Below are 115,343 nucleotides of genomic sequence, written 5' to 3'. Positions count from 1 at the left end.
GGTTACCTATTTATGAAATGTCGGTTTATAGAATGAACGATTATCAAGGGCAAATACTCTTTCTGTATACTCCCCTGGTTTCACCCGTTCCAATGCACGATCCAGCATATTCATCTTTGCATCCACGTTATCGATATAATGCAGAATTTCAGCTTCACGAATGAGCGGCGGTTTAGGACTTCCCCATTCCGCTTTTCCGTGATGACTCAATACGAGATGTTGAAGGATCATTACTTCTTCCCCTTCAATTCCAAGCTCATCTGCAGCTTTTCCAATCTCGTTCACCATGATCGAAATATGACCGATCAGATTTCCTTCAATCGTATACGTAGTAGAGGTTGGACCTGAAAGCTCAATGACTTTGCCTAAATCATGAAGAATGACCCCAGCGTACAATAGATCTGAATCCAGGGATGGGTACAGTCCTGCAATTGCTTTCGAGAGGTCCAGCATCGATACAACATGATACGCAAGGCCTGACACAAATTCATGATGGTTCTTAGTAGCCGCCGGATATTCCAGGAAAGGCTTCTGATATTTTTTAATCAAGTGTCTTGTGATACGTTGAATATTTGGATTTCTCATTTCGAAAATATACTGAGTGATCTTACTAGTCATTTCATCAATGCTCACTGGCGCAGTTTCCAGGAAGTCCGAAATGGCATAACCATCTGCCGGGGAGGCCGGGCGAATCTGCTTGATCTTGAGCTGACTCTTTCCACGATAACTATGTATGTCTCCAACAACCTGCACGATTGTTTCAGGTTGATATGCCTTCTCATCCTGCTCAGAAGCATCCCAAAGCTTAGCTTCCATATTTCCACTCTTATCTTGCAGTATCAGCGTTAAAAACGGCTTCCCTGTGTTTGTCGTACCTTTGGTCATTTGTTTAATTAAAAGGGGTAATTCGATTGTTTCTCCGACATTAAATTGTGTAATCCCAGACATCTATTCTCCTCCGTCCAACTATATTAGTAGTTTCAGTATATCATATTTCGATAGAGTACAGGGGTGGAAAGGGTTGGAGCGAGATGTGGGCCAGAATTGTTTCAAACTATAATCAAATTCCAGAGGTCCGTCCCTCTTTCTTCTCACAACAAAAAACCGCCCCTCACCCAGAGACGGTTCTTTAGCCTAATTCACCAAAGCTCTTTTTTGTTTATTGCTAATCCAAACTTTCGTCGCTACCAGGCCTACGAGCATAATGAATGCTCCGAAGAAGTAGGGAATATGTATATTCCACTCAAACAGTGTCCCGGCAAGCAATGGTCCAGCAACGTTACCAAGACTGAGAAACGAGTTGTTCAGCCCCATGACGGTCCCTTGTCGTTCTCCTGCCAGTTTTGAAATAAGGGAATTCAACGATGGACGGAGCATCGAGTTTCCGACAAAGAAAACGGCGGTTGTGATCAAGACCCCTACAAAGCTGGTTGCAAATGTCATGATGACAAATCCCAATGCACTAAGGAGCAATGAGCCGGTTACCACTTTTTCCTCACCGAAGATCTTCGTCGCCCTTCCCACACCCACTCCTTGAACAACGGTACCGATGATACCAATAATTAAAATGATGATTCCGACTTCCTGTGGACCATATCCATATCGTTCGAGCGCATAGTAGCTGAAGATTGATTGGAAATTCGCCAATCCAAAGCTCATGATGAATACGAGCACCAACAGAAACCCGACCGGACTCATCACCGCATTCTTCATGACCACAAAGCGGTTTTCACGCTTCTCGTCCGGGTTAAAGGTTCTTTTTTCCTTTGGATAGGATTCCGGTAATATTATGACCGAGACGATAGCTGCAATGGAGGCGGCGATCCCGGCAAAGATAAATGGGTAGGAGAGATCGATTTCTGCCAGCCATCCTCCGATTCCGGGCCCGATGACGATTCCAAGACCCATGGCGGCACCAAGTATCCCCATCCCTTGACCCCGATTGTCCTCATCCGTCACATCTGATACATAGGCCATTGCAGTCGGCATTAATGCTGAGCCGAAAACGCCTGCTAAGATCCTGGACAGAAATAGCATCCATAACCCTACAGCGAAGGCAAAAATGAATTCTGCTATGGCAAAGCCAACCAAGCCGATGGTAATTAATGGCTTTCTCCCGATTCGATCGGATAACCGTCCCCAAATAGGAGCAAATAAAAACTGCATAAATGCAAATACTGCCACCAACGCTCCAAGCGTTTGGGCATTGGCGTTGAATTTTTCAACATAGAAAGGAAGTATGGGGATGACCAGCCCGATTCCAACCATGACGATAAATAAGTTAAAGCTTAGTAATGCCAGTGGTCCCCGATTTCGTTTGGACCCTTTTGTTTTTGTCATACTATGTGTTCCTTCTTTCTGACTCTCATTTCATTCCATGCTACTATTTTTTCGTGCAAACAAACTCCTTGTAGTATTGTAACGAATCTGAGAAATTATTGCCAATTCAAATTTTCAAAAGAATCATGCATTCCGGATCTTTTCCTTTTCCATTCGCTTTAACACGATCGTTTCATCATCGGTAAACTCATTTCTTATATGAGGATGACAGGTAAAGAACAGAGTCTGATGGTTCGTTGCTATTTTCCTCAACAGCTTTAGAAATGCCTTCGTTCTTTCTCTATCAAAGTTGACTACTCCATCGTCGATCAGTAACGGCAATGGGTACTTGTCCCGCAAAGATTGAATGAGGGCAAAGCGAATTGAGATGTATAACTGTTCTTTCGTTCCTTGACTGAGTTCCACTGCATGGAAAACTGCACCGTCCTTCCTCTCTACCCTGATCATCTCATCATCCCGTAAGAAAATCCGTAGATAGTGACCTTCCGTCAGCTCTCTAAAGTTCTCTTCTGCAAGCTCCATCACTTTAGGCATCTTCGATTTCTGGTAAAGATCCATTGTTTTCCTTAAGGCCACTTGTGCTAACGTATATTTGGACCAGTCATAGGCAAGTTCTTGAAGCTCAGCTTTTTTGCTTTGAAACTCCTGAAGGATTGAGGAATAGCTCTTTCCTTCCTCAAGCACTTTTATTTCATACGAAATGGAAGCGAGCTCTTTTTGATGAGCAGAGAGCTCAGTTGAAAGCTCTTCGATTTTTTTCGATGCCCATTCTAATTCTTTTCTGCAATCTTCCTGAGAATCAAACCGAAGAAACGTGTTGAGTGTTCGTTCGGTCAGCCTCGTTTTCATTCCATTATATTGAGACGATAGGTCAATTCTCTCTTCGGAGTGAAGTGCCTTTTCACGAAATTCTGTTTCTTCCATGCACCCTGCAGATTGAAGAAGCGTTCCAATCTCTTCACGGATCTTTCCACCTTCAATTCTTAGCTTCTCTATCTCAAAAGAAAGAGGCTCCAGCTCTGTTTGGATGCTGTTGATTATGGTGCTTTTCTTTTCAATATCCTGCATGATCCCCTTCAGTTTAATCACAGCCTCATCCACTGTGGTAAACGTTAGAGAGTGGCTATCGAACCATTTCTGACAATGGTCCCTATACTCATTCAATTTTCGGACCACATAGTCTTGTTCTTCTTTAAGATGGATATAAGCCTCATAATTCGAGACGGTCTCTTTCATTTTAACAAACGCATCACGCAGCCACTTCCAGTGAAAATCAGAATGTAAACAGAGCTCTGATTTTAGACTGGATAATCTTTGTTCTCCTGAAACAACTTCTTTCTCTACTTCTTTCTGTTTTTCATGGAGCTTCTGAAGTTTTGCCTGTTGCTCTTCTAATGAAAGAATTCGCTGTTTCCACTCGTTCCTCAACTCCATCTGCTGCTTTAGGCTTTGCTCAGCCCTATCCAAAGAGTGAAGTTCCATTTGACCTTCCGGATGAAACTCTTTTGCTCTTGCTTTAGTTTGCTGAAGGGTGCTGGATTCTTCTCGCAGATTACCAATCGCCTGCACTCCGGATGCACCCACTACAATGAGAAGAACCAAGCTGATCCCGACAAAGAGCCCATTACCGGTCAGGATTGCCCATGACCCCATTCCCAATAAAAGAAGGAGTGCTGGACCTATTAAGAGGAGCTGCCGGGAGAAGGAGGACTTTTTTCTGCTGAAACGTTCTTCTGCCTCTTTCACTTGCAGGTTCATCCAATGTGCCTGGTCCCGTGAAGCTTGCCGGGAAGATTCAATTTTCACCGTTCTTTGCAATTCTTGATACTCATCTTCTTCCATCAGCCGCTCCTCTAAGCTATCACACTTCCTTTCGATGTTGTGAAGTTCTTCTTCCTCCTCTTCGTAATGCTTCTGGAAGCTTTCCCGTTCATGAAGAAGCTTTGATTGCTGGTCCAGTGCATTTTGAATACGGTCAGACATCATTAAGCTAGTATCCAGTGCTGGGATGTCCTCCATCTCTATTGCTAATCCCAATTCACGGATCGTATCATTGATCTTACTACGCACCGTTTTTAGTTCCCTGCTCCGCTCACTGCTTTCTTCTTTCCATTTCAGATAAAAGGATTGTTGAGACAATATCTTTTCTATAAAAGGAATGTCTTCAATTAAAGAAGGATCAATCTCTTCTGATTCTAATTTGTTGTGCAGATTTTCTTGTTTCGTCACCAAGGTTTCAAGATATGCCGTTACTTGTCTTTCTTCCGTTTTAAGTTCGTTTAAACGCTCTAATCCTTTTGCAGGAAACTCAATTGTTTCCAATTGGGAAAGCCGCTCCTCCACTCTTTTGAAGCTAGTGAGTGTATCCCAGTTTTCATTAACTGAAATCAGATTCTCTTTCTTTTCAGCAAGAAATGCCTTTTCTGTCTCCAAGGATGAAATCCGGATTTCTAACGATTTTTGCTTTGATATGAGAGGACGGTATTGATCATTTTTTTCTTTTCCTTCCTTTATTTGTTTTTCAAGGAGTTTTAATTCTGTCAACACTGCGTTGACCATTGGCTTTCTTCCCGATTTCTTAAACAGCCGCTCCCTTTCTTTCTGCCAATTATCTTCCATCTGCAACAGAAGGTCCGTCCCTGTAGAGCCTGCAGAGAATAGGTAGCGGTTCAGTTCTTCCTTTTTGAGGCGCTGAATGTTTTGCAGCCCTTCGAGGTTGAAGGAGAATATGTTTTGGTAAGTTGTTCTGTCCATATTTCCTAGCAGATGTTGAAGGGTTTCTTCTCCTCCTGTTCTTCCGTCCTCAAATTGAACGGTCACGTCCCCTGTAGCCTTCCCTTTAACCCGCTCGATACTGAGGAGTCCTTGTCCTTCCATATTGCAAAGGATTCTCCCGCCATACTTTGTAGAAGATTTCGGTTCATACCTGAGCAGGGATTGCTGCTTCGTTGGAAACCCGAACAAAATGCTATGTATGAACGACATAATCGTTGATTTACCAGCTTCATTTTCTCCATAAAACATTTGAAGGTCTCTAATCATATAGTGCTTGTTTTCTATTTTTCCGTATCCATAAATATGAAGTTCGAGGAGTTTCACCCCATTCACCTCCACGTTCATCCTTTATTTTGTAACAAGTGCTCTGTTTCTTCTATTAAAGATTTCTTCTCTTCTTCCTTTAAGGGATTCAGAAAGCGGTAAATAGATGGGTGCTCATAAAGTTCTGCCAAGGCATCCTTCCACTCTTCTTGACCCATGCCTTCCAGTGTCTCCATTACTTCCTGTTTGAACGGATCCTGTTCCATTCCCCGACTCGATTCGGTATGATTCCACCGTATTGAATGAATCCACTTCAAACCCTGGTGACTCTCGTATTCTGATTGCAATGCTTCCAGTAGATCACCATTTTCTATTTTGCCCGCCATGTCTTGAGGGAGTGATTCATCATCCGTCAAGATAACCTCAATTAACATATCCCCTTCTTCAAGAGATTCCAGAGCTTGCTGGATACGCTGAAAAATTTCCCCAAAGCGCTGAACACCTTGAAGGGATACGCTGCATGTCTTCCACATCAAGTCGTGAGTCTGGATAAATGTTAATTCAGTATGGTGATGATCAAGCACCACTTCATAGCATCCTTTTGCACCGGTTTCTTTCCGGTGTCTTCCCTGGATATTGCCTGGATACACGATGTAAGGCTCTTCGTGCAGAATCTGCCGCTCATGGATATGTCCCAAAGCCCAGTAGTGATAATTCTTCTCCAATAATTCCCTTATCGAAAAAGGAGCATACGTTTCATGTGAAGAATGCACACTTCCTTCGCTTCCATGGAGGATGCCTATCGTATAGCGGTCACCGGAACGTTTGGGATAATCAGCAACCCTTCTTTCCTGGATATGTCTTGTACCATAGCTGAACCCGACTATATCTACAATTGTCCCACTCTTTACAGTAAGCTGTTTCACTTCTGTTTTTGCGTTGAAGATATGTATGTTATCCGGCATATCGAGCTCTAATCGATAGCTGCCAAGATGATCATGATTCCCGTGAACAACGTAAACAGGAATGTTGTTTGAATGTAACAGATTGAATTGCTTCAATAATTTCGCCTGCGCTCGAATACTGCGATCTTCTTCATCAAACAGATCACCGCTGATGATCATAAAGTCAATATCTCTATGAATCGCTTCCCTTACCACTTTTTCAAAAGAGGCAAAGGTACTATCATGTATTCGTTCGAACACTTCTTTCGGTAAATGTTTTAGTCCGATAAAAGGACTATCCAGATGTAGATCTGCTACATGAAAAAACCGAATCTTCTCCATGAAGTTCCCTCCCCGCACTACGAATATACGTTCTTATATTCATTCATTATATCCTAAAACCGTTGATAATTTCAGTATATATTCAACATTTTACGCGATTCATAGAGAAAGGCTGCCCCGGACGACGGAGACAGCCTGCTCTTACGAATCATTTTTTCGAAGTTATATCGATTGCTTTTTTAATATCTTTATAAGAATTAGATTTTCCATACAGGAGCACTCCTCCGCGATACACTCTTGCTCCAAATACTCCAAGAATAATAATCGTCGCAAGGAGGACCACGATTCCTATGACTGGTTCATACACGGGAAGATTCAACATCCCTACACGAAGGAACATAACCATCGGTGTGAAAAACGGGATGTAAGAAGTAATAGTGACAAAACTAGATTCCGGATTCCCAAGACCGAACATGGAGATGAAGAATCCAATCATGATCAAGAAGGTCATCGGCATGATCATCTGCTGTACATCTTCGATTCTACTGACAAGAGATCCGAGTAATGCAGCCATGGTTGCATACAGGAAATACCCTAATAAAAAGAAGGTGACCGCATAGATGATGACACCTACAGATAGAGATTCAAATCCGAACCCTTCAAAGAAATCCCCGACCAGTTCATCTTTCTTTTGAATCATTGTAAAATAGCCCACTGCAAGGATTACGGCTAACTGTGTTAACCCTGCGAGACCGATTCCAATAATTTTGGCAAACATTTGTTTCACCGGGGATACACTCGATATAAGGATTTCCATGACCCGGGAGCTTTTTTCTGTCGCGACTTCCATGGCCGTCATGTTGGCGTAAGCAATGACAGAGAAATAAATAAAGAATAATAGAACATATACAATGCCCCTCGCCTGACTCAGTTCTTCTTCAGACTTGGCTCCTTCAATAAGAGCTTCCTTTTCAAAAGCAACAGGACCGCTTAACAGTGCCAGTTCATCACCTGACAGCTCTAAAATACTTGCAGCCAGTGAAGACTTCACATTTTGCAGGGCGACTTGTAATTCCCCGGTCACATTGGACTCTGATAATGAATTGGATTTATACAAGGCTTGTGGAAGACCTTCAGGGCTTTCACTCAAAATGAGTAATCCATTTAATTCTTCAGATTCTATTTTCTTTTCGATTTCTTTCATCGATTGAGTGGTCGATTCCAGCTCAATCTCGCTATTCATGGTCTTCAGCTGCTGCACAAGCGGATCATACAGCTTGCCGGTTTCGTCCTGAACCGCTATCTTACTCGTGTCATCATCACTGAAGTTCGAAATGATACTGTCAAAATTGGCCAGTAATACAAGGGCAGCGGCAATGATGACGGTAGATATGATAAAAGATTTTGCCTTAAGCTTTGATAAATAGGAGTGACTAAGGATCAAGAAAAAATTATTCATAAGAAGTTCCCACCTTTTCTATGAAGATATCGTTCAGGGAAGGTTCTTCTAATTCGAACTTACGAAGGAATCCCTTTTGAACAACATCATGAAATACCCCCTGGGCAGCAGCCTCAGACTCGACCTGAAGAAGAACTCCTTCCGTTGTTTCTTTCAGCTTAGTCACGCCTTTCATATCCTTTAGATATAGAAGATCAAAATCGGAGTGAATCACCACATTCTTCTTCCCAAAGGAACGCTTGATCTGCTTCAAGCCACCATGCACCACGGGACGCCCTTTATGCATGATGCACAGGCTTTCACAGAGTTCCTCCACATGCTCCATGCGGTGACTGGAGAACACGATTGTGGTTCCATTTTTCTTAATTTCCCGGACCGCATCCTTTAACAGTTCAACATTAACCGGATCGAGACCGCTGAACGGTTCGTCGAGAATCAGTAAACTGGGCTTATGGATAACCGATGCGATAAACTGAATTTTTTGCTGATTTCCTTTTGAAAGTTCTTCTACTTTCTTGTTCACGTTTTGAGGAACATTGAATCGTTCCAGCCAGTAATCCAGTTCTTTCAGGATGGTCTTTTTCTCCATCCCACGAAGACGTGCCAGATAGACAATCTGATCGCTCACCTTCATTTTCGGATAAAGTCCTCTTTCTTCAGGCAGATATCCAATCTCCGGACTTGTAGAATAATCGATCCGTTTCCCTTTCCACGTAATCTGCCCTTCAGTTGCATCTAACAACCCTAACACCATTCGAAATGTCGTCGTCTTCCCAGCCCCATTCGCTCCCAGGAACCCAAACATTTCACCCGGTGGGATGTCCAGTGACAGCTGATCAACTGCTGTAAATTGTCCAAACCGTTTGGTTACTTGTTGTATACTCAAACCCATTTCAGCATTTCCCTCCTATATCCCATAAACGAGCATCCTTTTTCTCTATAGTACTCTACGATTTTATCCAAAAAAGGTTTCATTTTCTATCTATTTTCTTTTATCAAACTATTTAGACTTTCCAAAAAAAAGATAATATGAAAAAATATAAGAGAACATGAATTCTATACAAAGGGGTATATCACAATGAAAGTATACAAATTAACTGTTTTTGAAGAAGACGGAAAAAAGATTCTGGATGAATCATTCGAAGCTTCATCCGACAGCGACGCAAAGAAAATGGGTGAATCCATGTTAGAAGAAAAGGGGTATTCCGATCATACTCATCGCTGTACTTCTCCTCTGGGGAAACTATTGTTGTTTCATGTATAGGCTTTCAACCTGCATTACAGGTCACGTCCAGTGGCCTGTAATGCATTTTTTAATTAACAGGATGAATGCCAAACGAAAAAGAGGCTGGGACAAAACTAAAAAACCACGATAAAAAGACGAACAATAGAAGTGTAGGTTCTTCATACCGCTAATGATTTCTTTGCAAGACTACGCTTTCCGCGGGTAGCCCGTGAGCCTCCTCGGCAAGCCTGCGGGGTCTCACATAAGCTACTTTCCCGCAGGAGTCTTCGTCTTGCACTCCAATCAACCGCTGGAAACAGCTAAAATCAAATGATTCGAAAATAAATAATAAACCCGAACAAATCTGCACACTAAGAAGCAGGTTTGTTCGGGTTTGACTTAGGATAAAAAACTTTTGTCCCAGCCTCTTCAACTATTATTCTCCCTTAAATTCAGGTCGTCTTTTCTCGACAAATGCACGAATGCCTTCCTGGTGATCCGAGGTTTGACGCATGAGCCATTGCCCTTCTTTTTCAAGATCAAGTGCACGTTGAAGCCTGTCTTTGTTTAATGTGACATATACTTCTTTCGTTTTCAGCATCGCTTTCGTCGGTGCACCTAGTACTTGTTTTGTATAGCGTTCGATGCCTTCTTCCAATTTTCCGGAAGGAATCGCTTCGTCAACCAGCCCCTTCATAAGGGCCTCTTGCCCTTCCAAGACTTTACCGTTCCAAATCAATCTTTTGGCTTTATGTGTTCCCAGGCGCTCCTGAAGAAGAAAATGACTTCCCCCATCCGGAATCAGTGCGATCCCGATAAAGTTCATGGCGAGCTTGCTGTCTTCTTCACACAAAATATAGTCAGAGCAAAGCGCCAGACTGAACCCAAGACCTGCAGCAGCTCCATGTATACCCGTCAGAACAATTTTCGGCATGGTGTACAACGTCATAACCAGTTCACTGATGGTATCCATAATACTTGAGAACTGTTCTTCTCCGCTTAAGGTAAGCATGGATTTTATATCTCCCCCAGAAGAAAATCCCTTTCCTTCCCCTGTCAGGACCAATAAAGAAATCGATGGGTCATTTTTCACTTCTTTTAACGCAGCCAGGAGCTCACCCATAAGTCCTGCATCCAACGCATTTAGTGATTGAGGCCGGTTCAGCTGAAGTCTTGCCACCTTACCTTCTTTATGTAATTTTACTGTTTCGTATTGATTTGATACTGTCAAAAAAATCCCTCCCCTTTCTTCTAGCATACCGTAATATCCCATTTTCAGGAATCATTATTTTGAATAGTATAATAATTAAAGAGAGAGGTCGACTTCGGACCAACCTCTCATACGTTTTATATTTGTTTCATTTTATCCTGCACTTGATCCCGCAAGGATCTCTTCAAAAACTTCCCGACTGACGTTTTTGGAATCTCATTAAGGAACAGGATTTCATCCGGCAACCACCATTTGGCAAACTGTGGCTTCAGAAAGTCCATGATTTCTTCTTTGGAAACATTTCCTTTTCCCGAGTCTTTTAACACTACACAAGCAATCGGGCGTTCCTGCCATTCTTCATGGGGGACTGCAACTACCGCTGCTTCGAAGATATGTTCATGTGCCATGAGAGCATTTTCGATGTCTACGGAAGAAATCCATTCTCCACCTGATTTGATCAAGTCCTTTGTGCGGTCAACGATTTTAATGTATCCTTCTTCGTCGATGGTGACCACATCACCTGTATACAGCCAGCCATCACGGAATGCTTCTTCTGTTCTTTCATCTTCATAGTATTCAGAAGCAATCCATGGACCTTTCAGGGCAAGTTCTCCCATTTCCTTTCCATCCCAAGCCACTTCTCCGTCTTTCCCGACGATTTTCATGTCTAATCCAGGGACGAGGATCCCTTGCTTTGCTTTTAATTCAAGCTTTTCTTCAGCTGAAAGATCATCATGATAGCTTTTCGATGCAGCAATCACTGCAAGCGGACTTGTTTCTGTCATTCCATATGCATGCATGAACGGAATACCGAATTTCTCTTCAAAGGTTCTAATCATTCCTTTAGGAGCAGCCGAACCCCCACATAGAACTGAACGAAGGCTGGAGAGATCATACTCCTTTTTCTCTAATTCATTGAGCAAACCAAGCCAAATAGTCGGGACCCCTGCAGAAATGGTTACCTTTTCATCCTGCATTAACTGTGCCAGTAATCCTGGAGTGAAATATGGTCCAGGCAGAACCTGCTTCGTCCCGAACCACACCGAGGCGAAAGGAAGTCCCCACGCGTTTACATGGAACATCGGTACGACCGGCAGTGCCACGTCTTTTTCACAGACACCAGTCGTATCAGCAAGCCCGAGCGCCATGGCATGCAGGACGATTCCACGATGAGAATAAATGACCCCTTTAGGATTTCCGGTTGTGGCTGAGGTGTAACACATCCCGGCAGGAGCATTTTCATCTATGTCTGTCCGGAATTGGAAAGAAGGATCGCCTTCCTCCAGCAATCTCTCATAATGATAAACCGGTTCCAAAGTGGTTTCCGGCAAGTCACCATCGGTCATTACAATGAAAGCTTTGACCGTTGGTATCTGGTCTTTGATTTTTTCGATGAGTGGTACGATGTCTGAATCGATGAGCAATACCTGGTCCTTGGCATGATTGATGATATATACGATGTGCTGAGGGGATAGGCGAATATTGATCGTATGTAGGACGGCCCCACTGCAAGGAATCGCAAAATAGGATTCAAGATGCCGATGATGGTTCCAGGCAAGTGTCCCGACCTTATCCCCTTCTTCAACCCCAAGTTTTGATAGGCTGCTTGCAAGCCTTCGTGTTCTTTCTCCCCATTGTTTATACGTGAAGCGGCTTATTCCGGACTCAGTGCGTGAAACAATTTCTTTGTTAGGGAAATACTTTTCGGCTCGGTCAATCATTTGTGTCAGAAGCAGTGGTGTTTGCATCATATTCGATCTCTCCCCTCAAATTTGGTAAGCGTTTACAAAAACAATGTCTGGATTTCTATGTCTACCTTATTTATTCGACTTTTTTCAGAAGTAATCCTTTAACTATTGTTGAAAAATTCCGTTAATTACACATATACTAACCCGTCCTTAGATACTAATAAAAAGCCGTCCAGAAGTTCTCTGAACAGCTTGTTTTTATTAAAATAAGTCATTAAGGATCTTAATCTTCTTATCGGTATATTCTTTGAATCCCAGGTTGTAGGCGTTTGGCTCTTTCGGATTGGCAAAATGCGTGATCTTTCCGGTCTCCGGATCGATGAATTTGCTCGCAGCGCCGCAGCCGATGCCAATGATGGTTTGGACCTCTTCCATGATCATGATGTTATAGAGGCTATCCTGTCCGGGAAGAGCATAGCCGACATTTTCGAGGTTACCCAGTATGTTCTTCTGACGATATAAGTAATAGGGCTCATAGCCATGAGCCTTAGTCCATTCCTCAGCAAGGTCCATCATCTTCTCGATTTCCACCCGGTCTGCCACTTTATACTTATCTTTATTCTTGGTCATTTCAGACGCCCGCTTGAAGGAAAGCGTATGGACGGTCAATGATTCCGGCATGAGTTTTTCGGTTTCATCCAAAGAATGCTGAAGTTCTGGAAGCTCTTCACCTGGAAGTCCGATAATGAGATCCATGTTGATGTTGTTCATTCCCATATTGCGGGATAAATGAAATTTATCGATGGTTTCTCCCACGGTGTGATGACGGCCGATCGCTTTTAATGTTTCTTGTGTATACGACTGAGGGTTGATGGAAATGCGGTCGATATTCCATTTCTTTAGTACCTCTAGTTTTTCTTTGGAAATCGTATCCGGTCTTCCTGCTTCTACCGTCACTTCCCTTACAGCGTCCACATCTGGGAATGATCGATACATTTCTTCATACAGGGCATCCATTTCTTCTGCGGTGATAGAGGTAGGTGTCCCTCCACCATAGTAAATCGTCGTAATCTTGACGTTATTCTCTTTGAGCCAGCGTCCCATTTCCTGGATTTCATAGTGAAGCCCGGCCAGGAAGGAATCGACCCGCCCTTGTTTACCGAGAATCGCGTATGCAGGAAAAGTACAATATGCACATTTGGTAGGACAAAACGGTATTCCGATATAGATGCTCACTTCATGCTGGAGATCATAGAGATCCGGTACAACCGATAGCTGCCGGTCCACGATGTTTTGCATCAACTGAATCTTTTCATCGGTAATAAGATATTCCTCTTTCAATTTCGCATGAATCTCCTTCTGGGGGAGCCCAAGCTGATTCTGCTTATGTAAAAGCTTGGTAGGGCGGATCCCCGTTAAGATCCCCCATTTTTGCCGGATTCCCGTCAGGTCTTGAAGAACATTCAGATACACATGAGATACAGCTGTTTTCAGTTGTTTGAAGCGTTCTTTTTCATTTTCATATGATGTCCAGCCACGTTCATAGGCTGCAGTGTATGATTTATCAGAAGACGGCTTTGTCAACACGGCTTTCGCTTCTATCTTTTCTTCTATTGATAGTTCTATTTTGACTTGAAGATCCATGTCATCACCTGAGCCAAAGTGAATCACGGATTCTTCAAAAAATAAATTCGCAATCAATCGCAGGGGGCGCTCAAAACGCTCATCCTCGATTCCTTTTATCAAAACATTCACGTTCTAATCACCTTTCACCAAATCTAATAAGCTTTTATAAGTGTACAGAATGGGGTGGGAATGGTCAATGGCAGTGAGGCCCACTGAAATAAATAGAACACCCCGCTTCTCTAATAGAAATGCGGGGTGTATCGATTTATGATTTAATGATGTTCATTTTTTTCAGGAACGGTATGGGGTGCTGCTTGCGGAATAGCTCTGTTACAAAGTATGGGATGCCTTTTTCGCTTTGGCTCCGTGTAATCCAGTTCGCTGCATCTCTCACCTGTCTAGGTGCATCCCCCATAGCAACCCCAAGGCCACAGCATTCCAAGGAGTCGATGTCATCCAGCCCCGATCCGACCATCACGATTTGATCCTTTTTCACTCCGAGGCGTTCAGATAGATACATCAACCCTCGAAGCTTCGATACACCCCTTGGCACGATATCCAGTTTATAGTCGGATGTCGGAATGGCGTCCACTTCTTCATACATGCCTTTTAGAGAAGCAACAATGTCCCACACATCTTCACGATGCTCCATAACAACCGATATCTTCGGAACCGACATTGGATTCTCCAAGAGATGATCACTCACACGATCCACAAACTGCTTACTATAAAGTAATTTTGACTCTCTCTGCCAGGAGACTTTTGCCAAATCCTTTGCATGGGAATTTGCTTTGCCAATGATTGACCTCTTCTCATGGGATAGAGCTACTTGGCTTGAGAAACCTTCAAGGAATTGAGCAATTTCATACGTAATGTCCTCGGCAATTTTTTTTACATACATCGGTTTTTCAAGTTCTCCAGCGATGTAGGACCCACTATGTGAGACGAGCGGGGTTTTGAGCTTAAGGGCCTTGGCTACTTTCTTAGCTGAAGCAAAGCTCCTGCTTGTTACCAATGTGACCGGTACACCTTTATCTTGAACGTACTCAATTGCATCCTTTGTTTCCCTCGCAATTTTTCCGTTTTCATTTACAATCGTTCCATCAATATTTAGCGCTAGCATTCTATAGATCATCATCGGTGTCCCCCCTATATGTTGTCTACTCCCTTTCTTTACTTTTATGAAGAAGGGGAAACAAATATGACAAGGGGTGGGAGCAATTCGAAAATTATATGGAGTAGCTGGTAGAAACTATCAACTAGACGAGAAGTTCTTGCTGCAGTGGATCTTTCTGTTCCACTGCTATATCCACAAAAAAGGACTAACCCCCGATCCGGTAGTCAGTCCTTTTCGTACCAATATTATTTCTCCATTGAACCGTAAAGTTCTTCAAGTGGCTTCATGATGACTTTGTTCAAGTCATTGATGACCATGCTCATGCGTTGCTCAGCTTCCATAAGCTTTGAGATTTTTTCGTGTTGTTGAACAAGTTGAGCTGTTTTTTGAGCTTGCTCTACTTCTTCTTGAGAGATTTCTTCACCGCTCATTTGTTTTTGTTGAAGTGTCATTTGAATGTTTCTGAAGTTTTCAAACATCTTGTTAGCAGATTCGTCATTGTTTACTTCGTCGTACATCTTCTTCAGTTGTAGAAATTCATCGCTTTGACGTAAAGCACTTTCCAATTCGTTCGCTTGATCGTATAAGTTAATAGCCAAAATACGTACCTCCTATAATTTCACTCTATGTTTCCTACACCACTATAACAAACTATAGAGTGAAATTCTAGGAAGGACCCTTAGGCCCTGTTGAATTAAGAGATAAAGAGGGCTATGACCCCTTGAACGATTCCGATCACTCCTCCAAGTAATGCCCCTAAGTAAGTAATCATCTTGAATTCACGACGGGAAATGCCGAGAACCAATTCTTCCAATCTTCCAACTGAAAAAGATTCAACCTGCTCCTGCACGATATGCTGCAGGTGCATCTTCTCCATTAGGTTCGGAATCTTCTTCGATAAGAGGTCCGTCCCTCTATCCACCCATTTTGGAAGCTGGTTATTGAAGAAGGGTTCTTTGTGAGGCTCAAGAAAGTTTCTTAGTGGCTTGGATAGGTGCCCTTCGATGTTGACGAGTTTGACCAGGGATGCCTGGACGGTTTGAATCAAGTCTTCTTCCGGTAATCGATCGATGAATTCATCAAGCTTCATTTGTTTCAGTTTGGACCATTCTTTTGTCAGCAGATTGTAAATAATTTCCTGGGTTCCTTCATGCTTGATGAACTTTACGATTTCAGGCTGTACTTTGTCCGCAACCGATGTGTTGCCGAGGAACATTCCAAGCATGTTTCCGAGCATGCCCCGTTCTTTCAGAAAATCGTCGATCATGATCTTCACTTTCGCTTTTCCTTCAGGGCTTGTGAAATAGGTTTCCGCACGGTCTGCGATGAAGTCTACAAGCTTCGGAATACTTTCTTCGACTCTTTCCTTCCACTTTTCTGGAAGAGCTTCTTCCAGCTTTTTAGAGGTGTATGCTGCTTTGGTATCTTTCATCTTTACAGCTACCCAATCTTCAAGCCACTCATTAAGACAATCGGAGGTTACAGGGATTTGCAGGATATCCAGCCACTCATTCACGGTTTTATCCGATGTGAAGACAGGTTGTAATTCCTCCGCTAGCCAGTGGGTTACATCCCTTTGAAAATCATTATTCATCACTTTTTTCTGAAGACTTTCAGGCGTGATTAAATGATCGACCACCATTTTCCCGAGTTGTTCCGCCAATTCTCCCCGGCGTTTTGGGATCAACCCTGGTGTGAATGGTACTTTAAATTTCCCGATATAGTAAGCCCTATAAGGTCTGAATAACATTTTTATGGCTAATGAATTGGTGACTCCTCCAATGAGGGCTCCAATCAAAACCATGAACAATATTAGGATGAAAGCATCCAGCATGATTGCACCTTCCTTTTCTACCTCTCTTGTTTGAACATTTTGCCTGGGTTTACATAGAATGCTATATCAACATTAGCCCAATAAATCATTATAAAATCAAAATTGCGGGTTATGCAAACGGGGAATGCATGATGAAGATAAAATGTTCATTTAGTTCGCATAAGCATCATGATCATCATCACTTGTATATACCGAAGAAGATGATGAATCGATATCCTTTTGAACGTAACATGACGCTGAAATGTGGAAACTCTTCCCTCTACGTCACATGTAAGGAAGATTCAACTGATTCTTTACAGATTATGTTAGAAACAAGCGATTCATTATTCTCCTCCATACCGAATCTGGAGAATATATGGATATCCATCGATTCAAGGCATAGCATCATTCACATGGGACCGGTTGTGGCCCTATTAATTAACCAATTTTCTATGAATACATTACATTCACACTCTTTAAAAGAATATTTTACAGAGTGTCAAAGCTGGTTTCAACGAAAAGGTGGATTCTTTTATCTTTTACCGCTCTCTTCTTTTGTCGGAGACTTCCCTAAAGGGGTTGTATTTCTTGATCCAGACTGGGAGCTTAAGACACTTCCTGATCCTCACATCATTTACAATCGATGTCATTCAAGAAAGGTAGAAAAAACCTCTTCCTTTATAAAAGCGCTCACTCAATCTGAAGAACGGGACATTCATATTTTCAATTCTGGGTTTCTATCGAAAGACGAGATTTATAATGCGCTGAAAGACAGCCCGTCCTTAGTACATCATTTGCCCAAAACCGTGCAGGGATTCGATTCATTGGAGGAAATGCTTTCCTTATATAAGGATGTTTTCGTTAAGGGGGTAAACGGGAGTAGGGGACGTTATATCATGCGTATCCAAAAAAGAGGAGAGGAGTTTATTATGTACCAAAATTCTTTCACAACACAGAGTCCACTTTCTTTCTCAACCTTCTCTGCGCTCTATAAGCAAATTCGATCCTGGTGTACCCCTTCTTCTTATTTGGTTCAGGAAACCATTTCTTTTCTTACAGTGGAGGAGCAGCCATTAGATTTTCGATTTCTATGTCACTTGAATGGAAAGGGTAACTGGGAAATCGTTTCTTCTGTTGCCCGGATTGCTTCTCAAGGTCAATTCGTGGCAAATGTCGATCAGGGAGGACGAATCGCAAAACCTCATCCAATCCTTCAAGCTCTTTTTTCTCCTAAGAAAAGCGTCGAAATTCTAAATGACATGAAGGAGTTATGTACGTCTTCTGCCCGACTCCTTTCTGAGATGGTAGAAGGGCATTTCGCCGAGCTAGGCATTGATGTTGGCATCGATGAAAGCGGGAAGCCATGGCTGATTGAAGTCAACTCCAAACCTTCTAAACGAACATACCTGGAAAACGACCGAATTCGTCCTTCGGTTAAAGCACTCTATGAATATAGTTTCACAAAATGGATGAACAAGGAGGATTAAAACGATGAACCAATCATTGGGCATTATGACCCTTACTCCGCAAGTAACGAATAGCTACTTTCTTAGAATAGCGAAACAATCCCTCTCTTATCCTATTGATCTTTATCTGTTCTCCCCCAAAGGAATCTCTCCTTTAAACGAAACGGTGGATGGATTTTATTTCAATAGAGAGTCACAATCATGGGAAAATGAAGCCTTTGAAATTCCAGAATATATCTACGACCGTACGTATTACCAAAAGGATATACAGTCCCAGCAGGCAAAAGCCGTCGTTCAGTGGTTAAAGAACCAGAGACACATTCGATTTCTCGGCTATGGATTACCAAACAAATGGCATCTTTACGAAAAACTTAAAAAGACGCCAATCTCCCCTTATATTCCCGAAACATATCTTGTGACCGATGGAAATCATTTATTTAATCTACTTACTGAACATAAAGATATAATCATCAAACCAGTCGATGGAGCCCATGGATTTGCCATTTATCATCTTGTGGAAAGCCAGGGGGGGATAGTCGTTCGAACAACTAAAAAGGAAGGGATCAAGGAACAATCCTTCCAAAAGAAAGAGATCTTTATCAAGTGGGTTAATCGAATCCTTCTGCAGCATACTTTCATTTGTCAAAAGCGGATTCTCAATCTGACGAAAGAGGATGCTCCTTTTGATCTGCGCATTCTTTTGAATAAAAACGCTTATGGAGAATGGAGAGAATTTCAGCGGGCGATCCGCGTAGGGGAACAGCAGGCAATTCTGACCAATATCAGTCGAGGGGCTTCATACAAATCATACAGTGATTGGAAGACCCTTCATAATGCTTCATGGGACTATATTGAAGAAGAACTCACTGACCTTATGGAAGAAATGCCTTTAATACTTGAAGAACATTTTTCATCCCTGTTTGAAATTGGAGTTGACATTATTATTGCAGAGGATCAATCACTGTGGATTCTGGATATGAACTCCAAGCCAGGACATAAGGTAGTAGATGCATTAGGACAAGAAAAACTGCCATCCTTATACAAAGCTCCATTAGATTATTGTGAGTTCTTGGCATCACAATCACTAACTTCCTTAAGACGAGGTGATTACTAATGCTTAAAACGTACAAAATAGAACAATTCCAAGATGAAGAAAGCCTTCTCTACCTCCCCTCTGGCTTCAAGCTGGAGGAAGAAACGTTCCCTCATACAGTGATCCTTGGAACTGCACGGCAATACGCGGAATGTAAGCGTCATCCGAATGGACGTAACGTGATTGGCATTAGCTCTGGTTTAGCCGGGAAGCTACATCTTCCTTCTAAAGTAAAGTCCCTTTCTCTCTTTTGTAAAGAGGATTGTTTATATGCAGGGGTGCTCATTGGCATATTCACCTCAGGTTTCACAAGCTTTAGCTTAAGCCCGATTGGTGAGCGCTCCTATTTCTTCAAAAAGCTCTTATCTGTTCAATCATCCCTCGGAGTCATTCCCTTTGTGTTTGGAGAGCGTCATATTAATTGGGAGAACGGACTGGTAAAGGGATATTTTCACTTTGGAGAAGGTTGGGAAATCGAGGAAGTTCCTTTTCCCAATGTTATCTATGACAGGCTACCGAACCGCCGCAGTGAAAAGCGGAAAACGTACCAGAACATCAAAGAAAGACTACAGAGGGAATACGGTATTCCCTGGTACAATCCAGGTTTTTTTAATAAGCTTGATTTGTTTGAACGACTGGAAAACGATTCTTCAGTCCAGCATCTGCTGCCGGAAACACATTCATTTCAATCATTTGATGAGATGGAAAGAATGCTTTCCTCCTATCATCATATTTATCTTAAACCGAAAAATGGCAGTCTCGGCAACGGCATCCACAAGATTACGTATAATCGCTCTTCTGAAGAATATTATTGCAGGTTCAGGGATGCAGATCTTAAAAATCGCTTACTGAAATTTAAGTCCTTGGAGCAACTTGTCAATACGGTCTTTAAGAATCGAAATCTTGACACTTTTATTGTCCAGCGGGGAATTTCCCTGTTGCAGGAAAATAACCGGCCGATCGACTTCCGGGTTCATACGAATAAAGGTGAGGATGGAGCCTGGCAAGTAAGTGCAATAGCTGGAAAAGTGGCAGGGTCAGGAAGTGTGACCACCCATGCGAATAACGGTGGGGAAGTAAAAATTTTATCGGAGTTGTTTCCAGACGAAGCAGCCCGAGAAGTTATTGCAGGTGCACTAAAGGACGCAGCGTTAACACTATCACATGCCATCGAACGAAATCTGGAAGGATATATTGGAGAAATCGGCTTTGACTTCGGAGTGGACAAAAATCATCGAATTTGGATGTTTGAAGCAAACTCTAAGCCGGGAAGGTCTATTTTTTCCCACCCACATTTGAAGAGCTTTGATTTATTAACAAGAAAACTTGCCTTATCATTTGGAATCTTTCTCACTCAGCAAAGCTTGAATCATCCTGAGGAAATGCTCCCATGAACATCCTTTATGATCGGGGTAAGAAAACCTTTTTTCATGTGGAAGAATCTATAACAACATATGGGTTTGCGAAGAATTCATTTCTGCTTTCTTCTAAGGATTCAAAAGATTGCTATCAATTCACCATTTCACCCCATCAGAAAAATATTCCGGCGATCCCCCTGATCGGAATCGTAGCAAGTAAGGAGGAAAGGAATAAATACAAAGGGAATTTTGAATTGTTTCGATCGATTCAACTGGACGTTGAACAGGCAGGGGGAATCTGTTTTGTCTTCTCTCCTCAAGATATTTTCGGTGATTCCATTTCCGGGATCATGTACAATCAGCTATTAAACAAATGGGTGAAATGCCTATTTCCTGTTCCAAACGTCATATACAATCGCGTTCCCTCGAGGCATGCTGAGCAAAATCAGGCCTATGAGAAGCTTCTCCATTTTATCAAGGAACATAAAATTCCTTTTTTCAACCCCCATTTCTTTAACAAATGGAAAATATACGAGCTTCTTTCCAAAAGTCGTGAACTCGATCCCTACCTGCCTCAAACTGAACTTGTCACAAATGAAGAGTCCTTTACCAACTTTCTTACGACACATAAAAAAGTATACGTGAAACACTCTCTCGCTTCGCAAGGAAAGGGAATTAGACTCATCGAGATTGATGACAATGGACGTATTCTCTGCAAAAGCATTAAAAAAATGGAGAGGTTCTTAAACGTATCCCGCTTGTTTCAATCATACAGCGAATGGTTTAATAGTCACCAGTGGATTATGCAGGAAGCCGTTGCCTGTAAAACATTGCATGATCATCGTTATGACTTCCGAATATTAGTCCTCCACACGGGAGAAGATTTTCGTTTAATAGGTATTGGTGTCCGCATGTCACAGCGACAGGAAGTCACCACTCATGTACCTACCGGTGGGAAGATTATTTCACTTAAAGAAGTCGCAGACGCTCATACCAAAAAGGAAATCTCACGGATCGTTCAAAAATGTGGGGAAGTGCTTGCTAAATCCTTTGGGTATGTTGGAGAGTTCTCCATAGACCTAGCTCCCCGGGAACATGGGGGATTTGTATTATTTGAAATCAATTCAAAGCCCATGAGCTTTGATGAAGAGGAAATTGAAAACAAACGCCGAAAACAGCTTGTCCGCACATTCTTCACACTCAGTGCTAAAAATAGCGAAGGTTGAATCCAGGTGGTTCAACCTTTTTCAATCTTACCGTAATGAATTATAGATAGTAGAAAATCTCGTAGCATGTTCCATTTCATCAGTCATGGCAATAAAAAGGGGCTTATAGGCTTGTTGATTCGGGATCTCCAGCAACATGTCCCTGTAGAATTCTGCAGCTTCAAGCTCATCCTTCAGTGCTCTCAGGACTCCTTCTTTAAAAGTAGTAAACCCTACCTTCTCTTTCTTATGCACGTAATACTCTCCCGTTAATAAATAGTGGAGGTATTGGAACATTTCATAATGTACTTTTTCATCCTTCCGGGCATGTTCGATATACTCTACATATAGTGGATTATTCGTCCGCCCTTTTAATTCTTTATAGAAATAATAGGCTGTCCATTCATCACTGATCGCCTTTTGCAAATCACGAATAAACGAATTCATTCTTCGTCCCCCCTATCTCTTCAGTAAATTCTATTAGAGGAGAATTCCATTTATGATACATTTAATACATACCTACACAGCATGTATTAAAACGTTTACAATAATATTGGAGGTGATGTAAAATGATTCAACATTTTCAATATAAAAGCATGTTCGAAAATAAACAGCTTCCCGGCTGGACGTTTTCCTTTTACTTCAGCGGGACAAAATATCAAGGGAATTACCATAAAGACGGTAATATTGAATGGACCGGAGCTACTCCACCGGCTGATAAGGAAGACACCCTTAAGAAGCAGCTTCATGAACTGATGCTATTCCACGTTTATGATTGATAGAACGTACATAATTCACCTAAAAAAGAGAAATTAATGAGCCTTCATGCATAACTTCAGCTTCCTTTCCAAAACTAATGTTAGGAGGCTGATGAGCATGAAAAAAGATGATCAATTCCTTCCGGATACCAATTACGAAGGAAAAGAAAAAGCATTTCTCGATGTGGACCGTTTTATTAACGAAGGCATGTCCGGAGGTTCAGTCCACATGAGGGAAAACACAACCAACATCGAAGAAGCAATCGAAATCACAGAACATGAAGCCCCGCCGAAATAGAAAAGCGGAGGGGGCTTGTTCAGAGGCGACAAGCATAAGACGAGAATGCCGGAAAGGCGCTCCTTGCCTTTTTGGCATTCTTGGCTTATGACCTCGAGCCTCTAGCCACCGGAGCTGGACAAATAGAAAAGCGGAAGCGCCTTGTTCAGCCCCGACAAGCATAAGGCGGGCTTGCTGGAAAGGCGCTTTTGGCCTTTTTAGCAAGACTGACTTATGACCTCGAGGGGCTAGGCGCTGGAGCTGGACAATAGAAAAGCGGAGGGGGCTTGCCCAGAGGCGACAAGCATAAGACGAGAATGCCGGAAAGGCGCACCTTGCCTTTTTGGCATTCTTGGCTTATGACCTCGAGCCTCTAGCCACCGGAGCTGGACAAATAGAAAAGCGGAAGCGCCTTGTTCAGCCCCGACAAGCATATGGTGGGCTTGCTGGAAAGGCGCTTTTTGCCTTTTTAGCAAGACTGACTTATGACCTCGAGGGGCTAGGCGCTGGAGCTGGACAATAGAAAAGCGGAGGGGGCTTGCCCAGAGGCGACAAGCATAAGACGAGAATGCCGGAAAGGCGCTCCTTGCCTTTTTGGCATTCTTGGCTTATGACCTCGAGCCTCTAGCCACCGGAGCTGGACAAATAGAAAAGCGGAAGCGCCTTGTTCAGCCCCGACAAGCATATGGTGGGCTTGCTGGAAAGGCGCTTTTTGCCTTTTTAGCAAGACTGACTTATGACCTCGAGGGGCTAGGCGCTGGAGCTGGACACCAAACAAAAAAGCTGCCAATCAAGGAGTCTTTCCCTAAGGCAGCTTTTAGTATTTATCGACTTCTGACAAGCAAATTGACGGCTTCTTGAATAGCATCTTCTGCATTGATTCCCTCTTCTTCCGATTCACGTATGCAGGCTTCCAGGTTTTTCGCAACGATGAGACCCAATGTACGATCAACTGCAGTACGAACGGCAGATAATTGAGTCACAACATCCTTACAGTGTTTTTCCTCTTCCATCATCTTCAACACGCCGCGCACTTGACCTTCAAGACGTTTCATTCGATTCGTAACTTCTTTAGTATATTCCATTTAGGACACCTCATAATGATTTATTCATTCTTCAATAGTATTAAAATTAGCGATTCTTTGCAATAATGCACACTTTGATTAATCCAACTATTTCAGTACAATAGACATTATAACCTTTTTTACTATAATAATGAACAAAGAGGGATGACATGTTTACATCTTTACGTAAAAAATTTCCTGCTTCCTTAATCCAAAACCATTATCCAACCAATCTTGAAGCTACAAAGATTTGGTTTACAAATGAAGCAGAAGATGAATACATAGGCATTGATAGAAGTGAAATCACTCATGAGGAAATGGAGTTATTGAACTGCTTGTTCAAAGAGATAATAAATCCATCCGGATCGATCAATGATTCTCCCAACTCAATGGAATGGTTCAACTATTTATATAAGAATGGACCAATGCCTTCAAATATAGCCGGCGAATTCCGAATCATTCAATTCTCGATGAAGGAGAGTTTAGACCAGCTCCTATTAAAAGAGGCGTTTCAACATCTTTTACCCCTCAACACGCTTCTTGTATTTCAAGATGATAATATGGGGTTGCTCATTGAAGAGAAAAATGAATGGAATTTGGATGAAGAGCAATTACTGACGATTTCCCATGTGATTGAGTCGGACTTTTTCGTCAGTCTTTCTTATTTCATAGGACAATTTCATGAGGTTCCACAATTCCCTCACACCTTTAAATATGAGCGGGAATTGTTTTCATTCTCCAGAACGGTGCAGAAGCAGGCATTTATTCAATCCGTGGTGACGGTTCTGCCTGAATTTGCCCTGCATCATTTACCTCAGGAATGGAAAAAACAAATTTTCACAAAGGTGGCTGACACCTTTCAGGAAGATCCTGAATTGATTCACACTGTTAAGGCTTTTCTCGAGCATCAATCAAATATCAGTCAGACTGCCAAGAAACTGTTTATGCACCGGAATAGCGTACAGTATCGAATTGATAAGTTCATTGAAAAAACCAATATTGATATTAAAACATTTCAAGGTGGAATTTTAGCCTATTTCGCATGCTTGAACTTTCAATCTGACAACCTGCATAAAAAGGAATAAGGAACTTTGTGCAAGTTGACCATATCGTTTTGAATCCGCTTTCTCTACAATAGGTCTATAGATGAAAACGATTGCAATTCAAGGAGGAGAAGGTAAAATGGCTGAATTAAAATTAGAAAATATCCACAAAATTTATGATGGTAAGGTTACAGCAGTAAATGACTTTAATCTTCATATTCAAGATAAAGAGTTTATCGTATTTGTAGGACCTTCAGGTTGCGGGAAGTCAACGACTCTTCGTATGATTGCCGGACTTGAAGAAATTTCTAAAGGAGATTTCTCTATAGATGGAAAGCGCGTAAACGATGTGGCACCAAAAGACCGTGATATCGCCATGGTTTTCCAGAACTATGCCCTATACCCACACATGAGCGTTTACGATAATATGGCCTTTGGTCTTAAATTACGTAAGTTCGATAAACAAGAAATTGACCGTCGTGTTCAAGAAGCGGCTAAGATCCTTGGTCTTGAAGCACTGCTTGATCGTAAACCGAAAGCATTATCAGGTGGGCAGCGTCAGCGTGTAGCACTTGGCCGTGCCATCGTTCGTGATGCGAAAGTGTTCTTAATGGATGAGCCTTTATCCAACCTTGATGCTAAGCTTCGTGTGCAAATGCGTGCAGAGATCGCCAAGCTTCACCAACGTTTACAAACTACAACGATTTACGTAACTCATGACCAAACAGAAGCAATGACAATGGCAACACGTATTGTTGTCATGAAGGATGGAGTCATCCAACAAGTTGGTTCTCCTAAAGAAGTTTACGATAAGCCTGAAAATGTTTTCGTAGGCGGATTCATTGGATCACCTGCTATGAACTTCTTCCATGGCTCCCTTGAAGATGGTACATTCGTAATTGGAAATACCAAAGTTTCCGTACCGGAAGGGAAAATGAAAGTGCTTCGCGAACAAGGTCATGTAGGCAAGAGCATCGTTCTGGGAGTGCGTCCTGAGGATATTCATGATGAGCCACTATTCTTAGATACTGCACAAGGAGCGAAAATCACTGCGAAAATTGAAGTATCTGAATTAACAGGTGCTGAAACAATGCTTTACTCCCAATTAGAAGGACAAGAGTTTGTAGCCCGCGTTGACTCTCGTACCGATATCGCTGCCGGTCAAACAATTGAACTTGCTTTTGATATGAACAAAGCTCATTTCTTTGATTCAGAATCTGAGTCCAGAATTCGATAAAATAAACGCTTTTACTTCTTAATCTTAAAAAGCCGCACTCAATTACGAGTGCGGCTTTTTTGACATCTTTTAAAACTCTGTCAAATCTATGCTTTTCCCCTCTTCTTCCCCACATCGAATGCACGTGAAAAGATGTAGGCAAGTATCAGAGCAGCTGCTATTCGGAATGCCATCGGCTAATTGCACATGCTGTATATCCATATACGCACTGTACTCATCATAAAAATCATAATATCTTCCCTGATCTGTTGTAGAGTCCCCGCACTTTGGGCATAATCCCCTGTATTCAACGATCCCATTACATAATGCGCAAGCTTTCATTGTTGTGTCACCATACTTTCAATCTAATTCATTGTATAGTGGTATCTTTTTTACAATCACGGTGATTTATGTAGAAAACTTATAGGTATTTAACAGGAATAAATTCCCTGTCAACACGTTGAATATATTGCCCCAAAAAAACCATAATACCTAGTAACAAGGCAGCAACAAGCATTCTCTCACCCACTCGATGGGTTACACCATATTAAGATGGTCGCTCATGGAATAGCGGGCTGGTGCAACTCCAGCTGACCCAACCAATAAAAATCTTATACATTTTAAGGAGATGACAGATTATGCAACAGCAACAATCTCGCAGCAATTCATCTAACCAACTAGTAGCTCCAGGAGCTCAACAAGCAATCGACCAAATGAAGTACGAAATCGCTTCTGAATTTGGCGTACAATTAGGACCAGATGCTACAGCTCGTGCTAACGGTTCTGTAGGTGGAGAAATTACTAAACGCCTGGTTCAAATGGCTGAACAACAAATCGGTGGCGGGTACCAAAAATAATCAGCAATTTCATATGAATGGATAAAGCCCCCGGTCCTATTGCCGGGGGTTTTCATTTTGGCTGTCTCTCTAATATAAAAAGAACTGACACTAGCAGGAGCCATCTCTTCGTATTATTTATTATGAACCATGCTTGCCGGATCGATCCACTGATCATACTCCTCTTCTGACAGGTATCCTGATTCGATGGCTGCTTCTTTTAATGTAGAGCCATTTTTGTGAGCTTTCTTGGCTATTTCAGCAGCTTTTTCATACCCGATATGGGGATTTAATGCCGTTACGAGCATAAGGGACCTTTGAACAAAGTCTTCTATTACCTCTATGTTCGCTTCTAGTCCTTTTACACACTTATCGTTAAAGGACTTTATTCCATCTGTAAGCAGTCGTACGGATTGCAGCATGTTATAGATGATGACTGGTTTAAATACATTAAGTTCGAAGTTTCCTTGGCTGGCGGCAAATCCGATGGCCGCGTCGTTCCCAAATACTTGTGTCACTACCATCGTCACTGCTTCACTCTGGGTCGGATTCACTTTACCCGGCATGATCGAACTTCCTGGTTCATTGGCTGGTATCGTTATCTCGCCAATCCCACTACGGGGACCGCTCGCTAACCACCTTACATCGTTGGCTATTTTCATCAGATCTGCGGCCAGTGCTTTTACAGCTCCGTGTACGTACACGATTTCATCGTGGGACGTTAGGGCATGAAACTTATTATCAGATGAGGCAAACTTGATGCCTGTCTGAACTTCTAATTGACTTGCCACTTTGTCACCGAAATCTGGGTCGGCGTTAATCCCCGTTCCAACAGCCGTCCCTCCGATAGCCAGATTGACTAATTGATTAACGCTTTCTCTCAGCATACTATAGGATCTCTCCATCATGGCACGCCATCCGCTGATTTCCTGACCGAGCGTCAAGGGTGTTGCATCTTGAAGATGGGTACGGCCAATTTTGATTATGTCACTGAATTGTTCTTCTTTTTCTCTTAGTGTCGCAATGAATTCCTGAATAACAGGAAACAGCTTTGATTCGATTTCTTGATACGCTGCGATGTGCATGGCTGTAGGGAATGTATCATTGGAGCTTTGGGACATGTTCACATCATCATTCGGATGGACTTTTTCATGAGATCCTTTATCTTTGAGAATTTCATTGGCACGAAAGGAAACGACTTCATTTATGTTCATATTGGATTGTGTACCGCTTCCTGTTTGCCATACTACAAGGGGAAAATGGGCATCCCACTTTCCTTCCAGGATTTCATCACATGCCTGTCCAATCGCCCTCTTCTTGTCATCTGAAAGCTTACCAAGTGAGTGGTTGACAACTGCGGCGGCTTTCTTTAACTGTGCGAAGGCATATGTAACCTCAATGGGCATTTTCTCTGTACCGATTTGGAAGTTTTCTTTACTTCGCTGCGTCTGTGCTCCCCAATATTTTTCCTTGGGTACCTTCATTTCTCCGATTGTGTCACGTTCTATACGATATTCCATTCTAGTTCCTCCCTTAAATGACTCTTCTATTACCATATTTCCACTAATCCAGTTAATCTAACCTTTTTCTGAAAAGTTTATTAGACTCACATAATAATATGACCATAAACCTAAAAAAAGATGAATGAGCATGAGTCTCATTCATCTTTTACAGTTTATTGTATTAAATTCAGGAATTGTTTCGTACGTTCGTTCTTAGGGTGTTCAAACACTTCTTGAGGTGAGCCTTCTTCAACGATATATCCACCATCCATGAAGATTACCTTATCAGCTGCTTCTTTTGCAAATCTCATTTCATGAGTCACGACAACCATGGTCATTCCTTCTTCAGCAAGGTCCTTCATTACCTTTAGAACCTCCCCTACCAATTCAGGATCGAGTGCTGAGGTTGGTTCATCGAAGAGCATCACTTCCGGTTCGATCGCTAATGCTCTTGCGATTCCGACCCGTTGCTGTTGTCCTCCTGAGAGCTGGAATGGATAATAGTCCACTTTTTCACCGAGTCCCACTTTTTCAAGCAGTCTGATCGCTTTCTCTTTTGTTTCGGACTTGTTGCGTTTTTGGACAACAGTTGGTCCTTCCATTACGTTTTCCAGTGCGGTCATGTGGGGAAACAGATTATAGTTTTGGAATACCATGCCTGTTTTCCGTCTAAGTTTAATAAGCTCTTGCTTGGAAACCTTCTTATTGAAATCAACAGAAGTCCCTCCAATTGAAACGGTTCCGTCATTCGGTAATTCCAGTGCATTTAAACAACGCAGGAAGGTTGTCTTTCCTGAACCCGATGGGCCGATCAGGACGATCACCTCTCCTTTATTGACATCTACATTCATTCCTTTTAATACTTCTAATTGATCAAATCGTTTGGTTAATCCTTTGATGGAAATCATATTCAATCTCCTTTAATATTACTTGGCAATATATCGGTCCAGTCTAGTCTCGATTCGTCCTTGAATAATGGATAGAATAAAGCAAATGATCCAGTACAGCAAGGCAGCTTCCATGTACATGAGCAGGAACTCATAGTTTGTGGCAGCGATCTCCTGTGCTTTTCTGAACATTTCCGTTACGAGAATTAATGAAGCAAGCGAGGTATCCTTCACCAAACTAATGAAAGAGTTCGATAGCGGTGGGATGGATACCCTCGTTGCCTGCGGCAGGATGATTCTCTTTAAGGCCTGTGAATACGTCATACCAATTGAATAGCCCGCTTCCCATTGGCCTTTTGGAATCGATTGAATCGCTGCACGGACGATTTCAGAGGAGTAGGCACCTTTATTTAATGAGAAAGCAATGATAGCAGACGGGAACGGATCAAACTTTATTCCAAGTGTCGGTAAGCCGTAGAAAATAATGAACAATTGAACAAGTAAGGGTGTTCCCCTAATGGCAGATACATAAAATCGTGCAATTCCTCTTAGAATCGATACATTGGACAATCGGGCAAGAGCAGTAAGGACGGCCAGGATCATTCCTAAAGCAAAAGAAATCAGCGTCAGAGGGATAGAATAGTACAAAGCTCCCTCTAGCATTGGAAGCAGGGAGCTTTGTAAGATATCAATCATTGCTTCAGGATCCTGGTAGATACTACTTAGGAGATACATCTTCTCCGAACCATTTCTCAGAAATCTCTTTGTACGTACCGTCTTCCATCATTTCCTCTAACGCTTTGTTTACTTCTTCCACTAACTTGTCGTTACCTTTACGGAACATGAAACCACTTTGACCGGCATCTTCAGCTTCAGCCGCAATTTTCACATTGGCATTTGGCTGTTTCTTTAAATAATCCAGGATAGAGATTTTATCGTTCACTGTCACGTCCACTCTGCCTTGTTCAAGGAGTTGGATGGATTGTGACAGTCCCTCTACACCTTGGATTTCTGCACCACTTTTTTCAGCGATGTCGCGGTAGTTACTTGTTAGAGATTGAGCAGAAGTCAATCCCTTAATATCTTCAAATGATGTAACATCCTTATTGTCTTTCGATACAACCACAACTGCACTTGATTCAATATATGGTGTTGAGAAATCATATTTCTCCTGGCGATCTTCACGAATTCCCACTTGGTTTGCAATTACGTCAAAACGCTTAGAATTCAAACCTTCAAACATGGCATCCCATTGAGTCTCTTGGAATTTAGCTTCAACGCCGATGCGCTTTGCTACTTCACGGGCAATCTCTACGTCAAACCCAGTCAGTTCTCCTGATTCGTCGTGGAATGTGAAAGGAGGATATGTACCTTCCGTTCCAACCAGTAATTCTCCTTCTTCCATCACTTGATCGTAAAGTGATGTTTCAGAACCTTCTTTAGAATCACCACTGGATTCTTCTTTATCATTAGATTGACCACACGCAGCTAGTACCATGGACAAAGCAATTAGCATAATGATGGATAATTTCCATTTTTTCATTGTAAAACCCCCACTATTCTTATCGGATTTAAAACTATTACGAATGTCATCATAAAACGATACAAGGAATAAGTCAATAAAAAAGATTTCAATTCGAGACTTTTTCATTCTTCACACTTATTAGTATGTATTCTGATATGCTCAATCATGTAAAGAATAACGATTTTGCGATAAACTATTTCTGATGGGAAACGGGAGGTTAAAATGATGAAAATCGCTTTATTTGGAAGTACGGGGCGAGTCGGTTCTGTTGTCTTTCAACAAGCAAACCCAACACATGAAGTGAATTGCTTGGTTAGAAAATATTTGGCCAGACAAACATCCGGCATTGATATTGCTGGTGATGTATTGAATGAAGTAGATGTAATGAAAACCATCGAGGGTTGCGATGCGGTGATCAGCTGCTTAAATACGGATAAGAATGACGTACTCTCAAGGAGCATGCCCCTCCTCTTAAAAGCAATGAGGCATCATGGTGTAAAACGAATCATTACCTGTGGTACAGCAGGGATCCTTCAAGCTCGAAAGGAATCCAGTCTGTATCGATTCCAGTCAATTGAATCTAAACGTAGAAGCACAGCTGCTGCCGAGGACCATTTAAGAGCCTATTTAATCTTAAAAGCCTCAGAAATGGATTGGACGATTGTTTGTCCTACTTATTTACCTGATGGAGAGCGCCTTGGGGAATACCGGATAGAGGGTGATGTCCTTCCTGAAGAAGGAAAAAGCATTTCCATGTTTGACACGGGGGATTTTATCTACCAACAGCTGGAGGATGATCGCTATATCAGAACTCGCGTGGGGATTTGTTACTGAAATTAGTGTGGATCCTACTTGGCGCCTCATAGGCAAAAGCTTTCCTTTAAGAATATTTCATCCATAAATCCGTTTATTATTAGAGGATAGCATGCCCGCTATCCTCTTACTATTTTCTACTGAAAAACGTTACCTTTAGCACCATTTCCCCTGGGTTGACCTACTCATGTCATTTCATCTATCTATCCATTCTATCTAGTAGCTTACTCTAATTAAGCCATACTTTATAACTACATCACTTTTTCAGTAGATTTATCCGCCCATAATTCCAGTTGGCTAATTTCACTAGCGTGACTGCTAAATATGATCTCTATTTTCGCTCAGTGTTCTATTAAATTTTTTCACCTACACATTTTCACTATAGTAATACAAAAGGGCTGCCCATATTTACTTATTATTGGGGAATAGCTGAAGCTTGTCCTACCACTTCACATAAGATGTTCTTGTAAGGTTCGAATTTTACCTGACTTCCATGTAGAAAGGGGGTGAGGGAATGATTATTACAGCACTAGTTGTGCTATTACTCGCACTTGCTCTTGTTGTGGCTATTTTATTAGGGCAGGAAGCTCTTGCTGATGTCCTTTATAGCTGCATCGGTGAAGTTATTAGTGCAGGAAGGGCTTAATGGCCTCCTGTACTTCAACACCCAATGCCTTATACTCTCACTCCCCTGTCAGACCGGTCTGACGGGGAGTACAAATATAAATAGAAAGGTTTTGAGGATAATATGTCAGTGAATGATGATTTAAAAAAACAATTGGAAAACTTAGATATCAGCAACATCATGAACCTTGCTGAGACGATGCTAAATGAAAAAGAGATGAATCAAACGAAAGGAAATTCAAATGAAATTGAAGGCAGTAAGCTGATGAAGGATGAAAATCTTTCTTCTCTGATCAAATTGTCAAAAAATCTGGTCAACCCTACATCCCTATCTTTCCTTTCAAACATAAGCAAGCTTTCCGATGTACATCAAGCCAACATAGGAACATCCAGCCTATTAAAGTCAATCGGATCCCTAGAAAGTGAGCTTGTAAATACTCAACAGAAATTAGATGAGCTAAAAAAACAGAACACAAAAATCCTCCGTCTTTTAAAGGCTAATACAGAATAATCAACAGAGGAAAAACTGATTCTATGAATATGTATAAAACAAAAAGCCTCCTAATTTGGTAACAAGCTCTTTACAGCTTTAATTATCCAAATAAGAAGGTTTTTTGTTTTCTATACAATCAAAAGTCTTTCAGTTTCAGGTTATTGAAAAATCGTTGAAATGAGTTCGTCTGTTGTCATTCCGCTCTCGACTTCGAAAGTACCCGGGCGCAAATCATTTTCAAGACCTCGCTTTTCAACTTCTTTGTAAAAGTCGAGGCCGCTTTTGATGATGTTTGCGTTTTCCAGGGCATTTCCGACATCAATACTTGTCATACCTGTAGAAACAGTCAATATGGTCCGGTAAACGACCTTATCGTCCGTCTTTTCCTCTTTCTTATCTTCCGCTTTCTCTTCCTGTTTCTCGGTCATGGCTGAAAGCTGCTTGTTCCACTCTGCTTCTGTATGTATAACAAAGCCGTTGGAGGTCAGCTGTTTCACCATTTCTTCCTCTGTAAGCTTCTCCGTTTTAACGGTTTCCACTTTCTCTGTACTCTTGGCTTCCGAAGGACCAAACATATAAACAGCACCGATTGACGTCGTTGAAATTAAGAGACCTGCAGCAAAACTGCGCAATGAATTAGGCGTCACTCTCATTGTGCTACTAAGCTCCTTTCAGTCTTCCTTGTCATGTAAGGAGCAAGCATGTGCTCTACTTCATTCGGTGTTAGCTGGTTTTTGGATGCAATGCTTTCAATGGAGTATCCTCTTTTATGTAAGTCAAGCATCTCACGCAGAATAAAACGTTCTTTCGATTCCGCTGGTGCTGCCCCGGACTGGTGTGCTGTAATTTCAGCATCTAATTGAATATTCCGTAACTGCTTCTCCAGTTCATGCACTTCATTCAATACTGAAATCGAAACATGCTCTATTTGTTGCTCAAGCTGTGAGTTGGATTGTGTCGTTTTAATAAACGATAAAATGAGCAGCACGACTGCTGTCCCAAATAAAATGGCAATTACCCATCCCATCATAGGATCCTCCCTTTATGAAACTTTTTTATCAATTAAATTATACATTGATATAGAGAGAAATTCGATTTAAAACGACAAAATCCCACAAAAGTCCTGTTTTCTTAGCAGAATATTGCATTTATGTTTAAATGACGGGTCTATCCTTGCTCCTACTAACCCTTATATGTCTCCTCTGACTCCATCACAAACATTTCTTTCTCCACACCCTCCACCGATAACTTCTGTTTTTCATCCGCTTTCCTGCTTCTCTTCACCCTCCCCTTGTCTCCCAACAGGACCCGTTGAAAAGAAGTTGCCATGAGATTATAGGCAAGCACGGTGAACGATAGTGCAAGGAGGGGGACAAACAGGATCCATGGAGCCACCATTAGTTCAAAGTAGGCTTTCCCGATATTCCCAGCCCATTCATTGGAAAGAGAAAATAATCGTGTTACTCCCATCATGATTTCCCTCTCTACCGCTCCTCCAAGAAAAATCTCAAGGAAGCCAAGATGGGCGAATAAAATCAGAACCGCCACATTCCTCTGAAAAAACAGCAGGATCAAGCGTGGAAATAAAATTCTCAAGACATGTTTGCGATACAAAGATATCCCTCTTGCCCCCAACGTTCTCGCACTCAGCACAAACTCTTCCTGTAGCACTTTCTTGATTTCTTTAGACAACACTACAATCAATGGCGGGATACCGATCAGCGTAAGGATGAAGATTTGAATACTTAACACTTTCACAAATGCTTTCTCCGGCTCATCGATGACGAAACTGATCGGGGACAGGAGCATGAAGGCGATGACAGCCATTGGGATATAGACCATGGACTCTACCAACTCTTCAAATGCCCGTTGCACTTTTTGAAAGAAGTTTATAAAGAGCACTGACAAAGAAAAAGCCAGTACGACCTGGAGAAGGCTGATGATCAATCCAATGACGATGGTGAACTTCGCCCCCTGAATGACATATGACCATAATGGAAGACCCAATCGATCAGATCCGAACGGCGGCAGCTCAGCAGGTGTGAACGGAGGGCCTACTGTTTCGCCGTTATGTTTAAAGAAACTATACATCTCCACCTTTTCTTCAATAAATGGTTCATACAAAAAGCTAAGCACCAGAAGTCCCGTAATGAATACAAATCCAAAGAGGAACTGCGGCTGTTTCCAGACCCCCTTAAGCATAGGTCCCGTCCTCCTTTAATCCGATGCTCTTCTTCATTCGCATCTCAATCAAAGTAAAGACCAGAAAGAAGGGGAGGAATATGACCGTGGAAATGATCACAAATGTGAATCCACTCGACCATATCAACAAGTCCATGATCCCCCTCATATTGAACAATCTTTCTAAAATAAACAGATTGGATAACATAAAAGAAAAGATGATCTTGGATCGGTAGAATAAGCTGTATACTACGTTCCTGATAGCATGGGTCACTAATACTTGAAACGCATTGAGACCTTTCCCCCTGGCAAGCTCTATGTACGGTTTCTGGTCTTCCTCTTTCAGAAGGAGAACGATAGTCTTAATTAAAAATACGGTAGGCATGATCGTTAAGCATGTGACTGGCAACAAGTATAATTCCTCATCCGTCATGGCGATATCCCCTATTAATACCCCGGTATGACGGAAATACATCACTACAGTCAGTTGAATGCCGATGATGATGAATACATCAGGAAGCGATTCGAGGATATTCACGAGACTTAAGAACGCATTTTGCATCCATTTGGAAGAAAGAGAGATGAATAGACTTACTAAGAATGAGATTCCAACGGCCAAACCCAATGAAAATAAGAATACCTTCATTGAGTAGAAATATCGTTCAGCCAGTACACCCTGAAGTTGGTATTCCTTCCCCAATACAAACAAGATCCACTGATCATGTTGAAAGATCCGTGTGAATACGTGATAAATTCCTAGGAAATACTCTTTCGGATAAAAGCCAAATGAGTTCCCTTGATCGTTCATCATCAAATAATATAATTCAGCGTTTCCTCCACCATAAAATAAAACGGGCAGCACGCTGATCAGGATGAACCCTATGATAATCAGCAGTAATTGACGAATTGCCTTCATGTTTTCTCCCTTCTCTTATCTGTGTATCTACTTACTCTTCTTGTCAGGGGTGGAATAATCCTTTTTCTGTATAAAAATGGTTCAAAAAGAAAAAGCACCCGACTCGATCGTCAGATGCTCTTCCACCATTAGCCTGTCATGTCTCCATGTGATCCCTGCTGGAGCTGATACATTTGATAATAGCGACCCTTCCGCTTCATTAAATCATCATGATTGCCCTTCTCCACGATTTCTCCCCGTTCTAATACAAGTATTTGATCGGCATTCTTAATCGTAGAAAGTCGATGAGCGATGATAAAGGTCGTTCTTCCCTTTTTCAAGACTTCCATCGCTTCCTGAATGACGGCTTCCGTCTCTGTGTCAATGCTCGATGTAGCCTCATCCAATATGAGGATTGCTGGATTGAAGGCCAAAGCCCGAGCAAATGAAATCAGTTGACGCTGCCCCGATGAAAGGGTGCTTCCCTTCTCGATCACCGGTTCATCATAGCCATTCTCAAGGTTCTTGAACACCTTTTCAGCACCTACGGCTTTAAGTGCAGTCTCCACTTTTTCTCTTGAAATTCTTGGATCATCAAGACTGACATTGGATGCGATGGTTCCCGTAAACAAGTAAGGATCCTGCAAGACGATTCCCATATGCTCCCGAATCGTTTGATAGGGAATATCTACTATGTCTTTTCCGTCAATCAGGATCTTCCCTTCTTTGCTATCGTAAAAACGGAACAAAAGATTCATTATCGAGCTTTTCCCTGAACCCGTGTGTCCCACCAGCGCAACGGTTTCGCCTTTACTTGCGGTAAATGTGATGTCCTTCAGAACATATTCATTTTCCTTGTATCCAAAGAATACATGTTCAAAGCTGACATTTCCGTCATACCTGCTCATTTTCTCATCTTCAACCGGGGTTCCTGTCTCTTCCAACAGGCGAAAAACCCGTTCCCCTGCCACAAGTGCCTGCTCAAGGTTTGCGAGCTGATTGACGATTCCTGTCACTGGCTGGAACAACCGGTTGATGTAATCAACGAAGGCATAGAGTACTCCCAATGTGACAACAGATCCCACTCCCATTGATGCACCTCCGAAATACCATATGAATGCGACAAAGGTGATGTTTCTCAATACCCCGACCAGGTTGTGGGATGTCATCGAATTCAAGCTCAAGAGTTTATTTTGATACTTGAAATGCGTTTCGTTCAACTCTTCGAATTCTTCGTTCGTTTTCTTTTCTCTGCTGAAAGCCTGAATGATGTTCATGCCCTGGATCGACTCATTGATCATGGCATTAATATCACTCACTTTCGACCTGATGATGTGATTGTATTTAGACGCATAGATACGATACAGGTACGTCCATACAACCAGGATTGGAATCAGGATCAAGCAAATGGCTGCTAATTTTGCATCAAGTATAAAGAGTGCGATGTATATTCCAATAATGTAAATCGTACTGGAGAAAAAAGTTGATAAAACTGTTACATACAGATCCCGGATCGCTTCGGTGTCGTTTGTGATCCTCGCTACGACCTTTCCTGCCGGCAAATTATCAAAATAGCGGACCTGCAGTTTCTGGATATGCTGGAACACATCATTACGCATTTTCTGAATGACCCGGTTTGCAGCTTTCTGTAAATAGTAGCGCTGACCGTATTGAAAAAAGGCAGCGACTACAAGCAGCCCAAAATAGAAGGCAATCAATTGAATGATCTTCGGGATTTCAGGATTATAAAAACGCAGCAGCTCATCTCCGGTCAACTTCTCGGCGGGATAAGTTGCTGACTCATCCCCTTTCGTAATCGTCATTTCACCTGACTTGACCGACCTTTCTCCGTCGAAGGAGACGGTGGAAGGAACGAAATAAAACTCTCTCCCGACCTGTAAGATACGGATACCACTTTTTCTCGTCTCCCCTTCTGAAAAATATTGATCACGTTTATACCATTTCCCCTTATAGGAAACAGCTTCTTTCCCCTCCTCCGTTTCAAACCAGGTGGATTCGATTCCAAGTATATGATCATCGATCAGTTTCTTCGCAATAAAAGGGCCAGCAAGTTCAGCCGCTACTGACACACTTAGCATCAAGAGGGCAGCAATGATGATTTTTTTATAAATAAGGGCATATTCGGTTAGTCTTCTTCCAACGTTCATGCTCCCACCTCCTCGCGTGAGGAATCTTCAACTTGTTGGCGATCGAATTGTTCTTTATACCAACCACCGTTTTCAAGGAGTCGTTCATGTACCCCTTCTTCTACCACTTTCCCATCTTCAAACACGATAATCCAGTCTGCATGCTGAACGGCGGAGAGACGATGAGTCGTAATAATCGTTGTTTTTCCTTCACGTTCTTTTCGTATATTGTCAATGATCTTCGCTTCTGTTTTCGCATCAACAGCCGATAGCGAGTCATCCAGAATCAAGATTTCCGGATTTTTGATCAGTGCCCGGGCAATCGAAATCCGCTGCTTCTGACCACCTGAAAGGGCCACACCCTTTTCTCCCACAAGAGTGGTCAGACCGTCCGGAAGCATTTCAAGATCTTTTTTGAAATCAGCCAGTTCAATGGCTTGTTCCAGGTCTTTCTCCGTCGCATCATGTCTGCCGAACAGAATGTTTTCTCTAACGGTCCTTGAGAAAAGGACATGATCCTGGGGCACGTAACCGATCCAATCCCTAACCTGCTGGATGGTCAAGTCACTGATCGGGACCCCTCCTATGGATAAAGACCCTTTTCCGGCAGGGTATTCACGGAGGAGCTGCTTGATAAAGGTCGTTTTTCCACTTCCGGTCTTCCCGACGATTCCAAGAGTGCCTCCTTGATGGATATTAAGATTGATATTGGAGAGATTCAACACCTGTGAAGACGGATATTGAAAGTCTACATCCTTAAACCCTATTTGATCAGGAGAATCTAGCCATTGAGGGTTCTCAGAATCCTGGACGTCCTGCACATAATCAAGGGTCTCTTGAACCCGGTCAAGTGATGCATTCCCACGCTGCATGATATTGATCAACTCCCCAATGGCAAACATCGGCCAAATCAGCATCCCGAGGTACACGTTAAAGGAAACAAGCTCTCCCAATGTGATCGATTGATGAAACACAAGATATGCTCCATAACCAAGTCCAATCAAATAGCTCAACCCAACAAGGACTTTGATTGTTGGTTCAAAGAGGGAATCAATCTTTGCCACACCAATATTCTTGTTATAGACGTCTTCTGTCATATCAGCGAAACGCTTCTCATCCGCTCTTTCCTGTACATACGCACGAATGACACGGACACCTGCAATCGACTCCAGCACTTTATCATTCAAGTCACCGAATGAATCCTGAGCTTCCGTGAATCGCTTATGAATTCTCGCACCGTACACCTTCATCAACATAGCCATGATTGGAAGCGGCAATATCGCCGCGATAGTCAGTTTCCAGCTGATAAGAAATCCCATTGTAAAAAGGATCGTTAACATAAAGACACTGGAATCGATTAGTGTCAATACTCCGAAACCGGCTGTAACCGAGATGGCCTTCAAATCATTCGTTGCCCTTGCCATTAAATCTCCCGTACGATTCTTTTCAAAAAAAGTCGGAGTCATCTTTAATAAATGTCCCATAAATTTACCACGAAGCTTACGTTCAACGAGAAAAGCTCCGCCAAATAATTGATACATCCACACATACGTCAATGCGTACGAAATGAGTGCGATTCCGGCAATCAGCCAAAGATATTTCTCTACGACTTCCCACGTCATCGCCCCCAGATGAATGTCATCAATGGCATTCCCTACAAGCTTTGGAGGAATCACATCAAGGATACCGACAATCGTCAATAGAACGATCGCTACTGTATATCTCTTCCAATTTCCAATAAAAAACCACGATAATTTCTTAAAAATACTAAACATTCCACATTACCTCCTCTTGTTGACTTTTTTCACTATCCGCCTTCTGTCTCCACAGCAGACATCATCTTCTTCATTTGAATGATTAACATAATCAATTTCCTCCTTCTGAAATTAGGTTTTTATATGTGATCAAGGTTGATCCTTGGGTACACCTAAACGAAAAAAGACAGACGCCTAAGGCTCACAAGATCCAATAGGGATTCCTTCCGAATCCGTACCAATCTGTTGCGCCTTAAAACGTCCGTCATTGTTTTTGGACATAGAAAAGCACAGATTATATGCATAACCTGTGCCATTAATATTCGTATGACAGAATGATTAAGGAGTTACTGGTTATGTGATGATATGAAATTGGTATTGAACACTGCTGGTACTCCTTGAATTATATACACTTTCATCATCACAAACCCTCCATTCATTTTTATTAATTATTCCATTAATAACCATACTACACACCATGAATTGTGTCAATATTATTTTTATTGATAATTTTCTATTTACTTTTTTTATTTTTCCACAATATAAGTGAACCACAAAGCAGAATTATTCCACGACGACAGCCGTACCGTAAGCAATAATTTCTGAAGCGTTTTGCATGACAGCTGAGGTTTCTAAACGAACGGCAATAACGGCATTTGCACCTTTTTGAGAAGCTTCTTCCATCATACGATCAATCGCTTGTTTTCTTGCTTCCTCCATCAACTCACTGTATTCGCTTATTTCTCCGCCAATAATGGTTTTAAAACCGGCAATGATGTCTTTGCCAATATGCTTCGCTTGGACGGTACTTCCCCTTACGAATCCTCTTAATTCTTTTACTTCCTTACCCGGTACAAAATCGGTTGTCACAATAATCATAGTTTCCTCTCCCCTGCCTTGAATTTCCTCCAAATCTCATCCCGGCCTGCCGAGCTCATACGCACCTGAAGAAAAATCGTTCATAAAATCATTATAGTTTGTTTAAAGCTTTTCATTCTCTTTTTCAAATAAAAATTCCCTCTATGAACAGTCATGCCCTATTTGATAGAGGGACTCTCTATTATCCATTTATTACAACAGGCTGAGCTTCATCTTCTTTCACATATTTAGGTAGAATGATGGTGTAGAAGATACCTACTATGATTAGGCATCCTCCAACGAGCCAGTAGAGCATTTCAACGGTTACGACGGAAGGGAATGTCAAAGCAATCACTCCCAGGGTAATCGATTGTGACAGCATCATAAGAGGATTGATCCACCCTTGCACCCTGCCCATCATTTTCGGATCAATGATGCTCGGCATCCATCCCCCGATTGCAATATTCACTAGGGGTAAGCCCAGTGCAGCGAAAAAAATGATCGTGAGGAATATCCAAGTCGCAGGGGCAAAAGATGCTGCGATGATAAACGTTCCGGAAATAACCAGCCCTGCAACTATCAAAACATGAAACTTAAACTTCTGAGCAAGCATCGAAGAGAAGATACTGCCAATCAATACACCGGCACCGAAGGCGACACCTAATAGAATCGAATATTCTTCATAAGACTCTGGGGCCAATTTATATTTCAAAATAAAGATAGGAATGACCGAGAATCCGCCGTTCACAATTCCAAATACGACAAACCCTCCAATTAAGGATAATAGCAGCTTGTGATTCAGGATATAGCTCATCCCGGCTGTAAAATCTTTCGTCACAGACTGAATGTTCAAGTCTTTCCACGTATGCCTCCCGTTTGGAAGACGAACCTCTTCCGGAATGATACATTTCCTGATTAAAATGGCAGAAATAACGAATGTAATAAAATCGACTGCAATCGCACCATAAATCCCGGCCGTCCAATATACAAAGATGGCAATAGCATTTCCAAGTAACATAAACAAGCTCATCACCATTTGATTCAAGCCGGCGGCCGTTGAATAATCATCTTTAGAAAGCACTCCTTGCAGTATCCCTTGTTCAGCAGGAAAGAAAAACTTCTGGACGCCGCTCCTTAGAAACAAGATGGCAAATATGAGGGGCAGCCAACCAATGTAGATTGCCCCGAATAATAAAAGTGTAAAGAGCGCACTGATCGTATCACAGTGGTAGGCAATTTTCTGCCGGTCCATTCTGTCAGCGAATACTCCAACAAGAAAGAAGACGAGAAGAGTGGGTAATGAGTACATCATTTCAGTAAGGGAAGCATACACAGGTTGCTCGGAAAACCGATCCAGAAGATAAAACATAAAGGCAGTCAAACCAATCACACTTCCCATATGCGAAGTGAAATTAGCAAAGAATAACTTTAGAAAAATTGGATTCTTAAAGATTTCAATCATTTTTTTCATGAATAACCGTCTCCCATCAATGATTAACTATCTTTATAGTATAGGGAATACCCGAAGAACATGAGGGTCTATTGGTGGTTTTTTCCTCCGTCTGTGGTCGGATAGGTAATGGGAGTAGTCACTCCCATATAGCAAAAAATTAAGGAGAACCCGTTTCGCCGATATATTTAGAATTTCGCCGTTAAAATGGTGATTTCGCCGTTATCTGCTCAGTCGATCAGAAATTTCGTCTTAAAGAAAAAAATAGCCCACAGCTCAGGGCTCAAATGAAAATCATCTACCACTTTCAATTGTCAGAGCAGTGACCTTGTATCATCGAGTTCAGAAAAAAACTGGGAGATATCAATCGAGGGGTGTAAACAATTAATAATTTTCAGATAAAGTCATGATCACTGTTGCAGATTAAAATCGGTTAACGGTTTCATCAATTACCGAAAAATGATTATAATTTCATCGAAAAGGAACATACTAAGGATATCTTTTCCCTTCATGCTATCTCAATGTCTAAAACCGGGGAGTATGTAAATATCCTTACCGCTTTAGTTGAATTTTTCGAAGATGGAAAACGAGCCAACAGACAAAAAATTTATTCTTCCCTACAACGAAGCTCCACTCCTCTATCCGTTCAACAAATCAGGACAAGATTAAACGAACTCCAGAATCTTGGATATGTATTGATCCAGAGAGGGAAAATTGGAACAGAAATTAACGCCTGAAGTAGTAACCTGGTTAAATAATAATGTGGAGAAGGTTTTAACTATTCGTTGACAGGGTAACTTTACACTAACCGGTTAGAAATACAGAACATATTTCATTGATACGATAAGTCGAGGTGATTTTAATGGTACGTACAATCTTAATGGTCATTGGAGCAATTGTTGTCATTGGCTGGATTATCAGCATGCTTTAATAAAGACCATTCAAATTAAACATTATTCCTGCAATTATATGAGTTTTAATCAAAGAGAAAGAGCATAACGGATCTCCCCCCGTTATGCTCTTTCTCTTTGTTATAAAGCGATTGTTGAATCAGTTTTTTTAAAAAATGGTCTTTATATTCAATTCTCGTTCCCTGAAAAAGATTAAAGAATTTAATATTGGGTAAATAATAGATATCCTATTGATGAGGTGATTTTGATGTATAAACATATCTTGTTAGCTTACGATGAAACCGATGGAAGCAAGAAAGCATTGGATGAAGTGCAAAAATTAATAAAAGGTTCTATAGATACACAATTAACCGTACTCCATATATCAGATGAAAAGGTAGCAAATGAAAGTCATGACAACTATACCCCTACCCATGCATTGGCAGATACGTCACCAGGTTTTGATAACAATTATATGGGGAATTTGTCCGTTTCTCCAGACAACAAAGTTCATACTTCGGAGGAAGAACGTCATGAAATTAAGACACCGTCCTCTACACATCACTTTTTGAAAAATGCTAAAGAAAAACTTTCTCCTTACGGGATTGAGGCAAACTATATTCACCTATCCGGATCAGAAGCAAAACGCATATGTGAATATGCCAAAGAAATCCAGGCAGACCTGGTAGTAGTCGGGAGCAGCCGTAAGTCCGGCATGAAAAAATGGGTGCTCGGCAGCGTCAGTGAAAAAGTCACTCAAAACTGCGAAACCAGCGTCCTGGTCGTAAAATAAATGGAACAAATGGAGGGACGGACCTTTAATAGGTCCGTCCCTCCATTATGTATTACTTACCAGTTAATTCATCAAAACGTTTATGAGCATTATTCTCGTCAAAGCTGCTGTATATTCGATAATCCTCGAAGTCCAATATTCGGAAGTGCTGACTGAAAAGGTTTTGCTGAAGAATGTATTCATCATTCTTCTTTACATCTTTCCACCAGACCTTCCCGCCCAACGTTTTCTCCTTCCGATAATCAATGCCTTCCCGAGCAATGGTCTCTATGATTTCAAGGGGCTCCCCCCCAAGACTTGTGGTTAAGGTTTCACTATCTTTAAACAATGCACAGATGGCAATGACCGCTGTCCAGCCGGCCATGACTCTGCCTTTTTCAATTTGAACAAGGGTTTTTTTGGATAATCCGATAATGTTCGCCATCTTATCCTGTGTATAACCTGCCTCTGTTCGTATAAGCCGTAATTTATCTGAAATAATTAGAACGATCTCTTCTTTTGTCATCGAATCACACCTTACTTATTTATAGTGTAATATTACACTAAGTTCATTTCCATTTTCAAGAATATTTAAACATATTGATCAAAACCATCGATTTTTGTATCGCCCTGTTTATTTTACTATACTTTTAGGTGAAGAATTGACGAATTCGGCAAAAACGAGGAAAAGTCTGGAAGATTCGGGGGTTATCCTGGGAGAACATTATCCCTATCCGATCGTGGACCATTAAGCCGCTAGGGATCGGGCATTGGAGCGCTACCACTAAATAAATTAGATAAAAAAAACGAGTCTATCGTCTTTACACGCCATAGACTCGATTTAATATATGAGGAGATTACGCCTCCCCTCTTTGTTCCTTGATCGTACGTTTCTTTTCAGATTCTGATACAAACAACGCACACGCTGCATCTCCTGAAATATTGATGGAAGTCCTTGCCATATCAAGCAAGCGGTCAATCCCCAGAATTAATCCAATTCCTTCTACTGGCAGGTTTACACTGCTTAATACCATCGCAAGAAGGATCAATCCGACTCCAGGAACCCCTGCTGTACCGATACTGGCTAAAACAGCCGTTAGTACAACCGTAATCAGTTGTTCCAATGATAAATCAACACCATATACCTGAGCGATAAAGACGGTTGCAACCCCCTGCATGATCGCAGTACCATCCATGTTGATGGTAGCTCCTAATGGTTGAACGAAAGAGCTTACTGATTTCGATACGCCTAGACGCTGTTGGGCAACATCCATAGAGATGGGAAGCGTCGCGTTACTGCTTGATGTACTGAATCCTACGCTCATCGCAGGACTGAAATTCTTGAAGAACCAAAGCGGATTTTTTTTGGCCAGAAGGAGGATCGTTCCACCATAGGTAACGATGGCGTGAATGATCAATGCTGCAAGAACGACTACAAAATAAAGCCACATCGCCTTCAATGCACTGAAACCCTGGCTTCCTATTGCTGAAGCGATCAATCCGAATGTTCCGTATGGAGCGAATTTCATCACGAGTGTCACAAGGTACATCATCAGGTCATTACCTTGTTCAACCAGCTTTAATATTCCTTTTGTTTTATCCCCTAAAGCTGTTAATCCAAATCCAATAAAGATGGCAAATGCAATAATTTGCAGCATATTTCCCTCTGTCATCGCCGTAAGTGGATTTTTTGGAATAATGTTCATGAGGGTCTCTCCCACAGGAGGAGCATCTTTCGTTTCAAAACCTTCTGATTGTGTTTTGTCAATTCCCTCTACCAAACCGGGATCAATGACATAAGCCAGAGATAAACCGATGACGATGGCAATGCAAGTAGTCATTAAGAAGAATACAATGGTCTTCAACCCTATTCTCCCCAATTTCTTAGGGTCACCCAGACCTGCAGATCCAAGAACGATGGATAAAAACACAATTGGTACAACAAGCATGCTGATGAGGTTAAGGAATATCTTCCCTAACGGAGTAAACAGATAAGGATCTAATATATTAAATGTATCTTTAGCAAAAATATTAAGCAGTAATCCCACAATCGCCCCTAGTATTAAGGCAATAATAATCTTAGTTGTTAAATTAAATTTCATAGATGTACCTCCCCTATTGAATACAAAATAATTAAAAGATGTTTACCCTTAATTACTTTTAGCAAAACTATTATTTTTGAATTTTTCTATTATCTTTTCCTGAACTGCCTTCCCATCCATTTTTTTCGCTGCTTCTTCTTTCTCCTTTTCCTATTATACTGATTTTTTTAATAATTGAAGAAGATTAAGGGTGAATTAAAACATTATTACTATATTTCACCTCACTCCCCGCACAAAATGTGGGAGTTGAATGATTCGATATGACTACAGATCAACTTCCAAACTTTTCTTTTTTACATTTAATGATTAAATGCTACGTTATTGGGTAAATAGTAATAACAGCATGAAAATAGAAAGGAACATACCTAAAATGAATAAAACAGTCTATTTTCTTTCAAGTAGTCAACAGCGCAGCTTGATAGCTGAAGGGTGGGCCGAGAAGCTTGATGTGTCGGATTGGTCATTCAAAAGTGCCGGTTGGGTTGCTGAGAGTCGTGCTGAATTCAGCGTTTTAGCAATGAAAGAGTTATGTATTGACATCAGTACATTCCCACTTACACGCATTGAGATGAATGAACTTGGTAATGCTTCGGTTATTGTTGCGATTCAGGATACAGAATATGATGATAAGATAGAGATTCCAACTGAATTAGAAGATAAAGTCATCTATTGGAATTTGCCTAATCCAAGGAAGCGTTCTGCGACACTCATAGAAGAATGGGTACACTATCAAGAAATTTGTGATGAAATTGCCATGCGAGTGAAAGATTTGGAAAATATTCTACCACAACTACATTAAGAGGACTGATTACAACTGGTATTGTATTGTAATCAGTCCCTTTTTTTTTAGGTGAAATACTCCAGCTTCGCTTTCGGAAAATGTTTTTCCATGTAGGCATACAAATGATCTTTCATTTCCTGCTCTTCATCCTTTTGATAGATATACTTGCCAATCCCGTATTTACCCCATTTATATCGCCGTTCTTCCTCATTAAGTTCAAGCTTTGTCATCGGATAATTTTTCTCAATGACTCTTTTAGCCGGTTTTGTGAAACGATGTTGAATGAATTCAAAGGTTAAATCCTTTTTCGCTTCTTCCGGCAGGTGAACTTCCAAATGTTCAAACATTTGCTTATACCCTTCCTTCCATCCTTCATGAATATAGATAGGTGCCACAATGAATCCTAATGGATACCCCGCTCTTGCAACCTTCCCCGCGGCCTCAAGTCGCTTATCCAAAGGAGATGTACCAGGCTCAAAATTCTTAATCACATAATCGGCATTGATACTGAACCGGAATCTGGTTTTTCCATTATGCTTCGCATCAAGCAGATGGTCGACATGATGGAATTTCGTCACAAAACGAAGCTTGCCATGCTCGGATTCACCAAAATGCTCGATGGCTCGTTTTAGGGTATGAGTGAGATGATCGATCCCTACGATATCGGACGTACAAGCAGCTTCAAAGCGTGTGAATTCAGGAGCTCTTTCTGCAATATACTTGTCTGCCGACTCAAATATTTCATCCACATTCACATACGTTCGTATATATGGTTTACTCCCCATCGTTGTTTGCAAATAGCAATAATGACAGTGCCCCATGCACCCTGTTGCAAATGGGATAGCATATTCAGCAGACGGTTTGGATGTATCAAACTTCAACGTTTTTCTCACTCCGACTACTAAAGTGGATTTTGCAATCCGGTATTTCTGAAAATGGTTGTCCCCTGGCAAATTACGAACCTGGTTATGGGATGTTGTGTACCTGATCTCCACATCCATATTTTCAAACTTTTCTTTGAGCTCTTTACCCAGGGGATATTCCAAAGCATTTGGTTCAAAGTAGACCAATTGTGGCACGAACGGTTTAACCATGATTCATCCCTCCTACAGGTCTCCAAATGATTGAGTATAGGCTTGCTCCGCTTCAGCTTCTGAAGTATAAACCGCAATTTCATGTGTTAACGGATAATAGGTTTCATATAAAAATAATGCCAATTCGTTCGGATTTTCCGGATTATGTACAACGGCTGCTTCCTGCACGTTGGCTACACTTTGTGTATGCGGATTTCTATAAATCACATATACTACATCACCTGCTTGATAAGGCATATATTGATCATTCAGTTCCATTCTTTTCACCTTTTTCCTAAACGTCATTACTATCATTTTTTGTTATCTCCCCGATAAATATGATGGAAAAAGATGTTTATAAAAAAACTTCTCCTGCACCATGATGCAAGAGAAGCCTGATTTAGGAAATCCCATAAAATTCGGTTGTATTCTTAAACAGTTGTTTATATACTTCTGTTTCTTTGATGTGTTTTATTTCGGCGATTTTTTCAATGGACCGATGCATGATTCCTGGGTGGGTCATCCTTCCCTGGAAGATCCCTTCAAAACGCCAAGGACCATCTGTTTCTACCATAAGTCCTTCGATTGGGTACTTCTTAACAAGCTCTTGTATCTCATTCTCATAAAGGACATCAGGGGTAATGGAGATGGAATAGCCATTTCCCTTCATTCTTTCAATGGTCTTTTTATCTCCTTTAAACCAATGAAAATGAGCTTTTTCTATGGAGTGCTTTTCTAACAGTCCACAAACGATGGGGGCATGCTCATATACGCCATGAAGGATAATCGGTTTATTGATCTTTTTGGATTGGATCATAAACCTTTCCAACAGATCGATATAAGGCTCCACTTTAACATCAGGATGTTCTTTCATTTTATAATAAGGCAATCCTACTTCACCAATCGCCACTATTTCCTGTTGATGCCGCTCAATGAATGAAAGAAGCTCCTCAACTGCTCTTTCAGAAGGCAGTTTCTGCTCCGGGTGGAAACCTGCAGCAGGTTTGATCCTTGCATCTCTTCTCGAGAGATCTATATTTGTCCTGGACGATTGAAGGTGGAACGATACAGATATGAGCGCTTCTACAGAATACAGTTCAAGTTCCTGCATAATCTTATCACGCTCATATCCTTCGTATAAATCCAAGTGAATATGTGCATCAATCAAGGAGGGTTTACACATATTGAGAAAGCTCCTCAAAAATGCTCGTTTTCCATTTCAGAAACTCCTCCGTTAAGAGAATCTCTTTATCGCGGGGACGGGGAAACGGTACTTTGAACTCCTTCTGCACCCTGGCCGGCCTTGTCGATAATACAATGATCCGGTCTGACAGAAACAGGGCTTCGTCGATATTATGAGTCACAAAGAGAACGGAACTCAAGTCTTCCTCCCAAATGGAAAGGAGCCATTTCTGCATGTCCAATCGTGTGAATTCATCCAGGGCTGAAAAGGGCTCATCCAAACATAAAAAGGATTGAGGACTGACAAGGGCACGAATAAACGCCACCCTCTGCTTCATCCCTCCGGATAAATCATCAGGATACGCATTCTCATACCCCTTTAAGCCCGCCCGTTCGATCATGCAGAGCGCTTTATCCCTATCTCTCTTTCCATGTAACTCCTGGCCAAGCATCACATTCTCAATTACGGTTCTCCATGGCAGGAGGGACGGACTTTGCGGCATATAACTGATAGTTCCTCTTTGACCATTAATCGATTTTCCATCTAATTGAATGTCTCCGGAATCGGGAATGAATAATCCTCCGATCACGTGAAATAGCGTACTCTTTCCACTCCCGGAAGGACCAAGGATCGAGACGAACTCACCTTCTTCAACATGAATGGAAAGCTCATCTAGGATCAGCTCCCCATCAAAGTATTTAGACATATTTTGTATGGATAAAGTCGTCATGTTACCTGTCCTCCTTTCGATTCCACTTAATCATGATTTTCTCTAATAACAAAATGATTCCAAAGAAAACGAGGCTGAGCAGCATAATCATAAAGATGGCTACAAATACCCTGTCTGTCCTAAAGGAAGAAGAGGCAAGAGTCATATAGACTCCGATCCCTTTCTGTGCACCTAACCACTCTGAAATCACTGCCCCCATCACACTATAGGTAGCTGAAATTTTCAGTCCTGAGAAGATGGATGGAAGTGCATGCGGCCATTCAACTTTTCGAAAGATTTGAGCTTTTGTGGCTCCCGACATTTTCATGTAAAGAATGTACTCTGAGTTCGTCTGCCTGAAACCATCCAATGCCGAGACCGCTACCGGAAAAAAGCAGATCAATGTAATGACAATGATTTTCGGCAATAGTCCAAATCCGAACCAGATAACCAACAGGGGTGCGAGCACGATGATCGGAATGTTTTGAGACAGGATCATGAGTGGATAAATCGCTTCTCTTACTTTAGGAAGCAGATGTAGTCCGACTGCAGTCACGATCCCAATCGTACACCCAATCGCAAATCCCCCGATCGTCAGGAGGGTTGTCGAGCCAAGATGTCCCGTGAATGCTGACCAGGAAGCAACCCCTTCAGCCCAAATATCTGAAGGTGATGGCATCAGCCAGGCAGGAACCTCAAATATTCTAATGGTGAATTCCCAAATGATGAATAAAAGGATGAGGACCAAGAAGGGTCTCCATCCTTTCGATATCCATGATTTCATCCTTTATACTTCTCCGTTAATTGATCCATCTCAATCCCTGCAGGCTGATATAATACCTTGACTTGAGAAATGACATTTGAGCTTCCCAATTCGATCATTCGTTCATTCATTTGTTCAATCACCTTAAATAAATCAGATAATTCCCCTTCCATTGTCGTTTCTAATGGATGGACTTCATAACGGACACCTGATTCATCAATGATCGCGATGGCTTCATCCACGTATGGAATAACATCTTCCCCATTTTTCGTCTTCGGAATAATTTGTATGCTTACGAGTGCGTTCCCCATTATGTTCACCTCTTATTTTGGTAAGAATTCGTTTGTGAATGCTTTTTTACTGTCCAGTTCCTTATCTAATAAATCGTTATCATACATCCATGAAGCATAGTTTTCCCAAACCTCCAGCTTCTGCTCTCCCCATCTGTCAGCGTCATCTTTGTATTTAGGCGCCAGCCATTCCTGACTCTTCATGACTAATTCCTTATCCAGATCTGGAGCTGCCTCTAATAAGATTTCACCTGCCTCTTCCGGATTGTCGATCGCAAACTGATACCCTTTGGAAGAAGCTGACAAAAATGCTTTAACCGTTTCAGGGTCTGATTCAATCATCTTTTCATTTGTCGTCAGAACAGGCGTGTAATAATCGAGTTTTTCCGAGTAATCCTTTACGTACATCATGTTCAATTCCTCACCGCGAAGCTCTGCTTCAATCCCTGTCCATCCATAGTAGATCCACGCAAAGTCCACATCCCGTTTCACGGCAGTAAAGAAATCTGTATCTCCCATGTTTACAAAATCCACTTTCTCTACGTCAGCATTTTCTTGTTTCATAATCGACGTCATAACAGCTTTTTCTACAGGTGATCCCCATCCGCCATACCTTTTGCCTTCAAAATCCTTTGGAGTCGTTATACCTTTATCCTTAGGGGAGGCAAACCCGGATGTATTATGCTGTATGACAGCAGCGATAGATACAAGTGGTACGTCCTGTACCCTTGCTTGCGTGACACTTTCCTGGTATCCAACTCCGAACTCAGCTTTACCCGAGGCAACGAGTTGGTCTGCCCCTGCCTCACCAGGTAAGATGATATCCACATCCAGCCCTTGCTCTTCAAAGTATCCTTTTTCTTTCGCAACGTATAATCCAGTGTGATTGGTATTCGGTGTCCAGTCCAGTACAACCGTAACCTTTTTATGACCTTCTTTCTGTTCTGATGTATTTCCTCCACCACTGCAAGCAGTTAAAAGAAAGACAGAACAGATGATATACATCCATTTTTTCATCATTTTTTCCTCCTAAAAATCCATGTATGTAGTTGTAACGTTTATTCTCTATTGTTCACTTAGTAGAGAGAAAGAATGTAAAACACCTTAGAACGTATGGACACAACAGCAAAAAAGCGCCCCAAGCTTCAGCGAGGGACGCATTGTTAAACATGATTATGTAATGTTTAAGAGAATGTTTCCTACGCTGGTATCAGCCAGTTCAGGTTCAAAGGGTCAGTATCTGTCAGGATACAATCTCAACCGGCCACACCGGTCCCCCTACACTTGTACTATGAAATTAAACGTTATCTTCTTCCCTACTTTGCCACAGAAATGGTGTATATTCAAGCATTTCCTCTTAAATAAAATTACATTTGAAAGGCCTGCTCATAAACACCAGAATTTACTAGTCTGTTAATGAACGAAATGTATGTAGATACAGCGTGTGAATACCCTTTTTGATTGTAAAAGAAGGTGTATTGAAGAAGAAAGATAATGACTAAGAATGGCATCAGTTCCTTTTCTTCCTGGGTTAAAGGACCCTCGGACTGATAGCCCTCCATAAAGGCATGGATACATTCAGCATGCTCATCCTCATCCTCACCCTCCATGACCTGATCTTTGAGCATCCCTGCAATAAAGTAGCCGATATCTGCTATGCGGGGTGCTTTTCGTATCCTCTCGAAATCTATGACCCCTGTCACCCTTTCTTCTTTCATGAGGATATTACGCGGATGACAGTCGCTATGGACGAGTTGATGGGGCAATTTGCTATAGGAGAAAGACCATTCATTTAGCTTGCCAAGAAACCCTTCACCCCACCTTTCTATCCTTGTAGAATCCTGACCGCCTATCCACTCTCTCAAATGTGTTTCAATTTTCCATTCTTCTACCTCGTATTTACAGACGTATTGTTTTAGCCTGCCCTGGAGTTTGGATAGGTATGTTCCCACCATTCTCAAAGAAGTCAAGGAATAGACTTGTACTGGTATTCCTTCCAGAGCTTGATACAGGGAGTAGAAAACCTGATGGTGTCGTACATATGGCTGATGTGAGACCGTTAACAGTGGCCTTTCAACAATAAGTCCGTTTCCTACTAAAAAAGAAGTTAAGAGCAGCTCTTCTATTTGCTTCTCCACTGAAGAGTTCAATCTCTTTTTCAAATAAAATGTCTTCTCCGGACTCTTCACCTTATAAACATTCCGTTGATTGCCCACGGTCTCTATGCAGGAAGGGGGAACCTTCCAGTTCAATAATAGATCATGAAGAGGTTCAATCATTTTTAATTCCTTTCCAAACATAGTAATATACGTTTAGTATGACTATGAAAGAATGTCTACATACCATATGAAAAGAGGTTGTATCGATGCAAAGAATACAAATGACGGAAGACCTATCATTCTCAAGAATCATTCATGGGTTGTGGAGACTTGCAGACTGGAATCAATCAAAGGAAGACACTCTTTCTTTAATTCAGTACAATATTGAAAACGGAATCACGACTTTTGATCACGCAGATATTTATGGCTCCTATACATGTGAAGCGTTATTTGGTGAGGCACTCAACCTTCAGCCATCCACACGAGAAAAAATGGAAATTGTAACGAAATGCGGTATTGTCCTGCCTTCTGACAACCGTCCGGAACATAAAACACATCATTACAACACGAGTAAAAAGCATATTTTGACTTCTGTTGAAAACTCCCTGCAGAACCTGAAAACGGACTACATCGATTTATTATTGGTTCACAGGCCTGATCCATTTATGAATGGAGAAGAAGTGGCTGAAGCCTTCACTCAATTGAAAGATGAAGGAAAGGTACGTCATTTCGGAGTATCAAACTTTAAAAATCATCAATGGAATATGCTTCAATCTTATTTGCCATTTCCATTGATCACAAACCAAATTGAATTGTCAGCCTATAACCTAGAAAACTTTGAAGACGGTACGTTGAATCTTTGTCAGGAGAAGCGTGTCGCGCCGATGGCCTGGTCTCCACTCGCAGGCGGGGCGATTTTCAAAGGAGAGGATGAAAAAGCCATTCGTCTTCAACATACATTGAAAAAGGTACAAGCAGAAACAGGTGCTAAGGGAATTGATGTAGTACTATATGCATGGCTTCTTAATCACCCGGCAAACATTATGCCTATCGTCGGTTCAGGTAAAAAAGAACGCATTCAACATGCAATCGACTCTCTTACCATTTCTTTAAACCACGATCAATGGTTTGAAATCCTGCAAACTTCTATGGGACATGATGTGCCGTAATAATAAGACTTACTGCAGCAAAAAAGACGATCCTTTTTCTAAAAGGTTCGTCTTTTTTAATTTGCTATATCGCCACCAACGTAATATTCCAGGTAGACATCTTGTAGTTCATTCATTGAGAGCTCATAAAGCTGCTTACCAAAATATTTATATACGCCTATCCTTAATAATTGTTGAATATAGAAATCCTTTTTAAATTCAGGTGTCTTTTGCTTCTCTGATTTATCTACTTGATGTAACATGCTCATCCCTCCAGTTGAGGATATACCCCAAATCTGGAGAGAACTAAACATCCTCTTACAAATTGGAAAGAAAAGTAAAATCTGTTACGTACAAATGTGATGATGGCCCTCTGTGACACTTTTTCCCTCAACTTGAATCGTAGAATGATGAATGCCAAATTCCTGTTCAAGACAGGCTGAGAGTCGTAATAAAATCGTATCTCGATTCACTTCGTTTTCAACCACCACATGGCAGCTTAGAGCTGTGAATCCCGACGTGATGCACCATACATGAAAATCATGTACTTCAATGACTCCCGGAATAGCAGACATGCTATTCTTAACTTCTTCGGTATCAATACCTTTTGGAGATCCCTCCATTAAGATATGAATGGAATCCTTCGTTACTCTCCATCCGGAAATGACGATTAGGATGGCAACCATGACAGATGCAATAGGATCCGCCAAGTTCCAATTAAAGAAATATATCAAGAGTCCGGCTGCGATGGCTCCTACTGACCCTAACATATCACCAAGTACATGAAGAAAGGCACTTCGAACATTCAAGTTATGTTCCGTATCCCCTCTCATTAAAATCCATGCCACGATAATGTTTACAACCAGACCTATGATGGCGATCACCATCATACCTGGTGAAACCATAGGGGTATCTATGAAACGATGATACGCTTCCCAGAAAATATAGAGGGAAACGAGAATCAACGTGATGCCATTAATAAACGCCGCCAGTATTTCAAATCGCTTGTATCCATACGTCTTCCCTTTATCCGACGCCTTCTCACCTATATAAAAAGCTGCCAAACTAAGACCTAAAGCGGCTGCATCACTAAGCATATGTCCCGCGTCTGAAAGAAGAGCAAGACTATTTGTGACGATTCCACCTATGACTTCTACGATCATAAAAGTAAAAATAAATAGGAAACTGATTAATAATGCTTTTTTATTCTGATTATGTCCATGATTGTGGTCGTGACCCACATGACATCCCTCACTTCCGGTCTTTGACTCCTAATAACCTTAGACCATTCAATGTTACGAGTAATGTTGCTCCCATATCGGCAAAAATCGCGATCCATAACGTAAGCCAGCCGGGGATGACAAGTAATAAAGCAAGAAGCTTGATCCCAATGGCAAACGAGATATTTTGTTTGATGATGATAAGTGTTTTCCGACTTAAGTGAATGATATATGGCAGTTTTGTAAGGTCATCGTTCATTAACGCGATATCTGCCGTTTCCAGTGCTGTATCGGTTCCTGCCCCACCCATGGCGATTCCTACATTTGAGGTTGCAAGTGCAGGGGCGTCATTAATACCATCCCCTACCATTGCGACTTTTCCAAACTTGTTCATATAGCGTTTGACAAAGTCTAATTTATCTTGTGGCAGCAGGCCTGCTTTGATTTCTTTGACACCTATTGTTCTTCCAATCGACCTGGCCGTATTTTCATGATCTCCTGTCAGCATCACCGTTTGCTTGATACCCATATAATGAAGTTTGTCGATGATTTCGCGACTTGTTTCCCGCACTTCATCGGCCACGGCTATAAGAGCTAATGGAGTATCATCGATTCCGAACACCATGACCGTTTTCCCCTCACTTTGAAGGCTTTCAATTTCTGTAGAAGGGGTATTAGTAAAAAGGCTTTCCGCTCCAAGAAAGTATCTACCCTCACCGATTCGGCCACTGATTCCTTTACCTGTATGGGATTGGAACTCAACCACTTCACAATCCCCATACTCAATGTTCAGCTCTTCCGCCTTTTTCAGAAAAGCGTGAGCAAGTGGATGCTGGGAGTGGAGTTCAAGTGCAGCCATCTTCATCCACAACTGTTCTTCCTCTGCATCACCTATTAGGATGACATCAGTTACTTCGGGTGTTCCTTTTGTGAGTGTACCAGTTTTGTCAAAGGCGATGGCCTTTAATCTTCCTAATTCCTCTAAATACACCCCGCCTTTTATGAGAATGCCATTTTTCGCAGCGTTTCCTATAGCGGTTACAATCGCCACCGGAGTGGAAATGACCAGGGCACATGGACAACCCACCACTAAGACAGATAGTCCCTGATAGACCCATGTCGACCATTCCCCTGCAAAGAGCAATGGTGGAATGATAGCAACAAGTAAAGCGATGACCATAATAATCGGTGTATAATATTTAGCGAATACATCCACAAATGCTTGGGAGGGTGCCCTCTCTCCCTGAGCTTCTTCAACTAAATGAATAATTTTGGCGAGAGTCGTGTCTTCAATTCGCTTCGTTACCTTAACCTTTAAGTACCCTTCTTCGTTTAACGTTCCTGCAAATACAGCATCACCATGAAGCTTTTCCACAGGGACCGATTCTCCTGTGATCGCCGCCTGATTGACAAAAGACGAGCCCTCAACAATATCACCATCCATGGCAATTTTCTGACCAGGCTTCACGATCATCATGTCACCGACCTCAATTTCCTCTGCATCAACAAGCAGCTCTGTACCATTCCGGATGATGAGGGCTTGTGGTGGTGCAATATCCATGAGTGAACGAATCGACTCACGGGCCTTATCCATGGAGTACGACTCCAGCACTTCACTGATGGCGAACAGGAGAACAACAATGGCTCCCTCACCCCATTCGCCGATAAACGCTGCCCCAATAATGGCAATCGTCATTAAGGTTCTCATATCGAACTCTAATTTGAGTAAGTTTTTGAATCCTGTTTGAAATAACCGAAATCCCCCTACAACAATGGCTGTTGCAAATGAAAGAGTAGAAAGGATTTGATTATTATCGATTTCTGTAAATGGAAAGGAATAAGCAAGAAGGATAAAGAAAACTGAGAAAAGTAAATGCATATATTTCTTGTAAAAAGGTTCTCTTTCTTCCTCTTGTTTTCTTATTCCGTCTTCTGTTAAGCGAAGTCCTTCAAATGCTCCTGCTTTTTCTACCGATTCCTTCGTGGTTTCTCCGTAAACGGTAATCTTCGCTGCTCCAAAGTTCACTTTTGCATCTACCACTCCGTCGAGATGCTGAACGTTCTTCTCGAACTTCGCCGCGCAACCCGCACACGTAAATCCTTCGACCCGGTAGGTTTGTTTAAGGGCTGGTTTACCGGTCACGTTCCTCCACCTCCACTTGATGAGTCAACGCAATTTCAATTAACTGCTTCACATGATGGTCGTCTAAAGAATAATAAACGAGCTTGCCTTTTTTTCTGAATTTGGCTAACCCCTGCTTTTTTAATAAACGTAAATGATGGGATGCGGTCGCTGTTGAAGCATCCACAATATTTGCCACATCGCATACACATAGTTCTTCTTCGATGGTAAGTGCATACGCAATTTTCGCTCTTGTCTGATCAGAAAGTGCTTTAAAGATTTCAGCTACCTTAGAGGTATTTTGTGATAAAATCATTGATTTTAAGCGATTGACCTTTTCATCTTCCACACACTTTATTTCACATATATCCGTCTCTTTCATCTCGTCACTCCTCCAACATTCAAATACTCTTTTGAATATAGTATAGAAGAAATGCTAATAATGTTCAAACATTCTTTTGAATGTATGGGATTTTTTAAAATTTTTAAGTAATGAAGTTTGTTGTTTTTAATATATATCTGCCAGGTGCTCTGTCATGAAAATACTGTTAAAGATGGTGGGGGGAACTGCGCAGACTCCGGCGGATTTTGGGCGTGCCGAGACCCCGGATACTAAAAAGCTTTTAGAAAACAGCTAGTAAAAAAGTATAAAAAAGCCCCGGAAAGATTCCAGGGCTTATAAGAAACATATTAATTTTGTTGTAGTTTTTTCCGATCACGTTTCATAAAGAGATCCAATGTTACCCAGAAAACAACAGATGAAATCGCAAAGATTGCAATTGCAAAGTATATCTCTTCTGTTTTCCAGTCTAAACGTGGAATAAGCAAGCCAAGTACGCCTGATAATATATAGTAGCCACCTATTAATTGCAGATATAAGCGTCCTGTTTGGGATTGAATATTTTCCAGATAGCCTTTCCCTGCTTTGCCAAAGAAAATAGCTATTCCTCTTAAGATGACATAAACCGAAAAGGCAATGATAAGGGCTACAACAAATCCTTGGTTAAACACGTCTGCCATAATCGTTCTCCTTTCCAACTATCCATTGATTCGTATCCTTGTTTTGTCCATTTCTATTTTTAATGATGAAAATTGTTATTTCTAACAATAACCAAGCGATTTACACATTGCAACGAACTTTGGGTACGGATAAGAATGTGATACTTTTAAAAGGATATACTCATTGCAACCGGATTTCAAGTGTTATCTTGCTTCATTTTTTTACGGAACCATGACTTTTCTATTCAGGAGGTGTTTGAAGCTTTAGAAGGGTCCTTCGATTCACTCCCTTTCTACAGCTTCTGCTCATTGGACATTCTACTTAATTTATTTCTCGTTGCTGTTTTAATTGCGCTGACCGCTTTCTTCGTTGCATCAGAGTTTGCCATTGTCAAAGTAAGAAGCTCTCGTATCGATCAGCTGGTATCCGAAGGAAATCAAACGGCCATTGCTGCTAAAAGGGTCACATCCCATTTAGACGAATACCTTTCTGCCTGTCAATTAGGCATTACTATCACAGCCCTCGGACTCGGTTGGTTAGGTGAACCGACCGTTGAAACGTTGCTTCATCCCGTGTTTGAGAGGCTTGATTTAAACGCCTCCATTACTAGTATCATTTCATTTGGACTCGCATTTTCCGTCATTACCTTTTTGCATGTGGTGATTGGAGAGTTGGCACCGAAAACCCTTGCCATTCAAAAAGCAGAGAAAGTCACTCTATTATTTGCACGACCGTTGATATGGTTTTATCGACTCGCTTATCCATTCATATGGACATTAAACGGCTCTGCCCGGGTGTTCACAGGGTTATTCGGCTTAAAACCCGCTTCTGAACATGAAATTGCCCATTCCGAGGAAGAGCTTAGGATCATTCTTTCCGATAGTTACAAAAGTGGGGAAATCAATTCATCCGAATTCAAGTACGTAAACAAAATATTTGAATTCGACGAACGAATCGCAAAAGAAATCATGGTCCCTAGAACGAATATAGTGACTCTATCCTCAGATTCCACCATTGATGAAGTACTCACCATCATTAAAGAGGAACGCTATACGAGATATCCTGTCGTAGAAGGTGATAAAGATAATATCCTCGGTATAGTGAACGTGAAGGAACTGCTGACAACACTCGTGAACCACAAAGAGGAACATGAAGACTTAACTTCCTTTATCAAGCCTGTGATCCGCGTCATCGAAACCATCCCTATTCAAGCCTTACTCGTCAAACTTCAGAAAGAACGGTCGCCGATGGCCGTACTCCTGGATGAATACGGTGGGACTGCCGGTCTTGTTACAGTAGAAGATATCATTGAAGAGATTGTCGGGGAGATTCGTGATGAATTTGATATCGATGAAATTCCTGAAGTGCAGAAGGTAAAAGAAAATCATTTTATTTTTGATGCCGTGATGCTCATTGAAGATGTGAATGATCTCCTTGGGATTTCCATTGAAGAAGATGAGGTCGACACGATCGGAGGCTGGTTCCTGACTCAGAAGTACGAAGTTAAGCTGAATGACAGGATCGAGGAACAAGGTTATTGCTTTAGAGTGAAAGAAATCGATGGTCATCATATTCAATATTTAGAAGTTACCAAAATGGATGGCAGTCATAATGAAAAGAACGAGTCCGATTAACGGCTCGTTCTTTTCTTTCTTAATGAATGAAGTATCCGGAACGTCTGCATGCAAATCCCACTCTTGCTAAAGCAGATTTCCCTATAGAATAAATCCTTTCTTTAATGGAAAAATAACTACAAACTTTTATGAGAGGTGAGTTATGGCTAGCATCATTGTTGGATTAATCCTTCTTATGGTCTTGGCGTATTTAGGCTGGTCAATCATTTGGATCGCTCCCCTGGTAGCAGGTTTAGTGGCATTAATGAGTGGACTTGACCTGCTCCCTGCCTATACAGAAACGTATATGACCGGGTTTGTGGATTTTGCTAAAGAATGGTTTCCTGTATTCCTGTTCGGAGCCATTTTCGGAAAATTGATGGAAGATGTCGGTGCAGCACAATCCGTCGCATACAAAATTACGAACATTATCGGTAAAGACAGGGCGATACTGGGCGTGCTGATCGCAGCTGCCGTTTTAACATATGGCGGTGTGAGCTTATTCGTCGTTGTATTTGCGATTTATCCCCTGGCTATTGCCATGTTCAGAGAAGCGGATATCACACGGAAACTATTGCCGCCGACTTTCGTATTGGGGGCTTTCACCTTTACAATGACAGCCATCCCAGGTACACCACAGATTCAAAACTTGATTCCAATCGATTATTTTAAAACATCCCCCACTGCCGCTCCAATCATCGGTATCATCGGTGGATTAATAATGGCAGTTGGAGGGTATTTTTATTTAAGATGGCGTCAAAAGCAATTTACAAGTAAAGGAGATTCGTTTACCGAGCCAAAAGGTGGAAACAATGTGAAGGAAATTAATGAATCAGAGCTTCCTAACTTCTACTTATCATTTCTTCCCCTTGTCATTGTCGTCGTTACACTGAATGTCTTTAAGTGGAACATCCTGACCGCTCTGCTTGTAGGAATACTTTCGATATTAATAATTAACTTCAAGCATTATAAAAAATTCATCCCTGCTGTCAATGGCGGAGCAAAGGGCTCAGTTATGGCAGTCATTAACACAAGCGCTGCTGTTGGTTTCGGAGCAGTTGTCACAGCAGCACCCGGTTTCAAGACGTTAACGAAGCTAATTCTTGGCATTAAAGGCAATCCCGTCATATCTGAAGCCATAGCTGTTCAAACCCTTGCAGCTATTACTGGATCTGCTTCAGGAGGAATGGGGATTGCCCTGGAGGCTTTGGGAGATAAATATTATGAGTTGTCTCAAACAAGTGGTATCAGTGCAGAAGCATTCCATAGAATTGCTTCCATTTCATCAGGAGCATCGATACTTCCTCATAACGGTGCACTCCTGACCTTATTTGCCGTAACAGGACTAACCCATAAAGATTCATATTTGGATGTAGCCGTTGTCGGGTTGCTTATTCCTACGATTGCAGAAATCGTTTCAATCATCCTAGCCAATATAGGAATTTATTAATTAGAGGAGGAAAAGAAGTTGGTAAATGATAAAGTTGTATTCATTACTGGTGCTGCAAGGGGAATTGGTTTTGAAATCGGGGAACACTTTGCTCAAAATGGTGCGAAAGTTGTTCTCTCAGACATCAATCAAGAAGGATTGGATGAAGCGGTTGAAGAACTGAAAGACAGAGGATTCGATTGCCTGGGCATTAAATGCGACGTTACCTGTGAAAAAGAAGTGAAAGCGGGAATTGATAAAACAGTTGAGCACTATGGTCGCATAGACGTATTAATCAATAACGCAGGTATTCAACACGTAGCTCCAATTGAAGAATTCCCCATTGAAAAATTTGAGCTCCTGATCAAAATTATGCTGACCGCTCCCTTTATCGCAACAAAATTTGCTTTCCCTTATATGAAGAAGCAAAAATTCGGTCGTATCATTAATATGGCATCCATTAATGGACTAATCGGTTTTGCCGGTAAAGCGGCATACAACAGCGCCAAGCATGGTGTTATCGGCCTGACAAAGGTATCGGCTTTAGAAGGTGCGGAGCATGGGATTACCGTCAATGCCCTATGCCCCGGATACGTGGATACCCCTCTTGTCCGCAACCAATTAAAGGATATTTCAACGACTCGTGGTGTGGAGCTTGAAAAAGTATTGGAGGATGTCATTTATCCTCTTGTTCCACAAAAGAGATTATTATCAGTAGAAGAAATTGCAGACTACACCATTTTCCTATCCAGTGACAAAGCAAAAGGTGTAACTGGTCAGGCCGTTGTTTTAGATGGCGGATATACTGCGCAATAATAAGCACAGAAAAATCGGATCAGGAAACTGATCCGATTTTTCTTTAGTTCATATTTACAGGTAATACCCCTAAATCGATTCCCCATACGAGTGGCATGAAGAAATAAATCAAAAGTGTAATAAATACGATACTTATCAGATTTAACCATATTCCCGCCTTGACCATGTCTCCCATTTTGATATAACCTGATCCGAATACGACAGCATTCGGAGGTGTAGCCACCGGCAGCATGAAAGCACATGAAGCAGCTAAGCCCGCAGCCACCATCAAACTATAAGGGTGAATATTAAGGGCAGCTGCAAGAGCAGCCATTATCGGAAACATCATCGTGGCTGTCGCCGTATTGGACGTAATTTCAGTTAAGAAAATAACAAAGGCCGTTACTGCAAGAAGAATAATAATGAAGGATATCCCTTCAAGAATCGTTAGTTGCTGTCCAATCCACTCTGCCAACCCCGTCTCTTTGAAACCCTTGGCAATGGCAAGACCTCCACCGAATAAGAGCAGGATCCCCCATGGGAGCTTCTTCGCATCGTCCCAATTGATCAATCGCGATTCTTTTCTTCCTGGAAGAAGGAATAAAACGAGTGCTCCTGTGATTGCTATGATTGTGTCATCTAATGACGGAACCCATTGGTTCAATAGAAACGATCGAGTGATCCAACATAGGGCTGTAGCGACAAAGACCATAAGAACAAGCTTTTCTTCAAATGAAATACGACCAAGAGACCGGTTCTCTTTCTCCACAATCTCCCTTCCCCCCGGCAATTCTTTAATCTTTAATGGAAAAGCCACCTTGATTAAATACCACCATGTAACAACTAGAAGAATAGTGGCAAGTGGAACACCAAAAAGCATCCACTTCGCAAACGAGAAATCAATACCATACAACTGTTTCACAACTGCAGCAAATATTGTGTTTGGAGGCGTTCCGATCAACGTTCCCAATCCTCCGATCGATGCACTATAGGCAATTCCCAGCATGATCACTTTACTGAAGTGCCCCGTTCTATTAGTCCCCTCCCTTTTTAGACTTTCATTAACCTGATAAATCACGGCTGTTCCAATCGGAAGCATCATCATAGCCGTTGCAGTATTCGAGATCCACATAGATAAAAAACCTGTAGCCAACATAAATCCAAGGACGATTCTCTCAGTGCCTGTACCAATCAACAATATGATGTTCATGGCAATCCGCTTATGTAGATTCCACTTTTCCATGGCAATCGCAATGATAAAACCACCCATAAAAAGAAAAATCGTACTATCACCATAGGCAGACGTGACATCTCCGGCTTGAAGAGCTCCCGTAAGCGGAAACAAAATGATCGGCAACAAAGCAGTTGCCGGAATAGGTATTGCTTCTGTTATCCACCATACCGCTATCCATGTTGTCCCTGCAAGGACAGCAACAGCCTCTTTTGCCAAACCTTTAGGAGAGAAAAATAACATGATAAGAATAAATAAGAGTGGTCCTATGAAAAAACCGATTTTCTGTCTTGGATTTGCATTAGGCTCCGGAACAAGATTTGTATCCCCTGCGCGAGAAGAAGCAGCAGGCGTACTTCCGGAAGTGAAAAATTGCAAAGTATCCATCACATCTTCGTGCCATTTCCAAAGTGTCCCCCATGCATTTTTCACAGTAAGCATCTACTCATTCCCCCATTACTCGTCTTACTAAAACTCTATCGACCATCGAAAGTGCTGTCAATTACAACCCCTTTAAACAATGTAGATATCTGAATATTCACTCCTTTATTCCTACTCTCCTTTTGTTTTCTCCTTCAAAGGATGTACATCTCTTGAAGGACCTTCGTCCTCTCTCTACTAAACGAAAAACAAACCATATCTTCATAAACCTTTTCGTTGTAAAATATTGTTATAGAGTGATGACTGTTATTTCAAAGGAGACACTATGAAAATCTATTGGCAAATAAGTTATTTTGTAATAGGGTTACTTATTTTCAGCTATGGGATCAGTATGTCCATCAAAGTGCAATACTTAGGAATCCATCCATGGGATGTATTAAACATTGCCTTATATGAGAAGTTCGGCTTAACAATTGGCACGTGGAATATAATTGTCGGTGCAACCCTGATTGCAGGTACCCTGGTTTTGAAAGGGAAGTATGTTCGTATCGGGACGATCCTTAACGGTGTGATGGTTGGCATGTTGGTCGACTTCTTTCTATTTTATGACCTACTTCCCCCTGAAACGAACATATTCTTAGATATCCTGATTCTATTGTCAGCGGTTATTTTAATGGGGGTTGGCGGGGGATTGTATTCAGCGGCACACCTTGGCACGGGTCCGCGGGACGGGTTTATGCTTACCATTTCGGATTTAACAAATCTTTCAATCAGCAGAGTCCGGATCATTTGTGAGTGTGCGGTGTTACTAATCGGACTGCTTCTTTCCGGTCCAGTCTTCGTTTTTACTTTTATTTATACGTTTATTCAAAGTCCCATCTTTCAAAAATCCTTTTTATTTTTCACGGATAGACTCAATACCCGTTTCACCAGTCGAAACAATGTAAGTATGTAAAAAGGACAAATGCCTGAGGCAGTTTGTCCTTTTCTACGTTATGACATCTCGCATGCCACTAATCCATATTGTTGATGTGGATTTAATTGCTTTATAAACTGGAATAATTGTTGCACCTGTTTATTGTCCTTATCACTCTTATAGTAATCTTCCAAGACCGACAACATTTCATCCGGGTACATCAAACAAGTATGACTTCCCCAGTCAGTTTGCCTGCCTTCTATTTTTTTATAATAAATGCCATCCAATAGGGAGAAAAAGAGTTCATACCCTTTCGGAAAAAACGGACTGATCCTTTTCGGGTAATTATGATTCCAGTCCCCCCCTTCATAATGAAATGTCTGGTCCGTTAAATCACCGATAAAGACTTCAACATCTGCCATTCCCGTCTCCTCCTAAAGTTTGAAATAATCTCTCTTATTATCGTATAAGCCAGTCCATCTATTTAGAACACCTTTTGCTTAAGAAGAAAATAGCAGTTCCAGGGTTTCACCTGGAACTGCTCTGCCCATTTACAAATATTTCCGTTGCACGCTTCGCCCATCATACGTAAATAACATATCACGGTTCTCCACATGGGTTTCAATATGGACCGGTCTTCCCCAAAGCTGATGCAGATACGGTAAAACCTTTTCTAAATACTTAATATCGAGTTCCACGTCTTCGAACCAGTGCTTCAGATAAAGTTCCCCGCTCTTCATATAATCCCCATCATTCACGGTAATGTAAGGGAACCCGCCATTGACCCTCATGCCTACCAGTTGATCCCGTACATGAGTCCATTCTTTATCGACAATTTTGTAGTCCTTTCCTTGCTTCTGGAATAAATACATATCTTCTCTCGTAACAAGATCTTTCGTTAAATAGTTCCTTAAGAAAGAAATGTCAGATTCAATTTCACGAACCTCAAACATTTTTTCTCGACCTGAATTTGGTTTCACCCCACGCTTTTTCATTTCATCCGTAGGGTTGTCGAAACGATCTTCAATATCTTCAAAAATCTTCAATCCTAAATAATACGGATTAATCTGCGTACGGGAAGGCTGTACAACACCTGCATTCAACTTGGCAAACTCAATGGACTCTCCACTTGTCAAATCCATTTCACGGATGATGCGCTGATGCCAATACGAAGCCCACCCTTCATTCATGATTTTCGTTTCAAGCTGCGGCCAGAAATACAGCATCTCTTCTCTCATCATCGTCAATATATCCCTCTGCCAGTCAGACAACTCCCTGCTGTACTGCTCAATAAAGAGAAGAATATCCTTTTCAGGCTGTGGAGGGAACTTCTTCTTCACCTTTTTCTTCTCTCTGCTCTTCGGTTTATCATCCAACGACCACAGATCATCATAAGGAGTCGCATGACTCACTTCTTCCTCTACCCACTCCACATCATCCATTGTCCACGACAGCTTCGGACGCATCAATGACGGATCAATATGCTCATCCACGGCAAGCACGGCATCGAGAAAGTTTTCAACCTCCTGCTTCCCATGCTCGATCTCATATCTTCGCACCCGCTCTGCAGTAGCCGCCATGCTTTCTACCATATCTCGCTTCGTATTCTGGAATCGCACATTATTCTTAAAGAAATCACAATGGGCCAACACATGGGCAACAATCAACTTATTCTGAATAAGCGAATTCGAATCCAATAAAAAAGCATAACAAGGATCCGAGTTAATCACGAGCTCATAAATTTTACTTAAACCCAAATCATATTGAAGCTTCATCTTATGAAATTGTTTCCCAAAACTCCAGTGAGAAAAGCGGGTCGGCATTCCATAAGCACCGAATGTATAAATAATTTCAGCAGGACAAATCTCATAACGCATCGGATAAAAATCAAGTCCAAACCCGGCTGCAATCTCAGTAATTTCCCCTATCGCATTTTGTAACTGCCTCTGTTCCTCTAAATTCATCGTCATCCCCCTCTTTATACTCTTATCTAAATGTATGAAGAGAAAAGGGATTTGATGAAAAGAAAAGCGGAGGCGGGTTGAGCAGGCCCGACAAGCATAAGATGAATCGACCGGAAAGGCGCACTTTGCCTTTTTGGTCGATTTAGCTTATGACCTCGAGGGACTACCCGCAGGAACTGGACATGAAGAAAAGCGGAAGGGCTTTGGTAGAGGCGACAAGCATAAGGCGATGTGTCATGAAGGTGCGCCTTTTCACCTACATGACAGCTTGTCTTATGACCTCGAGCCTCTAGCCACCGAAGCTGGACATATAGAAAAGCGGAACCGGGTAGGTCAGACCCGACAAGCAAAAGCTGAAGTCGACAAAAAAAGCTGCTCCCAATCACGAGATGGGAACAGCTTTTTATCAATGTTATGTCCGGAAATTCTTTTGAAGGAGCATAACTGGAAAAAGAGTGCCTAGCAGTAGGAGTGCTGATAGGGTGAAAATCATTGAAATACTAAGTACTTCAAGAAGCAGCCCTACTCCAATAGATGATAATCCAAACAGCAATGTTGTTAACGCACCTTGGGCAGCATAGATTTTTCCCAGTTCTTCAGGTGGTGCACTTTCCTGCAAATACGTTTGAAGGACGACATTTTTAATTTGATCAAACAAACCGAACACAAAGGATAAAACGAGTGCAAGGAGCGCAACCTTATTCCAGGCAAAGACGAGTGTCACACTTGACGTAAAGACCATGCAAATCGGGAGCCATTTATGCCTGTGCTTTGAAAACAAACTGTGGAGCGTAAAAATCAAATAGGAAGCAAGAACCAAGCCGATAAAGAAGCTGGAGTTGATGAACCCCCACCATTCTTCGCCACGCTGTAATTGCAGATCAACATACAAATACAAAACAGCCGCAATCCAAACGGTGCCTGAAATCGACTCTAACCCATAGATCCAAAACACGGGAACTAATCCCTTTCTCCTTCTAACTTCTGACCACCCTTCTCCAAGTTGCTGCCACCAAACTTTTCTCACTTCTAAGCTGGTACTTGGGATAACAGGCAGCTTCATCATAAACAACGTACTGGCGAGAAACAAAACAATGATCAAGATAAATAGATTCGTTTCATTAATGAGCGATAATAGGATTCCACCTAATGCCCAACTTGAAAATTGTATCGTCTGATCGACGGTGGATAAAAACCCGTTCGCTCCCATCAACTCTTCCCGTTTCACAAGAAAAGGCACATACGAATTCCTGGCAGGCAATGCACATCCATCTAAAAATGAAATGATACTCGCACACCCTAAAAAGAACCACACATTTTCAATATTGAGTACCATTAACAACAGAAATAAACAAAGAAAGAATGTTTTCCCCATTTGAGAGTAGGCAATTAAACTCTTCATTTGAGTGCGATTCAACAGAAGGGGTGCCACCATGCTGCTTATAAACCTCGAAAACGTAATCACTAAAGGAACTGCCGTCATGTAAACAGCTGATCCTGTTAAATTGTAAATCAAGGAGATTAATCCTACGATATACAAAATATCTCCCATATTCGCCAATGCCTGACCGAACCACAGATTTCTAAATGCATTGGAATGCAATATCTCTTCCTCCCTCTATTCAGTTTTTAATTAGGTGAGAAAAGATAGCATCACATTGGATCAAAGAACCCCTTTCAAAAATTAATAACGATTTATGTATAGGTTTATTTTAGCAAATGGTTTTAATTTTTGCAGAGAATACTTTATTTTATTATCAATACGTTGTTGGGGTGTTAGATTGTGGCGTATTTATCATACCCAACAAAGTATATTCACTCTATAGCTAGGTTCATTGTGCCAAAATCCGGGTTTGTTGTGCCGCTTGGGCCGTTTGTTGTGCCACTTTCGTGTAAACTTGTTCCAAATTATCAACAACGTCTCGTATTAAGTTTAAAATACCCTGCTTAAGACTGTGCACGCACAATCCGAACAAAAAAAGCCTCCCTTTAAGAAGACTTTATCTGTTGCACCTATTCCTGCACCGTAATGTTCAGTATTTTTTCATTATCAAGATTGTGTACGACGACTACAAGTACCTTCTTCTCTGCACTATTCTCTTGAACGGTAAATTCGAATGAATCGGCCACTTTGTTTTCCGTCATTTTCTTTCGACCCTGGTATTGATAATCCTTCACAGGCTGACCAGGATAGTCTTCTTTAATGACAGCTGTGGCAATCCGGCCAAATTTTTGATAATCCGTTGGTTGAGCATATGCATGACTTGAAAATAAAAGAAAAAATACGGTTGATGCGATCACCATTGCTTTCTTCATTATCATCACCTCTGTTTACGTTTCATTAATAGGATGAATTAAATTCACTGATTTATTCACCCAAAAGTAGGAAAACAAGCATTTGCAACATAACCAACTTTTACAGAGAAATAAAAGCTGTTTTCTCCATACAATATGATTACCCCTTCAAAAGGAGGGAAACCAAGTGAACAAAGTCGATTACGATCGGGCCTTGTATTACACTCACCGATCAGAATGGGATAACCTGTTGATCCTCATGGTGAGAACGAAGGATGACCTTCTTTCGAAAAGAATTGAACACTTCTTACATGCGTATCATTTTTCTAATGATTACACAGTTGTAGAGCGTAACCTATATACGCTTTTACGATATATTGAACATGCAAATTTCACCTATAGTGTCGAGCAACCACTTGAGGAAACCTTTGCAGAGATGTAACAAAAAGAGAATTCCACCTACGGCTGATCCAATTAGTATGCGCTATTGGATCAGCTTTTATTATTTTGGTATGTATAGAGTAATAAAAAAACCGGCGCAATGCCGATTTTCCCGATTAAGACGATATTTTACTTTTCACTAGCTCAGCCGCTTTCACATATACCCTCAGTTCCTCCATCAGATTATCAACTAATTTAGCAGGTTCTTCTAAGAGTCCGTCCCCTTCATAATCAAAGCAGTGTGGATCGAGGATGAGCTGCTTCGGAATGACGTTTGCATAAACTCCACGGCCGACGATGCGAAGGTTGTTCAAGCAGTTGATCCCTCCTTTACCTCCACCGGCACATGCAAGAAGTGCCACTGGTTTGTGGGCAAATTGCTCACTGCTCAGGAAATCGAGTGCATTCTTCATTGTCCCGCTCATACCGCTGTGGTATTCAGGGGAAGCTAAAATGACGGCGTCTGCTTCCTTCACTTTTTGTTTAAGTGATTGAACGGATTCAAGCTCTGATTGATCCTCCTCTCCGGTGTACAATGGGAGTGTTCCATCACTTAAGTCAATAAGGTCACAGTCATACGTCCTGGCAATGAATCGTGAAGCAATTCCAGTACGACCATGCTTTCTTGGACTTCCGTTAATAATTATAATACTCATGTTAGAAAAATCCTTTCCGGTTTAGTTTGATGTCAATTGATGTTTAACGGCATACAAAGCCGCTTGGGTTCGATCTGAAACTTCCAGCTTGGAAAATATGTTTGAAATATGAGTCTTGACGGTTTTTTCCGTTATATAGAGGCTGGAAGCAATCTCTTTGTTACTCTTCCCTTTCGTGAGCTCAATCAAAACATCCTTCTCCCGTTTGGTGAGCTCATGGATTTTGTGGGGTGGCTCTTTTCTGGAGATACGGGTAAGTAAATGGTTGGTTGCCTTAGGGTGAAGAGAATTTTCCCCGGATAAAAGCTTTCGGATGCTATTCACTAATTCATCGGGTTCAATATCTTTTAATTGGTACCCAGCTGCTCCTGCTTCAATGGCAGGAATCACGTGATTCTGATCAGAAAAGCTGGTGAGCATCAGAATTTGAATTGCAGGGTGATTCTTTTTAATTTCCTTTGTTGCTTGAATTCCGTCCATGACCGGCATCATTAAATCCATCAAGATGATATCGGGTTCAAGTGTTTCAGCTAACCGGACGGCTTCTGCCCCATTTTTTGCTTCCCCTACGATATCCAGGTCTTTTTGTGTTTTTAAAAAGAAGACAAGACCTCTTCGTACGACGTGATGGTCATCGGCTATTAACACTCTGATCATGCATGACACCTCCTAATATGGTATATGAACTAAAATTGTCGTTCCTTTCCCAAGCCCACTATCTATCGTTAATTCCCCGCCAATGCTTTTCACACGCTCTCTCATACCTTGGATCCCCACTGACGGCAAAGACTGTTTCCTGTCATATTGAAATCCGTAACCTCTATCTTCAATCGTTAATCGAATTGATTGTGCTTCACTTTTTAATGTATAGAATATGTTCTTTTCACCTGAATGTTTTTTACAATTATTCAGGGCTTCCTGACTGACACGCCACAATACCTCTTCAATTTTAGAGCTTAGGGAAATGACTCCCTCTACTTTCATTTCAAGGGTTAAACCGAGCATGTCTGCGTATCCTTTAGCAGCTTCCACCACTCCGTTTTCTAAACCATGTGGTCTTAATTGCCAGATGAGGGCACGCATTTCCGAAAGCGCTTCCTGGGCAAGACTTTGTATGGTCTTGAAGGTGTCCTTTACTTCCTCTTCCCTGGTCATCTCTGCTCCACCTCTTGCCGTTAACGTAAGGGAAAACAACAGTTGGTTCACAGAGTCATGAAGATCTCTTGCCAACCGGTTCCTTTCACCAATAAGAGCGACTTCCTGCTCCTTCTTAGTCAGCATAATACGCTTAATGGCCGAACCGATTTGAAAGGCAACTGATTCCAGAAGAGCCAGTTCATCAGTAGAAAAGTGGGTCTTATTCGGAGCTGCTACATTCAATAACCCAAAGGATTCATTTCCGGACTGAAGAGGGACGGTTGCATGATACGTTATTTCATCCGTATCCCCTCTGTTTTCTTCGATTGCCTGCTCAATCCGCTGACATTCGATGATATTGGATGCTTTCGTCAGCTTTCCATTTCGAAAGCGATTGACACACCAGCAGCCGCCATTTTTCATCAGTTCACATTTCCGGTCAGATAGTGACTTTGGGAGATTCTCATAGGAGACAAGCTCGTGACTTCCTTCCTTTTCTATAAAGAAAATCCATCCCGTCGTGAAGCTTGTTCCTCTGATCAACTTCTTCACTGCACCTGATAGCATGGAAGAAAGCTCTGTTTCATTGTTCAGCAATTCGGCTATCTCTTTCAAAAGCCCGATATTTGAAAGGGATTCTTGATTCATTTTCATCGTCCTCTCCGATCCTTCACTACTATTATATAGTTTTTACACAAAACCGGTATTCTCAAAAAGAATGAAACGTTCTACGACCTTTGACGGAAAACATATGTTCTTTCTTCCATCCAAAAAAACAAGAGATGCACCAGCACATCTCTTGTTTTGTATTAAGCAATGCAATATGGCTGTATGTTTACGCCTCACCTACAGATGAACTTACCATCGTTTCCACTTTCACCATGATGGCTTCTTGCAGAGCATGTAATTTATTATCGCTATCACTTTGTGTCTCACCAATAACGCTGAAGTAGAACTTGATTTTCGGCTCGGTTCCAGATGGGCGTAAGCAAATCCATGATCCGTCTTCAAGATAGTATTTTAAAACATTGGAAGATGGAAGGTGAATGTTTGATTGTTCACCTGATTGTAAATCGATTTTCTTACTTACTTTATAATCTTCCGATGAAACGACCTGCATACCTGCCACTTCTTTCAAAGGCTCGTTTCTGAAGCCCTTCAGAATCCCCTGAATTTGTTCAGCTCCTTCTTTTCCTTTAAGAGTTAAACTTTTTAATCCCTCTTGATAGAAGCCATGCTGTTCAAATAAATCATTCAGTACATTATATAGGGTTTTGCCTTGTTTCTTATAGTAAGCTGCCGCTTCTGCTGCCATCAGTACGGCTTGTATGGCATCTTTATCGCGGGCGAAGTCGCCGATTAAGTACCCATAGCTTTCTTCATAACCAAATAAGAATGTGTATTCGCCTGTTTCTTCATACTTTTTAATTTTTTCACCGATGAATTTGAAGCCTGTCAGTACATCTTCCACTGAAGCTCCGTAATGTTCTGCCACTTTACGGCCTAATTCGGATGTAACGATGGTTTTGAATACTCGTCCATTTTCAGGAATCATATTTTTTTCTTGTTTACGTGCCAGAATATAATCCAGCAGAATAGCACCTGTTTGGTTTCCAGTGAGAAGGATATACTCGCCTGATTCACCTTTTACGGCTACACCTAAGCGGTCTGCATCGGGATCTGTCGCAATCAGGATATCTGCGTCGATTTCCTTCCCGTCACGGATGGCATATTCAAAGGCCGCTTTATCTTCCGGGTTCGGGGATTTCACAGTCGTAAACTCAGGATCTGGAATCGCCTGTTCCTTTACAATGTGAACAGACTCATATCCTAAAGCTTTCAGACCCTTTTCAGCCATCTTTAAGGCTGTTCCATGTAATGGAGAAAATACGATTTTCAGGTCGACCTCCTTGGCAACTTGAGGTTTTTCAGAAATCGAAATCAGATGCTCCAGGTAAGATTGATCGATCTCTTTGCCAATCATTTTAATGAGGCCGGATGATTTCAATTCTACTTCTGATTTAACTTCAATTTCCAGCTCATTTTCCACTTCATTCACTTTATCGATAACGGCATCGGCTACGTGTGGAGGCAACTGAGCCCCATCCTCACCGTATACTTTGTAACCATTATATTCAGGTGGATTATGGCTTGCTGTGACCACGATTCCAGAGAATGCCTTTAATTGTCTAAGGGCAAATGAAAGCTCCGGAGTTGGTTTCAGTTCGTCGAACACATATGTTTGAATACCATGTGTAGCCAGCGTCTTGGCTGATTCCATGGCAAATTCAGGAGATTTATAACGGGAATCGTAAGCGATTACAACTCCGCGCTTTTTAGCCTCTTCACCTTGTTCTTCTATGTATCGTGCTAACCCTTCTGAGGCTTTTCTAACTGTATAAATGTTCATTCGGTTGGTTCCGGGGCCAATTTCTCCCCTCATTCCACCAGTACCGAATTCCAGGTTTTTGTAGAATGCGTCTTCTAAGGTTTTCTCGTCGTCTTTCATTGCTCCTAAAAGCTCGTTGATCTCTTCATCCAGATGCAAGTAGTCGCTCCATTTTTCCCAAGATGTTTTCCAACTCAAAACGATCCCCTCCTAATGCTGTATAAGAATAAATTCTATCACATATTGTAGAAATCCTGCTAAAACAATCCGTCATATGTCGACAAGATTCGTTTAGTCATTATTTTAGCATAATTTTTCTGAATTGAATTTGTCTTTTTTTCTCAAGAAAGCCTCACTGAACAATTCAGCGAGGCTTTTACTTGGATTACTTCTTATAATTCACTCCATATACATCATGTCGGCGATCTTTTAACTGACGGACCGTACCCGATTGACGCTGTCGTCGCAGCACTTCGAGATCGACATCTCCGATCATGACCATTTCAATGTTTGGATTTGTCTCTCCGACAATTCCATCACGGGCAAATTCAAAATCAGACGGAGCAAAGATACCTGACTGAGCGTATTGAATGTCCATGTTTTCTGTCTGTGGAAGATTCCCCACTGTACCGGAAATGACCGTATAAATCTGGTTCTCAACTGCACGGGCTTGTGCACAGTATCTGACACGGAGATACCCTTGGCGATCTTCTGTACAGAATGGAGTAAAGATGATCTTCGCCCCTTTGTCAGTTGCGATACGGGCAAGCTCAGGGAATTCGATATCATAGCAGATTTGAATCGCGATCTTCCCGCAATCCGTGTCGAACACCCTTACGGAATCTCCTGGACTGATTCCCCACCACTTTCGTTCATTTGGTGTGATATGAACCTTGTACTGTTTCTCGATCGTTCCATCACGACGGAACAAGTATGCGATATTGTAGATTTCATCGTCTTCTTCCTTAACGAAGTGAGACCCCCCAATGATATTCACATTGTAACGAACCGCTAAATCCGTGAATAATTCGATATATTCCTCAGTAAAGTCCGTCAGCTTTCTCACTGCTAAGCTCGGTGACTGGATGTTCAAGAATGACATGAGCTGTGTGGTGAAGATTTCAGGGAACACGACGAAATCAGATTTTGCATCTGATGCTACATCTGTAAAGTATTCTACCTGATTCGCGAACTCCTCGAAGGAATTGATTTTACGCATCATGTACTGAACAACACAGATCCTGACAGGATAACTTGTTTTAAAATGCCGTTTGCTGGACGGACGGTAATCGACGTTATTCCATTCCATCAGCGTGGCGTATTTATGTGATCGTTTGTCATCAGGTAAATAGTTCGGGTTGATCCGCATCAGGGTGAAACCGTTTAATAACTGGAATGATAGTACAGGGTCATAAATCTTATGACGCCCAACTGAATCCACGTACTCCCTTGGAGACATCTCCTCTGAGTGTTTATGGTAGTTCGGGATGCGTCCCCCGATGATGATACTCTTTAAATTCCACTGTCTTGCAAGATCCTTCCTTGCTTCATATAAACGATGTCCTACCTTCATGCGTCGGTATTCAGGGTGCACCATGACTTCGATTCCGTACAGGTTATAGCCATCGGGATTGTGATTCGTTATGTAACCATTATCCGTTACATCATCCCATGTGTGGCGGTCGTCATACTCGTCAAAGTTAATGATCAGACTCGAGCATGATGCAATAATTTCCCCTTCTAATTCGGCGACAAGCTGACCTTCCGGAAACACGTCCAAATGACTTTCCAGATGTTCCACCTTCCAGGGATCCATCCCTGGAAAACAAACAGACTGCATGTTGATAATATCTTGAATGTCCTTATGTTCCATTGGACGTATGATCATTTTCTTTTCGAACTGTGATAAGTCTAGTTTTTCTGCCATCTATGATCTACTCCTTCATAAATTACCTGAATTATATACCCTTATAGTGCACTGTTGAAACGAAGTTCATGACAGTCCATCCCTTTTATTTTAGCAAAGGGGTGTGGATGATTTGAAGAAATTTGATTTGGGGTTAAATATTCTTAAAATAGCCAGTAGTGGTAGATTTCCGCTCCAGGTGCTCGCTTTCCGCGGGGCGTGAGTTGAGCCTCCTCGGGCTTTGCCCTGCGGGGTCTCAACTTTCCCGCTATTCCCGCAGGAGTCGAGCACCTTCCGCTCCAATCAACTTGGTTATTATTTATTTCATAGATCTTTAACACCAAACAAACATTAGAAAAAATGCCCTTAAAAATAGAAGCACCCGATCATATGGGTGCTTCCTTTCATTTTACCTCTTAAAATAATAAGCCGTTGCTTCCCAAGGGTTTAAAGTAAATTTATCTTTTTCATGCTTTTCTTCGTTTGTTATAAGGATTTCAGCCTGATTGATATCAAAAGAAGCGATGTTATCAATGACTTGTTTTTCTCCGGATACATTGCAAAGTACCATGATCTTTTCGTTTTCATATGTTCTCGTATAGGCATATACGGTAGGATGATCTGCATAGTGAAGTTCAAAGGATCCGTATGGGATAATTTCATGCTCTTTACGAAGAGCAATCAATTTTTGATAGTAGTAAAAAATGGATTCTGGATCTTTTAGGGCTTGTTCGGCATTGATTTCTTTGTAGTTGGGGTTAAGGGCAATCCAGGGTTCTCCTTCAGTGAACCCTCCCTGGTCCCCGCTGTTCCACTGCATAGGGGTTCTTGCGTTGTCTCTTCCCTTTACATATATGGACTTCATGATTTCTTCAGGATCCATTCCTAGCGCTATTTTCTCGCGATACATGTTCAGGGTCTCGATATCCTTGTACTCATCAATGGACGAGAATCGGACATTCGTCATTCCAAGCTCCTCGCCTTGATAAATGTAAGGCGTCCCTTGCATCAGATGAAGAAGTGTTGCCAGCATTTTCGCAGATTTCACGCGGTAATCTCCATCGTCACCAAGTCGTGACACAATCCTTGGCTGATCGTGGTTGTTCCAGTACAAACTGTTCCAGCCCTTCCCGTGAAGTTCTGTCTGCCACTTCGTTAAAATGGTTTTCAATTTTACAAGGTCGAAAGGAATGACGTCCCATTTCCCTCCTGGACCCGAGTCCACATCCATATGTTCGAACTGAAATACCATATTCACCTCATTGCGGTCTTCACCTGTGTAAAGTACGGCTTGATCCGGTGTCACTCCCGGCATTTCACCAACAGTCATTGCATCATAATGTGATAAGATCTCTTGATTCATTTCCTTAAAGAATTCATGAATGCGGGGACCGTTCATAAAGTACTCATGACCGGAAGCATACGTCTTCCCTTCAGGATTGGGCGCATCAGGCAGTGTTGGCACTTTCGAAATGAAGTTGATGACATCCATACGGAAACCATCGATTCCTTTATCCAGCCAGAATTTCATCATGTCATAGATTTCCTGTCGCAGCTTCGGGTTCTCCCAGTTTAGATCCGGCTGCTTTTTCGAAAAGAGATGTAAGAAATATTCCTCTGTCGTTTCATCATATTCCCAAGCAGAACCGCTAAATACAGACTCCCAGTTATTCGGCTCTTTTCCGTCTTTTCCTTCACGCCAAATATAATAATCACGATATGGGTTGTCCTTTGATTTCCTCGATTCCACAAACCAGCCGTGCTCATCGGAAGAGTGATTCACCACTAAGTCCATAACAAGCTTCATACCACGGTTATGCATTTCCTCAAGCATTTCTTCCCAATCTGCCATCGTGCCGAACTCATCCATAATCTTTTTATAATTGCTTATATCATAACCATTATCATCATTAGGAGATTCATACACAGGTGATAACCAGACCACATCAATGCCCAGTTCTTTCAGATAATCCAATTTAGAAATAATTCCTCTAATATCCCCGACGCCATCTCCATTTGAATCCATGAAACTGCGAGGGTAAATTTGATAGACTACCGATTCTTTCCACCATTGTTTTGACATATGTGATTTCCTCCTGTTAGGTTAATTCAAAGAATAAAACGCTCACTGCAAACGTTTGCATAAATCGTTAAAAAAATATCATATTTCTTCATAAAGATTTCTCATTTTACATTTATAATAATAACATACTATAATTTGATAGAATATACTTAGAAAGGAATTCTATATGAATAAAAAAGCAGATTCTCTGTTGTTCCTTGCATGGGCTTCCTCTCTTGTCGCAACTATGGGGAGCTTATATTTCTCTGAAATCATGAAATATGAACCATGTGTATTATGCTGGTATCAGCGTATTTTAATGTATCCGATGGTCATTCTATTAGGTGTGGCCTATGTCCGCAAAGATTTTCAAGCGGCATTATATTCTACTATTTTATCCGGAATCGGCCTTATCGTTTCCTTGTATCACTACTCTATTCAAAAAGTTTCAATCCTTACAGAGAGTGCACCTGCCTGCGGACGGGTCCCATGTACAGGCGAATACATCAACCTGTTCGGATTTATCACCATCCCATTCTTGGCATTGACCGGTTTCTTTATCATCTTCATCGCAAGTGTAATGGTATTAAAAGCATTAAAGGAGGACAAATAGATTGAAGAAAATCATCATATTTCTAGTAGCGATCGTCGCATTATTTGCTGCCATCGCGCTCATCACAAGCATGCAAAACAGTCAAAAAGCAGAGGGAAATAAGTTTAAAAAAGCGAATCTTAATCCTGCCACAGTCGAACTGCTGGACGACCCTAACTATCAGAATGTGGTCCTGCCAGAGGAATTAGAAGAGAAATTAAAGAATAACGAAGATGTGACTGTGTATTTCTATAGCTCATCGTGTATTCATTGTAAGAGGACTACTCCTATACTTGCACCACTTGCCGAAGACATGGGAGTCGATATGGTTCAGTACAATCTTCTTGAATTTGAACAAGGATGGGATCAGTACCGAATCGAATCCACTCCAACACTGGTACATTTCGAAGGTGGAAAAGAAGTAGCGAGAATCGTAGGGGAACAACCTGAAGAAGAATTTAAGAAGTTTTTTGAAGAGAACGTTACGAAAGAATAATAAAGCAAAAAAAGAGGGGCTGACTTTTCCACGAGTCAGCCCCTTTCAAGTGAGGAGGAATTTCAAGATGAAGATACTGTATATCTTCAAAATCAACTTATTACAAGCTATTTTCCCCTCACTGGAATCTTCTAAACATTTTTATACGAATTTTCTAAAGTATCAAACTTTTTACGACGTGATTTTTCTAAACAAGCAGTTGGTTATCCGCTCTCGAATAAATACTTAAATTATGCTTACAATCAGTTTCTTCACTGAATTGATCATAAGACAGTGGGAAAAACATACCAAACCCTTGAAGAATATCAGCATTGCGGTAAAACATTTCTTCATACACTTCTTCTTTTGATCCGCTCTCGACAATGGAAATCAATGTTTGTAAGCTTGAAATCACCTGGAACGCTTCTTTAAGGGTTCCGAAGTATTCAAAGTTTCTCGTCGTCGTATGTAATACTTGCATATCATCAAATTGCTCAATTTCATCATCTGTGAAATAATCAGGGAAAATAGTACAATACATGTACTGTATGAGCTCTTGAATTTTGTCTTCCTGTTCATGTGTTGATGCTAGTAAAACTTTCACCGTCATAACCCACCTTTGTAATGGTTGTAATCTCTCTGTAATAGATATATTAAGGATAACATAGAAGTAGAACCAACAGCGTGGTAATTATACCCATGAAATGGGTTGAATAGGAGTTAAATTAGGTTTAAATACCCACACAAGTATAAGATTTTTGTCAGTTGAAGGAGTTTTTTGATGAAAACACAGAAAAAAGGAGAACTATTTGAACTAGTTGTTCCAGACAAATGGAAAAATGTAACGATTGAAACAATTCTTAGAAATCACTGGCAAGCACCTAAGAAACTAATTCATTCCATGAGGATGGCGGGTGATATTAAAGTGAACGGGAAATCGATTTCCTGGACCCAGCCCCTTTCTCCGGGAGATACGCTTCAGCTTCATTTATTTAAAGAAGTAGAATATGATGTCCCTCCGACCTATGGAGAAATCGATGTACTATTCGAAGATGACCATCTGATTGTCGTCAACAAACCTGCGGGAATTGATACTCACCCAAACCATCCGAATGAGACGGAAACCCTTGCAAATCTGGTGGCCTTTCACTATCAAGCCCGGGGAGAAAGCAGCCGCGTCCAGCACATTCATCGTTTGGATCATGATACATCGGGAGCAATCATCTTCGCTAAGCACCCGTTAAGTAAAGCGATTCTTGACCGACTTCTCACTGAGAGACAGATCAAGCGTACATACAATGCTCTCGTTCATGGTCGATTGAAGCAAAAAAAAGGCACCATCTCTGAACCAATCGGCAGGGACCGCCATCACAATACAAGAAGAAGGGTCTCACCTTCTGGTCAGGATGCAATCACCCACTACAAGGTGCTGGAGTATAAAAATCCTTTTACACTAGTTGAAGTCCAGCTTGATACTGGACGCACCCACCAGATTCGCGTCCATATGAGTCACATCGGTCATCCTTTAGTCGGAGACATATTATATGGAGGAAGGCCGATTTTCAATAGGCAAGCGCTGCATGCAGCACGGATTTCATTTCCTCATCCCCTGACTGGCGAATGGATTGAGTGTGAGGCTGATTGTGCCGATGATGTCGGGTTGTGAGAACAAAAAAAACGAGCCACTCCCATTCGTGAGTGACTCGTTTTCTTATATGTTATTTATTTCAATCCGTTTTTTACTGCTTCAGCAATTTGGATCGTACGGCGAGTTTGGTGTTTCACTGCAGGCTCAACGGCTTCAACCATATTACCCTCCTGATCGACTGTTACACTCGTTCCGTACGGGTTTCCTCCTGTAGTAAAGCTTGATTGGTCTGTATATCCAGGAGCTGCGATGATTGCACCCCAATGCATCATAGTTGTGTAAAGAGCAAGGACCGTCTGCTCCTGTCCACCGTGTGAGTTGCTTGCAGATGAAGTGGCACTTACTACTTTATTAGCAAGTTTCCCGTTGAACCAAAGACCTCCAGTAGTATCCAGGAAGGCTTTGACTTGAGAAGGAACATTTCCGAATCGGGTTGGAACATTGAAAAGGTATGCGTCTGCCCACTCAAGATCATCAAGTGTCGCAACAGGTACGATATCTTTTGTTTCATTATAGTGCTTTTCCCATGCTGGGTTTGAAGCGATTGCTCCTTCAGGTGCCGTCTCTTCAAAACGCAGTACCTTCACTTCAGCGCCTGCTTCTTTCGCAGCCTCTTCTGCCCATTTCGCCATTTGATAATTTGTTCCCGTTGAACTGTAGTACATGATTGCTAATTTTACATTAGACATAATCTTAATCTCTCCTTTAAATATGGTTTATATATAGTAAATAAGTGAAACACCGAATCCGAGTGCAGGTAAATCAATCAACATTCACCTGCATTATTCATTTGCTACCTAATTGAAAGTAGTGATGTTGGATTGCATACCGAGTTTCTGTGTTGGATTTCCACATCGTATATGTGTACATTTGAATTCCTATTGAAAAATGAACTTATCTAAAATAAAAGTGCGTCGATAGAAAATGATCCTGCCCCTACCAGTGCTACTCCAAGAGCAACAACAATGAGCATCACATTATATTCTGTACCATTTTGTGTAACCCAATAACCATTTGGTCCGTGAACTTTCACGATCGCTACAATCATCGTTCCAATGATAAGTAACGCTGCTAATGGCGTCAAAAAACCTGCCGCGAAAAGCAATCCCCCTGCAACTTCAGAAAGTCCTGCAAGTAATGCCATCGTTTTTCCCGGCTTGATTCCAATGGACTCAAAGAAACCACCTGTTCCTTGTAGTCCGTGTCCACCAAACCAGCCAAACAATTTCTGTGCTCCGTGAGCAGCGAATGTTAACCCTACTACTAAACGAATAACCAATAAACCTAAAGCAGCTAGTGCTGTCATTTTACTTCCTCCTTTATGTTTTCCCATCGAGATGTAGCTTCAAACATTCAAATTCAATTATTCTCAAATCATTTATCTTGAATTTGAGATATATGTGTAAAAAAAAGAGTGCTTTTTATCTCGAATGTAATTATTTTGATTTCGAGATAATTGTATAATACTCCTCACTTCCCTGTCAATAACTATTTTACAACTTTTTTAATACTGGGACATGAGGGAGAAAATAAGAGGTCCGTCCCTCTTCTGGAGGGACGGACCTCTAACATATGTCTATCGATTAGAAATCGAAGTCGTCCGGATCTGGCCCGAAGCGTTCGTCGAGATTTAATCCGTTGATTTGGTTCATTTCTTCCAGTGATAATTCGAAGTTGAATAGATCTGCGTTTTCTTTTATTCGGCTTTCATGAACAGATTTAGGAATGATGATGACACCATTCTGAAGGTGCCAGCGCAGAATCACTTGGGCAGCGGATTTTTCATGCTTTTCAGCAATGTGATTCAGTGTTGGTTCATCCAGTACACGCCCTTGAGCGATTGGTGACCATGCTTCCACTGCAATATTTTGTGATGCACAGAATTCTCTTATTTTTTCCTGATTCAGACGAGGGTGTAATTCGATTTGATTTAATACAGGCTTTTCGTTGCTGTTCTTCATCAAATCTTCAAGGTGATGCTGATGGAAGTTACTTACACCGATTGACTTCACTAACCCTTCGCTATGCAGTCTTTCGAGTGCCTTCCATGTATCAATGTATTTTCCTTCTACCGGCCAGTGAATTAAATAAAGATCCAGGTAGTCCATATCAAGCTTTTTCAGGCTGGTTTCGAATGCTTTCAATGTCGTATCGTAGCCTTGATCACTATTCCATACTTTCGATGTAATGAACAGTTCCTCTCTCGCTACTCCACCGTCTTTCACACCTTGACCTACACTTTCTTCGTTTTCGTAGATCGCCGCTGTATCGATGGAACGGTACCCTGACTTAATCGCTGTTCGAACAGCCTGCACCGTTTCAGACGGATCTTTCATTTGGTAAACTCCTAAACCGACATAAGGAATTTCGATTCCATTATGTAATGTCTTCGTGCTCTGTAAGTTTTTTAACATATTGCATCCCTCCTGATTTACTATTTTACAAATTCACTCAGCTTTTTGCTAATGTTATGATTGAAAAATTTGTTTATATACTAAATTAAGGTCCGTCCCTCTCCATGAGGGACGGACCTATTTGGAGCTTCTACTGGCCGATAAATTGACCTCTACTCTTCCCGATAAACGCGAGCTTATGCAGGGGGCGTGTCATGGACACGTATTGGAGCTTAATGTCGAGTTCGTTTTCCGCTTTGAATGTTTCATCCACCGCTGCGATGATGACGACATCGAATTCAAGTCCTTTTGACAGATAAGATGGGACAACGACGATTTGATCTTTTGGGATCGATTCCTGTTCTTCTAATAACTTCACTTTCCCGGGCTGCCGATCTTGAAGGATTCCGCTGATTTTCACACAATCCTTCATGCTTTTACCGATCACGGCGAAGGTTTGGAATCCTTCTTCTCGTCCAGAATTCACCTTCTCCTCGATTACGGCAGCCAACTCTTCTAATTCCACAAACTCATCGAAGCTGGGAGAATCTCCGTGTCTCACCACTGGATTCACTTTAGGAAATTCATAGGGTAAGAGATTCAGCAGTTTATTTGCTTCCTCCATGATTTCAATTGTGGTTCGGTAGCTTTTTTGCAACTCGGTATAGGTGGCCCTCGGAAAAACATCTCTATACACCGGTTCCCATGACTGAAGTCCACGGTAGGAGTGAATTCCCTGGGCAAGATCCCCCACCAATGTAAACATGTCGGTTTCAAGTGCCCTCTTCAACGAATAAAGCTGCATATAACTATAATCCTGTGCTTCATCAATCACGATATTTTTCGCTTTATAAAATTTATCGATTCCAAACAAGTGAGTTTGCAAGTAAAGAAGAATGGCTAAGTCTTCTACCTCATACTGTTTCTTCTTCGCGTATTTCAACGTATATTGACTAAGCTGTTCTGCTTGTTGCATGCTTAGCTCACCTTTCGAGTAAGAAGCCATCCGTTTCGGATCTGAGAACAATTCTATGAAGTATTGATCCAGGTTTTTCTTTTCAAACTGCTTCATGTAGGCCGTTACGCTTGTTCGGATCGCCTTCTTAATTTCTTCGACCCGCTCATTTTTCTTGTCCAATGCTTTTGACACATAGTCCTTCCGATTTGCTGCTTGTGTCCTTTGAAAAAGCGCTGTTTCGATCCGTTCATCGAAAAACCTCTCTACCTTCTCCACCATCTGCTTCTTGTTCGTCCGAACATAACTCTGTAAGAGAGCTTTGAGCTTATCCATCCGGCGATAGATTGGCATATACGTATATTCATCTTTAAAAAGGTGAGTGAACTTTTTTGCCGTGTAGAGCTTGTATTTATCAACATAGAAGTCCTTTGATGTATAAAAACGCTGTTCAATTTCTTCTATATAATAATCAAGAATTCTCCTAAATGCTTTGGAGCCTTTAAACCCAGATATCCAGGATGCAGTCTCTATGTCTTCACCCTTGGTTTCAATTAACTGAATGAGTTTGTTATCTTCTACTAATTTCAGCTTTTTCTCTAAGCAGGTCATGACATAATCCGTGAACGTCGTTTGTCTTACCCGTTCAACCCCAAGTTCCGGCAGGGCTTCTGAAATGTAGTCGATAAACAAATTACTTGGTGCAAGGATCATCAGTTGTTTCGGGTCAAAATGCTGCTTATAGTTGTAAATAAAATATGAAATCCGATGAAGGGCGATGGTTGTCTTTCCGCTTCCTGCCGCTCCTTGAACAATGATGGGCTTGTTTAAATCGGCTCGGATGATCCGGTTCTGTTCTTCTTGAATGGTGGAAATGATCTCAGTTAAACGATTGCTGGAGCTTTTGGCTAATGAATCCTGAAGCAGTTCATCAGTGGTCGTTAAATCTATATCCCTGATTTCTTCTAACAAACCATCCTCAATCATGTACTGACGTTTTAATGAAAGATCTCCTTCATATGTTTCGTCTTCCGCTTCATACGAAACATCACCGATCCGTCCTTCGTAATACAGGTTTGCGATGGGCGACCTCCAGTCCACGATGATTTGTTCTTGATTCTCCCTCTGATACAGGGAGGTCTTCCCAATATAGTGCTTCTCCACCTTGTCCGATCCCTCATGTTGAAAATCAATCCTGGCAAAATACGGTTTCGTTTTCGCTTTCGTTAGGGACTCCAGTTCTTCTTTGGACATCTCAAAAAAGCTTGAGTTCGTCAAGATATCGATGTAAGCAGCACTTGACTCGCCCCAATCAATATCTCCAAAAGCTTTTTCCATGTTTTCTTTATACTTTTCCTTACTCGTCTGGGATGTGCTGATGACTACATCAATGTAACGCTTCGTAAACTCCAGGCGTTCTGATTCAGTTGAAAATTCGGGATGAATAGTTGATTCCTTCGTCATACATTTCTCCTTCCAAATGTTAGTAGCCGCAATGGAGAAAAAACGTCTCAACAATACCACTAAGGTAACGACTCTCGGTGGGGAAACGTTCATAACGAAAAGCGGAGGCGGCTCGAGCAGGCCCGATAAGCATAAGTTGAGTTTGGCGAGAAGGCGCATTTTGTCTTCTTGCCAGACTTAGCTTATGACCTCGAGGGCCTAGCCGCCGGAGCTAGACAATAGAAAGACATATCGAAATCTGTAAAAATTATGTAGGCGTTTGGGAGCAGGAATATATATTATCAGATAATTTAAGAAAGTTCAATACACAATTAATAATCATTGACCTGGATGCGTTGGGGTATCAGTAAAATAAAAAAACCTCCACCTATAAAGATGAAGGGTCTTTCATATGATCCACAGGAAACACAATCTGAAAACTTGTCCCCTTGCCAACTTTACTTTCAACTGTAATGACGCCTCTCATCGCTTCAATGATGCGATAGGAAACCATAAGCCCAAGACCAGTCCCTTTTTCCTTCGTAGAAAAATAAGGTTCTCCCAGTCTGGCGTGTTGTTCAGAGGTCATCCCGACTCCAGTATCAGTGATGGTGATGCTGACGTTGCCCTTTTGAACCTTCGAAAGCATCGTAAGGGTACCTCCTTTTGGCATGGATTCGATCGCATTTTTGATGATGTTGAGAAATGCTTGCTGAAAGCTCCGCGTATTGCCGACAATGGTGGCGTCCATGATGCTTTTATGCACGTCCACCGATTGCTGGTTGCTCAGGGGCTCTACCATATCAACAAGCTTATTGAGTTGTTCAGAAATTGAGATGTCCTCTATATGATCAGGGTCCGGCTTGGCAAATGTGAGATAGTCATTGATGATATCTTCTGCCCGGTTCAGTTCTGATGATGCGATGGCTAAGTATTGCTCTTTTTTTCCGACTGGAAGATTTTCTTGATGGAGCAATCTTAGAAATCCTTTAATAACCGTTAACGGATTCTTCACTTCGTGTGAAATGCTGGCTGCCAGTTGAGCGAGCACTTCCATTTTTTCTATTTTCACGAGTGCTTGTTTGATTTGAATCTGTTTAAGCAGTGTTTCACATATGTATGTCAAGATGAGCATTCCCACTGAGGGGAGTAAGATGAAATTAATGAGATAGCTTTCATCGATTACAAACACTGTCATGGCATTAGCAATAAGGGCCGCTACTATTGAATGAATGGTAAAGAGAATCACCGAGAATATAATCTTCTTACGGCTTGTTAAACGGTCAAAAACGAACCACTTCATCCCGATAACCGTCAAAAGGTAGATTACCACATAAATAACAAATGCTACTAAACTCCAACTATATATCATAGTTCTGGATACCAATAAAACAACTAAGAGTGCGAGCCCTGTGTATGGTCCTCCATACATAATTCCGAGTACGAAAGGAATCATCCTTAAATCATGTACACAGTATGGATTATGATAGATCGGGGAAAGCATGCACAGGATAATGGCAATACTCAAAGAAACAAGGGTTGCTAACGTTGTGTACCAACCATGTATCATCTTTCTTTCGATAAGGAAAAAAATTAAAAAAATACTCAAAATGATATAAAAGAAATTATTAATAACATCCTGATTAAAGATAATCATACTTACCCTTTGACCTTTCACAGATATTGTCTACTTTATAGAAATTCTACCATACTAATACAAAAATCGTTACAATTATATATGTAATCGTGCATTTACATAAGAAAACCCCCCTGTACATGCACAGGAGAGTCATCACTTTACACCGTTTTCAATTGTTCTCCAAGATATTTTGCCAGCTCTAGCATCCCGAATTGTCCGTACTTCGCCTCGGCATCCTTGTTGTAATTTGTATTGGTGTTCACATCATACGTGTAGATGGTGCCTTCTTTGTCTTGAATAAATTCAATCCCGGCTACATCAATCCGGTTTTCTTTTAAAAATGCTTCGTAAGACGAAAGGATGCCATGGGAAAAGTTTTCCCTGATTTGGAATTTAGGCTTTTCTTCCTGCTCCCCCACTGGACAGAATAAATCATCGACCTGGCAGACATCGGCGGGACATAATTCAAATCCTTTTGACGTATCCACCTTCACAGCATACATGAATGTGCCGCCGATGAATTCACAGCGTGTGATCGAAGCGTCCGGTGCTTCAATGTATTCCTGGATTAGCGTCGTGCCATCCAGCGGTTCTTCAAATGCATCACTGTAGACATAGTTTTTCAATGCGTCCACTGAATGAAACAACTGAACACCCAATCCTTTTCCTGCACGATTATGCTTGGTGATGAATGATGGCTTGTTGAGCTTTTGTGCGGCTTCTATGATCTGCTCTTTTCCAACAGCTGCAATGGTTTTCGGTGTCTTGATACAGGCAGCGTTCAAGGCCATATACTGGTTCACTTTACTTACTTCTAACCGGAGGGCACGGCTCCCGTTCAGTACCTTTCTTTCATATCTCTCCAACCATGAAAGAACGCTTTCCGTTAACTCGGGTGCAAAACGATGGTTTCTGGTATGAGAAGATGCACTGATTCGATTATAGAAAACGCCTTCTGGAGGTTCTGATGATAAATCGATGAGCCCTTGATCAAGAAACCATTCCTCATAAGGCAATTGAAGCTCGTCAAGACGAGTCGTTAAATGATTGGTCCAATCACTATTTTCATGAATAATATGAATTTTTTTCACGATCATTCCCCCCTTTGTTCATATGATTTTTTGAAAATGGTCGACAACACAAAGTAATCCTACTATAAAAGTAGGATTTAGGTCAATGATCATGAATTTATCTTGGCTTTCTGTCGGTTCTCATCTGAATTTTCATACCACTTTTGGTGAGCTGATCAATTGTTTTCGGGACTTCATCGCTATGGGAAGGGCTATGATCGTCCTTCAAGATATCCCTGATTTCCTGTAAGACTTCAAGGTTCGTCGTTTGCTTCACTTTGTATTGCTGCTCTCCGCCTTTCAAGCGGTTGACCACTTTTATCATCAGAAAAATACTCATGGCCACGAGAAGAAAGTCTACAAAGGCTTGTAGGAACTTTCCCAATTCAATCACCTCTGCTCCAATTCGAAGGTGCAGACCTTCTAAGTTAATGCCGCCAAATAGAATTCCGATTGCCGGCATCATCATGTCTTGCACGAGTGACTCCACAATCTTGCCAAACGCTGAACCAATGATGACTGCAATTGCTAAATCAATTACATTCCCCCTCGAAATGAATTGTTTAAATTCAGACCACTTGATGAATTCACCTACCGCTTCATTACTCTTAACATATGGCAGAAACGAGTGAGTTATGAAGACAAGGTCAAAAAAGCTACATAAGATATTTCCCTACAATGGCAAGCAACACAATAAAAGCGACTACCCCCATTAGAATGATCAACATTTTTTCTTCTTTATTTCCTAACATCCTTTTCGCCTCCTCTATTTCTTAAGGAACTTACACGGTCCCTCTTTCAAATAATTTTGTTTCCAGTATCACGGGGCGAGGGTCCGTATTTTCAAGAAATAGTTTAAACGATTCTTCTCCCACTTTTCGTATCGGTACTTCAAAGGATGTAATGTCAAGGGCATCGGCGATAGGATGATTATCAAAGCTTAAGATAGCCAAATCATCGGGTATCCTGACCCCTCTTTTCCCTGCCTCTGTCACCATACCGGCTGAAACCTGATCACTCGTCACGATAAGGGCTGATGGCTTTTCTTTCAACTGTTCCCAGGTCTTCACGACGTCTCTTCCATCTTCCAGGTGATAGCAGTCATTGAAGATCCACTCATCACGTACAGGATTGCCAGCAGCTTCTGAGCTATCGTAATAACCCCGGATTCTCTCTTCACTATTCGTCCCAAACATTCGGTGCAGGCATAGACCTATGCGGGAATGGCCTTTTGTATAAAGATATTCGAGACCTTTCCTAACTCCTTGATAGTGATCGATATATATTTTCTTACACGAGTGACCGTACACATTTTCGCAGAAAACCACATTGGCATTTTCTGTGAAAGGAGTGAGAACATCCAGTGAATTTGATCGTGAAGTTAATATCAATCCGTCCACTTCCTTCATTTGCAGACGATGAAAGGCATCAAGTTCGGCTCCCTTGTCATAATTCGTTTGAAAAAGTTGAAGATGATATCCATGCTTTAACGCTTCTCCTGCAATACCTTGAAGAATTTCTCCGAAGTAAGGAAGGTTCAAATACGGCAAAACAACTCCTATGCTATAGGTCTTTCCTTTTGATAAATGGACAGCGTTTGCGTTTTTAGTATAATTTAATTGCTCGACGGCCTCGAGAACCTTCTGACGTTTTTCTTCTTTCACATAAGGGTGTTCATTTAATACCCTTGAAACCGTTGAAACAGATACTCCCGCGAGCTTGGCTATACTGCGAATATTTGTCATACCCATACCCCTCATTAGATATTCTGAATGGCGCACCTATCCATTTTGCGTAAAACTTTTAATAAACGCTTGCTCTGAAACGCGTTTCACACTTTAGAGTTAATCATGCAAGGGGTCGACCCTAAAACATGATAAGGAGGCTATACTATGCTCGGTATTTTATTCTTACCCGTTCTGTGTATCATGATCATCGGAGGAAGCTACGCCGCATTAAAGCCCATCCATTTCTATACCCCCTACGATCAACAGGATCCATTTGAGCACATATACAACCATAAACTCAACTAGTGCAAGTGCCTGCTTTCAATGAAGCAGGCTTTTATTTTACCCATTTTACTGCCCACCACTGGACGGCCTCCATCACTGGCTCCAGTTCCCTTCCCTTTTTCGTCAGGCTATAAAGGACTTTGACCGGCTTTTCGTCGAGAACTTCCCGGGACACGATACCGTTTTCCTCCAGTTCCTTTAATCTGTCGGTTAACACCTTTTGACTGATATTCGGTATTTCTGCATTTATATCTTTAAAACGGCACGTTCCTTCAAATAATACCTTTATGATCATCCCTATCCAGCGCTTGCCTAATAGTTCAAAGGCAGCGGCATATTTCGGGCAAAGTTTTGTTTCCATGCAAGTTTTCACATCCTAAAACGTTATTCCTTGACGCATACTAAAACGTCGGTTATATTGTTCATATTGCTTGTGCACTTACAAAAAGTAAGTAACATACAAATATTATAACACTTTTCAAACATCAAGGAGGCTTTATCATGGAAAATTTCTTTCAAGTCGTCGATGAACGACGCTCAACGAAAGTATACGATCCTCTAGTGGAGATCCCCCGTGAGGAATTAGTCAGCCTGCTCGAAACAGCAGGAAAAGCACCATCTGCCTGGAATCTTCAGCAGTGGAAATTCCTGGTATTCGATCATAAAGAAGTTCAACAACGCTTACTTCCAATTGCCTATAATCAACAACAGGTACATGATGCTTCTGCAGTTGTGGCTATACTTGGTGACCTGGAAGCCAATAAGAATGTCGACCCTGTCTTTGATCCTGCCATTGAAAAAGGTGAAATGACGGTGGAAATCAAAGAGGTACTGAAGAAACAAATTGACGGTGCTTACAGCCGCGATGAATATCCAAGAGACGCAGCTTTCAGTAACGCTTCCTTAGCTGCTATGCAATTCATGCTTGCTGCAAAAGCGAAAGGCTGGGATACTTGCCCAATCGGCGGTTTCAATCCGTCAGCTCTCGTTTCCGAATTCAATGTGTCGGACCGTTATATCCCGATTATGCTGATTACAATCGGAAAACCACTTCAAGAAGCACGAAAATCAGATCGTTTAGATATCCGCAACTTAATTGATTGGGCGGAATAAGCCTATGAAAAAGCCGCATCCTTAGGGGATGCGGCTTTTTCAGTCTGTTAAAAGAGTACGCTCTTTTCAATCTGTTTCATTTCATAGAAGTAGCCTTTTTTCCTCATGAGCTCATCAAAATTTCCTGCCTCTACAACCTCTCCCTGATCCATGACAACGATTTGATCCATATTTTCAAGACCAGTTAAACGATGACAGATCAGAATCAACGTGTCTCCACCGGTCACTGTATAAAGATGGTCAAAGATCTCTTTCTCCGTCAACGCATCAACCGAAGACGTCGGTTCATCCAGCATCCATAAGGGTGACCCCTTCAACAATGTCCTTGCAATCGCCAATCGCTGCTTTTCTCCTCCTGAAAGATTCTCTCCTTTTTCCAGTACAGTGTCCTCTAACGAAAAGTTGCGCAGCTTCACTTTTTCTAATGCCGATTCCATTTCCCCGTCTGTCAGTCCATCACGCACCAGCATAAGATTATCTTTTATAGTGCCGTAAAAGAAATGATTTTCTTGAAGAACCACATTGGCATGCTCCCACAACGACTCTTTATCCAAATCTTTCATGGAAGTATCGTTTACGAAAATAGATCCGTGATCTACTGAGTAAAAATTCAATAACAGTTGAAGCATTGTTGATTTCCCTGATCCCGAAGGTCCTACAATCGCTGTTTTCGAACCTGCAGGCAACTTAAGATCCACACCATCCAAAGCCTTTCTTTCCTCTCCCTCAAAGGAAAAGCTTACATTCTTCAAATGAAAGGAGGGAGCTTCCCCGCCAAGTTTACCGCCAAATGAAGGTCCGTCCCTCTCAATGCTCTCTTCGGGAATGACAGAAGAGAGCCTGGACGCCGCTCTGCGGGAATCTTCATAGTGTGTAGGGAGGATTGCCATGGGGGTGGCGTTTTCGAATACGGTTAATGAGATCATGACAAGCATAGCAAGGTATATTCCATCCAGTTGACCTGATCCTACCGAATATGCTCCTACAGCTAAAACGAACCATGAAATAAGAAGCGAAACCAGGATATTGGTTGAATGACTAAAGAGGGAATGTATACCCTCACGTTCCTGTTCACTCACATAGCCTGTTGATGCATGAACAAGACTTCTCTCTTTATCCTCCAGTCTCTGATAGATTTTCAGGTCTCTGAATCCATGAAGAAATTCCGTTACCTCAGTAGACAAGTCCCCTCTTCTTTCTCTTAATGTCATTTCAATCTTTCTCTGTTTAAGAGCAAAATAGGCAGGGACGACGAATCCCGTCAGCAGAAGGCCCACGAGAAGAATCAATGCAACAGATACAGAATAAAACATCGTAAATAAAATCGTACTTAAGAACACCATCACCAGAATGATCGGCGGATAAAAGACCCTAAGAAAGAAATTCTGGAGGCTCTCTACGTCCCCGACAATTCTTGAGAGAAGATCTCCACTTCTGTATCGACCGAAAATCCCCGGCGCTAACGGTTCGATTGCTTCATAAATCGAGACTCGTAAATAAGCCAGAATCGTGAATGTAGCACGATGGGAAAAATAACGTTCAGCGTACCGGCTTAGCGCCTTTGTAAAACCGAATAGCTTCAAGAGCGCAATCATCACCGTCAGTGCGTAAAGTGGTACTTCCAAAGCTGCTTTAGAAATTAAATAACCACTGGAAGCAAATAATCCGACAGAGGTCATTCCAGCTAGGAAGCCAAAAAGTATAGAATGCACTATATCCTTCTTTTCCTTCATCATCAGCTTTACGACAAATCCTAACTCTTTCATCATGAATTCACCCCTTGCTGTGCTGTCACCATCTCCTGATAGCGAGAAGAGGACATTATTAACTTCTCATGATTTCCTATGCCCGCTAATTCCCCATTTTCCAAGAACAGAATTTGATCCGCTTCACGAATTGTATGCAGGCGGTGAGCCACTGTAATTACCGTTGAATCCTTGGATAATTCCTGAATGGAGGTTTGAAGGATTCCCTCGGTTTTAAGATCCAATCCTGTTGTCGGTTCGTCAAAGAGAATAAGAGAAGGTTTTTTGAGAAAAGCCCTGGCTAAGGCAATACGCTGCTTTTCTCCTCCTGACAGCCCTCTCCCCGCTTCACCGATTAGTGTGTCATACCCTCTATCGAGACCTGCAATCATGTGTGAGATTCCTGCTTTTTCTGCAGCGTATTCAATCTCTTCCCGGGTGACTCCTTCTCTTCCTCCAACCGCAATATTCTCTGAGATTGTGCCTGAGAATAAATACGGATTCTGTGAAATATAACTCAGTTGATCAAACCAATCGCTTTCTCTAATTTCACTTCTCGAATGTCCATCAATCACGATGTCTCCTTCAGAGGGATCAAGAAGTCCTGCTAAAAGATGAAGAAGGGTTGTTTTCCCTGCTCCGCTGTGACCGACGATCGCCACTTGACTGCCGGGAGGGAAGACTGCCGAAATGGATTGAAGAACAAATCCCTTTTCCCCGTAGGAAAACCCGACATTACGCAATTCAATTGTGGCAGGAGTCCCAATTGATCCGAGTTCCTTCTCTCCCCAATGCACAGGTCGATCTTTTTCTTTAAGCTCCTCCATGACTTTCTTTCCGGCCCCCATACTTCCTCGACCAGTATGAAAGGCTTGCCCAAGTTCTTTTAGTGATAAATAGAATTCCGGGGCAAGCACAAGAACGAAGAAAGCGGTGAAGAATGAAATGCTTTCAAAGACGACTAATCTGAGTCCTACTTCAAGAGCAATCAGTCCAATACTTAACATGGAAATAAACTCTAGCATCAAGGAAGATAAGAATGCGGTTTTTAACACTTCCATGGTGGCTTCACGAAAGTCAAGACTGGCAGAACGGATACCTTCTTTCTGTTGACCGCCTCTTCCAAGGAGCTTCAAGGTAGTCAATCCTTGCAATGTATCGAGAAATCGTCCAGAAAAAGCCGTCAGCTTATCCATTTGCTTCTCGGATTTGTTTTTTGTCATCACACCGATAATCGCCATAAACAGAGGAATGAACGGTGCCGTTATGACCATGATCAGACCCGTATAAATATGCTCAGTAAAAATGGTGATTAATAATATTAACGGAACGATGGTCGTTTGAATTCTTTGGGGTACGTACTGACTGTAATACCCATCCAGCCCATCGACAGCATCCATCATCGTACTGACTTTTTGTCCAGACTGCCCTTGGATGGACGCTTGCAGTGGATTTTTTGCCCACTTATTCAAGAGCCGCTTTCTCAAGTCGCTCTTTACCTTCGAAGCCATCCTGATTCCGGTTCGTCCATTCACATACGTGAGGGCTGCTCTCCCCACTAAAATAAGCAGCAATGCACCCAGCATTGGGAGAATGTCTTGAAATTCCTCTCCCTCTATAAACATTTTATCCACAATGCTAACCAGCAAGTAAGCTTGTCCAATTACGACTCCCCCCATTAATAGGGATGTTCCGTAAAGTGTCATCATGGATGATTTCTGCTGCTTAGCCATTCGATTCAGTTCTTTCATAATTTCTCTCAACTCCAAAAGTTAAAAGTTAGTGAAATATTTCACAAATCAATAACTCTATTATAGTAAACTTGTTCTCTTTATGCATCTTTTAGGATTGACCTTTTTGTGACAATTCCAGTTTCGTATCCAGTTCCAATCAATAAAAATAGAGAGGCACACCGCTAAGCGAATGACCTCTCTGTCTGAAAAGTTTATTTTTTCATGAGCACATCATATCTTCAATAAATCCTTCGTCACACGCTGGATAATCTCCGGAAGCACTGAGAAGGTGTAAGGTTTATACACTCTCTCTGTCCACTGATGGCCATCTTTTCCGTAAACTCCGATATTAATAGAAGGGATGTTCAGCTTTCTGATCATGTCGATTGGAATAGGGTACAACTGATCGATCAATGGAAGATTCTTTTTGAATACGTCAATATCCTCGTCTTCTTCATGAAGAGAGAGAAAACTGCCGTCTGCGAGATATGGGAAAAACCGTTTAATGACAAATTCTTCGCCGGTTTCTTTGGCTATATCATTTAGGCATTTCCCTAACGCTTCTCTCACCCTCTTTCCATACTCATTTTCTTCATTCACAAAGTTATGAGGTAAAAAGGGCGGTGCGAAGAAAATGATCACTCTGGGCGTTCGATCGGGGTCCAGATGCTGCAGTGCTTCCACCATGGCATACGCAATCGTTCTTCTGTCTTCTCCCTCCATATCATAAAAGACCTTTTTCATGACAGGATCCGGATCAATGCCTCTTTCCTTCAGCCAGAAGATATACTCCCGTAACGTCAGCACTTCCACTTCCCATGAAAACTCCCTTTCCGGGAAACCATGATAGCTTCGATATTGCTCAAACTGTTTTTTACTGCGATCTTCCAATTCACTCACTGCCTTTAAGGCTGCCTTCTTCATATCATAGAGCACTTCCCGGGCAGTTCTCTCATATACAAAATAGTTAAAGTATAGAGAAGCGCTTAGAGGGGTCTGAACATTATACGTATGCTTGTCATCTTTGAAATACAGGCAAGATGGCGGCAGGGTGAATTCACCTGGTATATCCTCCAGATAATCCAGGTTCTGATTGATTTCAAGATTGATTTTGGAAGCAATCACAGTAGGATCGATGGATGTCAGCACATCCCCTACATGTGCTTCTCTTCCATATATATAAAAGCTTGGCAGGAGCTTTCCTGCAGCACCCGTGTAAATATATCGTTTACAGTCCCCATCATAGATCGGAGAAATGAAATCGGTATTGATCGCTGCCAAATAGTCAAAACCCTCTTTTTTCAAACGATAGAGATCACTTAATGCTGCAATCATTCCGGCATGTTCACTTTCTTCATCACCATTAAATAGGAAAAGTAAATGTCCATCTGGCGTTTCCTGTCCCGTATAGTACAAGAGATTCGCTATGTGTACGGCAATTCCGCTCTGCATATCCAATGCCCCTCTTCCAAACAGCCAGTTTCCAGAGAGGGCATCTTCTCTTACCTTTTCCTCTCCTTCATAGTCCATAAAGAACTTTTGAAGAAAGTCGGGATCATGAGCCATATCTTGAAGTGCCCCATAATCATCCGTCCCCACCGTATCATAGTGGGCATGGAATAATACAGTTTTCGATGACGTTCCTTTCACGAGAGCAATCACATTTTTCCTTCCTGTAGGATCGTTCGGGACTTCTTGGAGCCAGACTCGATCAGGATGCTCCTGAAAATAAGGAAATGAAGAAATCATTTCATATATATACTGGGCTTTTTCACTTTCGCCAATTGTTCCATTGTAGCTTTTCAGAGCGACTAAAGATCGTGTGATGAGTTCAATCTGCTTGGAGATTGATTTGTTTATTAATTGTGTATACACGTTAGTACCGCTCCTTTCCTTAAGAAATGTCAGCTTATGCGTGGTTAATCGTTTACTTACTGGGCATTATAGAGACTGATTCTTCTATAATTTATAACATCTTATCGAAAATGATATGGGTTTGGAAGGGGTTTCAGGATTCTTTCTTAAAAAAATTTTCATACCTTTCTATTGAAATCGGATCTAATACCGAATATTATAGAAGTTGCGCGTTTTTAATGTTCGTTTTATTGGAGGTATTACGATGTTTAAATTAAAGGAACACGGCACTAATCCTAAAACTGAAATACTGGCAGGGATTACAACATTTCTAACAATGGTTTACATTGTCGTTGTCAATCCCATTATATTAGCCGACGCAGGTGTGCCATTTGATCAAGTCTTCTTAGCAACCATTATTTCAGCCGTAGCCGGAACGTTATGGATGGCCTTATTCGCAAATTATCCAATTGCCATCGCACCAGGTATGGGATTGAATGCTTATTTTACGTACTCTGTAGTAGGTGCAAATGATGACATTTCTTATATCGTTGCATTCTCTGCCGTTTTTGTAGCAGGTATCATCTTTATCATTCTTTCATTAACACCATTCAGAAAAAAATTGATCGAAGCCATTCCACAAAATCTAAAGCACGGCATCACCGCAGGAATCGGGTTGTTCATTGCTTTTATCGGATTACGACTGACAGGACTTATCCAAGCTCATCCAACGAATTTAGTACAGCTGGGGGATCTTCATTCATCTTCAGCGATATTAGCTTTAATCGGTTTGGCTGTTACCCTTATCCTCATGGTCTTACGTGTCCATGGTGCATTGTTTATCGGAATGATTGTCACTGGTCTCGTTGCCTTCTTCACAGGAGAATTATCATTTAAAGAAGGGTTTGTGGCTCTTCCACATCTTCCAGAAGGACTGATCGTATCAAATCCTCTTACAGCATTTGCCGATGTCTTTCAATACGGGCTATATGCCGTTGTGTTCTCATTCTTACTTGTAACTATCTTTGACACAACAGGAACGATGATCGGAGTGGCTCAACAAGCAGGTCTTATGAAAGGCAACACGATGCCAAGAGCACGTGAAGCACTACTGGCGGATTCCATTGCAACAACTGTAGGGGCGATGTTTGGGACAAGTCCTACGTCCGCTTATATTGAATCTTCAGCCGGTGTTTCCGCTGGAGGAAGAACAGGATTAACAACATTAACGGTTTCTATTCTGTTCATCGCTGCTGCATTCTTCGGTCCTCTTGTAAGTGCCGTATCAGGAATTTCAGCCATTACAGCTCCTGCCCTTATCATCGTAGGAAGCTTAATGATGGGGAGCATTTCTCATATTAAATGGGATCAGTTAGATGAAGCCTTCCCTGCATTTCTAATCATTCTTAGCATGCCGTTAACATCAAGCATCGCAACCGGGATAGCTCTCGGATTCATATCTTATCCATTATTAAAAGTAGTAAAAGGGCAATGGAAGCAGGTACACCCACTCGTGTATATCTTTGCCGTCCTGTTCTTCTATCAGCTGGCATTCCTTCCTCATTAACTCGATATAGATACTCGAAAGACCGTTCATAATGAACGGTCTTTTTGTGGTGCAAATTCAGCTGGTTGTGTCCATATTCTCTTGACGCTTTTTAGATTTTTGTCATCAAAAGTTAAACAATATATATCCGGCATTTCAAGCTTTCTCCAAAACCTGATATCATATTGAGGATCAAAGTAACTCATGATCAGAACCATGATATTACCGTGTGTTCCAATCGCAACGTTTTTCCCATTATATTCTTCAATAATCTTAAATATCCCTTGTACGCCCCTTTTTTGAGCGATGAGATTCGACTCTCCACCTTCTAAGGAAAAAGCAGGATCCTCCCAAACCAATGAGATTGCCTCCTCAAAGTTTTGAACTGGTTTTCCAGAAAGTGTTCGTTCTCTCATTTCTTCATACAAATTGATTCGCTGACCAATATGGCGGGCTGTCCCTTCAACGGTTTCCACCGCCCTTTTATACGGACTGGAACATACTGCATCAATCTCTTCATTCTTTAATAATTCCGTTACATGCTCAGCATCCACTTTACCTTTGCCTGATAAGGGTCTGGTTAACTCCTCGGGGGTGTATTCCGAGTGAGCATGCCTCACTAGATACAGTTGTGTAATTGCCAACTTCATTCACTCCTTATTACTTTCCAGCCATAAAAATGAGCCGTCATGCAGAACAGCTACCCTTATTTCCACACCATGTCCAATTGACCAGCATAAAATGTTATCGCCTTTTTATAAGGTTCGATGGTGGAGTCTTGTGATGATTCTCCAATGCATGTCAGGAGTAGCTCCATTGCTTGACTGTGTTCGTTCAAATTATAGAGTGTCATAGAATAAAAGACCGACAACACTTTATTTTCAGGAAATCGTCCGATTCCTTTCTCGAACACCGATTTGCTTTTTTCAAACTCTCCCAATGTCCGATATGTACTCCCTAATCCAAGATAAGCTCCTTGTAAATCTTTATCATCCAGTCCCAATTGAATCGAATTCTCGTAATAAGGAACGGCTTCGCTTTCGAGTCCCATTGCGTCATGGCTCCATGCACATTGGTAATGGAGAAAACCATTATCTGGTTCTTCCCCAATCAATCGCTTCCACCTTTCAATGGAAGCTGCGTATTCTCCTGACTCTCGCAATGCAATGGCTTCTTCTATTTTTCTATTCATTTGAAATCACCCATTTATTCGGGAATGAACTCCATCAACCAAGAATCATGGTGTTTGCCTTCATGAAGCTCATGCTCCCGTAGTATTCTCGCTTTACTATATCCACATTTCTCATAGCAACGGATCGCTCTGGTGTTCCAAGTCATGGGATCCACCACGAGGCGGTGGACCCCCTCTTTCTTGAGCAAGTACTCTACTACAGCTCGAATGAGTTTCGTCCCTACTCCCCTGTTCCAATATGTCGCTTCTCCGATGAATTGATCCGTACCGTAAATCACTTCATCTAAATTCGTGTAACCATATCGTATCATTGTTTCTTCATCAAGCTGATAATACTGGAGATAACCAATTTCATTCCCCTCATACTCAACCAGACAACCTAAGACGTCCCTCTCTGCCAGGAATTTCTCCTCCACCATCTGAAGAGTGAAGGGGCGGTCCCTACCTTCATAAAACTCCAGTACCACTGGATCCTGCAACCACCTTGCCAACGTGTATTTATCCTCCTCCTCTAACCGACGGATATATAAATCCCCACTCCTGACATTCATACACACACCTCCCATAACTCTCCTCTTCCTCTATACATTCATCACATAATAAAAAAAACCCTTTTTTTATTTGAAGGAAGGACCTGGGTCCATTCCTCTGTAAGACAAGTTTGTGAATTTATTCACATTTATGTATGTTAGGCTATATTTCAGACTAGAATAACAATGTGTTTCGTGTTATCATTTGATTGTGAACCATTTCACAATATCTCCACTCATATTCTTAAAGCTTTCTTTCTTTTAATCTGGCCATTGTTAGATTCATGGACCAATTTATTTACAAATAATTAGTGAATAGGTGATGACGTATGACAATCAAATGCACTAACAAAGTAGCTTTAATCGGTACAGGATTTGTAGGTTCAAGTTATGCCTTTGCTCTCTTGAATCAAGGAATCGCAAATGAAATTGTGATGATTGATTTGAATAAGGAGAAAGCTGACGGAGACGCACGTGATTTAAATCATGGTCTTGCTTTCGCTTCCCCTATGAAAATATCTGCAGGAGGTTACAGTGATTGTAAAGATGCTGACTTGGTCGTGATTACGGCAGGAGCGAACCAGCAGCCGGGTGAAACCCGTCTGGACCTGGTGGAAAAGAATGTGAAAATCTTTAAAAACATTGTAGACTCTGTCATGAATAGTGGATTCAACGGCATTTTCCTTGTGGCGACGAACCCTGTCGACATCTTAACGTATTCAACGTGGAAGTTTTCCGGTCTGCCGAAAGAAAGAGTCATCGGATCAGGAACGATCCTCGATACAGCAAGACTTCGTTACTTAGTTGGAGAGCATTTTGATATTGATACACGGAATATTCACGCCTATATTATGGGAGAACACGGAGATACTGAGTTTCCTGTTTGGAGCCACACGACTGTAGGCGCAAGTCATTTAAGTGAGTTGATTGATCTCCACCAGGATGACGTGCAGAAACAGCTCGATGATATATTCGTCAATGTAAGAGATGCAGCCTATCACATCATTGAACGGAAAGGCGCAACCTATTACGGCATAGCCATGGGTCTTGCCAGGATTACCAAAGCTATCTTTAACAACGAAAATAGCATTTTAACCGTTTCTGCTCTCCTTGATGGAGAATATGATCAGGAAGACATATACATCGGTGTCCCTGCCATTATTAATGGCGAGGGTATCAGAAAAGTCGTCGAGCTTCCGTTAAATGATAAAGAAAGAACCCAATTCGCTCACTCTGCAGAGATGCTGAAAAATGTGATGAAAAAAGCGATGGATTCTTGATTTACTCCCTTCGTTAAAATGAATAGACACGCACGCCCATTGGTCCTCCTCATATGATAAAGAGAATTCTTTATGAGGAGGTTCTTCTATGTACGATCACAGACAACTATTCCCTGGTTTTCCTGGGGGAGGTAGCGGGTTCCCCGGCTTTCCTGGGGAAGGTCAAGGATCTGGCGGTGGCTTTCCAGGCATTCCAGGCTTTCCAGGTGGAGGACAAGGCGCACCCAGCTCACCACCACCTACAGGCGGGCAAGGCGGACAAAATCAACCACCACCCGGACCACCACCGAACTTCCAACCACAAAAAACGGTAATGCAAGGAACACAAGGTGGACCAAGTGTCTTTGCAGTAGACCCGGGTGCCATCAGAAGATGTTTATTCCGCTACACGTATATTTGGTTAAGAAGAGATGCTTTTTGGTTTTATCCTGTCTTTGTTGGGCGCCGTTCCATTGCCGGGTGGAGATGGATCGGATTCACATGGGTATACTTCGGCATCGATTTAGATAAAATTGAATCCTTTACTTGCGTGTAGGTTTGCTCATGTATTCATATCCTTACTATAGAACCGGCAACACCAATGGGACGATTACTGTAACTGGTGAGCATACACTTTATGTGGATCCCGATCAAGCCATCGTCTCTTTCGGTGTTGTCACTAAAGATGAAGAACTTGAAGCGGCACAAAACCAAAACCAACAACAGTCCACTGAAGTCGTTCAATCACTATTAAATAACGGTGTGTCACAAAAAGATATCCAAACCTCCACCTATCAAGTATTCCCACAGTACAACTATGAGGACGGGAAACAAATTTTCACAGGATATGAGGTTCGCCAAGTATTTCGCGTTACTATAAAAGATATGGAAAAAGTGGGTACGATTATGGATGAAGCCATAAAGAGCGGAGCGAATCGGGTAGAAAACATTCAATTTGTCAATTCAAATCCTATTGAATCCTATCAGTTAGCCCTTACTTCCGCATATCAAAAGGCATACCAAAAAGCACTCACATTATCGAGCCAATCGGGGCAGCAGCTAAATCCTCAGCCAAAGTCCATCACAGAGCAATCAAGCCCAATGGTCTCCCCCTTTGTAACAACTGGACTTGTGAAAGCCGCTGAAGAAAGTACAACCGTACAACCAGGACAAATCGGCGTCACAGCCATCTTGACAGTAGAATACCAAACCCAATAAATAACAAACTGCCAAAGTATATTAACACTTTGGCAGTTTGAATAATGCTGAGAGGGACGGACCTCCAGGTTTGGTTGAAATTATGTTAGCCCCTCCGCCTTGAGGTCATTGCTTTCCACTATATTCACCCAAGGACTTCGATTTACGGCTGCATGCTTCCATAGCCGTTAAAATGGCTCCTTTAAAATTATTTTTTTCCAGAACCGATACCGCTTCAATCGTTGCTCCTCCTGGTGAGCAAACGGCATCCTTCAGTTCTCCTGGGTGAGTGCCCGTTTCGAGAACCATTTTGGCTGCTCCAAGTACAGCCTGCGATGCAAGCTGATAGGCCTGCTTACGGGGAATGCCTTGCAGAACCGCTCCATCAGCCAGAGCTTCTATGAACATAAACACATACGCGGGAGAAGATCCGCTTACTGCAGGAATGGCATCCATCAAGCTTTCCTCTACCATTTCAGCCTTTCCGAAGCTTTCTAAAATGGCTTGTACATCTGCAAGATCTTCTTCGGTTACTTCATTATTTACACAATAGGCTGTCGTACCTTCACCTACAAGAGACGGGGTATTAGGCATGGTCCGGACAATTTTCATTGATTCAGAAAGCTGACTCTCCATCCAATCAATCGTGATACCCGCTGCAATGGTAATGACGATGACATCCTCTTTCAGGGAATTCTTTGTCGATTCGATAATGCTCCGATATTGGTCAGGTTTCACGGATAAAAACAAAATATCCGAAAAGGCTGCTACACTTCTATTATCACTGGTAACCCCCACTCCAAATTCCCCTGCTACTTTTTCCAGCGTATCCTGAGTTCTGGCACTGGCTTTAACCGCATGTTTATCCACCAATCCAGACCTCAGTATGCCCCCCATAATCGCTTGTGCCATATTTCCGCATCCTATAAATCCAATGGTTTTATCCATTTCTTCACCTCATCAGTTTGTATGTAAACAGTCTTTAGCATCATACCAAAATTATCTTCACATATAAAATAAACGCCATTAAAAAAGGCTCAAAGGACAAGCCTTCAAACCTTTCCCTTATTCCACCAGCTTCCCGCAATGGAGACAAAGAGATTTTTGATAATCTTTTGGAATCTTCCTCTGGCAATGATTGCATGTCTTCACATACACAGGTTGATCAAATAAATCCTCAGACATACCATACCCACTCTTAAAGGTCGTCCTCATAAGGCGGACTAACAATCCGATGATCACACCAGTAATAAGCAGTGCCCAAATCATTTTGCTCTCGCTTTTTCAATAATTTCGCCGTAGTCCAGATCGACGATTGGTTCATCATGGAGCAATCTGTCCCTGATCTGAGAAAGAAGCGACTCCTCGACCTCCGATAAATTCTCAAGATCCCACTTTTTATGGAATACAGAATACAGTGTTAAATCTCTGAGCAACAGGAAATGAGAGATCCGTTTCACCCATTCTTCCTCTAAATCACACTCCGTTAAATAACCTTTTAAAAATGAAACGAGAAACCTTTCGCCAAATTGACTGCGGGTATCTAAGTCCTCATTCCGAAGCTTCCACCACACGGAATAGTAAAGAGGGATGGCCACGTCACTGATAAAAAAGAACTGTGTACTATCGTCAAAATCAAACACATGAAGATCACCCTCATGGTAAAAGAAGTTCCCTGGATGGATGTCTGAGTGAATCAGCCCAAAAGTATCTTTGGTTTCCACAAAGCTTCTAATCGTCTCCATGTTTGTTTGAGCAGCTTTAAGGATGTACCTGTCTTCCACAGATAAATATTTCTTATAGTCCAGCACATCGTCCTGATCCCAGCGATGGCGGTTGACATCCTCTCCATATTTCTTTGTTACCCGGTGCATATGCCCAGTCATTTCCCCCCATTTATAAAACAGTTCATCATCGAACAACGGATCAGTTACTTTTACTGGACTGCCTGGAGCTTTATCAAACAAACACACATAGAAATACGTGTCTCCTGCTTTGATGACTTCTACGAGCTTTCCTTTATCAGAATGATTGACTAAAGATACATTCACTCCGTGTTTATGTAAGTAGTTAATCCATTTCAGTTCAGCTTCCACTTCTCTTTCTGAACGATGAGAACTGTGAGTGAGGCGGAGGATATAAGGGATGTCTCCCTTATGCACCTCATACACATAATTTTCAAAGTCACCGAGTTTCTTCGCTTGAGCCGTATTACAGCCAAATCGTAAGGCAGCTTCAGCCAATAGTTTCTCTGTAAAAAGTTCTTCTATCCACTTTTCCATCGTACCTTCTCCTACTCTATTTCAGTATTGAGTTCCTATCTCGAAAGAGCTACTCGGTAAGGAAACAGCTCTGCTGTCATGATTCCTTCTTTTACCGCAGGATCTTCCTTCATGAACGCTTTGGCCTTTTCCGCATCTACCGCTTCAAAAATAACAATTCCAAAAGCATTTTCTTCTTCATTCAATGTTCTGCCGGCAAGGATAACCACTCCAGAGTCCGTAAGCTCCTTTAGCCTCTCAAAATGACGTTGAACAATCCCCTCATCCCCGGTTGTCCAATTTTCTTCCTTATGTAAGCGCTGAATCAGCTTTAATACATAGATAAATTCCATCGTGAATCAACCTCCTTCTCCCTATATATACGACTTCTCTTCCCAAGATTCCTTTATAAGCAAAAAAGCTGTTCAATATACTCAACAGCCTTCTTTAGATTATATAAAAATGAACGATATCTCCTTCAACCTGAGCTCCACCTAGCCTTGCTGCTTTCAAAGGGTACCCTCAATTAAAGAATGGGGGATACGAGTGAATATCAGATGTTTTCACGATATGAATTTCCTTTCTTACATTGATGGAAGCATAGAATACCTCATCGATTGCCGTGAATCCCACTTTTCGCATTTCATCCCGAACCCATTTTTCCTCCACGTTTAATTTATCTAATACGCCCGTATGCAATACGCCGTCTACAATAAGAGGAAATGCAAGGCTCGTCCGCTTCATCACTCCCGCATCCTCCACTGTAACCGTTTGTTTCGGGGGAATCTTATGAATCGATAAACTTCCATTCGATTCAATGATTCCAATCTCCACATCTTGCAACGAGAAGACTTCTTTCTCCCGAAGAAGCATCAGGATATTATCAATCGTATAACCGGTTTTCTTTAAGTCTTCTTTTAGAACCTGACCGTTTTCAATCACGACAGTAGGCTCAAAGGAAAGCAGTTTGCCTACTTTTCTTGAGGAGACTTTCATTTTGGTCAAGATCTTTTGTAATATGCCGATTAGAATCATTGCGACGATCGTATGGATATGTTTGATGTCAGGATCCGCAATATCCGCACCTACAACAGAACCAAACACGAGGACCACTAAAAAATCAAATACAGGCAACTCCCCAATTGAACGTTTCCCCATATATAATGTGACAAAAATCATAAATGGAAGTATCGTAAAGATTCTTAAAACCACGATACCTAAGTCTTTAAAATCAACCATGAGCTATTCAAATCCTTTTTGAGTCTGATAGGGATAGTTTCCCCTATCACAGAACAAACATGAAGGTTGTTTGCATATAAATTAAAAGAACCAACCGAATAGGCTGGTTCTTTTAATCAGTTATCTTCTGAAATGTAATTTCCTTTTCCCTCATCAAATACTGCAAAGCTGTCCGGAATGTGAGGAAGCTTTTAATCCCCTTAAGCTCTCTCACCCCTGAATTGATCATCACTTGTGTAAGTGCAGGCGTAAATCCGACAAAAAGGGGTTCGATTCCCATTAATCCAATTGCCTTGGCCATGTTATGGATATAAGTGCCGAAGATGTCCATTTCCCCGATTTCTTTTTCTGATATGGCTGAGAAATCTACAATGATTGTGTTGATGTCCCCACCGTACGAGACGTCTAATATCCTGGAAATGATTCTTTCAAAACGTTCAGGACTAAGTCTGCCGGTTATGGGGATCAAGATGGTTTCCGGGACGATCGATGGGATAATAGGTGCTGAGATATCCATGATTAGCTGTTCTGATTGAATCAGCTGTTCTTTTAATTCTTTAATTTCATTCTTTAGTTGTTGAATTTCTTGCATTTCATCTGTCATGATAAACCTCACCGCTTATAGAATGTTTTAATAGTACCTCTCTCTATTCTAGCACTATGCATATAGAATAACCTAATATTTTCATATGTAAGTAGATAAGCAGAAGACAGTGAAAAACCAGCCTCATCGGCTGGTTTTTCTCAAGCGAATGCTTTTTCCTGCTCATTGTGGAAGAAACTTTTCATGGCATGGAATACATCTGCTTTTTGTTTGAGAATGTAATAACGGAAATCGTCGTTTTTAATATTTTTATAGGCTGACATTAAGGTGGAGTGGCGGTTATACTGGTTCACTTCCCCGTAACCGAACATGCTGGATACTTTCATTAATTCTTCTACAAGCTTCACGCATCGTACGTTATCAGACGTCAAATTATCCCCATCAGAGAAATGGAACGGATAAATATTATATCGGCTTGGAGCGTACTTTCCATCGATTAGTTCCAACGCTTTGCGATAAGCAGATGAACAGATGGTTCCTCCACTTTCCCCTTTCGAGAAGAAGTGCTCTTCTGATACCACTTTGGCCTCGGTATGATGTGCGATGAATTCAATTTCTACGGTTTCATATTTTGTTCTCAAAAAACGTGTCATCCAGAAGAAAAAGCTTCTTGCCATATATTTCTCCCATACTCCCATGGATCCACTCGTATCCATCATAGCCAATACGACCGCTTTTGATTCAGGCTTTAATACTTCATTCCACGTTCTGAACTTCAAGTCTTCGGTATATATCGGATGAAAGCTTGGTGCTCCTTTCATGGCATTCCTCTTAAAGGCAGACATCATCGTCTTCTTTTTATCTATATTCCCCATTAGGCCTGTTTTACGGATATCGTTGAATTCAATGTGCTCGACGGTTTGAACATCTTGCTCCTTCTTCTTTAGGTTCGGAAGTTCCAATTGGCTAAATAAGGCTTCTTCAATCTCGAGCATCGACACTTCTGCTTCATAGTAATCTTCACCGGCTTTATCTCCGGCCCCTTGACCTTTTCCAGGACCCTGCTGCTGCGGTGAGCCGTCTCTTGCAATAACGTCTCCTACCTGACTTTCACCGTCACCTTGCCCCACGTGCTTATTCTTATCATAGTTATAACGAATTTTATATTCATCTAAAGAACGAATCGGGATCTTGACGACGTCTCGACCATTTGACATGACAATGTTTTCTTCCGTAATCAAATCAGGTAAGTTGTTTCGAATCGCATCCTGTACTTTCTCTTGATGTCTTTGTTGATCATCGTGACCTTTGCGGTGGAGGGCCCAATCTTCCTTGGAAATGACAAACTGATGATTATCCATTTGACTCAAATTATTCCCCTCCTTAAAGTTTTTTCACATTTTTTCATTCTCCTGCATACACTATGTTGACTGTCTAAACTGCATGTATCCCATGAAGTGAAACGGGGATTACTCTATCCTATGCAGAAGTATTGATAAATTTACAAATAATTTCGACAATTAATCGTTCTTTTATGGTTGGACGAGCCTATTTTTCTGACAGGTTATGTGATGTCCGTGAATGACCGATTTCCTCAAAAAAAAATAACCAGGCAGAATCACCTGATTAAGCTTCTTCTTCATATTGAGCCGGGTCTGATACTCGATTGTGTATCTTTAATTCGCCACTGGAACGTAATTTTTCCATCTGCTTCCCTAGCTTGATGACTTCCTCCATATTGGAGGCCATACTTCCGTTAAGAGGTTCTGCTTCTTCTCGACGATGAGGTTTAGAAGACATCCTCTTCACCCACTTTCATTTAAGATAATGGGCCCAGCTCTCTATCTATAGACTATTATATTCAGAGTTTTCCGTCAACTATTCCTTGTCTTTCTCTTTAAATTGAACAGGATCCGGCTGCTTTTTGTCCTCTTTCAGCTCTTCATTCGTTCTTAGCTTGTCCATTTGCTTTCCCAGCTGCTCTATCTCTTCCATATCAGATGCCATGGAGCCATTTTCAGGTTCATAGTTTTTATCCAGTTCATGTTTGTATTTGCTCATAACTTTCACCTCTTGGCTACTACTTTTCCCTTTACGAGAAAAAATAAACCAAATAGAAAAATCGGAAGGTGTGTTTGGCACCTTCCGATTTCTTTGTTTTTATCGATTCAACAGGCTGCCCACATAGCGTAGTAATTCGTTGGCGGATGTTGAGTTGTAGCCATGTTCATCGATGAGGCGGGCAACCACTTCGTTGACTTTCTTCAGCTGCTGTTCGTCTGGCGTTTTCGAAGATGTCGTGATTTTCACAACGTCCTTCAAGTCAGCGAATAGCTTCTTCTGAATGGCTTCTCTCAAGCGATCATGTGAATTGTAGTCGAAACGCTTCCCTTTACGGGCATAGGCAGAAATACGGATAAGAATTTCTTCACGGAATGCTTTCTTTGCATTTTCTGAAATGCCAATTTGTTCTTCAATGGAACGCATCAGCTTTTCATCCGGATTGATTTCTTCACCGGTTAATGGATCATGAAGCTTCGCCTTATTGCAGTAAGCTTCAACGTTATCAAGATAGTTATCCATAAGCGTTTTCGCAGACTCTTCATATGAATACACGAAAGCTTTTTGAACTTCTTTCTTGGCAATATCATCATATTCCTTACGGGCGAGGGAGATAAAGTTCAAATACTTATCACGAAGTTCATTCGTAATTGATGGATGTTGATCCAGTCCTTCTTTCAATGCACGAAGAACGTCTAAAGCGTTAATGGTCGGGATCTCTTTCCGAATGATCGTAGACGAGATTCGGTTAATGACATACCGCGGATCGATTCCACTCATTCCTTCATCCTGGTATTCCTTCTTCATTTCATCCACATCTGCAGAGTTGAAACCTTCGACATTTTCGCCGTCGTACAAGCGCATTTTCTTGATTAAATCAATATCACCGCGCTTTGGTTCCTTCATTCGGGTCAAAATGGTGAACATCGCCGCTACCCGTAACGTATGAGGAGCCACGTGGACATTCGACACATCACTTTCGTTAATCATTTTCTCATATATTTTCTCTTCCTGGGTAACCTTCAGGTTATAAGGAACCGGCATGACGATAATACGGGAGTGTAAGGCTTCATTCTTTTTATTTGCAATGAAGGATCGATACTCAGTTTCATTCGTATGGGCCACAATTAGCTCATCAGCCGAAATCAGTGCAAACCGCCCTGCCTTGAAGTTTCCTTCCTGAGTAAGAGATAATAAGTGCCATAAGAACTTTTCATCACACTTCAGCATTTCCTGGAATTCCATCAATCCACGGTTCGCTTTATTTAACTCACCATCAAATCGGTAAGCTCTCGGATCTGACTCAGAACCAAACTCGGCAATCGTGGAAAAATCGATACTTCCCGTTAAATCGGCGATATCCTGTGATTTTGGATCAGATGGACTGAACGTACCGATTCCTACACGTTTATCTTCAGAGAAAAAGACTCTTTCGACCTGAACGTCTTCTATGCGGCCATGGTATTCTTTCTCCAAACGCATAGTATTTAACGGAGAGAGATTTCCTTCAATGCGAATGCCATATTCGTTGTAAAAATCTTCACGTAAATGTTGTGGAATCAGATGCAATGGATCTTCGTGCATCGGGCAGCCTTTGATTGAAAAGACGCCTCCTCTTTCTGTCCGGGAATATTGTTCCAGCCCGCGTTTCAGCATGGAAACAAGGGTTGATTTCCCTCCACTGACTGGCCCCATCAGTAATAAGATTCTCTTCCTTACATCCAATCGTTTCGCAGCAGGGTGAAAGTATTCTTCAACGAGTCTTTCCAGCGCCTCTTCTAAGCCAAATAATTGATTGCTGAAGAATTTATACTTTCTTTTCCCTTCGACCTCTTCAACTCCGGCATCCTTAATCATATTAAAGACTCTTGAATGAGCGGATTGCCCAACCCAAGGCTTCTCTTTCAGCAGGTCTAAATACTGAGCAAACGTCCCTTCCCATTTCAGTTTCTCTTCTTCTTCTCGGTAATGTTCGATTTTTTTTAAAATATCCATAAGGACCTCCCCCTGTCGCTTAATGAGAGACGATTAATATACTGTATGCGCTTGTTCACCTGAACATGTTAACAAGATATATTTATTGCAGACAAAGGTTCGGTATTCACTATGAATAAAATCGTTTCATTATCAATTCGTCAACCTGTCACAGATCATCAAAAAATTAACCGATTTCATTCACATCAAATAAAAAATAGGCTATACTAAAGACAGACTGTGGAATAAGTGAAACTGGGAGGTTACCAAACATGGGTACTATAATGATTATAGGTGTATCTTTAGCGTTCTTAGTAGCGATTTTCACTGCTGGATATAATGATAAACCCGGCTCCAACTAATTCATAAACTAAAAAAACTGGCCAAGGCCAGTTTTTTTAGTTATTACGCCATATTAAATTAAGACCAATTACCACAACTGTCCCTACGATCAAACCATTACTCATTACAATTTGAAGCGAACTCGGAAGATCTTCGAAAAGATCCGGAGATTGAAAGAAGAGACTTGTGCCGCCCAAAAGTGAAATACCAATGATTGATAACTCCCTTTGGTTCAACTCAATAGAAGTAATCTTTTTTAAAGAAATGATAAACATATTCACAATTGTCGAAAGCAACGCTGCACTTGCGACAGCTACAGGCAAAGTGGACACTACATGCACCACTTGTGGCATAAAGGATATGAGTAATAAACTGCCTGCTGCTATAAGAAATGGAAGACCATTTCTTTGTTTCGTCGTTTGTACGAAACCTGATGTAACCGGCAAGGGCACAATGGCAAGGGCAGAAAAAACGGACGATAACCAATGATTGATTCCTCCGACGACAAACCCTCTTCTTATACTGTCTTGCTTATTGATTTTCTTTCCATCAAATACCTCATACATCGAATCAATGGCTGCAATATTGTTTAGAATCAGAGTTAAAGAAAACAGAATAGTAGCAGTGATGATATTACCATTGATTGCAGGTGGTCCCCATGAAAATAGTTCTGGTAAAGCTACACCATTAAGATCCCTCTGTCCAATAGGGTTGGAAGCCCCACCGGACATGGCGAACACACCCCAGCCAACAATGATGCCGATCAAAAGTGAAAACTGCTTTCCCCATCCTCTTGCTTTAATTGACAGAATTACAATAAAGATAAAAACGAAAATGGCCAGCATCGTCAGTTTCCAATCAACGTTCCCTTCTTCTTGAACGATCATCCCCTTAAAAAAGATGCCACTAAGCTGAATCGCTAGAAGAAACAAAAAAACACCTGAAACTAAAGGTGGAAATACTCTTTGGTAAAATGATTTGTTTTTCACTAATCCCATTAGGAGCAGAATACATCCTGCTAAAGCAAGTGATCCCATGCCAAGGGATAGTGATTCTTCAACAGAAAGACCAATTTGCTTAGAAAAGCCCGCCAAAATAACAAAGACACTTACCCAGGATCCAGCTGGTCCTTCAATAATCGGAAGGGAATGTCCAATTACTATCTGAAGAATGGAGCCGAGAGCCACCAGGAAAAGCGTTCTTTGCATTAACCCTGATATCTCGATCTCACTTAATCCAAACACACTACCAATTACAATCGGAAGAGCAATCGACGTGCCAATCAAAAACATGAGCCATTGGAAGCTTTGCATAGTTATTCTTACGGACTGCCCTTTGCATTTCATGATACTTTGACCGCTCCGGCTGTAAGCAGCATCTCCTCAATTTCATCAAATCCTCTTTCCTTGGCATGCTCAATTGGTGATTTTCCTTCCTGATCAGGTATCGTTACATCGGCACCATACTCGATTAATGTAGCAATAATCTCTTGATGCACCTTTCCTCCATCACTCAATACAATGGCTTCCATCAAGGCTGTCCAGCCAAGGTCATTTACATGATTGATATCGACATTTGTTTTTTCCAGTAGAAGTTTGACCGTCTCACCGTGGCCTTTTTCCGCAGCTGGAATTAGCGCAGTTCCGCCATATCGATTTACTAAAGCAGGATCTGCTCCTGCTTCGATCGTGAGAAGCAGAATGTCATTCATTCCTTCTGCACCAGCATACAGGAAGGGATTGTTTTTTAATTCATCCTTAACATGAATATTAGCTCCCCTATCAATAAGCAAACGAACCATATCCGGATTATTTTGATACGTCGCAAGCATTACTGGAGTTCTACCGAGGGCATCCTGTTGATTAATATCGGCACCTTCATCAATTAACGTTTCAACCTCTTCAATATATCCTTCTTTTATATAGGTGAAAATCACTTCTTTTTCCTCCTCTTGAGCATTAGGCGAACATCCCGCTAGAGTACTGATAAAGATTGCAATGAGCATCTTCTTCATTTTCACTCCCCCTAACAACTTTTAGGGTATCACGGCCAAATATATATGTATAATATATATTAAATTATATTATTATATATTTATTGTATAAGAGAGGTCGTTACCATGCTGGACATTAAACAACTGCGCTACTTCATGGCGATTGTGGAAGAAAAAACAATACTGGCTGCAGCAAAGCGACTACATATGTCTCAGCCTCCCCTAAGTCAGCAACTGCGCACGATGGAAGAGGACCTTGGTGTGAGCTTGTTTGACCGGAGGGGGAGGAAATTGTTGATTACAGAGGCTGGTAGAGCCCTTTATCAGCATGCTTATCAGACAATCAAGCTGCTGGAGGCTGCAGAAGCTGAAGTCAAAGAAATTGGTTCCGGGGAAAAAGGCAAACTGAGGATCGGTGTAAATACACTATCTGACATTGATTTACCACATATTTTAACAGAGTATGAAAAGAACTTCCCGAACATCACCTATAATATCCATCAAAACGAATCTTCTCAGCTCATTCATCTTTTAGAATTACGGGAGATTGATGCTGCTCTGATTCGACTGCCATTTTCTGCAGACAATATGGTGAAGGTGGTCCTCCAAAATGAGCCCTTTTATTACATTACGAGTGTTCCGACTTCGAGCCATGACACGATTAGATTAGAGGATATTGTTCACCACCCATTAATCCTTCCAAGTACGCAAAGTTTAGGATTGTACGAAATGATTGTTCAGTCATTTATTTCAATCGGGTTAACGCCAAATGTAAAGGCGGAATGCTCGGATACTGTCCTCCTGGCCAATCTTGTGGAACAAGGATTCGCTTCCTCTATCGTCCCCCATAGTGCTCTGCAGGTATTTAAGTATAAAGATGTTCAACTGTTGGAAATCGAGAACATGAACAAAGCAAGCTACGGTATCGTGTGGAAAAAAGACTTCTATTTGCCCAAAACTACGAGGGAGTTTATCCGGTTAGTCACAATACATTTTCAAGTCGAGCTCTCTGAGATGGAATAAGAAAAAGCCCGAAGAGGAATTGTAGAGAGACCTAATAATATGAGACTGAATAAAACACCTTCAAGTAGTAAATAATTCATTTACATTTGGAGGTGTTTTTTCTATGGGTAATAAAATGTCCTATCCAGAAGAAGTTAAGAAAGAAGTTGTCCGTTTAAAATTAGAAGGTAAACATTCAAATCAAGAGCTAATGGAGATGTTCGGGATTAAGAATCGATCTCAGATTAAGACCTGGGTGAAATGGTTCAAGAATGGTGAGGCTCATCGTTTTGCTCAACCTCTTGGTAAACAATATTCTTNTCACTATAAGGATTTTGTCGAAACATGAAGGATTGATGATCGGAAAGATTTAGTTGGGTTTTGGGATACCATCACGGGTTTTTAAATACCTAACATCAAGTACGAATGCATAATAAAAAACCAGAAGCCAATGTAGAGAGACCTAATAATATGAGACTGAATAAAACACCTTCAAGTAGTAAATAATTCATTTACATTTGGAGGTGTTTTTTCTATGGGTAATAAAATGTCCTATCCAGAAGAAGTTAAGAAAGAAGTTGTCCGTTTAAAATTAGAAGGTAAACATTCAAATCAAGAGCTAATGGAGATGTTCGGGATTAAGAATCGATCTCAGATTAAGACCTGGGTGAAATGGTTCAAGAATGGTGAGGCTCATCGTTTTGCTCAACCTCTTGGTAAACAATATTCTTATGGGAAAGGTCCTAATGATGAAAGTGAACTAGCCCAGTTACGAAAGAAAGTTGCTTATTATGAAATGCGTGAGGAATTGTTGGGAAAGTACAGGGAAATCGAAAGGAAGTGGTCCCAGAAGTATTCGTACAGACCGTAGAGATGTTTAAACATAAATATACCGTTATTGCCCTTTGTGAATGCTTTGGAGTGGCAAAGGCTACTTATTATCGTTGGCGGGGAAAGTCATGGGGCCCATCAGAATTGGAGAAGAAAATCATTGATATTTGCGGGGATTTGAAATTTCGCATCGGGCACCGGATGGTTCGTGATCTCTTGCGTAAAGAGCACAAACTCAAAGTCAATCGGAACACTGTACAACGAATTATGCAGAAATTTAATATTCAGTGCCGTGTTAAACCGAAAAGACAAAACTATATAGCTGGGGAAAGTAAAATCGTGGTGCCGAATTACTTAAACAGAGAATTCCATGCATCTAAGCCAAGTGAAAAATGGGTTACAGATATTACCTATCTTCCTTATGGTGAGAAAATGTTATATTTATCAACGATTATGGACTTGTTTAANCATCGGGCACCGGATGGTTCGTGATCTCTTGCGTAAAGAGCACAAACTCAAAGTCAATCGGAACACTGTACAACGAATTATGCAGAAATTTAATATTCAGTGCCGTGTTAAACCGAAAAGACAAAACTATATAGCTGGGGAAAGTAAAATCGTGGTGCCGAATTACTTAAACAGAGAATTCCATGCATCTAAGCCAAGTGAAAAATGGGTTACAGATATTACCTATCTTCCTTATGGTGAGAAAATGTTATATTTATCAACGATTATGGACTTGTTTAATAACGAAATTCTTGCTTACACCATTAGTGATAAACAAGATAAAGCTCTAGTGCTAGATACGTTAAAGAGAGCGTGTGAAGGTCGTGATGTATCTGGATGCATCCTTCACAGTGATCAAGGGTCTCAATATACATCGTATGATTTTCAGGAAGACGCAAAAAAAAGAGGCATTATCACAAGCATGTCCCGACGAGGAAACTGCTTTGATAATGCCGTCATCGAATCCTTCCACTCCTCTTTAAAGTCAGAAGAATTCAGCCCTCTGGATCGAGGGAAACTAACCAACCATACAGTACGAAAGAAAATAGAATCGTACATGTATTATTATAATTATTGTCGTCCTTTTACAAAATTAAACTGCCAGACTCCGGTAGAATTTAGAGTCAAGGCAGCTTAGG

General features: G+C 41.5%; 111 protein-coding genes, 4 pseudogenes and 1 riboswitch. Of the genes and pseudogenes, 35 read left to right on the top strand and 80 right to left on the bottom strand.

What is annotated here, in order from left to right:
- Nucleotides 1-6 precede the first annotated feature (6 nt).
- The 6 genes and pseudogenes from yhaM to F0342_RS05920 form a co-directional block, all read right to left on the bottom strand.
- Nucleotides 7-948 (bottom strand): 3'-5' exoribonuclease YhaM, encoded by a 942-nt coding sequence (yhaM, locus tag F0342_RS05945; protein WP_148968344.1) that lies wholly within the window; start codon nt 946-948, stop codon nt 7-9.
- Nucleotides 949-1,134: 186 nt separating this feature from the next.
- Nucleotides 1,135-2,349 (bottom strand): annotated as a pseudogene (locus F0342_RS05940) (MFS transporter); the annotation flags it as partial.
- Nucleotides 2,350-2,463: 114 nt separating this feature from the next.
- Nucleotides 2,464-5,439, bottom strand: coding sequence for an ATP-binding protein (locus tag F0342_RS05935; protein ID WP_188048423.1), 2,976 nt, complete (start codon nt 5,437-5,439; stop codon nt 2,464-2,466).
- A gap of 17 nt (nt 5,440-5,456) precedes the next feature.
- Nucleotides 5,457-6,665 carry a metallophosphoesterase family protein gene (locus tag F0342_RS05930; protein ID WP_149155085.1) on the bottom strand — a complete coding sequence of 403 codons (1,209 nt, stop codon included), beginning with the start codon at nt 6,663-6,665 and terminating at the stop codon, nt 5,457-5,459.
- A gap of 148 nt (nt 6,666-6,813) precedes the next feature.
- The gene (locus F0342_RS05925) at nt 6,814-8,064 is read right to left on the bottom strand and encodes an ABC transporter permease (RefSeq protein WP_149155084.1); all 1,251 of its coding nucleotides are present in this window, start codon (nt 8,062-8,064) and stop codon (nt 6,814-6,816) included.
- Nucleotides 8,057-8,956, bottom strand: coding sequence for an ABC transporter ATP-binding protein (locus F0342_RS05920; RefSeq protein ID WP_149155083.1), 900 nt, complete (start codon nt 8,954-8,956; stop codon nt 8,057-8,059). Before F0342_RS05920 ends, F0342_RS05925 begins: the two co-directional genes overlap by 8 nt.
- A gap of 186 nt (nt 8,957-9,142) precedes the next feature.
- Between F0342_RS05920 and F0342_RS05915 the strand changes: the two genes are divergently transcribed.
- Nucleotides 9,143-9,328 carry a YhzD family protein gene (locus tag F0342_RS05915; protein ID WP_149155082.1) on the top strand — a complete coding sequence of 62 codons (186 nt, stop codon included), beginning with the start codon at nt 9,143-9,145 and terminating at the stop codon, nt 9,326-9,328.
- A gap of 397 nt (nt 9,329-9,725) precedes the next feature.
- On the opposite strand, the gene F0342_RS05910 is transcribed toward F0342_RS05915, so the two are convergent.
- From F0342_RS05910 to F0342_RS05885, 6 genes are all read right to left on the bottom strand, one after another.
- Nucleotides 9,726-10,520 (bottom strand): enoyl-CoA hydratase, encoded by a 795-nt coding sequence (locus tag F0342_RS05910; RefSeq protein WP_149155081.1) that lies wholly within the window; start codon nt 10,518-10,520, stop codon nt 9,726-9,728.
- Nucleotides 10,521-10,636: 116 nt separating this feature from the next.
- Nucleotides 10,637-12,250 carry a long-chain fatty acid--CoA ligase gene (locus tag F0342_RS05905; protein ID WP_149155080.1) on the bottom strand — a complete coding sequence of 538 codons (1,614 nt, stop codon included), beginning with the start codon at nt 12,248-12,250 and terminating at the stop codon, nt 10,637-10,639.
- 198 nt (nt 12,251-12,448) lie between these two features.
- Complete coding sequence (locus F0342_RS05900; RefSeq protein WP_149155079.1) at nt 12,449-13,942, bottom strand: coproporphyrinogen III oxidase; 1,494 nt, start codon at nt 13,940-13,942, stop codon at nt 12,449-12,451.
- Between the two features lie 136 nt (nt 13,943-14,078).
- Nucleotides 14,079-14,951 carry an HAD-IIB family hydrolase gene (locus tag F0342_RS05895; protein ID WP_316252585.1) on the bottom strand — a complete coding sequence of 291 codons (873 nt, stop codon included), beginning with the start codon at nt 14,949-14,951 and terminating at the stop codon, nt 14,079-14,081.
- Between the two features lie 224 nt (nt 14,952-15,175).
- Complete coding sequence (locus tag F0342_RS05890) at nt 15,176-15,529, bottom strand: YlbF/YmcA family competence regulator (RefSeq protein ID WP_149155078.1); 354 nt, start codon at nt 15,527-15,529, stop codon at nt 15,176-15,178.
- Nucleotides 15,530-15,624: 95 nt separating this feature from the next.
- Complete coding sequence (locus F0342_RS05885; protein WP_149155077.1) at nt 15,625-16,764, bottom strand: DUF445 domain-containing protein; 1,140 nt, start codon at nt 16,762-16,764, stop codon at nt 15,625-15,627.
- Nucleotides 16,765-16,895: 131 nt separating this feature from the next.
- On the opposite strand from F0342_RS05885, the gene F0342_RS05880 reads away from it, so the two are divergent.
- From F0342_RS05880 to F0342_RS05865, 4 genes are read left to right on the top strand one after another with little or no spacing between them, the layout of a single operon-like run.
- Entirely contained in the window at nt 16,896-18,230 is a 1,335-nt protein-coding gene (locus tag F0342_RS05880; RefSeq protein ID WP_188048421.1) for a YheC/YheD family endospore coat-associated protein, read from the top strand.
- Nucleotides 18,231-18,234: 4 nt separating this feature from the next.
- The gene (locus tag F0342_RS05875; RefSeq protein WP_149155075.1) at nt 18,235-19,323 is read left to right on the top strand and encodes a YheC/YheD family endospore coat-associated protein; all 1,089 of its coding nucleotides are present in this window, start codon (nt 18,235-18,237) and stop codon (nt 19,321-19,323) included.
- Nucleotides 19,323-20,696, top strand: a complete 1,374-nt coding sequence (locus F0342_RS05870; RefSeq protein WP_149155074.1) for a YheC/YheD family endospore coat-associated protein — start codon at nt 19,323-19,325, stop codon at nt 20,694-20,696. The genes F0342_RS05875 and F0342_RS05870 overlap by 1 nt, the downstream gene beginning before the upstream one ends.
- Nucleotides 20,693-21,886 carry a YheC/YheD family endospore coat-associated protein gene (locus F0342_RS05865; RefSeq protein ID WP_149155073.1) on the top strand — a complete coding sequence of 398 codons (1,194 nt, stop codon included), beginning with the start codon at nt 20,693-20,695 and terminating at the stop codon, nt 21,884-21,886. Before F0342_RS05870 ends, F0342_RS05865 begins: the two co-directional genes overlap by 4 nt.
- A 27-nt stretch (nt 21,887-21,913) precedes the next feature.
- Here F0342_RS05865 and F0342_RS05860 read toward each other — a convergent pair whose 3' ends face one another.
- Nucleotides 21,914-22,312, bottom strand: a complete 399-nt coding sequence (locus F0342_RS05860) for a ferritin-like domain-containing protein (RefSeq protein ID WP_149155072.1) — start codon at nt 22,310-22,312, stop codon at nt 21,914-21,916.
- 122 nt (nt 22,313-22,434) lie between these two features.
- Between F0342_RS05860 and F0342_RS05855 the strand changes: the two genes are divergently transcribed.
- Both F0342_RS05855 and F0342_RS05850 read left to right on the top strand, forming a co-directional pair.
- Nucleotides 22,435-22,644 carry a YheE family protein gene (locus F0342_RS05855; RefSeq protein WP_149155071.1) on the top strand — a complete coding sequence of 70 codons (210 nt, stop codon included), beginning with the start codon at nt 22,435-22,437 and terminating at the stop codon, nt 22,642-22,644.
- A 97-nt stretch (nt 22,645-22,741) separates the two neighbouring features.
- Complete coding sequence (locus F0342_RS05850) at nt 22,742-22,921, top strand: hypothetical protein (RefSeq protein WP_149155070.1); 180 nt, start codon at nt 22,742-22,744, stop codon at nt 22,919-22,921.
- Between the two features lie 803 nt (nt 22,922-23,724).
- Here the strand turns inward: F0342_RS05850 and F0342_RS05845 are convergent.
- Nucleotides 23,725-23,985: a metal-sensitive transcriptional regulator gene (locus F0342_RS05845; RefSeq protein ID WP_149155069.1), complete on the bottom strand. Its 261-nt coding sequence runs from the start codon at nt 23,983-23,985 to the stop codon at nt 23,725-23,727.
- Nucleotides 23,986-24,134: 149 nt separating this feature from the next.
- Between F0342_RS05845 and F0342_RS05840 the strand changes: the two genes are divergently transcribed.
- The 3 genes from F0342_RS05840 to F0342_RS05830 all read left to right on the top strand — a co-directional run bounded on the left by F0342_RS05840 (nt 24,135) and on the right by F0342_RS05830 (nt 27,080).
- Nucleotides 24,135-25,049 (top strand): PucR family transcriptional regulator, encoded by a 915-nt coding sequence (locus F0342_RS05840; RefSeq protein ID WP_149155068.1) that lies wholly within the window; start codon nt 24,135-24,137, stop codon nt 25,047-25,049.
- Nucleotides 25,050-25,146: 97 nt separating this feature from the next.
- Nucleotides 25,147-26,244, top strand: coding sequence for an ABC transporter ATP-binding protein (locus F0342_RS05835; RefSeq protein WP_149155379.1), 1,098 nt, complete (start codon nt 25,147-25,149; stop codon nt 26,242-26,244).
- A 617-nt stretch (nt 26,245-26,861) separates the two neighbouring features.
- On the top strand, nt 26,862-27,080 hold the full coding sequence (locus F0342_RS05830) for an alpha/beta-type small acid-soluble spore protein (protein ID WP_034763234.1): 219 nt from the start codon (nt 26,862-26,864) through the stop codon (nt 27,078-27,080).
- A 113-nt stretch (nt 27,081-27,193) separates the two neighbouring features.
- On the opposite strand, the gene fumC is transcribed toward F0342_RS05830, so the two are convergent.
- The 4 genes from fumC to F0342_RS05810 all read right to left on the bottom strand — a co-directional run bounded on the left by fumC (nt 27,194) and on the right by F0342_RS05810 (nt 30,991).
- A complete protein-coding gene (gene fumC / locus F0342_RS05825; RefSeq protein ID WP_149155067.1) occupies nt 27,194-28,579 on the bottom strand; it encodes a class II fumarate hydratase in 1,386 nt (461 codons plus the stop codon).
- 155 nt (nt 28,580-28,734) lie between these two features.
- On the bottom strand, nt 28,735-29,469 hold the full coding sequence (locus tag F0342_RS05820; RefSeq protein WP_149155066.1) for an amino acid ABC transporter ATP-binding protein: 735 nt from the start codon (nt 29,467-29,469) through the stop codon (nt 28,735-28,737).
- Nucleotides 29,470-29,487: 18 nt separating this feature from the next.
- Nucleotides 29,488-30,183, bottom strand: coding sequence for an amino acid ABC transporter permease (locus F0342_RS05815; RefSeq protein ID WP_113971234.1), 696 nt, complete (start codon nt 30,181-30,183; stop codon nt 29,488-29,490).
- The gene (locus tag F0342_RS05810; protein ID WP_149155065.1) at nt 30,167-30,991 is read right to left on the bottom strand and encodes an amino acid ABC transporter substrate-binding protein; all 825 of its coding nucleotides are present in this window, start codon (nt 30,989-30,991) and stop codon (nt 30,167-30,169) included. The genes F0342_RS05815 and F0342_RS05810 overlap by 17 nt, the downstream gene beginning before the upstream one ends.
- A 207-nt stretch (nt 30,992-31,198) precedes the next feature.
- Here F0342_RS05810 and F0342_RS05805 point away from each other — a divergent pair, with 207 nt between their 5' ends.
- The 3 genes from F0342_RS05805 to F0342_RS05800 all read left to right on the top strand — a co-directional run bounded on the left by F0342_RS05805 (nt 31,199) and on the right by F0342_RS05800 (nt 32,921).
- On the top strand, nt 31,199-31,807 hold the full coding sequence (locus tag F0342_RS05805; protein WP_149155064.1) for an NAD(P)-dependent oxidoreductase: 609 nt from the start codon (nt 31,199-31,201) through the stop codon (nt 31,805-31,807).
- A 493-nt stretch (nt 31,808-32,300) separates the two neighbouring features.
- Nucleotides 32,301-32,432, top strand: coding sequence for a hypothetical protein (locus F0342_RS25310; RefSeq protein WP_262481655.1), 132 nt, complete (start codon nt 32,301-32,303; stop codon nt 32,430-32,432).
- A 102-nt stretch (nt 32,433-32,534) separates the two neighbouring features.
- Nucleotides 32,535-32,921 (top strand): hypothetical protein, encoded by a 387-nt coding sequence (locus F0342_RS05800; RefSeq protein WP_188048419.1) that lies wholly within the window; start codon nt 32,535-32,537, stop codon nt 32,919-32,921.
- Nucleotides 32,922-33,061: 140 nt separating this feature from the next.
- Here F0342_RS05800 and F0342_RS05795 read toward each other — a convergent pair whose 3' ends face one another.
- From F0342_RS05795 to F0342_RS05760, 8 genes are all read right to left on the bottom strand, one after another.
- The gene (locus tag F0342_RS05795; RefSeq protein ID WP_262481654.1) at nt 33,062-33,556 is read right to left on the bottom strand and encodes an endolytic transglycosylase MltG; all 495 of its coding nucleotides are present in this window, start codon (nt 33,554-33,556) and stop codon (nt 33,062-33,064) included.
- On the bottom strand, nt 33,553-33,930 hold the full coding sequence (locus F0342_RS05790; RefSeq protein WP_149155062.1) for a hypothetical protein: 378 nt from the start codon (nt 33,928-33,930) through the stop codon (nt 33,553-33,555). The genes F0342_RS05795 and F0342_RS05790 overlap by 4 nt, the downstream gene beginning before the upstream one ends.
- Nucleotides 33,931-34,085: 155 nt before the next feature.
- Complete coding sequence (locus tag F0342_RS05785) at nt 34,086-35,105, bottom strand: ABC transporter permease subunit (protein ID WP_149155061.1); 1,020 nt, start codon at nt 35,103-35,105, stop codon at nt 34,086-34,088.
- Complete coding sequence (locus F0342_RS05780; RefSeq protein WP_149155060.1) at nt 35,098-36,000, bottom strand: ABC transporter permease subunit; 903 nt, start codon at nt 35,998-36,000, stop codon at nt 35,098-35,100. Before F0342_RS05780 ends, F0342_RS05785 begins: the two co-directional genes overlap by 8 nt.
- Before the next feature lie 128 nt (nt 36,001-36,128).
- The gene (locus tag F0342_RS05775; RefSeq protein WP_149155059.1) at nt 36,129-38,147 is read right to left on the bottom strand and encodes an ABC transporter ATP-binding protein; all 2,019 of its coding nucleotides are present in this window, start codon (nt 38,145-38,147) and stop codon (nt 36,129-36,131) included.
- Nucleotides 38,144-39,901, bottom strand: a complete 1,758-nt coding sequence (locus tag F0342_RS05770) for an ABC transporter ATP-binding protein (RefSeq protein WP_149155058.1) — start codon at nt 39,899-39,901, stop codon at nt 38,144-38,146. The genes F0342_RS05775 and F0342_RS05770 overlap by 4 nt, the downstream gene beginning before the upstream one ends.
- A 543-nt stretch (nt 39,902-40,444) precedes the next feature.
- Nucleotides 40,445-40,759, bottom strand: coding sequence for a YbjQ family protein (locus F0342_RS05765; RefSeq protein WP_149155057.1), 315 nt, complete (start codon nt 40,757-40,759; stop codon nt 40,445-40,447).
- 181 nt (nt 40,760-40,940) lie between these two features.
- A complete protein-coding gene (locus F0342_RS05760; protein WP_149155056.1) occupies nt 40,941-42,209 on the bottom strand; it encodes an MFS transporter in 1,269 nt (422 codons plus the stop codon).
- Nucleotides 42,210-42,709: 500 nt separating this feature from the next.
- On the opposite strand from F0342_RS05760, the gene F0342_RS05755 reads away from it, so the two are divergent.
- Both F0342_RS05755 and F0342_RS05750 read left to right on the top strand, forming a co-directional pair.
- A complete protein-coding gene (locus F0342_RS05755; RefSeq protein ID WP_149155055.1) occupies nt 42,710-42,925 on the top strand; it encodes a hypothetical protein in 216 nt (71 codons plus the stop codon).
- 421 nt (nt 42,926-43,346) lie between these two features.
- Nucleotides 43,347-43,871 (top strand): universal stress protein, encoded by a 525-nt coding sequence (locus F0342_RS05750; protein ID WP_149155054.1) that lies wholly within the window; start codon nt 43,347-43,349, stop codon nt 43,869-43,871.
- A 52-nt stretch (nt 43,872-43,923) separates the two neighbouring features.
- Here the strand turns inward: F0342_RS05750 and F0342_RS05745 are convergent, their stop codons facing one another.
- A complete protein-coding gene (locus F0342_RS05745; protein WP_149155053.1) occupies nt 43,924-44,376 on the bottom strand; it encodes a helix-turn-helix transcriptional regulator in 453 nt (150 codons plus the stop codon).
- 331 nt (nt 44,377-44,707) lie between these two features.
- Complete coding sequence (locus F0342_RS05740; protein ID WP_149155052.1) at nt 44,708-45,952, bottom strand: dicarboxylate/amino acid:cation symporter; 1,245 nt, start codon at nt 45,950-45,952, stop codon at nt 44,708-44,710.
- Nucleotides 45,953-46,322: 370 nt separating this feature from the next.
- Between F0342_RS05740 and F0342_RS05735 the strand changes: the two genes are divergently transcribed.
- Entirely contained in the window at nt 46,323-46,751 is a 429-nt protein-coding gene (locus F0342_RS05735) for a low molecular weight phosphatase family protein (protein WP_223145703.1), read from the top strand.
- A gap of 47 nt (nt 46,752-46,798) precedes the next feature.
- Here F0342_RS05735 and splB read toward each other — a convergent pair whose 3' ends face one another.
- From splB to F0342_RS05695, 8 genes are all read right to left on the bottom strand, one after another.
- Nucleotides 46,799-47,827: a spore photoproduct lyase gene (gene splB, locus F0342_RS05730; protein WP_149155050.1), complete on the bottom strand. Its 1,029-nt coding sequence runs from the start codon at nt 47,825-47,827 to the stop codon at nt 46,799-46,801.
- A gap of 12 nt (nt 47,828-47,839) precedes the next feature.
- The gene (locus F0342_RS05725) at nt 47,840-48,085 is read right to left on the bottom strand and encodes a transcriptional regulator SplA domain-containing protein (protein ID WP_149155377.1); all 246 of its coding nucleotides are present in this window, start codon (nt 48,083-48,085) and stop codon (nt 47,840-47,842) included.
- A gap of 121 nt (nt 48,086-48,206) precedes the next feature.
- The gene (locus F0342_RS05720; RefSeq protein ID WP_149155049.1) at nt 48,207-48,989 is read right to left on the bottom strand and encodes a TatD family hydrolase; all 783 of its coding nucleotides are present in this window, start codon (nt 48,987-48,989) and stop codon (nt 48,207-48,209) included.
- Complete coding sequence (locus F0342_RS05715) at nt 48,982-49,719, bottom strand: ABC transporter ATP-binding protein (protein WP_149155048.1); 738 nt, start codon at nt 49,717-49,719, stop codon at nt 48,982-48,984. The genes F0342_RS05720 and F0342_RS05715 overlap by 8 nt, the downstream gene beginning before the upstream one ends.
- A gap of 1 nt (nt 49,720) precedes the next feature.
- Complete coding sequence (locus F0342_RS05710) at nt 49,721-50,482, bottom strand: ABC transporter permease (RefSeq protein WP_149155047.1); 762 nt, start codon at nt 50,480-50,482, stop codon at nt 49,721-49,723.
- Nucleotides 50,479-50,772: a thiamine-binding protein gene (locus F0342_RS05705; protein WP_149155046.1), complete on the bottom strand. Its 294-nt coding sequence runs from the start codon at nt 50,770-50,772 to the stop codon at nt 50,479-50,481. Before F0342_RS05705 ends, F0342_RS05710 begins: the two co-directional genes overlap by 4 nt.
- Before the next feature lie 12 nt (nt 50,773-50,784).
- Complete coding sequence (locus F0342_RS05700) at nt 50,785-51,768, bottom strand: ABC transporter substrate-binding protein (RefSeq protein ID WP_149155045.1); 984 nt, start codon at nt 51,766-51,768, stop codon at nt 50,785-50,787.
- A 162-nt stretch (nt 51,769-51,930) separates the two neighbouring features.
- A riboswitch (TPP riboswitch) is annotated at nt 51,931-52,041 on the bottom strand.
- A gap of 77 nt (nt 52,042-52,118) precedes the next feature.
- Nucleotides 52,119-53,051, bottom strand: coding sequence for a phosphotransferase enzyme family protein (locus F0342_RS05695; RefSeq protein ID WP_149155044.1), 933 nt, complete (start codon nt 53,049-53,051; stop codon nt 52,119-52,121).
- Between the two features lie 65 nt (nt 53,052-53,116).
- Between F0342_RS05695 and F0342_RS05690 the strand changes: the two genes are divergently transcribed.
- Nucleotides 53,117-54,019 carry an aldo/keto reductase gene (locus F0342_RS05690; protein ID WP_149155043.1) on the top strand — a complete coding sequence of 301 codons (903 nt, stop codon included), beginning with the start codon at nt 53,117-53,119 and terminating at the stop codon, nt 54,017-54,019.
- A gap of 56 nt (nt 54,020-54,075) precedes the next feature.
- On the opposite strand, the gene F0342_RS05685 is transcribed toward F0342_RS05690, so the two are convergent.
- The 5 genes from F0342_RS05685 to F0342_RS05665 all read right to left on the bottom strand — a co-directional run bounded on the left by F0342_RS05685 (nt 54,076) and on the right by F0342_RS05665 (nt 58,360).
- Nucleotides 54,076-54,261, bottom strand: coding sequence for a Fur-regulated basic protein FbpA (locus F0342_RS05685; protein WP_188048418.1), 186 nt, complete (start codon nt 54,259-54,261; stop codon nt 54,076-54,078).
- Between the two features lie 84 nt (nt 54,262-54,345).
- Complete coding sequence (locus tag F0342_RS05680; RefSeq protein ID WP_149155041.1) at nt 54,346-55,239, bottom strand: cation diffusion facilitator family transporter; 894 nt, start codon at nt 55,237-55,239, stop codon at nt 54,346-54,348.
- A gap of 10 nt (nt 55,240-55,249) precedes the next feature.
- Nucleotides 55,250-57,361, bottom strand: coding sequence for a heavy metal translocating P-type ATPase (locus F0342_RS05675; RefSeq protein ID WP_149155040.1), 2,112 nt, complete (start codon nt 57,359-57,361; stop codon nt 55,250-55,252).
- Nucleotides 57,351-57,722: an ArsR/SmtB family transcription factor gene (locus F0342_RS05670; RefSeq protein ID WP_149155039.1), complete on the bottom strand. Its 372-nt coding sequence runs from the start codon at nt 57,720-57,722 to the stop codon at nt 57,351-57,353. The genes F0342_RS05675 and F0342_RS05670 overlap by 11 nt, the downstream gene beginning before the upstream one ends.
- 308 nt (nt 57,723-58,030) lie before the next feature.
- A complete protein-coding gene (locus F0342_RS05665) occupies nt 58,031-58,360 on the bottom strand; it encodes a hypothetical protein (protein WP_149155038.1) in 330 nt (109 codons plus the stop codon).
- A gap of 288 nt (nt 58,361-58,648) precedes the next feature.
- Between F0342_RS05665 and F0342_RS05660 the strand changes: the two genes are divergently transcribed.
- The 3 genes from F0342_RS05660 to F0342_RS05650 all read left to right on the top strand — a co-directional run bounded on the left by F0342_RS05660 (nt 58,649) and on the right by F0342_RS05650 (nt 62,198).
- Nucleotides 58,649-59,974 carry a hemolysin family protein gene (locus tag F0342_RS05660; RefSeq protein ID WP_149155037.1) on the top strand — a complete coding sequence of 442 codons (1,326 nt, stop codon included), beginning with the start codon at nt 58,649-58,651 and terminating at the stop codon, nt 59,972-59,974.
- A 142-nt stretch (nt 59,975-60,116) separates the two neighbouring features.
- On the top strand, nt 60,117-61,403 hold the full coding sequence (locus F0342_RS05655) for a GntP family permease (RefSeq protein ID WP_149155036.1): 1,287 nt from the start codon (nt 60,117-60,119) through the stop codon (nt 61,401-61,403).
- An 18-nt stretch (nt 61,404-61,421) separates the two neighbouring features.
- Nucleotides 61,422-62,198, top strand: a complete 777-nt coding sequence (locus F0342_RS05650; RefSeq protein ID WP_149155035.1) for a 3-hydroxybutyrate dehydrogenase — start codon at nt 61,422-61,424, stop codon at nt 62,196-62,198.
- A 43-nt stretch (nt 62,199-62,241) separates the two neighbouring features.
- Here the strand turns inward: F0342_RS05650 and F0342_RS05645 are convergent, their stop codons facing one another.
- A complete protein-coding gene (locus tag F0342_RS05645) occupies nt 62,242-63,849 on the bottom strand; it encodes an SLC13 family permease (protein ID WP_149155034.1) in 1,608 nt (535 codons plus the stop codon).
- A gap of 265 nt (nt 63,850-64,114) precedes the next feature.
- Between F0342_RS05645 and F0342_RS05640 the strand changes: the two genes are divergently transcribed.
- Nucleotides 64,115-64,744, top strand: coding sequence for a YczE/YyaS/YitT family protein (locus F0342_RS05640; protein ID WP_149155033.1), 630 nt, complete (start codon nt 64,115-64,117; stop codon nt 64,742-64,744).
- A gap of 38 nt (nt 64,745-64,782) precedes the next feature.
- On the opposite strand, the gene F0342_RS05635 is transcribed toward F0342_RS05640, so the two are convergent.
- From F0342_RS05635 to F0342_RS05620, 4 genes are all read right to left on the bottom strand, one after another.
- A complete protein-coding gene (locus F0342_RS05635) occupies nt 64,783-65,127 on the bottom strand; it encodes a hypothetical protein (protein WP_149155032.1) in 345 nt (114 codons plus the stop codon).
- 129 nt (nt 65,128-65,256) lie between these two features.
- Nucleotides 65,257-66,669 carry a SpoVR family protein gene (locus F0342_RS05630; RefSeq protein ID WP_149155031.1) on the bottom strand — a complete coding sequence of 471 codons (1,413 nt, stop codon included), beginning with the start codon at nt 66,667-66,669 and terminating at the stop codon, nt 65,257-65,259.
- Between the two features lie 412 nt (nt 66,670-67,081).
- Nucleotides 67,082-68,272 (bottom strand): MFS transporter, encoded by a 1,191-nt coding sequence (locus tag F0342_RS05625; protein ID WP_188048417.1) that lies wholly within the window; start codon nt 68,270-68,272, stop codon nt 67,082-67,084.
- Nucleotides 68,273-68,682: 410 nt separating this feature from the next.
- Nucleotides 68,683-68,985 carry a DUF3889 domain-containing protein gene (locus F0342_RS05620; RefSeq protein WP_149155029.1) on the bottom strand — a complete coding sequence of 101 codons (303 nt, stop codon included), beginning with the start codon at nt 68,983-68,985 and terminating at the stop codon, nt 68,683-68,685.
- Nucleotides 68,986-69,151: 166 nt separating this feature from the next.
- On the opposite strand from F0342_RS05620, the gene F0342_RS05615 reads away from it, so the two are divergent.
- Nucleotides 69,152-69,406 (top strand): YhdB family protein, encoded by a 255-nt coding sequence (locus F0342_RS05615; RefSeq protein WP_044337863.1) that lies wholly within the window; start codon nt 69,152-69,154, stop codon nt 69,404-69,406.
- A 115-nt stretch (nt 69,407-69,521) separates the two neighbouring features.
- Here F0342_RS05615 and F0342_RS05610 read toward each other — a convergent pair whose 3' ends face one another.
- The 6 genes from F0342_RS05610 to F0342_RS05585 form a co-directional block, all read right to left on the bottom strand.
- Nucleotides 69,522-70,061: an NADPH-dependent FMN reductase gene (locus tag F0342_RS05610; RefSeq protein WP_149155028.1), complete on the bottom strand. Its 540-nt coding sequence runs from the start codon at nt 70,059-70,061 to the stop codon at nt 69,522-69,524.
- A gap of 21 nt (nt 70,062-70,082) precedes the next feature.
- Complete coding sequence (locus tag F0342_RS05605; protein WP_149155027.1) at nt 70,083-70,718, bottom strand: response regulator; 636 nt, start codon at nt 70,716-70,718, stop codon at nt 70,083-70,085.
- Between the two features lie 12 nt (nt 70,719-70,730).
- Nucleotides 70,731-71,846, bottom strand: a complete 1,116-nt coding sequence (locus tag F0342_RS05600) for a GAF domain-containing sensor histidine kinase (protein ID WP_262481669.1) — start codon at nt 71,844-71,846, stop codon at nt 70,731-70,733.
- Between the two features lie 187 nt (nt 71,847-72,033).
- The gene (locus tag F0342_RS05595; RefSeq protein ID WP_149155025.1) at nt 72,034-73,785 is read right to left on the bottom strand and encodes a phospho-sugar mutase; all 1,752 of its coding nucleotides are present in this window, start codon (nt 73,783-73,785) and stop codon (nt 72,034-72,036) included.
- Between the two features lie 187 nt (nt 73,786-73,972).
- Nucleotides 73,973-75,514, bottom strand: a complete 1,542-nt coding sequence (locus F0342_RS05590) for a bifunctional GNAT family N-acetyltransferase/carbon-nitrogen hydrolase family protein (protein WP_149155024.1) — start codon at nt 75,512-75,514, stop codon at nt 73,973-73,975.
- 388 nt (nt 75,515-75,902) lie between these two features.
- Complete coding sequence (locus F0342_RS05585) at nt 75,903-77,576, bottom strand: glycoside hydrolase family 13 protein (protein WP_149155023.1); 1,674 nt, start codon at nt 77,574-77,576, stop codon at nt 75,903-75,905.
- 166 nt (nt 77,577-77,742) lie between these two features.
- Here F0342_RS05585 and F0342_RS05580 point away from each other — a divergent pair, with 166 nt between their 5' ends.
- Nucleotides 77,743-78,168, top strand: a complete 426-nt coding sequence (locus tag F0342_RS05580; RefSeq protein ID WP_149155022.1) for a disulfide oxidoreductase — start codon at nt 77,743-77,745, stop codon at nt 78,166-78,168.
- A 1-nt stretch (nt 78,169) separates the two neighbouring features.
- Nucleotides 78,170-78,643, top strand: coding sequence for a thioredoxin family protein (locus F0342_RS05575; protein WP_149155021.1), 474 nt, complete (start codon nt 78,170-78,172; stop codon nt 78,641-78,643).
- Nucleotides 78,644-78,830: 187 nt separating this feature from the next.
- On the opposite strand, the gene F0342_RS05570 is transcribed toward F0342_RS05575, so the two are convergent.
- On the bottom strand, nt 78,831-79,232 hold the full coding sequence (locus tag F0342_RS05570) for a YhcU family protein (RefSeq protein WP_262481653.1): 402 nt from the start codon (nt 79,230-79,232) through the stop codon (nt 78,831-78,833).
- 171 nt (nt 79,233-79,403) lie between these two features.
- Between F0342_RS05570 and F0342_RS05565 the strand changes: the two genes are divergently transcribed.
- The gene (locus F0342_RS05565; protein ID WP_149155019.1) at nt 79,404-80,288 is read left to right on the top strand and encodes an RluA family pseudouridine synthase; all 885 of its coding nucleotides are present in this window, start codon (nt 79,404-79,406) and stop codon (nt 80,286-80,288) included.
- A gap of 56 nt (nt 80,289-80,344) precedes the next feature.
- On the opposite strand, the gene wrbA is transcribed toward F0342_RS05565, so the two are convergent.
- The 8 genes from wrbA to F0342_RS05525 all read right to left on the bottom strand — a co-directional run bounded on the left by wrbA (nt 80,345) and on the right by F0342_RS05525 (nt 89,515).
- Entirely contained in the window at nt 80,345-80,959 is a 615-nt protein-coding gene (wrbA, locus tag F0342_RS05560) for an NAD(P)H:quinone oxidoreductase (RefSeq protein ID WP_149155018.1), read from the bottom strand.
- Nucleotides 80,960-81,168: 209 nt separating this feature from the next.
- The gene (locus F0342_RS05555) at nt 81,169-81,576 is read right to left on the bottom strand and encodes a DoxX family protein (RefSeq protein ID WP_149155017.1); all 408 of its coding nucleotides are present in this window, start codon (nt 81,574-81,576) and stop codon (nt 81,169-81,171) included.
- A gap of 277 nt (nt 81,577-81,853) precedes the next feature.
- The gene (locus tag F0342_RS05550; protein WP_149155016.1) at nt 81,854-82,684 is read right to left on the bottom strand and encodes an aldo/keto reductase; all 831 of its coding nucleotides are present in this window, start codon (nt 82,682-82,684) and stop codon (nt 81,854-81,856) included.
- Nucleotides 82,685-82,814: 130 nt separating this feature from the next.
- Nucleotides 82,815-85,082 carry an RNA polymerase recycling motor HelD gene (gene helD / locus F0342_RS05545; protein WP_149155015.1) on the bottom strand — a complete coding sequence of 756 codons (2,268 nt, stop codon included), beginning with the start codon at nt 85,080-85,082 and terminating at the stop codon, nt 82,815-82,817.
- Between the two features lie 367 nt (nt 85,083-85,449).
- On the bottom strand, nt 85,450-86,631 hold the full coding sequence (locus tag F0342_RS05540) for a sensor histidine kinase (protein ID WP_188048416.1): 1,182 nt from the start codon (nt 86,629-86,631) through the stop codon (nt 85,450-85,452).
- A gap of 227 nt (nt 86,632-86,858) precedes the next feature.
- Nucleotides 86,859-87,791: an ATP-grasp domain-containing protein gene (locus F0342_RS05535; protein WP_149155013.1), complete on the bottom strand. Its 933-nt coding sequence runs from the start codon at nt 87,789-87,791 to the stop codon at nt 86,859-86,861.
- A 97-nt stretch (nt 87,792-87,888) separates the two neighbouring features.
- Nucleotides 87,889-88,353: a large conductance mechanosensitive channel protein MscL gene (mscL, locus tag F0342_RS05530; protein ID WP_149155012.1), complete on the bottom strand. Its 465-nt coding sequence runs from the start codon at nt 88,351-88,353 to the stop codon at nt 87,889-87,891.
- A 199-nt stretch (nt 88,354-88,552) separates the two neighbouring features.
- Nucleotides 88,553-89,515: a LacI family DNA-binding transcriptional regulator gene (locus F0342_RS05525; RefSeq protein WP_188048415.1), complete on the bottom strand. Its 963-nt coding sequence runs from the start codon at nt 89,513-89,515 to the stop codon at nt 88,553-88,555.
- A 147-nt stretch (nt 89,516-89,662) separates the two neighbouring features.
- Between F0342_RS05525 and F0342_RS24715 the strand changes: the two genes are divergently transcribed.
- Nucleotides 89,663-89,803, top strand: a complete 141-nt coding sequence (locus F0342_RS24715) for a hypothetical protein (RefSeq protein WP_188048454.1) — start codon at nt 89,663-89,665, stop codon at nt 89,801-89,803.
- Between the two features lie 31 nt (nt 89,804-89,834).
- Here F0342_RS24715 and F0342_RS05520 read toward each other — a convergent pair whose 3' ends face one another.
- The gene (locus F0342_RS05520; protein WP_149155010.1) at nt 89,835-90,143 is read right to left on the bottom strand and encodes a winged helix-turn-helix transcriptional regulator; all 309 of its coding nucleotides are present in this window, start codon (nt 90,141-90,143) and stop codon (nt 89,835-89,837) included.
- Nucleotides 90,144-90,283: 140 nt separating this feature from the next.
- On the opposite strand from F0342_RS05520, the gene F0342_RS05515 reads away from it, so the two are divergent.
- The gene (locus F0342_RS05515; RefSeq protein ID WP_149155009.1) at nt 90,284-90,895 is read left to right on the top strand and encodes a nitroreductase family protein; all 612 of its coding nucleotides are present in this window, start codon (nt 90,284-90,286) and stop codon (nt 90,893-90,895) included.
- Between the two features lie 47 nt (nt 90,896-90,942).
- On the opposite strand, the gene cydC is transcribed toward F0342_RS05515, so the two are convergent.
- The 3 genes from cydC to F0342_RS05500 all read right to left on the bottom strand — a co-directional run bounded on the left by cydC (nt 90,943) and on the right by F0342_RS05500 (nt 96,248).
- A complete protein-coding gene (gene cydC, locus F0342_RS05510) occupies nt 90,943-92,661 on the bottom strand; it encodes a thiol reductant ABC exporter subunit CydC (RefSeq protein ID WP_149155376.1) in 1,719 nt (572 codons plus the stop codon).
- Nucleotides 92,661-94,391 carry a thiol reductant ABC exporter subunit CydD gene (cydD, locus tag F0342_RS05505; RefSeq protein WP_149155008.1) on the bottom strand — a complete coding sequence of 577 codons (1,731 nt, stop codon included), beginning with the start codon at nt 94,389-94,391 and terminating at the stop codon, nt 92,661-92,663. The genes cydC and cydD overlap by 1 nt, the downstream gene beginning before the upstream one ends.
- 213 nt (nt 94,392-94,604) lie before the next feature.
- Nucleotides 94,605-96,248: a M20/M25/M40 family metallo-hydrolase gene (locus tag F0342_RS05500; protein WP_149155007.1), complete on the bottom strand. Its 1,644-nt coding sequence runs from the start codon at nt 96,246-96,248 to the stop codon at nt 94,605-94,607.
- A 244-nt stretch (nt 96,249-96,492) separates the two neighbouring features.
- Between F0342_RS05500 and F0342_RS05495 the strand changes: the two genes are divergently transcribed.
- Complete coding sequence (locus F0342_RS05495; protein WP_149155006.1) at nt 96,493-97,794, top strand: NCS2 family permease; 1,302 nt, start codon at nt 96,493-96,495, stop codon at nt 97,792-97,794.
- Nucleotides 97,795-97,820: 26 nt separating this feature from the next.
- Here F0342_RS05495 and F0342_RS05490 read toward each other — a convergent pair whose 3' ends face one another.
- From F0342_RS05490 to F0342_RS05480, 3 genes are all read right to left on the bottom strand, one after another.
- A complete protein-coding gene (locus F0342_RS05490; protein ID WP_149155375.1) occupies nt 97,821-98,411 on the bottom strand; it encodes a histidine phosphatase family protein in 591 nt (196 codons plus the stop codon).
- Nucleotides 98,412-98,479: 68 nt separating this feature from the next.
- Nucleotides 98,480-98,965, bottom strand: a complete 486-nt coding sequence (locus F0342_RS05485) for a tetratricopeptide repeat protein (protein WP_149155005.1) — start codon at nt 98,963-98,965, stop codon at nt 98,480-98,482.
- Between the two features lie 14 nt (nt 98,966-98,979).
- Entirely contained in the window at nt 98,980-99,516 is a 537-nt protein-coding gene (locus F0342_RS05480; RefSeq protein ID WP_149155004.1) for a GNAT family N-acetyltransferase, read from the bottom strand.
- A gap of 308 nt (nt 99,517-99,824) precedes the next feature.
- Here F0342_RS05480 and F0342_RS05475 point away from each other — a divergent pair, with 308 nt between their 5' ends.
- The 3 genes from F0342_RS05475 to F0342_RS05465 all read left to right on the top strand — a co-directional run bounded on the left by F0342_RS05475 (nt 99,825) and on the right by F0342_RS05465 (nt 101,972).
- Complete coding sequence (locus F0342_RS05475) at nt 99,825-100,775, top strand: L-lactate dehydrogenase (protein ID WP_149155003.1); 951 nt, start codon at nt 99,825-99,827, stop codon at nt 100,773-100,775.
- A gap of 88 nt (nt 100,776-100,863) precedes the next feature.
- Entirely contained in the window at nt 100,864-101,310 is a 447-nt protein-coding gene (locus tag F0342_RS05470) for a transporter (RefSeq protein WP_149155002.1), read from the top strand.
- A gap of 8 nt (nt 101,311-101,318) precedes the next feature.
- Nucleotides 101,319-101,972 carry an SIMPL domain-containing protein gene (locus F0342_RS05465; protein WP_149155001.1) on the top strand — a complete coding sequence of 218 codons (654 nt, stop codon included), beginning with the start codon at nt 101,319-101,321 and terminating at the stop codon, nt 101,970-101,972.
- A 105-nt stretch (nt 101,973-102,077) separates the two neighbouring features.
- Here F0342_RS05465 and proC read toward each other — a convergent pair whose 3' ends face one another.
- From proC to F0342_RS05410, 12 genes are all read right to left on the bottom strand, one after another.
- Nucleotides 102,078-102,899 (bottom strand): pyrroline-5-carboxylate reductase, encoded by an 822-nt coding sequence (proC, locus tag F0342_RS05460; RefSeq protein WP_149155000.1) that lies wholly within the window; start codon nt 102,897-102,899, stop codon nt 102,078-102,080.
- Nucleotides 102,900-102,939: 40 nt separating this feature from the next.
- On the bottom strand, nt 102,940-103,086 hold the full coding sequence (locus F0342_RS25140) for a hypothetical protein (protein ID WP_223145701.1): 147 nt from the start codon (nt 103,084-103,086) through the stop codon (nt 102,940-102,942).
- A 130-nt stretch (nt 103,087-103,216) separates the two neighbouring features.
- Nucleotides 103,217-104,233 (bottom strand): phosphotransferase enzyme family protein, encoded by a 1,017-nt coding sequence (locus tag F0342_RS05455; RefSeq protein WP_149154999.1) that lies wholly within the window; start codon nt 104,231-104,233, stop codon nt 103,217-103,219.
- Between the two features lie 35 nt (nt 104,234-104,268).
- On the bottom strand, nt 104,269-104,565 hold the full coding sequence (locus tag F0342_RS05450) for a YciI family protein (RefSeq protein ID WP_149154998.1): 297 nt from the start codon (nt 104,563-104,565) through the stop codon (nt 104,269-104,271).
- A 169-nt stretch (nt 104,566-104,734) separates the two neighbouring features.
- Nucleotides 104,735-105,451 (bottom strand): DUF421 domain-containing protein, encoded by a 717-nt coding sequence (locus F0342_RS05445; RefSeq protein ID WP_149154997.1) that lies wholly within the window; start codon nt 105,449-105,451, stop codon nt 104,735-104,737.
- Between the two features lie 112 nt (nt 105,452-105,563).
- Nucleotides 105,564-106,055 carry an STAS domain-containing protein gene (locus F0342_RS05440; protein ID WP_149154996.1) on the bottom strand — a complete coding sequence of 164 codons (492 nt, stop codon included), beginning with the start codon at nt 106,053-106,055 and terminating at the stop codon, nt 105,564-105,566.
- Nucleotides 106,056-106,195: 140 nt separating this feature from the next.
- Nucleotides 106,196-107,356, bottom strand: coding sequence for a sporulation protein YhbH (gene yhbH, locus F0342_RS05435; RefSeq protein WP_395940666.1), 1,161 nt, complete (start codon nt 107,354-107,356; stop codon nt 106,196-106,198).
- A 265-nt stretch (nt 107,357-107,621) separates the two neighbouring features.
- Complete coding sequence (locus F0342_RS05430; RefSeq protein ID WP_149154994.1) at nt 107,622-107,795, bottom strand: hypothetical protein; 174 nt, start codon at nt 107,793-107,795, stop codon at nt 107,622-107,624.
- Between the two features lie 78 nt (nt 107,796-107,873).
- Nucleotides 107,874-108,056: a hypothetical protein gene (locus tag F0342_RS05425; RefSeq protein ID WP_149154993.1), complete on the bottom strand. Its 183-nt coding sequence runs from the start codon at nt 108,054-108,056 to the stop codon at nt 107,874-107,876.
- Nucleotides 108,057-108,155: 99 nt separating this feature from the next.
- The gene (locus F0342_RS05420; protein WP_148968241.1) at nt 108,156-110,051 is read right to left on the bottom strand and encodes a PrkA family serine protein kinase; all 1,896 of its coding nucleotides are present in this window, start codon (nt 110,049-110,051) and stop codon (nt 108,156-108,158) included.
- 377 nt (nt 110,052-110,428) lie between these two features.
- A complete protein-coding gene (locus F0342_RS05415) occupies nt 110,429-111,718 on the bottom strand; it encodes a purine/pyrimidine permease (RefSeq protein ID WP_149154992.1) in 1,290 nt (429 codons plus the stop codon).
- Entirely contained in the window at nt 111,715-112,386 is a 672-nt protein-coding gene (locus F0342_RS05410) for an ankyrin repeat domain-containing protein (protein WP_149154991.1), read from the bottom strand. Before F0342_RS05410 ends, F0342_RS05415 begins: the two co-directional genes overlap by 4 nt.
- Nucleotides 112,387-112,491: 105 nt before the next feature.
- Here F0342_RS05410 and F0342_RS05405 point away from each other — a divergent pair, with 105 nt between their 5' ends.
- The 4 genes and pseudogenes from F0342_RS05405 to F0342_RS05390 all read left to right on the top strand — a co-directional run.
- On the top strand, nt 112,492-113,388 hold the full coding sequence (locus tag F0342_RS05405) for a LysR family transcriptional regulator (protein WP_262481652.1): 897 nt from the start codon (nt 112,492-112,494) through the stop codon (nt 113,386-113,388).
- A gap of 103 nt (nt 113,389-113,491) precedes the next feature.
- Nucleotides 113,492-113,686 (top strand): annotated as a pseudogene (locus F0342_RS05400) (transposase); the annotation flags it as partial.
- 216 nt (nt 113,687-113,902) lie between these two features.
- Nucleotides 113,903-114,651 (top strand): annotated as a pseudogene (locus F0342_RS05395) (IS3 family transposase); the annotation flags it as partial.
- A 16-nt stretch (nt 114,652-114,667) separates the two neighbouring features.
- A pseudogene (locus tag F0342_RS05390) lies at nt 114,668-115,342 on the top strand (IS3 family transposase); the annotation flags it as partial.
- Between the last annotated feature and the right edge of the window lies 1 nt (nt 115,343).

The organism is Bacillus sp. CH30_1T (assembly GCF_008364765.1).
In the GTDB taxonomy this organism is placed as follows: Bacteria; Bacillota; Bacilli; order Bacillales; family Bacillaceae_B; genus Rossellomorea.
The sequence above is the reverse complement of the archived record's forward strand: the minus strand, read 5'-3'. Positions and strand labels throughout refer to the sequence as shown.

Coding starts and splice junctions, on each gene's coding strand:
- F0342_RS05440 (WP_149154996.1), bottom strand. CDS start 106,055: ATGACAGATGAAATGCAAGAAATTCAACAACTAAAGAATGAAATTAAA.
- proC (WP_149155000.1), bottom strand. CDS start 102,899: ATGGATAAAACCATTGGATTTATAGGATGCGGAAATATGGCACAAGCG.
- F0342_RS05635 (WP_149155032.1), bottom strand. CDS start 65,127: ATGGCAGATGTTGAAGTCTTTATCGGTGATTTAACGGACCAGACATTT.
- F0342_RS05740 (WP_149155052.1), bottom strand. CDS start 45,952: ATGAAATTTAATTTAACAACTAAGATTATTATTGCCTTAATACTAGGG.
- F0342_RS05760 (WP_149155056.1), bottom strand. CDS start 42,209: ATGAAAAAAATGATTGAAATCTTTAAGAATCCAATTTTTCTAAAGTTA.
- F0342_RS05835 (WP_149155379.1), top strand. CDS start 25,147: ATGGCTGAATTAAAATTAGAAAATATCCACAAAATTTATGATGGTAAG.
- F0342_RS05735 (WP_223145703.1), top strand. CDS start 46,323: ATGAATAAAACAGTCTATTTTCTTTCAAGTAGTCAACAGCGCAGCTTG.
- F0342_RS05725 (WP_149155377.1), bottom strand. CDS start 48,085: ATGGAACTGAATGATCAATATATGCCTTATCAAGCAGGTGATGTAGTA.
- F0342_RS05455 (WP_149154999.1), bottom strand. CDS start 104,233: ATGGAAAAGTGGATAGAAGAACTTTTTACAGAGAAACTATTGGCTGAA.
- F0342_RS05605 (WP_149155027.1), bottom strand. CDS start 70,718: ATGATCAGAGTGTTAATAGCCGATGACCATCACGTCGTACGAAGAGGT.
- F0342_RS05580 (WP_149155022.1), top strand. CDS start 77,743: ATGAATAAAAAAGCAGATTCTCTGTTGTTCCTTGCATGGGCTTCCTCT.
- F0342_RS05410 (WP_149154991.1), bottom strand. CDS start 112,386: ATGAAGAAGATGCTCATTGCAATCTTTATCAGTACTCTAGCGGGATGT.
- F0342_RS05795 (WP_262481654.1), bottom strand. CDS start 33,556: ATGAGAGTGACGCCTAATTCATTGCGCAGTTTTGCTGCAGGTCTCTTA.
- F0342_RS05770 (WP_149155058.1), bottom strand. CDS start 39,901: ATGTTTAGTATTTTTAAGAAATTATCGTGGTTTTTTATTGGAAATTGG.
- F0342_RS05670 (WP_149155039.1), bottom strand. CDS start 57,722: ATGAAAGAGACGGATATATGTGAAATAAAGTGTGTGGAAGATGAAAAG.
- F0342_RS05485 (WP_149155005.1), bottom strand. CDS start 98,965: ATGAATAGAAAAATAGAAGAAGCCATTGCATTGCGAGAGTCAGGAGAA.
- F0342_RS05800 (WP_188048419.1), top strand. CDS start 32,535: ATGTCAGTGAATGATGATTTAAAAAAACAATTGGAAAACTTAGATATC.
- F0342_RS05810 (WP_149155065.1), bottom strand. CDS start 30,991: ATGAAAAAATGGAAATTATCCATCATTATGCTAATTGCTTTGTCCATG.
- F0342_RS05720 (WP_149155049.1), bottom strand. CDS start 48,989: ATGTGTAAACCCTCCTTGATTGATGCACATATTCACTTGGATTTATAC.
- F0342_RS05600 (WP_262481669.1), bottom strand. CDS start 71,846: ATGAATCAAGAATCCCTTTCAAATATCGGGCTTTTGAAAGAGATAGCC.
- F0342_RS05590 (WP_149155024.1), bottom strand. CDS start 75,514: ATGGCAGAAAAACTAGACTTATCACAGTTCGAAAAGAAAATGATCATA.
- F0342_RS05475 (WP_149155003.1), top strand. CDS start 99,825: ATGACAATCAAATGCACTAACAAAGTAGCTTTAATCGGTACAGGATTT.
- F0342_RS05705 (WP_149155046.1), bottom strand. CDS start 50,772: ATGGGGAACGCACTCGTAAGCATACAAATTATTCCGAAGACGAAAAAT.
- F0342_RS05690 (WP_149155043.1), top strand. CDS start 53,117: ATGCAAAGAATACAAATGACGGAAGACCTATCATTCTCAAGAATCATT.
- yhbH (WP_395940666.1), bottom strand. CDS start 107,356: ATGGATAATCATCAGTTTGTCATTTCCAAGGAAGATTGGGCCCTCCAC.
- F0342_RS05915 (WP_149155082.1), top strand. CDS start 9,143: ATGAAAGTATACAAATTAACTGTTTTTGAAGAAGACGGAAAAAAGATT.
- F0342_RS05565 (WP_149155019.1), top strand. CDS start 79,404: ATGAAAACACAGAAAAAAGGAGAACTATTTGAACTAGTTGTTCCAGAC.
- F0342_RS05480 (WP_149155004.1), bottom strand. CDS start 99,516: ATGAATGTCAGGAGTGGGGATTTATATATCCGTCGGTTAGAGGAGGAG.
- F0342_RS05875 (WP_149155075.1), top strand. CDS start 18,235: ATGAACCAATCATTGGGCATTATGACCCTTACTCCGCAAGTAACGAAT.
- F0342_RS05550 (WP_149155016.1), bottom strand. CDS start 82,684: ATGTTAAAAAACTTACAGAGCACGAAGACATTACATAATGGAATCGAA.
- F0342_RS05845 (WP_149155069.1), bottom strand. CDS start 23,985: ATGGAATATACTAAAGAAGTTACGAATCGAATGAAACGTCTTGAAGGT.
- F0342_RS05685 (WP_188048418.1), bottom strand. CDS start 54,261: ATGTTACATCAAGTAGATAAATCAGAGAAGCAAAAGACACCTGAATTT.
- F0342_RS05775 (WP_149155059.1), bottom strand. CDS start 38,147: ATGAACGTTGGAAGAAGACTAACCGAATATGCCCTTATTTATAAAAAA.
- F0342_RS05610 (WP_149155028.1), bottom strand. CDS start 70,061: ATGAGTATTATAATTATTAACGGAAGTCCAAGAAAGCATGGTCGTACT.
- F0342_RS05785 (WP_149155061.1), bottom strand. CDS start 35,105: ATGCTTAAGGGGGTCTGGAAACAGCCGCAGTTCCTCTTTGGATTTGTA.
- F0342_RS05450 (WP_149154998.1), bottom strand. CDS start 104,565: ATGGAATTTATCTATGTATTAAAGCTGATTCAGCGCTTACATAAGGAA.
- F0342_RS05840 (WP_149155068.1), top strand. CDS start 24,135: ATGTTTACATCTTTACGTAAAAAATTTCCTGCTTCCTTAATCCAAAAC.
- F0342_RS05925 (WP_149155084.1), bottom strand. CDS start 8,064: ATGAATAATTTTTTCTTGATCCTTAGTCACTCCTATTTATCAAAGCTT.
- fumC (WP_149155067.1), bottom strand. CDS start 28,579: ATGGAATATCGTATAGAACGTGACACAATCGGAGAAATGAAGGTACCC.
- F0342_RS05525 (WP_188048415.1), bottom strand. CDS start 89,515: ATGACAAATATTCGCAGTATAGCCAAGCTCGCGGGAGTATCTGTTTCA.
- F0342_RS05830 (WP_034763234.1), top strand. CDS start 26,862: ATGCAACAGCAACAATCTCGCAGCAATTCATCTAACCAACTAGTAGCT.
- F0342_RS05700 (WP_149155045.1), bottom strand. CDS start 51,768: ATGAAAAAATGGATGTATATCATCTGTTCTGTCTTTCTTTTAACTGCT.
- F0342_RS05765 (WP_149155057.1), bottom strand. CDS start 40,759: ATGATTATTGTGACAACCGATTTTGTACCGGGTAAGGAAGTAAAAGAA.
- F0342_RS05555 (WP_149155017.1), bottom strand. CDS start 81,576: ATGACAGCACTAGCTGCTTTAGGTTTATTGGTTATTCGTTTAGTAGTA.
- F0342_RS05495 (WP_149155006.1), top strand. CDS start 96,493: ATGTTTAAATTAAAGGAACACGGCACTAATCCTAAAACTGAAATACTG.
- F0342_RS05520 (WP_149155010.1), bottom strand. CDS start 90,143: ATGGAAACAAAACTTTGCCCGAAATATGCCGCTGCCTTTGAACTATTA.
- F0342_RS05755 (WP_149155055.1), top strand. CDS start 42,710: ATGTCTAAAACCGGGGAGTATGTAAATATCCTTACCGCTTTAGTTGAA.
- F0342_RS05405 (WP_262481652.1), top strand. CDS start 112,492: ATGCTGGACATTAAACAACTGCGCTACTTCATGGCGATTGTGGAAGAA.
- F0342_RS05920 (WP_149155083.1), bottom strand. CDS start 8,956: ATGGGTTTGAGTATACAACAAGTAACCAAACGGTTTGGACAATTTACA.
- F0342_RS05855 (WP_149155071.1), top strand. CDS start 22,435: ATGATTCAACATTTTCAATATAAAAGCATGTTCGAAAATAAACAGCTT.
- F0342_RS05570 (WP_262481653.1), bottom strand. CDS start 79,232: ATGACGGTGAAAGTTTTACTAGCATCAACACATGAACAGGAAGACAAA.
- F0342_RS05630 (WP_149155031.1), bottom strand. CDS start 66,669: ATGAATTTAGAGGAACAGAGGCAGTTACAAAATGCGATAGGGGAAATT.
- F0342_RS05895 (WP_316252585.1), bottom strand. CDS start 14,951: ATGATGATCTATAGAATGCTAGCGCTAAATATTGATGGAACGATTGTA.
- F0342_RS05790 (WP_149155062.1), bottom strand. CDS start 33,930: ATGGGATGGGTAATTGCCATTTTATTTGGGACAGCAGTCGTGCTGCTC.
- F0342_RS24715 (WP_188048454.1), top strand. CDS start 89,663: ATGCTCGGTATTTTATTCTTACCCGTTCTGTGTATCATGATCATCGGA.
- F0342_RS05665 (WP_149155038.1), bottom strand. CDS start 58,360: ATGGCAGACGTGTTTAACCAAGGATTTGTTGTAGCCCTTATCATTGCC.
- wrbA (WP_149155018.1), bottom strand. CDS start 80,959: ATGTCTAATGTAAAATTAGCAATCATGTACTACAGTTCAACGGGAACA.
- F0342_RS05645 (WP_149155034.1), bottom strand. CDS start 63,849: ATGCTTACTGTGAAAAATGCATGGGGGACACTTTGGAAATGGCACGAA.
- F0342_RS05780 (WP_149155060.1), bottom strand. CDS start 36,000: ATGAAGGCAATTCGTCAATTACTGCTGATTATCATAGGGTTCATCCTG.
- F0342_RS05860 (WP_149155072.1), bottom strand. CDS start 22,312: ATGAATTCGTTTATTCGTGATTTGCAAAAGGCGATCAGTGATGAATGG.
- F0342_RS05640 (WP_149155033.1), top strand. CDS start 64,115: ATGAAAATCTATTGGCAAATAAGTTATTTTGTAATAGGGTTACTTATT.
- F0342_RS05430 (WP_149154994.1), bottom strand. CDS start 107,795: ATGTCTTCTAAACCTCATCGTCGAGAAGAAGCAGAACCTCTTAACGGA.
- F0342_RS05585 (WP_149155023.1), bottom strand. CDS start 77,576: ATGTCAAAACAATGGTGGAAAGAATCGGTAGTCTATCAAATTTACCCT.
- F0342_RS05865 (WP_149155073.1), top strand. CDS start 20,693: ATGAACATCCTTTATGATCGGGGTAAGAAAACCTTTTTTCATGTGGAA.
- F0342_RS25310 (WP_262481655.1), top strand. CDS start 32,301: ATGATTATTACAGCACTAGTTGTGCTATTACTCGCACTTGCTCTTGTT.
- F0342_RS05750 (WP_149155054.1), top strand. CDS start 43,347: ATGTATAAACATATCTTGTTAGCTTACGATGAAACCGATGGAAGCAAG.
- F0342_RS05515 (WP_149155009.1), top strand. CDS start 90,284: ATGGAAAATTTCTTTCAAGTCGTCGATGAACGACGCTCAACGAAAGTA.
- F0342_RS05820 (WP_149155066.1), bottom strand. CDS start 29,469: ATGATTTCCATCAAAGGATTAACCAAACGATTTGATCAATTAGAAGTA.
- F0342_RS05870 (WP_149155074.1), top strand. CDS start 19,323: ATGCTTAAAACGTACAAAATAGAACAATTCCAAGATGAAGAAAGCCTT.
- F0342_RS05880 (WP_188048421.1), top strand. CDS start 16,896: ATGAAGATAAAATGTTCATTTAGTTCGCATAAGCATCATGATCATCAT.
- helD (WP_149155015.1), bottom strand. CDS start 85,082: ATGACGAAGGAATCAACTATTCATCCCGAATTTTCAACTGAATCAGAA.
- cydD (WP_149155008.1), bottom strand. CDS start 94,391: ATGAAAGAACTGAATCGAATGGCTAAGCAGCAGAAATCATCCATGATG.
- F0342_RS05710 (WP_149155047.1), bottom strand. CDS start 50,482: ATGAAATCATGGATATCGAAAGGATGGAGACCCTTCTTGGTCCTCATC.
- F0342_RS05815 (WP_113971234.1), bottom strand. CDS start 30,183: ATGTATCTCCTAAGTAGTATCTACCAGGATCCTGAAGCAATGATTGAT.
- F0342_RS05745 (WP_149155053.1), bottom strand. CDS start 44,376: ATGACAAAAGAAGAGATCGTTCTAATTATTTCAGATAAATTACGGCTT.
- yhaM (WP_148968344.1), bottom strand. CDS start 948: ATGTCTGGGATTACACAATTTAATGTCGGAGAAACAATCGAATTACCC.
- F0342_RS05695 (WP_149155044.1), bottom strand. CDS start 53,051: ATGTTTGGAAAGGAATTAAAAATGATTGAACCTCTTCATGATCTATTA.
- F0342_RS05805 (WP_149155064.1), top strand. CDS start 31,199: ATGAAAATCGCTTTATTTGGAAGTACGGGGCGAGTCGGTTCTGTTGTC.
- F0342_RS05715 (WP_149155048.1), bottom strand. CDS start 49,719: ATGACGACTTTATCCATACAAAATATGTCTAAATACTTTGATGGGGAG.
- F0342_RS05415 (WP_149154992.1), bottom strand. CDS start 111,718: ATGAAATGCAAAGGGCAGTCCGTAAGAATAACTATGCAAAGCTTCCAA.
- cydC (WP_149155376.1), bottom strand. CDS start 92,661: ATGAAAGAGTTAGGATTTGTCGTAAAGCTGATGATGAAGGAAAAGAAG.
- F0342_RS05905 (WP_149155080.1), bottom strand. CDS start 12,250: ATGATGCAAACACCACTGCTTCTGACACAAATGATTGACCGAGCCGAA.
- F0342_RS05620 (WP_149155029.1), bottom strand. CDS start 68,985: ATGAAGAAAGCAATGGTGATCGCATCAACCGTATTTTTTCTTTTATTT.
- F0342_RS05850 (WP_149155070.1), top strand. CDS start 22,742: ATGAAAAAAGATGATCAATTCCTTCCGGATACCAATTACGAAGGAAAA.
- F0342_RS05445 (WP_149154997.1), bottom strand. CDS start 105,451: ATGGTTGATTTTAAAGACTTAGGTATCGTGGTTTTAAGAATCTTTACG.
- F0342_RS05885 (WP_149155077.1), bottom strand. CDS start 16,764: ATGCTGGATGCTTTCATCCTAATATTGTTCATGGTTTTGATTGGAGCC.
- F0342_RS05540 (WP_188048416.1), bottom strand. CDS start 86,631: ATGATACATGGTTGGTACACAACGTTAGCAACCCTTGTTTCTTTGAGT.
- F0342_RS05930 (WP_149155085.1), bottom strand. CDS start 6,665: ATGGAGAAGATTCGGTTTTTTCATGTAGCAGATCTACATCTGGATAGT.
- F0342_RS05420 (WP_148968241.1), bottom strand. CDS start 110,051: ATGGATATTTTAAAAAAAATCGAACATTACCGAGAAGAAGAAGAGAAA.
- F0342_RS05465 (WP_149155001.1), top strand. CDS start 101,319: ATGTATTCATATCCTTACTATAGAACCGGCAACACCAATGGGACGATT.
- splB (WP_149155050.1), bottom strand. CDS start 47,827: ATGGTTAAACCGTTCGTGCCACAATTGGTCTACTTTGAACCAAATGCT.
- F0342_RS05655 (WP_149155036.1), top strand. CDS start 60,117: ATGGCTAGCATCATTGTTGGATTAATCCTTCTTATGGTCTTGGCGTAT.
- F0342_RS05470 (WP_149155002.1), top strand. CDS start 100,864: ATGTACGATCACAGACAACTATTCCCTGGTTTTCCTGGGGGAGGTAGC.
- F0342_RS05425 (WP_149154993.1), bottom strand. CDS start 108,056: ATGAGCAAATACAAACATGAACTGGATAAAAACTATGAACCTGAAAAT.